The following is a 93,234-nucleotide window of genomic DNA, read 5'->3' on the forward strand; positions in this document are numbered from 1 at the left end:
CCCGTGGCGTAGATCGTCGACTGCTGCATCGGTGCATCGACCTGGAGGTTCTCGGGCAGGTCCTCGAAGATGTTGAGGGCCTGCGATCCGGCGATGCCGGTCATGGCGAGAACAGGGGTGACGCTGGCCGCGACGAGGAGGCCGGCGACGGCGCTGAGTCCGACGAGTCCGAGGACTCCTCCGAGCGCACCCTTCACCGTGCGATTCTTTTGAGGCATACGCTTGATCGTAGGGGAGTTCCCTGAATACCGCCTTTGACGCATCCGCGCGCGCGGATGCGTCCAGACAGGAGTGCCATGACCACCTGGGAGTATCTGACCACCCCGCTGCTGATCCACAACACGGCGGCGATCCTCAACAACTGGGGCAAGCAGGGCTGGGAGCTCGTCCAGGTGATCCAGGGACCCGAAGGCGGGCTCGTCGCCTACTTCAAGCGCCCGGTCACCGCGGAGGGCTCCGGCAACGCCGGCCTCGCGGCCGCCGCCGAGGCATCACGTCAGTTCGAGGGGGGTGCGGCGTGAGCGTCTCCGCCCGTCTCGCCGAACTCGGCATCGAGCTGCCGGTCGTCGCTGCGCCTGTCGCGGCCTACGTGCCCGCGGTCGTCCACGCGGGACTCGTCTACACCTCCGGCCAGCTGCCGTTCTCGGGTGGAGCTCTCCCGGCGACGGGCAAGGTCGGCGCCGAGGTCACCGCCGAAGATGCCAACGCGTACGCGCGCACCTGCGCGCTCAACGCCCTCGCCGCGGCGGCGGATGCGGCGGGCGGTGTCGACCGGATCGCCGGCGTGCTCCGTGTCGGCGGCTTCGTGGCCTCCACCCCCGACTTCACCGGTCAGCCCGGGGTGATCAACGGGGCGAGTCTCGTGCTCGGCGAGGTCTTCGGCGACGCCGGTCGCCACGCCCGCGCAGCGGTGGGCGTTCCCGTGCTGCCGCTGGACAGCCCCGTCGAGGTCGAGGTCACCTTCATCCTCGCCTGAGCCGCGTCCTGCAGAACGCCCCCTCCCGAGACCGGGAGGGGGCGTTCTGCGTGAGGAGTTCGCCGCGCGGTGTGCGATCCGTTGCGGTCTACTTGACCTGCGCCGAGATGATGCTCATCACGGCGGTGTCGGCGAGGGTCGTCGTGTCGCCGACCTCGCGCCCCTCGGCCACATCGCGCAGCAGTCGTCGCATGATCTTGCCGGAGCGGGTCTTGGGCAGTTCGCCGACGATGTAGACGTCGCGCGGTCGGGCGATCGCGCCGATCTGCTCGCCCACCCACACCCGCAGCTGCTGGGCGAGGCCGGCGGGATCGTGCGCCGAGAGGTAGCTCTCCTTGATGATCACGAACGCCACGACGGCCTGTCCCGTCGTCTCGTCGGAGGCACCTACCACCGCGGCTTCGGCGGTGGCCTCGTGCGCCACGAGCGACGACTCGATCTCGGCGGTCGACAGACGATGGCCCGAGACGTTCATCACGTCATCCACGCGACCGAGGAGCCACAGGTCGCCGTCGGCGTCCAGCCGGGCGCCGTCGCCGGCGAAGTAGAAGCCCTGCTTCTCGAACTTCTCCCAGTACGTCTCGCGGTAGCGCTCGGGATCCCCCCAGATGCCTCGCAGCATGCTGGGCCACGGCTCGGTCACCACGAGCAGGCCGCCGTTGCCGGTGCCCACCTCGACTCCCGATTCGTCGACGACGTCGATCGAGATGCCCGGCAGCGGTACCTGGGCGGAGCCCGGCTTCGTGGCCGTGACGCCGGGAAGGGCCGAGACCATGATCGCTCCGGTCTCGGTCTGCCACCACGTGTCGACGATGGGCGTCGTGCCCGCACCGATCACGTCGCGGTACCAGATCCACGCTTCGGGGTTGATCGGCTCGCCGACCGAGCCGAGCAGGCGCAGCGACGACAGGTCGAACCTGGCCGGCACGCTGCGGCCGATCTTCATGAACGAGCGGATGGCCGTCGGTGCCGTGTAGAAGATGGAGACCCGGTACTTCTCGATGATCTCCCACCACCGGCCGGGGTGCGGCGCGTCGGGTGTGCCCTCGTAGATCACCTGGGTGGCGCCGTTGGCGAGCGGTCCGTAGGTGACGTAGCTGTGTCCGGTGATCCAGCCGATGTCGGCGGTGCACCAGTACACGTCCGTCTCGGGATGCAGGTCGAAGACGTACTTGTGCGAGTAGGCGGCCTGAGTGAGGTAGCCGCCCGAGGTGTGCAGGATGCCCTTCGGCTTGCCGGTCGTGCCGGACGTGTAGAGGATGAACAGCGGGTTCTCGGCGGGGAAGGCCAGCGCGGTGTGCTCGGCGGATGCGGCCGGTACCACGTCGTGCCACCAGAGGTCGCGACCCTCGTGCCACTCGACCTCGTTCTCGCCTCGGCGCACGACGAGGACGTGCTCGACCGTCTGCTGCTCGCCCTCGCCGCGGTCGGCCAGCGCCTGATCGACCGCGGGCTTCAGCGCGGACACGCGTCCCTTGCGGTAGCCGCCATCTGCGGTGATCACGAGCTTCGCCCCGGCGTCGTCGATGCGCGAGCGGAGGCTGTCGGCGCTGAAGCCGCCGAAGACGACCGAGTGGATGGCGCCGACCCTGGCGACCGCGAGCATCGAGGCGACGGCCTCGGGGATCATCGGCAGGTAGATCGCGACGCGGTCGCCGTGACCGACCCCGAGGCCCTCGAGCACATTCGCGACCCGCTTGACCTCCTCGGTCAGCTCCGCGTAGGTGATCGAGCGCGAGTCGCCGGGCTCGCCCTCCCAGTGCAGGGCGACGCGGTCGCCGTTGCCGGCCTCGACATGACGATCGAGGCAGTTGTAGGCGACGTTCAGCTCGCCGTCGTCGAACCACTTCGCGAACGGGGGAGTCGACCAGTCGAGCACCTGCGTGAACGGCGTGTGCCAATCGAGGAGGTCCCGCGACTGCTCGCCCCAGAACGCCTCGCGGTCGTTCGCGGCGCTCTCGTAGAGGGCCGGGGACGAGACGGACTGCGCGACGAACTCGTCGGACGGCGGGAATCGACGGGTCTCGTCGAGTAGGTGATCGATCTGACTGCTCATCGGCAGGCGCTCCTTTGCGGCACGGCAGGTCATGCGGGCGAGATCGCAGCGAGGGCGATCAGGTCACCGCGAATCTAGTCTCGGCCACGGACACCCAATACTGCCGAAAGTAGGTACCCGACCTGGTTTTGTCAGGACGGTGGCCTTGCGTACACTCGACCGCAGCCGAATTCTCATTCTGGCCTTGGCGTGCCCGACTCCCCCCTTCGAGGCACGCCCTGGGCGACACCTCATTCCCCCCGTGAGGTGTCGCCCATCTCTTTCCTGGGAGCGCTTCCATCGCGATCGAGTGGGGACGCTCCGTCGGCCGCATGCATTTCTGCACGGATACTCGCACCGATCGGTTGCCCACAGGCCGTGCGCCGTCGCGGCTCATCGACGCGCGGGAGTCGTGGGCGCGGCCTAGTTTCGGGGCATGTCCGCTCCTTTCGTTCTCCGGCCTCGTGTCGCGGCAGCCTCCGACGACACGGCCTCCGCGCGCTTCCGCCCCTCTGCCGAGGTCGACCCCGTGTTCGGGGCGCTCGCTCCGTTCTGCGTCGACGACGAGGTCACCGACATCTTCGTGAACGGTTCGTCCGGGCTGTTCGTCGACCGCGGGCGTGGCACCGAGGCGGTGGAGGGGTGGAGCATGTCCGAACGCGAGGTGCGGGATCTCGCCGTCGCCCTCGTGGCCAGCGGAGGACGTCACATCGACGACCAGGCGCCGTGCGTCGACGTGCGACTGGAATCCGGCATCCGTGTGCATGCGGTGCTGGCTCCGGTCGCGACGTCGGGGACGGCCCTGTCGATCCGCGTGCCCCGGGTGCGTGCCGCCGACCTCGAGGCGCTGTCCGCGCTCGGGACGTTCGTCGACGGTCAGCTCGCCTGGTTGCGGCGCCTGGTCGGGGCGCGGGCGAACATCCTCATCACCGGGGGCACCGGCACCGGCAAGACGACGCTGTTGGCAGCCCTGCTGGCCGCCGCGCCGGCCGACGAGCGCATCGTGACGATCGAGGACGTGGCGGAACTGCGGCTGACGCATCCGCATCATGTGGCCCTGGAGGCACGACAGCCGAACCTCGAGGGCGCGGGCGGCATCAGCCTGGCCCGCCTCGTGCGGGAGTCGCTGCGGATGCGGCCCGATCGGCTGGTCGTCGGCGAGTGTCGAGGCGAAGAGGTGCGGGAGCTGCTGACGGCTCTCAACACGGGGCATGACGGCGGAGCCGGCACGCTGCATGCCAGCGGCCTGCACGACGTGCCCGCCCGGCTCGAGGCGCTCGGCGCCCTCGCGGCGATGGACACCTCCGCTCTGGCGCGTCAGGTCGTGAGTGCGTTCACCGTCGTTCTCCACCTCGATCGCTCACCGGCGGGACAGCGCCGCATCGCCCAGGCCGGCACCTTCATCCTGGTGGGGGAGCGCCTGGGCATCGAGGAGGTGCACCCGTGGTGATCGCGCACCGCCGACCGACGCCCGAGAGAGGCGCCGACGCGGCGACTTCCGTGCAGACTCTCGCCGTGCTGCTGCAGGCGGGCGCCATGCCCGCCGCGGCGTGGCGCCACCTCGCGTCGATCGGCGATCCGCATGCCGCGGCCGTGACGGCTCGGATCGACGACGGCGTGGCTCTCGTCTCCGCGATCGAAGCGGAGGGCGGCCCCTGGCGTGACCTCGCCGCCGCCTGGGAGATCGCCACGACCGTCGGCGCGCCGCTCGCCGAGGTGCTGCGCATGATCGCCGAGACGCTCAGAGACGCCTCCTCAGCAGCCGACGACGTGCGCATCGCTCTCGCGGAGCCCGCGGGCACGGCACGGCTCCTGCTGTGGCTGCCGTTCGCCGGGCTGCTCCTCGGATTCGCACTCGGCTTCGACACGGTGGGGGTGATCTTCGGGACGCCGGCCGGCGCCGTCTGCGTGATCGCCGGACTCCTGCTCGTGCTCGCGGCGCGCTCGTGGACACGACGCCTGCTGCGTCGGGCACGCCCCGAGCCCGGCACTCCGGGAATGCAGGCGGAACTCGTCGCGGTCGCGCTCGCCGGAGGCGCGTCGATCCCGCGGGCGCTGCGCCTCGTCGCCGAGAGCCCCGTGTCGCGACGCGACGGCGGGGAGGAGCGGATCGGCTCGGTGCTCGAGCTCTCGCAGACGGCCGGCGTGCCCGCGGGAGAGCTGCTGCGTGCGGCCGCCGCCCAGGAACGCCATGCCTCGCGGATCGAGGGGCGCCTGCGTGCGGCCGCGCTCTCGACGAAGCTCCTGATCCCGCTCGGCGTCTGCACCCTGCCGGCGTTCCTGCTGCTCGGGGTCGCTCCCCTGCTGCTGAGCGTGCTCTCCTCGACCCCGCTGCCGCTGTGACGGCCGCGCACCACGGATGCCTCGCGCATCCCACCCAGAGAAAGAAGGAACACATGAACACCCTCCCTCCGCTGACCCGCTCGCGTGCCACGACGCTCTTCGGCGACGACACGGGCGCGGCCACCGCCGAATACGCGATCACGACCATGGCCGCCGTCGCCTTCGCGGGACTGCTCGTGGTCATCATGAGGTCCGACGAGGTGCGCGGCATCCTCACCGATCTCATCCGCCGGGCTCTCACGGTCTCGTGAGAGCGGCCATCCGTGCGCGTCGACGCCGGCATCGGTGCGGGAGCGAGGGCGAGGGCGAGCGCGGGTCCGTCGCGGCCGAGCTCGCTCTCGCGCTCCCCGCCGTCGTCCTCGTGCTCGTGCTCGGAGTCGGGGCGCTGGGAGCGGCGGCGCACCAGGTCGCCCTCCAGGACGCCGCGGCGGATGCGGCACGTCTGCTCGGACGCGGGGAGGACGAGGGGGCGGCGGCGCACGCGGTGGCGTCGGCGCTGTCCGGAGCCGCGATGTCGACCACGGCCACCGGCGACCTCGTGTGCGTGACGACACGGATCGAGGTCGGCATCGGCGGCTTCCTCCGCTGGGGTCTGCGCGCGCACAGCTGCGCTCTGGACGGTGGACGATGAGTGGATCCGCCTCGAGAGGAGTCGCCTGATGGCGGGCTCGGCCCTCGCCGCGGGTGTGCTAGCGGTGGCCGCGGCCCTCTCGCTGGGGCTGGCCGCGGTCGGGGGCGCGACGGTGACGGCGCAGCGCGCAGCGGGAGCGGCCGATGCCGCCGCGCTCGCCGCCGCGGACGCGGTGAGCGGAGCGATCCCCGCCTCGGAGGCTCCCTGTGATCTCGCGAGCAGGGTCGCGACGGCGGCCGGAGCGACCCTCACGGACTGCTCGGTGGTCGGGTACGTGGCGACTGTGCAGGTGAAGGCGGCGTACGCTGGACTCGCTGCCGTCTCCCGAGCCCGAGCCGGGCCACCCGACGGAACCTGACGGCCGCACGAAGCACTTTCCCGCGCGAACGCAGGCGACCACTGGGACCAACCCATCACGGTGGTGTGTATGGTGTGCTTCGAAGAAAGGATGCTCCCTTGACTGAAGGCAAGAAGCTCGTCATCGTCGAGTCCCCGACGAAGATGCGGTCGATTCAGGGGTACCTCGGCGACGGCTATGAGGTCCTCAGCTCGGTCGGGCACATCCGCGACCTCGCAGACAAGAAGGACATCCCCGCCTCGGACAAGCAGGCGTACGGGAAGTACTCGATCGACGTCGACAACGACTTCGATCCCTACTACGTCGTCTCCGATCGCAAGACCAAGACCGTCGCCGAACTCAAGCGCGCGCTCAAGAGCGCCGACGAGCTCCTGCTCGCCACTGATGAGGACCGCGAGGGCGAGGCCATCGCCTGGCACCTGCTCGAGACGCTCAAGCCCAAGGTCCCCGTCAAGCGCATGGTCTTCCACGAGATCACGAAGGACGCCATCCAGGCGGCCATCGGCAACACCCGCGAACTCGACACCGACCTCGTCGACGCCCAGGAGACCCGCCGCATCCTCGACCGTCTCTACGGGTGGGACGTCTCGCCCGTGCTCTGGTACAAGGTCAAGACCGGCCTGTCGGCCGGACGCGTGCAGTCCGCGGCCACGAGGATGATCGTCGAGCGCGAGCGCGAGCGCATGGCGTTCGTGTCTGCCGAGTACTGGGACGTCGAGGCCGTCGCGACCTCGAGCGCCGGGTTCACGGTGCGTCTCGTCCGCGTCGACGGCGGCCAGCTCGCCCGCGGCACCGACTTCGACGACACGGGCGCGCTGAAGAAGGCCGTCGTCATCCTCGACGAGAAGAAGGCGGCAGCCCTCGCGCTGGCCGTCGACTCGGCGGGATCCGGCACGGTCACCAAGGTCGAGGCGAAGCCCGGAACCCGCAGCCCGTACGCGCCGTTCACCACCTCGACGATGCAGCAGGAGGCAGGGCGCAAGCTCTCGATGAGCGCGAAGCAGGCGATGAGCGTCGCCCAGCGGCTCTACGAAAAGGGCTACATCACCTATATGCGAACCGACTCCGTGGCGCTGAGCACGCAGGCGGTGCAGGCCGCCCGCAGCCAGGCCGTCGCGCTGTACGGCGACACCGCCGTGCCGCTCAAGCCGCGCGTGTACAAGTCGAAGAGCAAGAACGCGCAGGAGGCGCACGAGGCGATCCGTCCCTCGGGCGAGAACTTCCGCACCCCCAAGTCCGTCGCCTCCGAGCTCGACCGCGAGGAGCACCGCCTCTACGACCTCATCTGGAAGCGGACCGTCGCGAGCCAGATGGCCGATGCGAAGTACGAGACGACGACGGTCACGATCCTCGTGGATGCGGCCGGGCAGAAGGCCGAGTTCACGGCATCCGGAACCGTCTACACCTTCAAGGGGTTCCTCGACGCGTACGAAGAGGGGCGCGACGAGAAGCGCAACTCCCAGGATCGTTCCGACGACCAGTCGCTCCCCGCGGTCGCGGTCGGCGACGAGCTCACGATGTCGGATGCCGAGGCCAAGGGGCACCGCACCACTCCCAAGCCGCGATTCACCGAGGCCTCGCTGGTCAAGGCTCTCGAGGAGCACGGCATCGGCCGACCGTCCACGTTCGCGAGCATCATCGGGACCGTGATCGACCGTGGCTACGCGACCAAGCGAGGCCAGGCGCTCGTCCCGACCTGGCTCGCCTTCAGTGTCGTCCGACTGCTCGAGGAGCACTTCGCGCACCTGATCGACTACGACTTCACGGCATCGCTCGAAGACGATCTCGACGCGATCGCCCGCGGCGAGCAGAAGCGCGTCGAGTGGCTGCGCTCCTTCTACTTCGGATCCGATTCGCACGTCGGCCTCCGCCAGGTCGTCGACAACCTGGGTGAGATCGACGCGCGGGCGCTGAATTCCACGCCGATCACCGAGAACGCGACTCTGCGCTTCGGCAAGTACGGGCCGTACCTCGAGGTCGCCAACCCCGAGGCGCCCGACGAGAAGCCGCGCATCGTGAACGTCCCCGAAGACCTCGCGCCCGACGAGCTGACCGCAGCGAAGGCGCAGGAGCTCATCGACGCGCCCGTCGCCGGTGACCGTGTGCTGGGTGTCAATCCGGAGAACGGCAAGATCGTCGTCGTCAAGGACGGCCGTTTCGGGCCCTACGTGCAGGAGAACGACCCGGTGTCCGAGGATGCCGCGGTCGACGAGGCCACCGGCGAGGTCGTCGAGGAGAAGCCCAAGCCGAAGCGCGGGGCGAAGAAGGAAGCCGAGCCGAAGCCGCGCACCGGCTCGCTGTTCCGTTCGATGTCGGTCGACACCATCGACCTCGACACCGCGCTCCAGCTTCTGAGCCTGCCGCGAGTGGTCGGTGCCGACCCCGAGACCGGCGACGAGATCACCGCGCAGAACGGACGCTACGGTCCCTACCTGAAGAAGGGGACCGACTCTCGCTCGCTGGACAGCGAATCGCAGATCTTCGACGTCACGCTCGAGAAGGCGCTGGAGATCTACGCGCAGCCGAAGTACGGCGCAGGATCCCGTCGAGCCTCCAGCGCGCTCGCGGAGTTCGAGGCGGACCCGGTGAGCAACAAGCCGATCCGCATCCGCGACGGTCGCTTCGGTGCGTACGTGACCGATGGCGAGACGAACGTGACGATCCCGCGCGGTCAGAAGCCCGAGGACATCACCTTCGAGATCGCCGTGCAGATGCTCGCCGACAAGCGCGCCAAGGGGCCGGCCCCGAAGCGCGGCGCTGCGAAGAAGGCACCGGCCAAGAAGCCCGCCGCGAAGAAGCCCGCCGCGAAAAAGCCCGCCGCGAAGAAGCCTGCCGCCAAGAAGGCTCCGGCCAAGGCGTCGGCGACGGATGCAGAGAAGGCCGCTGCGCGCTCCGCCGCAGCCAAGAAGGCGGCGGCGACGCGTGCCGCGAACGCGGCGAAGCGTCGTGCTGAGTGAGCGGAGCGAGCCGAAGTAAAGGCCGGTTCGTGACGTCGGGGTCCGGCGTCTGGATCACTCTCGAGGGCGGCGACGGGTCGGGCAAGACGACTCAGTCGAACCTCCTCGCGGACTGGCTGACGGATGCGGGACGCACTGTGGTGCGCACCCGTGAGCCCGGCGGCTCAGAAGTCGGCCAGCTGATCCGCGACATCGTGCTGCACCACCGCGGTGACATCGCACCGCGCGCCGAGGCTCTGCTCTACGCCGCCGACCGCGCACACCATGTCGCCACGGTCGTGAGGCCGGCTCTCGCCCGCGGTGAGGTCGTGCTGCAGGATCGCTATCTCGATTCGTCGGTCGCCTACCAGGGTGCGGGCCGTGTGCTCGACGGCGATGAGATCCGCAACCTCTCGCTGTGGGCAGCCGAAGGCGCCCTGCCCGATCTCACCGTGCTGCTCGACCTCGACCCCGAATCGGCGCGGGTACGTCTCGACTCCGCCGACAAGCCGTTCGATCGGCTCGAGGCCGAGAAGACCGAGTTCCACGCCCGCGTGCGCGATTCCTATCTCGCCCTGGCCGAGGCCGAGCCCGAGCGCTTCCTCGTTCTCGACGCCTCCGCATCGCCCGAGGCCATCGCAGCGCACCTCCGCGACCGCGTGGCGAGTCTCCTCGGCTGAGCAGCCCGACCGCGGAGCGACGTCTTCGGCGGTGCGACCTCGACAGCGGTGCCACGCACGTCGGTGCTCCCGATTAGGCTGAGTGCATGCACCAGACCATCGCCGCCCCGTTTCCGTGGGCGGACGTCTGGGGGCAGGACGCCGCTGTCGAGACGCTGCGCCACGCGGCCGCCGATCCGACGGCGCTCTCGCACGCCTGGCTCATCACCGGCCCGCCCGGGTCCGGGCGATCCACTCTCGCGCATGCGTTCGCCGCGGCGCTGATCGCCGACCGTCCCGACGACGAGGCGGCGATGCGCCAGGTCCTCGCCGGCACGCACCCCGACGTCACCGCACTGCGCACCGACAAGGTGATCATCACGATCGCCGAAGCCCGCGCCCTCGTCGAGCGTTCGTACTTCGCCCCGTCGGCCGGCCGCTACCGCGTGATCATCGTCGAAGACGCCGACCGCATGGTCGAACGCACGTCCAACGTGCTGCTGAAGGCGCTCGAGGAGCCGCCCGAAGACACGGTGTGGATCCTGTGCGCACCCAGCGAGGCCGATCTGCTCCCCACGATCCGCTCGCGGGTCCGTTCGCTGCGGCTGCGAGAGCCCGATGTCGCCGACGTCGCGCGTCTGATCACGCTCCGGACGGGCGCCGACGAGGCCGTCGCCGAACAGGCCGCCCGGCACGCGCAGCGACACATCGGGATGGCGCAGCGGCTCGCCACCGACGAGGCCGCGCGACGCCGACGCGACGACACGTTGAGATCGGTTCTGGGCGTTCGCGGGGTCAACGACGCCGTCGAGGTGGCCGGTCGCATCATCCAGGCGGCGAACGACGACGCGAAGACCCTCACGGCCGAGCGCGACGCGAGTGAGCGCGCGAGCCTCCTCCGCACCGTCGGCATCGCCGAGGGGCAGGCGGTGCCGCCGGCGCTGCGCACCCAGATCTCCGCGCTCGAAGACGACCAGAAGAAGCGCGCCACGCGCAGCCTGCGCGACGGGATCGACCGCGTGCTCACAGATCTGCAGTCGCTCTTCCGCGACGTCGTGATGCTGCAGTTCGGGCGGGGCGACGACCTGATCAACCGCGAGCTCCGTGAAGAACTCGAGGCGCTCGCCGCCGCCTGGCCCGAGACCCGTACTCTTGTCGTACTCGAACACCTAGCCGATACCCGCCAGTCGCTGGAGCGCAACGTCGCACCGCTTCTCGCCCTCGAGAGCTTGCTCGTGACTGTCACGAGCGGGAGGACACCGTGAACACCAGACCGACTTCCCGCCTGCGCCGCACCGTCGCGGTGATCGCCGGCCTCGCCGCCGCATCCGTCGCTCTCTCGGGGTGCCTGTACTCGATGATCCCCGAGCAGGCCGAGCCGAAGCCCTCGACCACCAAGGCCCCCGACACCGAGGGCGTCGCCGCAGATCTGATGTCCTTCTACGGGCAGACGCTCTCGTGGAGCGAATGCGGCACGGGCTTCGACTGCACCGACGTGACCGCGCCTCTGGACTGGGAGAACCCGGGCGACGGCGAGATCACGCTGTCGGTGGTGCGCCACCAGGCGACCGGCACCGCGCAGGGTTCGCTGCTCACCAACCCCGGTGGCCCCGGGGCCAGTGGTGTGGAACTCATCCGCGACAGCCTCGACTTCGCCGTCGGCGCCGACCTGATCGAGAACTACGACGTGATCGGTTTCGACCCGCGCGGCGTCGGTCAGTCCACGGCGGTCACCTGCTTCGACGCGTCCGAGATGGACGATTACCTCTACACGATCCCCACGGCGAAGCGCGGCAGTGCGGAGTGGGAGGCCGAACTGCTCGCGGGGCACAAGAAGTTCGCCGAGGCGTGCGAGGCGAACAGCGGCGGGATCCTGCCGTACATCACGACCATCAACGCGGCGCGCGACATGGACCTGATCCGCGCAGTGCTGGGCGACACGCAGCTCAACTACCTCGGGTACTCCTACGGCACGTTCCTCGGAGCGACCTACGCGAGCCTCTACCCCGACAAGGCGGGACGCCTCGTCCTCGACGGCGCCATCGATCCCGCGGTCTCCGGCCTCGAGGTCGGCGCGACGCAGGCGCTCGGATTCGAATCGGCGCTGCGTGCGTACATGCAGGACTGCCTGGATTCGGGGGAGTGCCCGTTCGCCGGCACCGTCGACGAGGCGATGGCTGACCTCGGCGCGCTGCTCGCGAGCGTCGACGCGTCGCCGCTCCGGAACGGCGACGGGCGCCTGCTCGGCGCCGATTCGCTGATGACCGGCATCATCGCCGCGCTCTACTCCGCCGACAGCTGGTCGTACCTCACCCAGGCCTTCGACGAGGCGCTGCAGGGCGACCCGACGACCGCGTTCTTCCTGGCCGACTTCTACAACGGCCGTGAGAACGGCAGCTACCTCGACAACTCCAGTGAGGCATTCCGCGCCTACAACTGCATGGATTACCCGGTCGAAGACGACCCGAGCGCCGAGGCGGCGACGACCGCGAAGATCGCCGAGGGTGCGCCCACGATCGCTCCGTACTGGAACGGACCCGATTCGTGCGCCGTGTGGCCTTACCCGCCGACCGGCACCCGGGGCGAGATCACCGCCGAGGGCGCGGGCCCGATCGTCGTGGTCGGTACGACCAACGACCCGGCCACCCCGTACGAGTGGTCGGAGTCGCTCGCCGACCAGCTCCAGGAGGGCGTGCTCATCACCCGTGTGGGCGAGGGGCACACCGGATACAACAAGGGCAACGCCTGCGTGGACGACGCTGTCGAGGCATTCCTCCTCGACGATGTGGTGCCCGAGGACGGGCTGCGCTGCGAGTGACTCGACGTCGATTCGCGGTGCGGGTCCGGAACCGGTAATATCGATGATCGCGCCGCTTTAGCTCAGTCGGCAGAGCATCTCACTCGTAATGAGAAGGTCGTCAGTTCGATTCTGACAAGCGGCTCCAGCAGGCCCCGTGATCTGAAAAGATCACGGGGCCTTTTGGTTTCCGGCGAGCCGTCGTCGGATGGCGCGTACGCTCGGAGCATGGGCAGAGCGCTTCTGATCGTCGACATCCAGAACGACTTCACCGAGGGCGGCGCGCTCGCCGTCGCGGGTGGGGATGCCGTGGCATCCGCCGTCTCCGCCTTCCTGGAGGCTCACGCGGCGGAGTACGACGTGATCGTCGCCTCGCGCGACTGGCACGACGCGCACGGCGACAACGGCGGTCATTTCGCCGAGAGCCCCGACTTCGTCGACACCTGGCCTCCGCACTGCGTCGAAGGCTCGGACGGGGCCGAGTACGACCCGCTGCTGGTGACGGATGCCGTCACCCACCATGTCCGCAAGGGGCAGGGCGAGCCGGCGTACTCGATGTTCGAGGGGACGACCGAGGCGGGGGACACCGTCGCCGGGATCCTGGCCGATGCCGGCGTGGTCGTCGCGGACGTCGTGGGGATCGCCACCGATCACTGCGTCCGGGCCTCCGCCCTCGATGCGATCGCGCACGGTGTGCAGGTGCGGATCCTCACCGACCTGATCGCCGGCGTCGCGGCGGAGCCGAGCGCCGCGGCCCTCGCCGAGCTCGCCCACGCCGGGGCGGTCCTGACGGAGAGCGCCGCGGAATGACCCGCAGCGCGCTGCTGCTGAGGGCGGTGAACGTGTCGGGCCGCAACCTCGTGCCGATGGCACGGCTGCGCGAGGTGCTCACCCCTGAGCTCGGAGAGGTCTCGACCTACATCGCGAGCGGCAACATCCTATGCGAGCAGCCTGACGACCCGACGGCCGCCCGCGCGAGGGTCCGTGCCCTGATCGCCGCGGAGTTCGGTGTCGACACTCCGGTGATCCTGCGCACCCACGACGCGCTCGCCCGTGCGATCGAGGCTCACCCCTTCAGTGATGCATCCGAGAAGCTGCTGCATGCGATGTTCCTCGAGGGACCGGCATCCCCGGAGGCGGTCGCGACGTTGGAGCAGCGTCTCGTGCCGGGGGAGCGGATCTCCCTGATCGGCGAGGATCTGTGGATCGCCTACAGCGAGGGCGGGGTGCATAGCACCAAGCTCACCAAGGCCGTCCTCGACCGGGCGCTCGGCGTCGCCGGCACGGCTCGCAACCTCCGCACCGTCAGGAAGCTGGTCGAGCTGACGGCGTGAGCGCGTCCTCAGTCCGAGGTCTCCCTGCTCAGGGCGAGGGGCGGACGGTGCGGATCCGTCTGCAGGTCCACGCGGTGCACGCCGCATCCGACGCAGCGGACGTAGACGACCGTGCCCTCGCTGGTGGTGTGGCGGGAGTCGACGGTCCAGGCGTGCTCATGCGGGGGAGCGGTCGGGCGGGGGATCGGAAGGGTGTGCAGAGAGGTCATGCGTCCAGCGTGATGTAATGTCCTTATGCATCTCAACCCTTACGGCGAGTACGCGGTGCTGCTGGCCGCGTCGCTCGCGGACGACTTTCCCGACGATCGTGCCGGCATCGAGGAAAGAACGCTCGAGAGGGGCATGACGATGACGTTCCCGCCCGCACGCGATGATCACGAGCGTGTCCGCGAGGTCGTCGACGACTGGCTGCAGATCGTCGACGAACACGATCCCGCGGCGCGAGCCGAGGTGCTCAACGCGCAGATGGCGAAGGCGGCGGCCTATCCCCGCCTCACGAATCATGACGGGGAGGGGTGGCACCTGCACTACCGGGACGACGTGCAGTCGCTGCCGTACGTGCTCCGGGCGATCTTCGCGGTCGGCACGTCGCTGCACCTCGTCACCCGCGGCATGGATCGCCTCGGGCGATGCGAGGCCTCGCCCTGCACGAACGTCGTCGTCGACGTCACCCGGAACGGCAGGCAGCGGTTCTGCTCGGTGCGCTGCGCGAACAGAGCGGCGGTCCGGCGTCACAGGGCGCGCGCTGGCGCCTGACACCGGACCGCCGGAGGATCAGATCAGATCAGATCGGATCACGCCGTCTGCTCGGCGTGCCGCCCTTCGGCGACCTCTTCGATCAGCTTCGCGTTGAAGGCGGGCAGGTCGTCGGGCGTGCGGCTCGAGACGAGCCCTTCGTCGACCACGACCTCCTCGTCGACCCAGGTCGCGCCGGCGTTGCGCAGATCGGTGGCCAGGCTCGGGTAGCTGGTGAGGGTGCGTCCGTCGACGACTCCCGCTTCGATCAGGATCCATGCGCCGTGGCAGATGACGGCGACCGGCTTGTGCTGCTCGAAGAACGAGCGGGCCAGGTCGATGGAGGCTTTGTCGAGGCGCAGCTGGTCGGCGTTCACGACGCCTCCCGGGAGCACGAGCGCGTCGAACTCGTCGGCCTTCGCGGTGTCGGAGGTCAGGTCGACGTGCTGCACGTGTCCGTTCTTCCCGGTGATCTGCAGTCCCTCGGGTGCGATGAGCGTGGCGCTCGCGCCCTCGCCCTGCACCGCTTCCCACGGACTGGTCAGCTCGCTGTCCTCGAATCCGTCCGTGGCCAGGAATGCCACTCGGCTGTCGGTGAGAGTCGCCATGATGCGTCCTTTCGTGGAGGTCGGTGTCCCGGACGGGACACCTCGACACTCTCGTAGGACGCCGGCCCCGTGAAGGGGGTGGCCGGATCGCCGGTGCGGTGATAACGGTGGGCCCCGTGGGGCTCGAACCCACGACCCGCGGATTAAAAGTCCGATGCTCTGCCAACTGAGCTAGAGGCCCGCATGACCAGTCTATTGCGCAAAGAAGGAGCCGCTGACGACGTGTCGCCAGCGGCTCCTTCTCCGTCCCGTCGTCCTCCCCCTGAGTGACGGGACGGTTCACCGAGTGTGCCTCGGTGTTTCTCTGCCTTACGCGGCCGGGGGCATCAGCACCGAGTCGATGAGGTACACGGTGGCGTTGGCGGTCTTGACTCCACCGCAGATGACGTTGGCGTCGTTGACCATGATCGAGTCGCCGCTGCCGGTGACCTCGAGGTCGGCGCCGTTGACGGTCGCGTGGGTGCCGTCGATGTCAGCCGGAGCGATCTGGCCGGGGACCACGTGGTACGTCAGGATCGAGCTCAGCGTGGCGCTGTCGGTCTTGAGTGCCTCGATGGTGGCGGGGTCGATCTTCGCGAAAGCGTCGTCCACGGGGGCGAAGACGGTGAACTCGTCACCGTTCAGGGTGTCGACGAGGTTGACGTCGGGGTTGAGCTGTCCGCTGACTGCGGCGACCAGCGTCTTGAGCAGCGGGTTGTTCGATGCGGCGGTCGCGACCGGGTCCAGGGACATGCCCTCGACCGATCCGGCGCCGTCCGGCACTGCCTCTGCGTATGCGGCGCAACCGGGGCCGACGAGGTCCGCGGCCGGGTCCATCGTCTCGGGGGCGGTGGTCTCGGAGGACTCCGGAGCCATCGACTCCGACGGCTCGTCGCTGCTGGTGGTTCCGCCCATGGAACATGCGGAGAGCAGGAATGCGCTCGCAAGGCCGAGGGTGATCGCTGCGGTGACCTTCTTCTTGGTGCTGAACATCTCAAGCTCCTTCAGAACATTTGCCACGGCCTCTCCGTGGCGTTGACAGTCGTTCGGAGCCCCGTCGGGATCGGATGGGAGAAACGCAGAAGTTTTTTTTGGGGCGCCGGATTCAATCCGATTCCCGCTCTGTGGCGAACAGCTCTCGACGACATGTCCTTAAGAGGACTCGTTTACGTCACTTTCGGGTGGCGGTTGCAGGGGAAAGCGGGGTGAATGCGGCATGCTGGTAGAGATGGTCATCGATGGAATGGACGTACCCGAAGAAGGTACGCCGCGGGATGCTGTCGCCGACCTGCTCGTACGTATCGGTGGCGGCGATCAGCGCGCGTTCGCCGAGCTCTACGACGCTCTGTCCTCTCGCGCGTTCGGCCTGATCCTGCGGGTCCTGGTGAACCGTTCGCAGAGCGAAGAGGTGCTGCAGGAGGTCTTCCTCGAGATCTGGCAATCCGCTTCGAAGTTCGCTCCGAACAAGGGGCAGGGAAGAACCTGGGTGATGACGATCGCGCACCGTCGTGCGGTCGACCGGGTACGGGCATCCCAGTCCAGCGCGGACCGGGATGTGCGGGCCGGGTTCAGGGATATCGGAGTCGCACACGACAGCGTGTCGGAGACGGTCGAACTGGGCATCGAGAGCGAGAAGGTCCACCACGCGCTCGCAGCTCTTCCCGAGGCGCAGCGCGAAGCACTCGTTCTGGCCTACTACGGCGGATACAGTCAAAATGAAGTTGCGGTGCTCGTCGGAGCACCGCTGGGGACGATCAAGACACGGATGCGGGACGGACTCTCGCGTCTCCGGACAGCCATGGGGGTGACAGCATGAACGAACAGGAATTCGCGGAACTCGCGGCAGGAGCGGCACTCGACGCGCTGTCGCCGGACGACCAGCAGCGCTACCACGCCGCTCTCGTCGCGAACCCGCAGTGGCAGGCGATCGCGGACGACGACGTCGACACGGCCGGCATGCTCGCATCCGGTGCGGCCCCGGTGGTACCGGGCCCCGGAATCAGGGCTGCGCTGCTCGCACGCATCGCCGAGACGCCCCAGGACGGCCGGGTCATCGTGTCCGGCTCCGTTCCGGACGCCCTCCCCGAGTCGAACTCAGCCGACACGAAGGACTCAGCCGATGCCGAGGACTCCTCGTCGGTCGCGGACGAGCTCGAGTCCGACGGCCTCGAGCCCGGCGACCCGCGTGCTGCGGCGTCTCCGAAGGCTCCGCCGCACCGTCTCCGCATCCTCTTCACACTGGCCGCGTGCCTCGCGCTCCTGGTCGGAGTGGGCATCGGCGCAGTGGCCGTCAACGACTACCTGAACCGCCCCGCGAGCGTCATCGCTCTGCAGGACATCCAGGCGGCCGGTGACGCGCAGCAGGCGAGTGTTCCGCTGGAGGGCGGCGGCACGGCCACCGCGCACTGGTCGGCGTCGCTCGGCACATCGGTGCTGGTCACCGACGGCATCCCGTCCCTCGCGGATGGAGAGACCTACGAGCTCTGGTACGTCCGTGGCGACACACCCGTTTCCGCAGGCGTGTTCGACGCCGACGGCGGAGAGGCGACGGCCGTTCTCGCCGGCGACATGCACGCCGGTGACGTGATCGCGGTCACCGTGGAGCAGGCCGGCGGCTCGCCGTCCGGTTCGCCGACGACGGACCCCGTCGTCGTCATCCCCACGGCCTGACCCGCGTCGATCGCGCGTACCCTGGACTGATGCCTGAGCAGTTCTCCCGTCCCGTGCGCCGACCTTCGAGCGCCTTCGACAACATCGTCGGGGCGCACGACCCTGCGGAGGAGACCCGGATCGCGCATGCGACCGCATCCGCTCTCCTGACCCGTGTGCGCGCGGACGAGAGCGGAGTGAGCGCCGACAGACTCGTCGCCTTCACCGCGGAGCACGGCATCGACGAGATCGCGGAGTTATGGTCGAAGGCGCCGGCACGGACGCTGCCCGGCGCGCTGTGGCGGCTGTATCTGCTGCAGCTCGCGATCCACAGCGATCCGCACACGGCAGCGCTGCTGTACGAGCGAGGGCGGGTGGAACTCGCCTCCGTCGACGCGATCGTCGCGGGTGCCCCCGTTCCCGCGAACCCCGACGAGATCGTCGCCCTGATCGACACCATCCTGCGGGGAGCGTTCCGGGGCGACTTCGCCGTCGCTCTCGATCGCGCGGCGTCGTTCTGCCGGGTGCACGCCTCCGGCGCCACGCACACCGCGGACGATTACGAGCTCACCGAGCCGTCGCGAGCGAGCGAACTGACCACGCGCGCGCTGCGGCTGAGCAGCTACGCTCAGGATCTCACGGCCGCCGCGACGCTCTGGCGATCGGACGCACTGGTCTGAGGTCTCCCTGGCGAATCGCCGGGGGAAGGATAAGACCGGGCCGCAAGAACGCCTCTCGGCGGAAGGCCGCTCGCAGCGGCAAAAATTGGAGCCCGGGGTTATGCGGCCCGGCCATTCCAGTGTAACAAGATCGCTGCGGGTCTATTCCCGGGGCTCTAGGCTCGGACCATGACCCGGCGCTTCGCTCTGATGATCGACCCCGCAGCATCCGACGTCGTCCGCGCGGACTTCGCCGACACGTTCACCCTCGTCGATGCGGCGGCGCCTGCGCTGAGCGTCGGCGAGCTGAGCACGCAGCGCGGAGACGGGGTCTTCGAATCGATCGGCGTGATCGACGGACATGCCCAGGAGGTCGTGCCGCATCTGGAGCGGCTCGCGCACTCCGCGGCACTGTGCGATCTGCCCCTCCCGAACCACGCGCAGTGGCGCCAGGCCATCGAGCGCGCCGCGGAGCACTGCGAGGCGGGCGAGTACGTCATCAAGCTCATCCTCAGCCGGGGAGTGGAGCACGGCCCGACTCCGACCGCGTGGGTGACGGCGGCACCGGCATCGGACTTCTCCGAGGTGCGCGAGCGGGGCGTCCGCGTGGTGACGCTCGACCGCGGATACGACCTCGATGTCGCCGCGAATGCGCCCTGGCTGCTGCTCGGAGCCAAGACCCTCTCGTATGCCGTCAACATGGCCGCACTGCGCGAGGCGCACCGGCGGGGCGCCGACGACGCGATCTTCCTGTCGCGCGACGGCTTCGTGCTGGAGGCGCCGACGGCATCGCTGATCCTGCGCCTGGGCGATCGCTTCGTGACGCCCGCGCCGAACGGCGGAATCCTGCACGGCACGACGCAGCTCAGCGTCTACGAGTATCTGGCGGATCGCGGCCTCGCCGCGGAGTATGCGCGGGTCCCGGCATCCGACCTGCCTCGTGCGGATGCCGCGTGGCTCGTCTCGAGCGTGCGCCTGGCCGCTCCGATCACCGCCGTCGACGGGGTCGAGCTGCCGGTCGACCACGATCTCACCGCCGACCTCAACCGCTACCTGCTCTCGCCGCGCGACTGAGCCGTTCGCGGGCTGCAGCAGAGGTTCATCGCACCACTGCGGGCACCGCTTAGGCCCCACGACGACGACACGCCGTGGGGCCACAGGGCCGCACGGCGTGTCGAGCCTCCTGCTCCGACGTCGTGCCCGCGAGACGCGGACCGGACGGTGGAGAACCCCGGAGGGGAGGGCGGGGGAGCGGATTATCCGAAGCGTCCCGAGACGTAGTCCTCAGTGGCCTGCACGGAGGGCGTCGTGAACATGGTGCGGGTGTCGTCGTACTCGATGAGCTTGCCGGGCTTGCCGGTGCCGGCGATGTTGAAGAACGCCGTCTTGTCGGAGACGCGGCTCGCCTGCTGCATGTTGTGCGTCACGATCACGACCGTGTACTGGGTCTTGATCTCGGCGATCAGCTCCTCGATCGCAAAGGTCGAGATCGGGTCGAGGGCCGAGCACGGCTCGTCCATGAGGATCACGTCAGGCGAGACGGCGATCGCGCGGGCGATGCACAGACGCTGCTGCTGTCCACCGGAGAGTCCGGATCCCGGGCGGTCGAGACGGTCCTTGACCTCGTTCCACAGGTTCGCGCCGCGCAGCGACTTCTCGACGAGGGCGTCCTGATCGCTCTTCGCCATGCGCGTGTTGTTCAGCTTCACGCCGGCGAGCACGTTCTCCTTGATCGACATGGTCGGGAAGGGGTTCGGACGCTGGAAGACCATGCCGACCTGGCGACGCACCAGCACGGGGTCGACGCCGGTGCCGTAGAGGTTCTTGCCGTCGATCAGCACCTCGCCCTCGACGCGTGCGCCGGGGATGACCTCGTGCATGCGGTTGAGGGTGCGGAGGAAGGTGGACTTGCCGCAGCCGGACGGGCCGATGAACGCCGTCACGGTGTTGGGCTTGATGTCGATGCTGACGCCTTCGACAGCGAGGAAGTCGCTGTAGTAGACGTTGAGGTCGTTGACTTCGATGCTCTTGGACACGGGAGATCCTTCTTGTTCAGTCAGTCAGTCAGTCGGGTGTGTCGGCTCAGCGGCCGTTGATCTTGGGTGCGAACACCTTGGCGATGATGCGAGCCAGCAGGTTCAGCACCATCACGATGACGATGAGGGTGAGAGCCGCAGCCCACGCCCGATCGAGGTAGGCGTCGACGGGGATGCCGGGGTATTTCGCCTGCATGTACGAGAACACCGGCAGAGTCGCCATCTGCCCGCTGAACATGTTGAGGTTCATACCCTGCACGATGCCGACGGTGAGCAGCAGCGGCGCGGTCTCGCCGATGACGCGGGAGATGGCCAGCATCACGCTGGTGAGGATGCCGGCGATCGCGGTCGGCAGCACGACCTTGATGATCGTCAGCCACTTCGGCACGCCGAGGGCGTAGGCGGCCTCGCGCAGCTCGTTCGGGACGATGCGGAGCAGCTCTTCCGATCCACGCACCACGACGGGGATCATCAGCACCGACAGGGCGAGCGAGCCCATGATGCCCATCCGGGTTCCCGGACCGACGATCAGGGAGAACACCGAGTAGATGAACAGACCGGCGACGATCGACGGGATGCCGGTCATGACATCGACGAGGAAGGTGATGCCGCGGGCGAGCTTGCGTCCTTCGCCGTACTCGACCAGGTAGATCGAGGTCATCAGGCCGATCGGCACCGAGATCACGGTCGCACCGAGGGTGATCAGGAGCGTTCCCCAGATGGCGTGCACGGCGCCGCCGCCCTCGCCGACGATGTTGCGCATCGAGAAGCTGAAGAATTCGCCGTCGAAGCGCATCAGGCCGTTGACGACCACGGTGTACAGCAGCGAGATGAGGGGGAGCAGTGCGACCACGAAGGCGCCGGAGACCAGCGCGGTCATGAGGCGGTCGATCGCGTGGCGGCGGCTCTCGACGACGGTCGAGATCACCATGATCAGCGCCATGTAGAAGATCAGGCCGACGACGAGGGTGAGCGCGATGTTGAAGTCGGCCGGGTCGTTGCCCACGTTGACGAACGCGAAGATCGTCGCGGACACGACGAACGCGACCAGCAGCAGCGCCCACGGCGCCCACTTCGGCAGGTGCCCGGCCGACGTGCTGTGGGTGGGAGCGGCCACCGAGGAGGGCGAGGGGGTGAGTGTGGTTGTCATGTCAGTTGGCTCCCGAGAACTCGGCACGGCGCGAGACGATCCAGCGGGCGACGAAGTTGACCGCGAAGGTGACGATGAAGAGGATCAGACCCGCGGCGATGAGCGTGTTGACGCCCTCGTCGTGGGCTTCGGGGAACCGCAGGGCGATGATCGCGGGGATCGTCGTCGGGTTCTCCGGGTTGATCAGGTTGAACGTGATGATGCCGAGGGGGGAGAGCACGAGCGTCACGGCCATGGTCTCGCCCAGCGCACGGCCGAGGCCGAGCATCGCGCCCGACACCATGCCGCTGCGGGCGAAGGGCAGCACGGCCATCCTGACCATCTCCCAGCGCGTCGCGCCGAGGGCCAGGGCGGCCTCCTCGTGGAGCTTCGGTGTCTGCAGGAAGACCTCGCGGCAGATGGCGGTCATGATGGGCAGGATCATCACGGCGAGGACGAGGGATGCCGTGAGGATCGTCTTGCCGGTGCCCGAGGGCGTTCCGCTGAAGATCGGGATCCACCCGAGGTGCTCGTTCAGCCACTTGTAGAAGGGCACGAGCATCGGGGCGAAGGTGAGCGCGCCCCAGAGGCCGAACACGACCGACGGCACAGCGGCCAGCAGATCGATGATGTAGCCGAGGAAGCCGGCGAGCCTGCGGGGGGCGTAATGCGAGATGAAGAGCGCGATGCCGATGGCGATCGGAGCGGCGATGACGAGGGCGATGAGGCTCGACCACAGCGTGCCGAAGACGAACGGCCAGACCCACGAGAGGAACGACTGGCCCGCGAGGATGTGATTGTCCGACGTGTCCGCCGACAGGGCGGGGATCGACTGCACGATCAGGAACAGCGCCACCGCGGCGAGGGTGACGAGGATGATGATCCCGGCGGCCAGCGCGGTGCCCGAGAAGACCAGGTCACCCCGTCGGCGCAGCGTGTGGGGTGTGCCGGGTGAACGGGTGGTATCGGGACCCGTTGTGGTTGTGGTCATCGGAGCGACTCCAGGCTCTGAGGGACTTTCAGGGTTTTCATGCGGGTGCCCCCGGGTGTCGGTCGAGTCCTCTCGACCGACACCCGGGGGCGTCGGACCGGAGCTCAGCCGTGGGCTGAGCCGTCGGTCACTTCGTGACGATCGCGTCGATCGCGGTGCTGATCTGGTCGCGCAGGCTGTCCGAGATCGGCGCGCTGCCGGCAGCCTCGGCGGCTGCATCCTGACCCTCGGCCGAGGAGACGTACTCGAAGTACGCCTTCACGAGGCCGGCGGTCTCGGCGTCGTCGTAGTCGACGCAGCCGATGAGGTACGAGACGAGCGCGATCGGGTACGAGCCGGCGGGTGCGGCGGCCGGGTCGACGGCGAACGCGAGGTCGTGGTCCGAGCGGCCCTCCTCGAGCGGCGATGCCTCGACGAGCGCTGCGGCGGCGTCTGCCGAGTAGGGGACGTAGTCGCCCTCGACCTCGACGGCCACCTGGCCGAGCTCCGAGGTGCGCGACGCGTCAGCGAAGCCGATGTAGCCGGAGCCGTTGGTGATCGCATCGACGACTCCCGAGGTGCCGTCTCCGGCCTCGCCCGTCTGAAGCGGCCACTCGTCGCTGGCCTCGTAGGTCCACACGTCGGGGGCGACGGCGCTGAGGTACTTGGTGAAGGTCTCCTGCGTGCCCGAGGGGTCCGAGCGGTGCACGGTGACGATCGCCTGGTCGGGAAGGTCGACGCCCTCGTTCTGCGAGGCGATGGCCGGGTCGTTCCACTGGGTGATCGTGCCGGCGAAGATCTTGGCGATGGTCTCGCCGTCGAGGTTCAGCTCGTCGATTCCGTCGAGGTTGAAGGCCACGGCGACGGGCGAGATGTAGACCGGGATCTCGACGATCTCGTCGGATGCGCAGGAGCCGAAGCCGCCCTTGGCGATCTCGTCGGCGTTGAACGCGCGGTCGGAGCCGATGAAGTTGGAGGAGCCGGCGATGAAGTTCTCGCGGCCGGTGCCCGAGCCCGTCGCGGTGTAGTTCACCGTGGTGTCGGGGTTGGCGGTCTGGAACGCGGCGACCCAGGACTGCTGGGCGGCCTCCTGCGAGGAGGCGCCGGTGGCCTCGATGGTGCCGGAGAGGGTGGAGTCGGTGGGGGCGTCGGTGGAGCCGCCGGTGCCGCCTTCGTTCGCGGCACAGCCGGCGAGTGCGAGAGCGGCGACGGCGCCGATGGCGCCGATACGTGCGATTCGGGAGATCTTCACTGTGGATCCTTCGATCTTGGAGGGGTGGGGCCCGGTGCAGGGCACACAGTGACGCTAGGTGCGGCGGTTAACGAGACTCTCCCGCACAGGTGAACGGAAGGTGAACGGCGGTCGACTCTCTGGGGCGGGATACCGCGCCCATCCGCGGAATCCCGCCGGAGTCGGGGTCAGACCTTGGGGATGTGCGTCTCGATCGCGATGATCCCGGAGCCCGGATTCGTCGCCGAGAGGTGCACGACCGAGAAGGCGGCGGGCTCGAGGGCGGCGGCGCTGCTCACGTACGATCCGCGGATGGTGCCGGTGGCGAGCGCGAGCTCGGTGAGGATGCCGGGGAGCACCGGTCCGTGGCTGCACAGCACCGCGGGCTTTCCCGAGCGGACGCGGCGGCCGACCACGGAGCGGAGGTCGTCGCGACCCTCCTCCCAGGCATCCTGACTGATCGCCTCGGTCTTGACCTTCTTGCGGTCGAGGGCGGCGGCCAGCGGGGTGACGGTCTGCACGCACCGCACCGCGTCGCTGGTCACGATCCTTCGCACGCCGAAGGCGCGCAGCGGTCCGACGATCGAGGACGCCTGGTGCTGGCCGCGCTCCGTCAGCGGACGCGCGGCATCCGCCCCGTCCCAGTCCGAACGGGACAGCGCCTTCGCATGACGCAGTGCGATCACGGGGAAGGTGCGCAGGACGCCGTCATCGACGAGATTCGCGAAGAAATCGAGGATCTCGAGGTCGACCGGGTAGCTCAGACGGGCACGCGCCTTCTTGATGCTGACCCACTCGAGGGCGGCGATCTCGCGATTGGGCACGAAGGTGGAGGCGCGGATGGCTTCGGCCGTGGCCTCGGCCGCCCAGTAGTGCACGACCTTCTGCTTCTTCGACGGCAGGTGGTACCGGCTGACCCCGACCGGGACGCCGAGAGACACCCGGATGCCGGTCTCCTCGTGCACTTCGCGCACGGCGGTCTCCGCGAGCATCTCGCCCGGGTCGACCTTGCCCTTGGGCAGAGTGATGTCCCGGTACTTCGTGCGGTGGATGAGCAGGATCCGCAGCTTGCCGTCGATCAGGCGCCAGACGACGGCGCCGGCCGCGTAGACGGCCTTGTCCGTCCACTTCGACCCCGCCGCCTGGGCCGTCGACTGCGAGCTCATCGGACCGACCGTGCGCGACGGCGTCGCTGGATCAACCCCATGGTCTTGTCCTGCAGGTCGACGAGCGGCGTGCCGTCGGCATTCTCGGAGTGCCGCGTCCAGACCCCCTCGGCTCCCAGGTGCCACGAGGTGGTGCCAGGGTCCATGGCCAGGTCGAAGAAGTCGAGCAGGTCCTTGAGGTGGCCGGGGTCGGTGACCCGCACCAGCGCCTCGACGCGTCGGTCGAGGTTGCGGTGCATCATGTCGGCGCTGCCGATGTACACCTGCGGGTCGCCGTCGTTGTGGAACGCGAAGATCCGGGAGTGCTCGAGGTAACGGCCGAGGATGCTGCGCACGGTGATGTTGTCGCTGATGCCCTCGAGGTCGGTGCGCAGGCTGCAGATGCCGCGCACCCAGACGTCGACCTTCACTCCGGAGGCGCTCGCGCGGTACAGCGCGTCGATGATCTCTTCGTCGACCATCGAGTTGACCTTGATGCGGATGCTCGCGGGCTTTCCGTTCTCGGCGTTCCGGCGCTCGTGATCGATCTGGCGCACGAGGCCCTTGCGCAGGTGCAGCGGGGCGACGAGCAGGCGCTTGAACTTCTTCTCGATCGCGTAGCCGCTGAGCTCGTTGAAGAGGCGGGTCAGGTCCTTGCCCACCTGCGCGTCGGTGGTGAAGAGCCCGAAGTCCTCGTAGATGCGGCTCGTCTTCGGGTTGTAGTTGCCGGTGCCGATGTGCGAGTAATGGCGCAGCACGCCCTCCTCCTCGCGGATCACGAGGGCGAGTTTGCAGTGGGTCTTCAGCCCGACGAGCCCGTACACGACGTGCACGCCGGCCTTCTCGAGCTTGCGCGCCCAGACGATGTTGTTGGCCTCGTCGAAGCGGGCCTTGACCTCGACCAGGGCGAGCACCTGCTTGCCGGCCTCGGCGGCATCGATCAGGGCCTCGACGATCGGGCTGTCACCGGAGGTGCGGTAGAGCGTCTGCTTGATCGCGAGCACGTGCGGGTCGCGTGCCGCCTGCTCGAGGAACGACACGACGCTCGTCGTGAACGACTCGTACGGGTGATGCACCAGCACGTCGGACTTGCGGATGGCCGTGAAGATGTCGGCGCGCGTGTTGCTGCCCGTGGGCTGGAACGCGACCGCGGTGGTGGGCAGGTGAGGCGGGTAGCGCAGGTCGGGGCGATCGATCCGCGACAGGTCGAACAGGCCTCGGAGGTCGAGCGGCCCGGGGAGGCGGTAGATCTCCTTGTCCGTGACGTCGAGCTCGCGGACCAGGAGGTCCATCGTGACCTCGTCCATGTCGTCCGTGATCTCGAGCCGGATCGGCGGACCGAACCGGCGCCGCAGCAGCTCGGCCTCGAGGGCCTGGATGAGGTTCTCGCTCTCGTCCTCCTCGATCTCCACGTCCTCGTTGCGGGTGAGTCGGAACGCGTGGTGGTCGAGCACCTCCATGCCGGGGAACAGGTCGCCGAGGTGGTTCGCGATGAGTTCCTCGAGAGTGAGGAAGCGCTTGATCTCGCTCGTGCCCGGCACCTCGACGAAGCGCGGCAGCATCGGCGGCACCTTCAGGCGGGCGAACTCCTGGCGCCCCGTGCGGGCGTTGCGGATGCGGATGGCGAGGTTGAGCGACAGCCCGGAGATGTACGGGAAGGGGTGGGCGGGGTCGACGGCGAGCGGCATCAGGACGGGGAACACCTGGGCGCCGAAATACTCGCTGAGCTTGCCCCGCTCCTCGTCCGTGAGCTCGGACCACACGGTGATCTCGATGCCGGACTCGGCCAGCGCCGGTCGCACCAGGGAGTTCCACGCGTCCGCGTGGCGCAGCTGCAGGGCGTGCGCCTCGCGGGCGATGTCGGCCAGCGCGTCGGCGGGCGAGCGCCCGATGTTCGTCGGCACGGCGAGACCGGTGACGATGCGGCGCTTGAGCCCCGCGACGCGCACCATGAAGAACTCGTCGAGGTTGCTCGCGAAGATCGCCAGGAAGTTGGCCCGCTCGAGTTCGGGGAGCGACGGATCCTCGGCGAGCTCCAGGACGCGCTGGTTGAACGCGAGCCAGCTCAGCTCGCGATCGAGGTAGCGGTGGTCGGGAAGCAGCGCATCCGGAGCCTCGGTCGCATCGAAGTCGTCATCTTCAGCGTCACCGAGACCAGCGTCGGCGAGAGCGGGATCGATCATGGGGTACATCTAAGCACCGTGAGGTGACGCGCGCGTGAACGGGCACGCCAGGGTCACACCGTGGCGGCGACCGTCTCGTCGTCGTGGACGTTGAACCGGTACCCCACGTTGCGCACGGTGCCGATGATCTGCTCTTGGTCGCCGAGCTTGGCGCGCAGCCGGCGCACGTGCACGTCGACCGTGCGGGTGCCGCCGAAGTAGTCGTAGCCCCAGACTTCGCTGAGCAGCTGCTCGCGCGTGAACACCCGTGACGGGTGCGTGGCGAGGAAGTGCAGCAGCTGGAACTCCTTGTACGTGAGATCCAGCGGGCGCCCCCGCAGCTTCGCCGAGTACGACTGCTCGTCGATCGTGACGCCGGAGGCCTGCACGCGCGTCGGCTCGGCGACCTCGTCGCGGCGGGCGAGAGCGAGGCGCACGCGGGCGTCGGTCTCGGCCGGTCCTGCGGTGGAGAGCAGCACGTCGTCGATGCCCCACTCCCCGGACAGGGCGCTCATGCCGCCCTCTGTGACGACCAGCAGCAGCGGAGCATCCTGGCCCGTCGCGCGCAGCAGCCGACACAGCGACTTGGCTCCGACCAGGTCGAGACGGCCGTCGACGATCACGATGTCGTACTCGGGAGCGTTCACCAGCTGGGCCGGCTCAGCCGGGATCTGACGCACGCGGTGGCTGAGAAGCTCGAGCGCGGGCAGGACCAGTTCCGACACCGGAGCATTGGTCAACACCAGGACCTGGGCCACACGCACTCCTTCCGGACGGCGGGGTACGCCGTGACGCCATGATACCGGGCGCGGATGGGTGACAATGGAGGTATGTCGGATCCTGCGCTCGCACCGCGTAACGCTTTCGTCGGTGTGCTCACCGTCTGGGCGGTCGCCGTCGTCGCGTCCATAGGGGTGGGCGTCTTCGTCTCGTCGGAATGGCGCGTGCCCTGGCTGATCGTGGCATTCGGGGGCATCGTCCTGCTCTCCTTCGCCACGCAGCTCTGGTACGGGCGCACGCAGGGGTTCATCCTCCGGGTGGGCGGGAGCACGATCGGGGCGCTGCTGCTGATGGGCGTGATCTCCATCGGGTTCGGGCTGGCGTCGCTGGTCACCTGACGCGTCGCGAGACACCCCGTCCGCACGGAGGGTAAAGTGGGCGTCATGGATCTCCTGGCGCTCGAACTCTTCTTCATCGGCCTGCTCGGCCTGGCGAGCCTCGCGATCGTGTTCGTCTCGGTCGTCGTGCTGCGCAACCTCTTCCGCGGTCAGCGCTGAGCGTCGTGCTCGAGCTGCCCACCGATCTCCCCGCCGACCTCGCGCCGCTCTCGTGGCTTCTCGGCGTCTGGGAGGGCACCGGTGTCATCGACTATCCCGTCGGCGACGAACGTCTGCAGGGTGAGTTCACCCATCGGGTGAGCTTCAGCCACGACGGCGGGGCCTTCCTCAACTATTCGGCGACCGCCGTCCTCGCCGGCGATGACGGTGCCGAGTCGATCCCCCTCGTCGCCGAGACCGGATTCTGGCGCCTCTCCCGCCCCGCGACCGACGCCGACGCCGGACCCGCGCTGCTGCCCCCGCTCGCTGCGCCCGTGACCCGCGGGGTCGACGACGTCGAGGCCCTCCGCGCTCCCTCAGGCGGCTTCCCCATCGAGGTGTCGATCGCGCACGCCGACGGGACGCTGGAGCTCTACCTCGGCGAGATCGCCGGGCCGCGCATCGACATCGCCTCCGACGCGATCGTCCGCGGCGCCGGCGCCAAAGAGTACGGCGCCGCGACACGCATGTACGGGCTCGTCGACAACCATCTGCTGTGGGCGTGGGACATCTCCGCCCTCGGAACCACGATGCGCTCGCACGCCTCGGCCCGGCTGGCGAAGGTCTGACATGACGGGTTTCGCCGACATCCCCGGTGCCGTCGCCGACGAGGCGGGGATCTCCCATTTCGGCGACGCATTCCGCGAGCAGCGCCGACTCGCCGCCGGTGCGGCGGTGGCGCCGCTCGACGATCGCACGGTCATCGAGGTCGCCGGCCCCGAGCGTCTGAGCTGGCTCGACTCGATCACCTCGCAGGCGGTCGGACGACTCTCGGCGGGCGAGAGCACCGAGCTGCTGGTGCTAGACCCTCAGGGGAGGGTGGAGCATGCGGCCGGGGTGGTGGACGACGGATCGTCGACCTGGCTCATCGCGGATGCCGGCGATGCCGACGCCCTCGCGACCTGGCTGACGCGCATGAAGTTCCGCACGCAGGCCACCGTGACCGTGCGCCCCGACCTCGCCCTGCTCGGCTTCGTCGACGGCGGCGCCGCGGCCGAGCTGGCGCTCGCCGCGGCATCCGCTCCGTCGGGCGTTCCGCTCGTCTGGCTGGATCCGTGGCAGGCCGTGAGCGCCGGCGGGCATCAGTATGCCGAGATCGCCGAGCACCCGGGGGCGGCGCTCGCCTGGCGGGTGGCGATCCTCGAGCGGGAGAGCTCCGACGCCCTCGCGACGACGCTCGCCGCCGACCAGCTCGCAGGACTCCTCGCCGCCGAGGCGCTGCGCGTCGCCGCGTGGCGCCCGCGCTGGTCCGCCGAGGTCGATGAGAGGTCGCTGCCGCACGAGTCCGATTGGATCCGCACGGCCGTGCACCTGAACAAGGGCTGCTACCGGGGACAGGAGACGGTGGCGAAGGTGCACAACCTCGGCCACCCCCCGCGTCGCCTCGCCGCGCTGCACCTCGACGGCAGCGAGGCGGTCCTGCCCGCGGTCGGAGACCCGGTGTTCGCCGGCGACGACGAGGTCGGTCAGGTGACCTCGGTCGCGCGCCACCACGAAGACGGTCCCATCGCGCTCGCGATCCTGTCGCGCCGCACGCCGGTCGGCGATCTCGTCGTGCGCTCCGACGGCGTCGACGTGGCGGCGACCCAGCAGGTCATCGTCCCCGCGGACGCCGGCGCCACCGCCGACATCCCTCGTCTGACGCGTCTGTCACGACGCCCGAGCGCACCCGATCCGCGCCAGGCGGGCTGAGCGCCGGTCAGTCGAGCGGCGCCACCGCGTCCCAGGGCAGCGTGAGCTCGCCCAGGCGCCAGCGGCTCCTGCCGCCGAGCACGGGCCAGCCCTGCGCGCGCAGGGCCCCGACGGCGGCGAGGAACCGCTGGGTCGCCCCGAACGTCGACAGCGGCGACGCGTGCGCCCACTCGCGATCGAGATCGACGAGCAGGGCGTGCACCCGCTCGCCAGGGACATTGCGATGGATCAGTGCCTTGGGAAGCCGTTCCGCGACGATGCTCGGATGCTCGAGATCGGCCAGGCGCAGCGAGATCGTGAACCGCTGCGGCGCTCCCGTCGGGTCCATGTCGATCCAGCTCGACACGCGACCGATCTCGTCGCAGGTGCCCTCGACCAGCAGCCCACCGGGTGAGAGACGCGCGGCCATCGTGCGCCAGGCGCTCGCCACATCGCCCTCGTCGTACTGCCGCAGCACGTTCATGGCGCGGATCACGGCGGGGCGGCGTCCGGCCGGGAGCGGGACCTCGAAGCCGCCGCGGGCGAAGGACACCCGCAGGTCGGGGGAGAACGAGGTGCGGCCGACGTGCACTTCGGCGAGCTGCCGGGTCGCGGTCTGCACGCGCGCGGGATCGATCTCGAGGCCGCGCACCTCGGCATCCGGGCGCACGCGCTGCAGGCGGGTCGCGAGCTCGAACGCGGTGACGCCGCTCGCCCCGTAGCCCAGATCGACGACGAGCGGATCGTCGGCTCGTCGGAAGGCGGTGCTCGCCGCGATCCAGCGGTCGTTCCGCCGGAGCCGGTTCGTCCCGGTGGTGCCGCGGGTCGGCCGACCGAGAGGAGATGACGCCATGCGTCAATCCTCCCAGGGCGCGGGCGTGTACGCGTGGCGCTGCGCCGATAAACTGATGCCATGACTTCGAAGCGCACCCTGATCCTGCTCCGTCACGGCCGGAGCGAGTGGAACGAACTGAACCTCTTCACCGGCTGGGTGGACGTCCGACTCAACGCGCAGGGCGAGAAGGAGGCGAAGCGCGGTGGTGAGCTGCTCGCCGAGGCCGGTCTCCTGCCCGATGTCCTGCACACCTCGCTGCTCAGCCGTGCCATCCAGACCGCGAACATCGCACTGGACGCCGCCGACCGCCTGTGGATCCCGGTCACGCGCTCGTGGAGGCTGAACGAGCGTCACTACGGCGCGCTGCAGGGCAAGGACAAGGCGCAGACCCTCGAGGAGTTCGGTCCCGAGCAGTTCCAGCTGTGGCGCCGGTCGTTCGACGTGCCGCCGCCCGTGCTCGACGACGACAGCGAGTTCAGCCAGGTGCACGACGCGCGCTACGCCGGCATCGACGGCGAGGTGCCTCGCACCGAGTCGCTCAAGCTCGTCATCGACCGCCTGCTGCCGTACTGGGAGAGCGCGATCGTTCCCGACCTCGAGGCCGGCAAGACGGTTCTCGTCACGGCGCACGGCAACTCGCTCCGCGGCCTCGTGAAGCACCTCGAGGGCATCAGCGACGACGACATCGCCGAGCTGAACATCCCCACCGGCATCCCGCTCGTGTACGAGCTCGACGAGAACAACGTCCCGACCGGGCCCGGTCGCTACCTCGACCCCGAGGCCGCTGCGGCCGGTGCGGCTGCGGTCGCCGCCCAGGGCAAGAAGTGACCCGGGGCGAGAAGTGACCCGGGGCGAGAAGTAACGCGCGACCCGGATACACCGAGGGGGCGGATGCAGTCAGCATCCGCCCCCTCGGTGTATCCGCGCCGGCTCAGGCGTGCCCGAGCTCCCGCTGCTGCTCGATCGCGAGGGCGATGTCCTCTTCTTCGATGCGCCAGTCTCCGGTCGCCAGGTAGATGACCTTCTTGGCGACGGCGACCGCGTGGTCGGCGAAGCGCTCGTGGTAGCGGCTGGCGAGCGTGGCGTCGACGGTCGCGGTGGCCTCGCCCTTCCAGTTGTCGCTGAGCACCTTCTCGAACACGCTCGCGTGCAGCTCGTCGATGTCGTCGTCGGTGTTGCGGATGGTGTCGGCGAGCTTCAGGTCCTGCGTGCGCAGCAGCTCGGAGAGCGTGCGGGAGATCTCGACGTCCAGCTCTCCCATCTTCGTGAAGGTGCCCTTGAGGCCCTTCGGGATCGCGCGCTCGGGGAAGCGGAGACGCGCGAGCTGCGCGATGTGCTCCGACATGTCGCCCATGCGCTCGAGTGAGGCGCTGACGCGCAGCGCCGTGACGACCACGCGGAGGTCGCGGGCGACGGGCTGCTGGCGGGCGAGGATCTCGATGGCCTGCTCGTCGAGGGCGACGGCGAGCTCATCGATCTTGGCGTCATCGGCGATGACCTCTTCGGCCAGCTCGACGTCGCTCGTGGCGAACGAGCGGGTCGCCTTGTCGATCGAGACCGTGACGAGGTCGGCGATCTCCACGAGCTGGGACTGCAGATCCTCGAGGGACTGATGGAAGACTTCGCGCATGTCGGCGCAACCTTTCGTTCGGGTCTCGGCTGTGGTGTCAACGCGAGACGGCTGGGTCGTCCGCGCGGGGAGAGCACAGCGCTCCCGCACAGGCCCGAAAGCGATTGTCTGCTCCGAAGGTTAACGAACGGTGCCCAGCACGTGAATAGTACTTCTCGCCTTGTGGTCAGCGCGGGCGAACCCGCCGAATAGCGGGTGAACGCCCTCTACGCTGAGGGTATGACCCTGCCGCAGATCGCGCTGCTCGCACTGGCCGTCGGCCTCGCGATCGGTGTCGGACTCTCCCTCCTCGTGGCGTGGGCGTACCGCGCGAGGGCCCGGGTCGCCGATGAGTCCTCGCTGGTCGTCCCCGACGGCGTCACCGCGGTGCTGGGCAGCATGGACGACGCGGCCTGCGTGGTCGACTCCTCGGGTCTCGTCCTCGCGGCCTCCAGGGCGGCGTCGCGCTTCGGCATCGAGGTCGGTGCTCCTCTCGAGAACCCCGAGCTGCGCCAGCTCGTGCGGGGCGGACGCGCCGAGGGCGGATCCGCCTCCGAGTCGCTGCGTCTCACCCGCGGCGGTCTGAGCCTCGATCCGCGGCTGGTGTCGGCTCGCGCGAGTGCGATCAGTCCGCGGATGACGCTGTTGATCATCCGCGACGTCACCGAGCAGGAACGCCTCGACCAGATGCGCAGGGACTTCGTCGCCAACACCAGCCACGAGCTGAAGACCCCGGTGGGTGCGGTCACGCTGCTCGCCGAGGCGATCGAGTCGGCGGCGGACGATCCGGCGCAGGTGCGTCACTTCGCCTCCCGCATCTCCGCCGAGGCGTCGCGGCTCGGTCAGCTCACCGGACGCATCATGAGCCTGTCCCGCCTGCAGGCCGAGGACGCCCTCTCCGATGTCCGGCCGGTCGCGATCGACGAGGTGCTCGCCACCGCGCTCGAGGCGCACGTCGTGCAGGCGGACTCCGCGGGCGTGGAGATCGCGCGCGGCGGCGACCGCGGCGTCTGGGTGCGCGGTGACTCCCAGATCCTCATCGAGGCCTTCGGGAACCTCATCGCGAACGCCATCGCCTACTCGCCGAAGGGCTCCAGGGTCGGCATCGGCGTGAAGGTCGACGACGGCGTCGTCGAGATCGCGGTGTCGGACCAGGGCATCGGCATCGCCGAGGGCGACCGCGAGCGGATCTTCGAGCGGTTCTACCGCGCCGACGAGGCGCGCTCGCGACGCACCGGCGGCACGGGCCTGGGGCTCGCGATCGTCAAGCACGCGACTCAGCGTCACGGCGGCGAGGTGCGGCTGTGGTCGCGACCGGGCCGGGGGTCGACCTTCACCATCCGGCTGCCGAGGATCGATGCTCCCCCGAGGATCGACACGGACAAGAAGAACAAGAAGAAGCGCGAGCGCAAGGCGGCCAAAGCCGCGGCCCGCGTCCGAAACGGAGAGCACGCATGACACGCATCCTTCTCGTCGAAGACGAGCCCGATCTCGCCGACCCGCTGGCGTACCTGCTGCGCCGCGAAGGGTACGAGGTGGAGATCGCCGAGGACGGCCCCGGCGCGCTCACGGCGTTCCGCGAGCGCGGCGCCGACGTGGTGCTGCTCGACCTGATGCTCCCGGGGATGCCGGGAACCGAGGTGTGCCGCCAGATCCGCACGACGTCGGCGGTGCCGATCATCATGGTCACGGCCAAGGACTCGGAGGTCGACATCGTCGTCGGGTTGGAGCTCGGCGCCGACGACTACGTCACCAAGCCCTACTCGTCGCGCGAGCTGCTGGCCAGGATGCGTGCGGTGCTGCGCCGCGTCGTGCAGGCCGACAGCGAGCTCGACGAGCGTGTTCTCGACGGCGGTCGCGTCTCGCTCGACATCGACCGGCACACGGTCTCGGTCGCCGGCGCGCAGATCAACATGCCCCTGAAGGAGTTCGAGCTGCTCGAAGTGCTGATGCGCAACTCCGGGCGCGTGCTCACCCGCGGGCAGCTGATCGACCGGGTGTGGGGCAGCGACTACTTCGGAGACACCAAGACGCTCGACGTGCACATCAAGCGCATCAGGTCGCGCATCGAGGAGAACCCCGGCGAGCCCGTGATGCTGGTCACCGTCCGCGGTCTCGGATACCGCTTCGAAGGCTGACCCGCGAGCAGACCGCACAGACGGAAGAGGCCGGCACCCCCGCGGGGTGCCGGCCTCTTCGTCAGCCTGGGGGGTGCGATCACTCCGCGGGCGCCGGGGCTGCGGTGTCGGTCGGGACCGGCGTCGACGTGGGCGTCGCCTCGGCCTCGTCGGGGACGAGGTCGGAGTAGTAGGGCAGGGTGCCGTCGAGGACCGGGATGGCCGTCTTGGTGCCGGCGCCGTCACCCGACTGGAAGTGGACCTCGATGGTCGACCCGGGCTTGGCGTCGAGATCCTCGATGCGCAGCGGCTCTTCGCCGGCGCCGTAGCTGAGGGTCTTGCCTGCGGGCACTGTGACGGTCAGAGGGTCGAGGTCGCCGACGGTGATCGTCAGCGTCGCCTTCTCGGAGGAGGGGTTCACGACGGCGCCGATGAAGTTGCCCACCGTGCCGTCTTCCGACGCGACGATGAAGGCGTTGCGGACATCGATCGGTCCGTCGGAGTCGAAGACGTTGACGCCGTCGGACGCGGAGTACTCGATCTTCGTCGCCTGCGGCGAGATGAACGTGCATCCGGTGGCGCCCAGAAGGACGAGGGCGCTGATGGCGGCAGACGCAACAAGGCGCGATTTCACGGGTCCTCCTGAGGTCCGACGGGATATCCGCATCCATTCTATGCGTATGCGGGGGACGGTCCGAGGACGCAGGGGCGCGAACCTTAGCGCATATTCCCTGTGGTATCCTTGAGGTTGCCGAAAGGACAATTTTTTATGCTTTTTGAGGTTGGCGAGACTGTCGTCTATCCGCACCATGGCGCTGCGACCATCATCGAGGTCAAGGAGCGCATCATCAAGGGTGAGGCGAAGAAATACCTGAAGCTCAACGTCACCCAGGGGGACCTCATCATCGAGGTGCCCGCTGAGAACGTCGATCTGGTCGGGGTCCGTGATGTGATCGGCCGTGAAGGCCTCGATCACGTGTTCGAGGTGCTGCGCGCCCCGTTCACCGAGGAGCCCACGAACTGGTCGCGTCGTTACAAGGCGAACCTCGAGAAACTCGCCTCCGGCGATGTCATCAAGGTGAGCGAGGTCGTGCGCGACCTGTGGCGTCGGGATCAGGACCGCGGACTGTCGGCGGGAGAGAAGCGGATGCTGGCCAAGGCGCGTCAGATCCTCATCTCCGAGCTGGCTCTGGCGGAGAAGACCGACGAGGACAAGGCGAGCGCACTGCTCGACGAGGTCCTCGCTTCCTGAGAGATTCGAGAGAGGGCGGATGCTTCGGCATCCGCCTTTTTTCGTGCGCGCCGGTAACGTGAACCCGGTGAGCATGCTTCCCGTCCCAGACACCGCGATCCTCGTCGTCGCCGCCGGTTCCGGCACCCGACTGGATGCCGGAGCGCCCAAGGCGTTCGTCGGCATCGACACGCACACGATCCTGCGGCATGCGCTCGAGGGCGTCTTCGCCGCCGCCCCGGCGCAGGTGATCGTCGTCGCGCCCGCCGGGTTCGAGGGCGACGCCGAGACGGAGCTGCGCGCGGCGGCGGGTGACCGGATCGAGCTCGGACGCGTCGTCACGGGCGGCGACACCCGTCAGCGGTCCGTGGCCGCAGGGCTCGAGGCGCTGTGGGGCGATGTCACGCGGGTGCTCGTGCATGACGCCGCTCGTGCGCTGACTCCGCCCGAGGTGATCGACGCCGTGGCGGCGGCGGTCGACGGCGAGACGGGGATCATCCCCGCCCTCCCGGTCGTCGACACCCTGAAGCGGGTCGACGGCGATGCGATCATCGCGCCGGTCGATCGCGCGGAGCTGGCCGCCGCGCAGACACCTCAGGGCTTTCCCCGCGCGCTGCTCGAAGCCGCGTACGCGGCGGCCGCGGCATCCGGCATCGACTACACCGACGACGCGGCCCTCTTCGCCGCGGCCGGCCAACTCGTGCGGTGGATCCCCGGGTCGGCGCGGAGCTTCAAGATCACGACGCCGGACGACCTGGAGCGTGCCCGCCACCTGCTCGCCGCTGTCGAAGCGGTGCCCTCCGCGGCCGCGCCGTCGGTCCGGTCGTCGGGGCCGTCCGCAGGACCCAGGGTGGGCCTCGGAACCGACGTGCACGCGTTCGGGGGAGAGGGTGCGCTGTGGCTGGCCGGTCTCGAGTGGCCGGGGGAGCCGGCGCTCTCCGGCCACTCGGACGGCGATGCGGTCGCCCACGCGATCGTGGACGCGCTGTTGGGTGCGGCAGGCCTCGGCGACATCGGCGAGCACTTCGGCACCGCGCATCCCGAGTACGCGGGCGCCCACGCCGAGGTCTTCCTCGCACGCACCCGGGAGATCCTCGCGGAGGCCGGCTTCGCGATCGGCAACGTGTCGGCCCAGTTCCAGAGCAACCGTCCCCGCTTCAGCGGCCGACGGGCGGAGGCCGAGCGCGTGCTGTCGGACGCCCTCGGGGGCGCGCCGGTCGCGATCACCGCCACCACCACCGACGGCCTGGGCTTCCCCGGCCGTGGCGAAGGGGTCGCGGTCACCGCGGTCGCCATGATCCACCCGGTCTGACGACGCAGCATCCGGATGCCGGGAATGCCCCGGCCCGCCGGCCCGTTGGGGCACACAGCAGCGTGCGGCGGTCGCATGCGGAGAAGGAGATGTCATGAGGATCCTGGTCATCGGAGCCACCGGGCAGGTCGGTCGTACCGCGGTCGACGCACTCGAGGGGCACGAGGTCGTCTCCGCCTCCCGCAGCGGCGAACCGGCGGTCGACATCACCGACGCGGCGTCGATCGAGCGGCTCTTCGCCGCGGTCGGGCAGGTCGATGCCGTGATCGTCGCCGTCGGAGAGGTCCCGTTCGCTCCGCTGGGCGATCTGCGACGCGACGACCACGAGTCGGCGTTCCGCGGCAAGGTGCTGTCGCAGCTCGACGTCGTCCGCATCGGCACGCCGTTCGTGCGCGACGGCGGCTCGATCACACTGACCTCCGGCATCCTCGCCCGGGAGCCGATCGCGACCGGAGCGGCCGCCTCGATGGCGAACGGCGCCGTCGAGTCGTTCGTGCGCGCGGCCGCGACCGAGCTGCCGCGCGGCATCCGCATCAACGCCGTGAGCCCGTCGGTGCTGGAGGATGCACCGGCGTACCACTCCTCGTTCCCCGGATTCGTGCCCGTGTCGTCGTATCGCGTCGGCCAGGCCTTCGCGAAGAGCGTGCTCGGGGTGCAGACCGGACGTGTCCTCGCGGTCGACTGACTGCGGGAACGACCGACCTCCCCGGGACGCCGCGCAACCGCCCAGTCTTCGGATTCCGCCGCCCGGTAAGCTTGTGCGGTGACACTCCGCCTCTACGACACCCGCGCACAGCAGCTGCGCGACTTCGTGCCTCTCGATTCCGAGAACATCACGATGTACGTCTGCGGACCCACGGTGCAGTCCGGTCCGCACATCGGTCATGTCAGGGCGGCGCTCAGCTTCGATCTGCTGCGGCGCTGGCTGGCACATCGCTACGGGCGCGTGACCTTCGTGCGCAACGTCACCGACATCGACGACAAGGTGCTGGCGAACGCGACGGACGCCGAGCCCTGGTGGGCGCTGGCGTACCGGATGGAGCAGGAGTTCACGGCGGCATATGCCGGTGTCGGCATCCTCGCACCGACCTACGAACCTCGCGCGACGGCCTCGATTCCGCAGATGCAGGAGCTCATCGCGACCCTCATCGAACGCGGCCACGCGTACCCGGCGCCCGATGGCTCGGGCGACGTCTACTTCGACGTGCGCTCGTGGCCGTCGTACGGCGAGCTCACCAACCAGTCCGTCGATGCCATGGAAGCCGCCGAGGACGCGGATCCCCGGGGCAAGCGCAATCCGCAGGACTTCGCACTGTGGAAGGGCGCGAAGGCCGACGAGCAGGCGGATGCCACCTGGCGGTCACCGTGGGGACCCGGTCGGCCCGGCTGGCACATCGAGTGCTCCGCGATGTCGAAGCGCTATCTCGGACCGGAGTTCGACATCCACGGCGGCGGCCTCGATCTGCGGTTCCCGCATCACGAGAACGAGCTCGCGCAGTCGACGGCCGCGGGCGACGGCTTCGCGCAGTACTGGGTGCACAACGGCCTGGTGACCGTCGGCGGGCAGAAGATGTCCAAGTCGCTGGGCAACTTCACGCTCGCCGCCGACGTGCTCGCCGCCCACGATCCGCTCGTGGTCCGTTACGCGCTCGCCGCCGCGCACTATCGCTCCAGCCTCGACCTCACCGAGTCGTCGTGGACCGAGGCAGAGGCGGCGCTCGCGCGTATCCGGACCTTCCTCGACCGGGGGCAGCGCCTGGCGAAGCCGGGGTGGTCCCAGGCGAAAGAGGGGCTGCCGACGGAGTTCTGGGACGCCATGAACGACGACCTCGCCGTCCCCCGAGCTCTCGCGGCGATCCACAGCAGCATCCGTTCGGGCAACGCGCTGCTGGATGACGGGAAGATCGACGAGGCCAGGCAGGACGTGATGGACGTCATCGCGATGACGAACATCCTCGGTCTCAATCCGCACGCCTCCGCGTGGAGCGAGAGCGGCGACGGTGCCACGGCATCCGCTCTCGACGCGCTCGTGCAGACGATGATCACCCAGCGCGCGCAGGCGCGCGCTGACAAGGACTGGGCCGCGGCCGATCGCATCCGTGATGCGATCGCCGCTGCTGGAATCACGCTGGAGGACTCTCCGGCCGGAACTCATTGGAGTATCGATGGCTAAGCCACAGCGCCCCGGCGCGAACAAGGGAAACAAGAAGGGCCCCACCAAGGGCACCGGTGGAATGGGACGCAAGTCCCTCGAGGGTCGTGGACCGACCCCGAAGGCCGAGGACCGCGCCTGGCACCCCGCAGGCAAGCGCAAGGCCGCGGCCGAGCGCTACGCGGCGTCCGGTGGCAAGGGCAAGCCGGGCCAGCGTCAGACGTCCGGCGGCAACCCGAACCGCTCGGCGCGCGCCAAGGACAACACGACCGAGGTCGAGGTCGTCACCGGCCGTAACTCCGTGCTCGAGGCCCTGCGCGCGAAGATCCCGGCGTCGGCGTTCTACATCGCCCAGCGCGTCGAGATGGACGACCGCGTCAAGGAGATGCTGTCGATCGCCACGAACCGGGGCATCCCGGTGCTCGAGGTGACGCGTCAGGAGCTCGACCGCATGGCCGGGTTCGACGGCGTGCACCAGGGCGTGGCCGTCAAGGTGCCGCCGTACGAGTACGCGCATCCGCAGGACCTCCTCGAGGCCGTCATCGACAGGGGTGAGGTCCCGCTGTTCGTCGCTCTCGACGGCATCACCGACCCGCGCAATCTCGGTGCGATCATCCGCTCCACCGGTGCGTTCGGCGGCCACGGCATCATCCTGCCGCAGCGTCGCTCGGCCGGCGTGAACTCCGCGGCCTGGAAGACCAGCGCCGGTGCGGCGGCCCGGGTGCCGGTGGCCCTCGCCACCAACCTCACGACACAGCTCAAGGAGTTCAAGAAGCAGGGCGTGTTCGTGCTCGGCCTCGACGGCGACGGCGACGTGCTGCTGCCCGAGCTGCAGCTGGCCGATCGCCCCGTCGTGATCGTCACGGGCTCCGAGGGCAAGGGGCTCTCGCGCCTCGTCGCCGAGACGTGCGACCAGATCGTGTCGATCCCGATCTCGGCGGTGACCGAGTCGCTCAACGCCGGCATCGCGACGTCCGTCGCGCTGTACCAGGTGTCGACCATCCGCAACGCGAAGAAGTAGGGGAGAAGCACATGGCACGCATCGTCGTCCTCGGAGGAACCGGCTACGCCGGACGCCACATCGTCGCGGAGGCGGTGAGCCGCGGTCACGAGGTCATCGCGATCTCCCGCTCCACCCCGTCCGACGCGGTCGAGGGGGCGTCGTACGTGCAGGGCTCCGCCCTCGAGACGGGGGCGCTCGCGAGCGCCGTCGACGGCGCGGATGCCGTGGTCTCGGCCCTCTCTCCGCGCGGCGACATGACAGACCGGGTGCTCGACGCGCTGCGCGTCGTCATCGCCGAGCTCGACGGTGCGCGAACGCGTCTGGGTGTCGTGGGCGGTGCCGGCGGCAGCCTCGTCGCCCCCGGCGGACCCCGCCTGTTCGACCTCGACTTCCCCGAGGAGTACACGCACGAGGCTCAGGTCGGTATCGACTCGCTCGCACTGCTCGAGAGCACCGACGAGTCCCTGGACTGGTTCTTCGTGCACCCCGCCGAGGTCTTCGGGCCGTGGGCCGAGGGGGAGCGCACCGGTCACTACCGTGACGGCGGCGATGTGATCGTGCGGGACGACGAGGGCAAGTCCTTCATCTCGGGTGCCGACTTCGCCGTCGCTGTGGTCGACGAGATCGAGCGCCCGGCGCACCGCCGCGGGCGCTTCACCGTCGGGTACTGATCCCGCGGGCGAGCGCGCTCAGACGAGGTCGCGCCAGTCGACCTCGTCGTCGGCGACCGCGGTCGCTCCCGTGATCACCGGCAGACCCATCGTCTCGGTGGGTGGACCCATGATCGTCGCCTCGTCGCGCCGGTGGCGCAGCACCTCGTTGATGTAGCTCGTGAGCACCTCGGCGAGGGGGACCGACCGACCCTGCGCCTGCGACAGGTACCACCGGTGCTCGAGCACCTGGTGGAACACCTCGGCCGGTTCGAGCTTGGCGCGCAGCTCGTAGGGGATCGCCCGCACCACGGGCTCGAACACGCGCGTCAGCCATTCGTGGGCGTACATCTCCTCGTCCGCCCACTGCTTGGTCGAACGGGCGCGGAACTCGTCGAGGTCGTTGAGCAGGCGACGGGCCTGGTTCTCCTCGACGTCGAGTCCGGTCAGGCGGATGAGGCGCCGCTGATGGTGTCCGGCATCGACGACCTTCGGCTGGATCTCGACGACCGTGCCGTCGGAGGTCGTCGACATCGACATCTCGTCGATGTCGAACCCGAGCGCGTTCAGGCGCTCCACGCGCTCGGTGATGCGCCAGGTCTCGGCGGCGGCGAAGGACTCCTGGGCGGTGAGCTCGGCCCACAGCGAGCGGTACGACGACACGATGCCGTCGGCGATCGCGACGGCGTCGACGCCGTGCTCGAGGCGTCCGCCCGCGGCGAGGTCCATGATCTCGCCGGCGATGTTCGTGCGCGCGAGGTCGAGGTCGTAGGCGCGCTGGCCGTCGGTCAGGCCCTCCTCGTGCAGCTCGCCCGTCTCTGCATCGACGAGGTACGCCGCGTAGGCGCCCGCGTCACGGCGGAACAGGGTGTTCGACAGCGAGACGTCGCCCCAGTAGAAGCCGACGTTGTGCAGACGCACCAGCAGCACGGCGAGGGCGTCGACCAGGCGGTCAGCGGTGTCGGGGCGCAGCACCCGGGTGAACAGCGCGCGGTACGGCATCGAGAAGCGCAGGTGAGAGGTGACGAGGGCGGCGGGAAGCGGGTCTCCCGACGCATCCGTCCGGCCTGCGATGACCGCGACCCTGTCGACGCACGGGACGTCGAGGCGGGCGAGGTTGCCCAGCATCTCGTATTCGCGTCTCGCCATCTCATCCGTCGTCTCCTTGACGGCGACGACACGTCCCGACAGATCCGCGAACCGCACCAGATGGCGGGAGAGTCCCTTGGGGAGGGACACGATCTGTTCCGACGGCCATCTGGCCAGGGTCGTCGACCAGGGCAGCGCGAGCAACGCGGGGTCGACGGAGCTGGCGGTGATCCGCAGCGCATCCTGCATGGGACTCCAGACGAGGGGGGAAATCAGAAGCGGCGCGGGCGACCGAAGTCAGCCCGCGCCGCGTCCGTGGATCCGATCAGGCGGAGACGATCGGCTTGTCGTTCAGGCGGACACCCGACTCGATGTCGAACGCGTGCACGTGGCCCGCGTTCGCGGCGAGGGTGACGGTCTCTCCCGCGTTCGGGTGGCTGCGACCGTCGACGCGAGCGACGAGGTCGGCGCGCTTGCCGTTGATCTCGGTGTGGCCGTAGAGGTATCCGTCGGCGCCGAGCTCCTCGACCAGGTCGACGACGACCGAGAGGCCCTTGCCGTCGGCCGGGCCGACCGTGATGTCCTCGGGGCGGACGCCGACCGTGACCTGCGAGCCGTTGGCGCGGCCGACCGTGTCGCGGTCGAGCGGGACGACCTCGGTGCCGAAGCGGATGCCGCCCTCAGCGAGATCTGCCGAGAACAGGTTCATGGCGGGGGAGCCGATGAAGCCGGCGACGAAGACGTTCTCGGGCTTCTCGTACAGGTCGCGCGGCGAACCGACCTGCTGGAGCAGTCCATCCTTCAGCACGGCGATGCGGTCGCCCATCGTGAGCGCCTCGGTCTGGTCGTGCGTGACGTAGACCGTGGTGACGCCGAGGCGACGCTGCAGCGACGCGATCTGCGTACGCGTCTGGACGCGGAGCTTGGCGTCGAGGTTCGACAGCGGCTCGTCCATGAGGAAGACCTGGGGCTGACGCACGATCGCGCGACCCATCGCGACACGCTGACGCTGACCACCCGAGAGGGCCTTCGGCTTGCGGGTCAGGTACTCCTCGAGGTCGAGGAGCTTCGCGGCCTCGAGGACGCGGGTGGCGCGCTCCTCCTTGCCGACGCCGGCGATCTTGAGCGCGAAGCCCATGTTCTCGGCGACGGTCATGTGCGGGTACAGCGCGTAGTTCTGGAACACCATCGCGATGTCGCGGTCCTTCGGCGGGACGTCGGTGACGTCGCGGTCGCCGATGAGGATGCGGCCGGCGTTGACCTCTTCGAGGCCGGCGAGCATACGCAGCGAGGTGGACTTTCCGCAGCCGGAGGGGCCGACGAGGACGAGGAACTCGCCGTCAGCGACCTCGAGGTTGAGCTTGTCGACAGCCGGGCGGGTTCCGCCCGGGTAGAGGCGGGTGGCCTCGTCGAAAGTCACAGATGCCATTGTGTTTCTCCTTCACCGGCAGGTACGTGCCGGACGATCCGTAGTGATAGAGCGGTGGAGAACTCCACCGTGACCCCTCATCGGGTCGGGATCAGTATGGCAGACCGGCGTCCATCTGGGTATTTCTCAGCCTGGCTGGTTAGCATCGATCTCGGCCGCCTACCGCGGCGTTCGCCGCCCGAGTGGCGTCCGGGGCCACCCTGCCCCCCTGAGACTGTCTAGAGGAACGATGTCGAGCGACGAGACGCCGAACGTCCCCAGCCCTCGCAATTCGCGTGAGGCCGTGCGGGAGAAGGCACAGAAGGTGCACGCCCAGCAGTCGAGGGCGCGCGTGATGCGACGGATCATCCTCGGTGCCGTCGCCGTGGTCGCCGTGGGTGCCATCGGCACCGCGATCACCCTCGCGGTGTCGGCGCAGGTCTCGAAGCCGCAGCTGACGCCCGCCGGGATGGACCACGACGGCATCCTCGTCTCCGACATCAGTGCGACCGCCGCCTCGGCAGAGGCATCCGCCGCTCCGGACCCGGATGACACCGGTGCCGGTGGCGAGACCGCCCCTGCCCCCGCCCCCGCGCCGACGACCTCGAGCACGGTCGACATCCACATCTACGTCGACTACCTCTCTCCGGATGCCGGCGAGTTCGAGCAGGCCAACGCCCGCCAGCTCGTGAACTGGATCTCCGAGGGCGCCGCCACCGTCACCTACCACCCGGTCGCGTTGCTGACCGCGAGCTCGAACGGCACGAAGTACTCGCTGCGCTCCGCGGCCGCCGCGGCCTGCGTCGCCACGCACTCGCCCGCGCAGTTCTACGCCTTCAACCACGACCTGCTCGACGACCAGCCCGAGGTGAACACCGACGGCTTCTCCGACGCGCAGCTCGCCGACATCGCCGGTGCGGTCGGATCCGACAACGTGAAGAGCGTCCGCTCCTGCATCGAGGACCAGGACTACGTGACCTGGGCCAAGGAGGCCACGTCGCGTGCTCTCGAGGGTCCGCTCGTCGGATCGGACGATCTGGTGCTCACCGCGGCGCCGATGATCGTGGTCAACGGCGAGGCCTATGTGGGGGCTCTCGACGACCCGAGCGAGTTCTCGCAGTTCGTGCTGACCGTCGCCAGCGACGCCTACTACGCGACCGAGACCCCGTCGCCGTCGACGTCTCCCACGGCGACCCCGACGCCCACCGAGACCACGGAACCTGCTCCCACCGAGACTCCCGCGTCGTAGGTCGTCGCTGATCACCGTCCCTCGCTAAGCTGGGGGACGCCCGCCGACTTGGCGCAATTGGTAGCGCACCGTACTTGTAATACGGGGGTTGCAGGTTCGAGTCCTGTAGTCGGCACCATCTCCGGGGAGCTTTCGGGAAATACTGCGCGCAGCGCGCGGGTTGTCCCGGGTATGACCCGTATCGGAAACAGTGACCTCGACGTCTTCCCCCTCTCGCTCGGCGGCAACGTGTTCGGCTGGACCGCCGACCGCGACGCCTCGTTCGCCGTGCTCGACGCGTTCGTCGACGGGGGAGGCGACTTCATCGACACCGCCGACGCGTACAGCGCGTGGGTGCCGGGCAACTCGGGCGGCGAGAGCGAGACGATCATCGGCGAGTGGCTGGCCTCGCGTAAGCCCGAGGGCGTGGTCGTCGCCACCAAGGTGAGCCAGCACCCGGAGTTCCCGGGACTCGCAGCCGCGAACGTCCGCAAGGCGGCCGAAGCATCGCTGGGTCGCCTCGGGGTCGATACGATCGACCTCTACTACGCGCACTTCGACGACGAGACGGTTCCGCTGGAGGAGACCGTCGGCGCCTTCGGGCAGCTCGTCTCCGACGGCCTCGTGCGCAACGTCGCCGTCTCGAACTACAGTGCCGAGCGCATCCGCGAGTGGGTCGACATCGCGCGCCGGACGGGCGTCGCCCTGCCCGTCGCCGTGCAGCCGCACTACAACCTCGTGCACCGCAACGACGTCGAGGAGACGATCATCCCGGTCGCCCAGGAGTTCGGACTCGGCCTGGTGCCGTACTACTCGCTCGCGAGCGGCTTCCTGACCGGCAAGTACCGGTCGGCCGACACCGAGGGTCAGACCTCGCCGCGGGCATCCGGTGCGGCCAAGTACGCGACCGAGGCGGGGCTGAAGGTGATCGACGCCCTCGAGGAGATCGGTGCCGCCCACGACGCATCGATCGCCGCGACCGCGCTGGCCTGGCTGCGGGCCCAGCCCACGGTCGTGGCGCCCATCGCCAGCGCGCGCACCGTCGAGCAGGTGCCCGACCTCCTCGCCGGCGCGCGACTCGAGCTGACGAGCGACGAGGTCGCTGCCCTCGACCGGGTCTCGGCCTGGACGCCGACCGCCTCCTGACGTCCGCCTGCCCGCACCGACGGGCGGCCCGGCGCCCTGTCTCCCGACGCTCAGTCGGAAGGCAGGGCGCCGTCGTCGGTGAGGCCGAGGCGGTGGGCGAGGATCACCAGGTGGATGCGGTCGCGCGCGTCGAGCTTCGCGAGGATCCGGCCCACGTGGGTCTTCACCGTCGACTCGCTGACGTACAGGGTCTGGGCGATCTCCGCGTTGGTGAGACCTCGCGCGATCTCGAGGAACACGTCGCGCTCGCGGTCGGTGAGCTCGGCGAGGGCATCGTCGCGTGATGCGGTCGATGAGGGCGCGGCGGTGGATGACGTGTCGGTGGACGACGCGCTGGCGGACGATGCGGTCTCGGACGCCTCCAGGGTCGGCGCGACGTGCTCCAACAGCATCCGGGTCACCCGCGGTGCGAGAACGGCATCGCCGCGATGCACCGCGCGGACGGCCGCGATCATCTCGTGACGCTGCGCATCCTTCAGCAGGAATCCGCTCGCGCCCGCGCGGATCGCGCCGAACGCGTACTCGTCGAGATCGAAGGTGGTGAGCACGAGCACGCGGGTGTCGGGGTGGTCGCGCACGATCGCCTCGGTGGCGGCGATGCCGTCGAGCCCGGGCATGCGGATGTCCATCAGCACGAGGTCCGGACGGAGCGCCGCCGCCTGCGCGATCGCGGCATGGCCGTCTGCGGCCTCGCCGACCACGACCAGGTCCTCCTCGGCGTCGAGCACCATGCGGAACCCCAGTCTGATGAGCTGCTGATCGTCGACGAGGAGGATCGAGATCGGAGGGGTCATGGCAGATCCTTCGGTTCGAGTGCGACGGGGTCGGGGGAGTAGGCGGGGAGGTCGGCACGGAGCAGCCATCGGCCCCCTCCCATCGCCTGCGAGGTGATCTCTCCTCCGGCGTGCGCGGCACGCTCGGCGAGTCCGCGCAGCCCGAAACCCGAGGGGCGGTCGGAGGAGTCGACGGCCGCGGTCACGCCGTCGTTGACGATCTCCACCGTCACGCTCCCGGACGCATGGATCAGTCGCACCGAGATCGACGTCGCGCCCGGCGCGTGCCGCATGGCGTTCGTGACGCCCTCCTGCACGATGCGGCCGACCGCGTGGGCGACCGCCGGCGGGAGCTCGCCGCCGCCGCTGACCGAGAGCGTCACGGGGTAGCCGGCGCGCTGCGCCTGGGCAACGGTCTCCTGGGGCGGTGTCGGCGCCAGGGGTGCGAGCGGGAGGGGGGAGTCGTCGGCGCGGAGGACGCCGAGCATCGCACGCATCTCGGTGAGCGCGCTCCTGGCCGTCTCCGCCGACGCCGATGCCGCGGCCTTGGCCTGTGCGGCATCGGGAGTCGCGGCCGCGCCCTCCGACAGGGCGACGATCACGGTGAGCGAATGCGAGACGATGTCGTGCATCTCGCGGGCGATGCGTGCGCGTTCGTCGGCCGCAGCGAGCTGGGCCTGCTGATCGCGTTCCACGAGCAGCTGACGCGATCGGTCGATCACCGCGGCGAGGTAGCGCTTGCGACCGCCGACATTGACCCCGAGCAGGGTGCCGATCAGGCCGAGCACGAGAGATCCCACGACGGCGTTCATCGCGATCTGCAGGGTGATCATGCCCGTGAGCACGAGGATGCCGGATACGGCCGCGAGCGAGGCGAGTCCGAGTCCCAGGCCGACCCATGCTGCTTTCGACGACCGGTACACCGCGAGCGAGTAGCTGGTCACGAGCAGCAGCGGCGACCCGATCGGCTGGAGGGCGAAGAGGAACGCCGTCTCGAGCGCGAATGCCGCGATGAACGGCACCCACGGCCGACGCCGGCGCCACAGCAGCGTCGCACAGACGGCGACGACGCCGACGGGCACCGCGATCGAGACGCCGAGAGCGAGCGGAATCGGCAGGTCGCGGGTGATGATGCCGACCGGGACGATCGAGAGCAGCGCGCACACGACGACGATCAGGATGTCGGCGAGCACCGGATGCCGGGCCCAGAACCGCCGCAGCACCCCGGGGGGACGCGGCAGCCGCAGCGCCTCGTCCTCACGGACCGAGGTGCTGCGGCTGCGCGGTCTGCTCACCGGGCGACTCTACGCGGGTGCGGCGCGGGGCGTCGGCTCACGCGTCGCGGGTGCGCAGCACGGTCCAGGCGGCGAGCATCCCCGCGACGACCCATGCGGCCAGCGTCAGATACGCGACCGGGCCTTCGAGGGCCGCGTTCTCCGGCAGGATGGCGCTCTGCGCCGCTGCTACGGGCAGGTAGTTCGAGGCATCCGTCACCCAGGCCCAGGCCTCGCCCGCCACGGCGAAGAAGCTCGCGACGATCGGCAGCACGAACAGCACTCCGACGGTGGCGGCGATCGCTCCGGCCCCCGAACGCAGGAGGAAGCCGAACGCGACGCCGATCAGCGCGAACACCGACATGGCCAACGACGAGACGACGATGGGCAGGATCGATGCTGCGGGGTCGGACCAGTCGATGCTCTGATCGCGAGACGCGACGACGACCGAGACCGCGGCCGCGGCGGCGGCGAAGATCACTAGCGACGACACGAACATGAACACGCCGACGACGACGGCCTTGGCGGCCAGCATCGATCCCCTCTTCGGGTTCGCGGCCAGGGTCGACCGGATCATGCCGGTCGAGTACTCCCCGGTCACCGAGATCGCACCGAGGATGCCGGCGAGCAGCATCGTGAACTGGATCGGCATGACGACGGCCTGGATCGGCTCGAATCCCGGCAGGTCGATCGCCTGCGCGATGAGCACGGCGATGCCGATCGTGAGCAGGGCCGCGATGCCGATCGACCACCAGGTGGAGCGGAGCGTGGAGAGCTTGATCCACTCGCCGCGGATCGCCCGCACGAACGTGAGGCGGTGTGCGGACTCGACGCGCCGGGTGACGGGCGGGGCTGCCTGAACGGTCATGAGATCTCCTTGGTGCGGTACTCGACCGATTCGCCGGTGAGGGCGAGGTAGGCGTCTTCGAGCGAGCCCGTGGTCGGGGTGAGTTCGTGCAGGGGGATGCCGCGCTCCGCCGCGAGATCGCCGATGCGTGCGGCGGGCAGACCGACGATGTCGAGCACGTCGGGAGCGGCGCTCACGATCTCGATCGACGGGCCGCCGACGGCCGCTGCCAGATCGGTGGCGCGGGGGGTGCGGACCCGTACCGTGTTGGTCGTCCAGGCGCGCACCAGCTCCTCGAGCGGCGCATCGGCGAGCACCTTGCCCCGACCCATCACGATCACGTGATCGGCGGTCTGCGCCATCTCGCTCATCAGGTGGCTGGAGAGCAGCACCGTGCGTCCCTCCGATGCCGCGTGGCGCACGAACTGGCGTACCCAGCGCACACCTTCGGGGTCGAGACCGTTCACCGGCTCGTCGAGGATGAGCGTGTGCGGGTCGCCGAGCAGCGCCGAGGCGATCCCGAGCCGCTGGCCCATGCCGAGCGAGAACTTGCCCGCGCGCTTGCGGGAGACGGGAGCGATGCCGGCGAGGTCGATGACCTCGTCGACGCGGGAGGCGGGAATGCCGTGGGTGGCCGCCATCGCCCGCAGGTGATCGCGGGCACTGCGGCCGGTGTGCACGGCCTTCGCGTCGAGCAGCACGCCCACCTCGGTGAGCGGGGCCCGCAGCTTGCGGTACTCGCGTCCTGCGACGGTCGCGGTGCCCGAGGTCGGCCGGTCGAGGCCGACGATCAAGCGCATCGTCGTGGACTTGCCGGCGCCGTTCGGACCGAGGAATCCGGTGACCGTTCCCGGCTGCACCGTGAACGACACGTCCTGGACGGCGGTCTTGTCTCCGAATCTCTTCGTGAGGCCTTCTGCTGTGATCATGTCGTCGACGCTACCGAGCGCGACAGGGGGTGCGCGTCCTCCCGGGGTACCGATCCGTCGGCGAGCAGGGTCATCCTCACGGAGGATGCGGCCGTCAGGGGGCGGGCCTGCCGAAGAGCTGCGGATCGACGGGGCGCTGAGCCCTCGGGAGCTTCTCGACCACCAGCAGGTACGACTCGGTGACGAGCTCTCGCACCAGTTCCTCCTCGAGCGAACCGCCGCCGGCGACCAGCGTGATCCAGTGCTTCTTGTTCATGTGGTAGCCGGGGACGATGTCCGCGAACGACTCTCGCAGAGCGACGGCGTCTTCGGGGTGGGACTTGAGCGTGACCCGCCCTGTGCCGTCGAGGGGCGCCAGCAGGAAGACCCTCCCTCGGACCTTGTAGACGTCCCACTCGGGGCCGAACGGGTTCTCGCGCACGGAACCCGGCAGTTCGTCGGCGCGGGCTGCGGCGACGGCGATCAGCTGTGCGGGGTCCATGGCTCAGAACAGCCGATCCGTGCCTTTGTCGTCGCGGCGGGGTGCGACCCGCACCCGATGGTCGAGGGAGGCCGCGGTGAGCAGCGCCTCATCGAGGATCTCACCGCCCGGCTCAGCGGTGAGCCAGTCACCGCTCAGGGAGGCGGGGATCAGCAGCGGCATCCGGTCGTGCACATCGGCGAGATGATCGGGGGCGGGGCGCATCACGATCGAGTAGCAGGTGAACGACCGGCCGTCGGCCGTGCGCCCCTGCTGGGTCACCGCTGCCATGCCGAAGAGCGCGCCGTCGTCGAACCCGAACTCGTGCCACACCCGTTCGGGCTTCTTCATCTCGTACCAGCTGGTCGCAGGCACCAGGGCTCGGTTCCTGAGGCCGCCCGGTCGCTCGCGCAGCCGCTCGGACCGGGTGTTGATGGAGGGGAACTTGGAGGGCTCGCCGCCGACGAGGAATCCCCACCACCCCGGTTCGAGGGTGGGAGCGCCCTCGGAGGGGACGACGATCGGGTTCAGATTGCGAAGGTTGCGGCCGGTCGGGCGCACCGTCTCCTGAGCGTTCTCCTCCGCCCACCCGCGGAGCCCGTCGAGCACAGCCTCGTCGGCGGCCGCCAGCAGCTCGGTGTCGGTGAATCGCGGATCCAGTCCATAACTCGCGCACATGCCGCCAGGGTACGCCCGGGCGCCGACATCCGGGTCGCGCGTCCGTTCCCGTCGATCCGCCCTCGGCTAGGGTCGACGGGTGACTCCGACCCGCAGCCTCCCCGCGCCCGTCGCACTCGGCGGAGCGGTGGCGATCGGCATCATGACGGCCGTCCAGGCGCGCATCAACGGTGTGCTCGGCCTTCGCCTCGACGACGGCATCGTCGCAGGGCTCATCTCGTTCGCCGTCGGTCTCGCCGCACTGATCGCCGTGATCGTCTGCATCCCGGCCGCACGACGGGGAGCGGGACGCCTGCGCGTCGGGATCCGCGACCGCACGATCCCGTTCTGGATGCTCCTCGGCGGGGCATGCGGAGCGCTGACCGTGTCGACGCAGGGGATCACCGCCGGGGTGCTCGGGGTCTCTCTGTTCACGGTGGGGGTGGTCGCGGGCCAGACGCTGCACGGCCTCGTGCTGGATCGCATCGGCTTCGGACCCGCCGGCGTCGTCGCCGTCACGCCAGGGCGCGTGGTCGGCGGACTGCTCGCGCTCGCCGCCGTGGGCATCTCGCTCAGCGGAGACGTGCTCGCCACGGCGCCGCTGTGGATGCTCCTGCTGCCCTTCGCCGCGGGAGTGGGCATCGCCTGGCAGGCCGCGACCAACGGCCGACTGGCGCAGCGGGTGCAGTCGCCGATCGCCGCGACGCTGATGAGCTTCGTCGCCGGCACGATCGCCCTGCTCGTCGCCGCCGGGATCAGCATCGCGTTCAGAGGGGTCCCGGCGGCGCCGCCCGCGGAGCCGTGGCTGTACCTGGGAGGATTCCTCGGTTCGGCCTACATCCTGCTGGGGGCGTTCATCGTCGCGCACACCGGGGTGCTGCTGATGGGATTGGGGTCGGTGCTCGGTCAGCTCACGGCCTCGGTGGTCATCGACCTGGTCTGGCCCGCGGCGTCGGGCCCCGCGCTCTGGCAGCTCATCGCCATGGTCGTCGTCGCCGTGGCGTCGGTCGTGGCCGCGCTGCCACGACGACGACGCTGAACTACTTCGTCGTGCTCTTCTCTTTCTTCGTGCTCTTGGGCATGCGGGTCACGAGAGCACGCGCATCGACCGGTTTGCGGCGGCCGGGCTTCTTGCCCGCGGGCTTGCCGCCGACGTAGAGCCAGCCGAGGAGGTCCTCGTTCTTGCCCACGCCGTGGGCCTTCGCGACCGCCTTGGAGCGCGTGTAGCGGCCGGTGCGCCAGAGCACCCCGTAGCCGGCCTCGTCGAGGAGCAGGCTCAGCACGTGCGCCACACCCGAGGCGACGGCCTCCTGCTCCCACCGCGGCACCTTCTCGCTCTTGCGATAGCTGGCCACCACGGCGATCAGCAGCGGCGCGCGGAGCGGCTTCGACGACGGCGACCTGTCGCCCTCGGCCTTCGAGATCGCCGCGCCGAGGGTCTCGCGGTCGGCGCCGCGCAGCTCGATGAGCCGCCATGGACGCAGCGAGGAGTGGTCGGCGACGCGACCGGCGGCGGAGACGAGCCGCAGCAGCTCGTCGCGCGAGGGAGCCTCGTCGGTGACCTTCGACCAGGACTGCCGGGCGCGGACGGCGTCGAGCGCGCTCACGATGCGTCGGGAGTGAAGTTCAGGGCGATCGAGTTCATGCAGTAGCGGTCACCGGTCGGCGTGCCGAAGCCGTCGGGGAACACATGCCCGAGGTGCGAGCCGCAGTTCGCGCAGCGCACCTCGGTGCGCACCATGCCCAGAGTGGTGTCCTCGATGAGCTCCACCGCGTCGGGGCGGATCGACTCGTAGAAGCTCGGCCACCCGCATCCGGAGTCGAACTTGGTTCCGCTCTTGAACAGCTCGGCGTTGCAGGCGCCGCACGTGTAGAGGCCCGCGCGGCCCTCGTCGAGCAGCTCGCCCGTCCATGCGCGCTCCGTCGCTGCTCCACGCAGCACGGCGTACTGCTCCTCGCCGAGCTCGGTGCGCCACTCTTCTTCGGTCTTGTCCACGCTGTACGACATCGGTCCTCCTGGGGTCTGCTCCATTCTCTCGTGTTCCGCACCCCGTGGCGCCACGCGAGAATGGGAACATGACGGATGCCGTGCAGCTGCGCTATGCGCGCTTCGCCGAACAGGAGGCGCCGGGGCGCAGCGAGCTGTACGCCGAATGGGCGCACCGCGTCGCCGAGGATGCCGGGCTCGCGGCGATCCTCGCGCGCATCCCGGAGAACCGTCGTCAGCCGCCGCTGGTGTTCGCGGTGACCCGGATGCTCGGCAGCGGCCTCGTGGGTCCCGAGGCGTGGCGCGACTTCGTGATCGCGCACGCCGACGCCGTCGTCGCCGAGTGCACCGCACGCCGGCTGCAGACGAACGAACCGCTCCGTCTCGCGCCGCTCCTTCCCGTGCTCACCGAGATCCAGGGCCCGATCGCCCTTCTCGAGGTGGGCGCGTCGGCCGGGCTCTGTCTGTACCCCGATCGCTACTCGTACCGCATGGTCGACGCGCAGGGAGACCTGCGGGTCGCGCTGGATCCCGAGGACGGCCCGTCGACGGTCGTGCTGCAGAGCACGGTGGACGGGGCGCTCCCCGCTCTGGCGATGCCCGACATCGTCTGGCGCGCCGGGATCGATCTCGCACCCCTCGACGCCCGCGAGGACCTCGACCGGCGCTGGCTGCAGGGACTCGTGTGGCCGGGGGAGCAGGGCAGGGCCGAGCGGGTCGACGCCGCGCTGGACATCGCGGCCGCCGACCCGCCGCTGCTCGTCGCGGGTGATGCGGCCGCGCGCATAGACGCGCTCGCGGCGGACGCGCCGCGCGACGCCACCCTGGTGATCACCACACCCGGCGTGCTGGTGCACATCCCGCGTGACGCGCGCACGGAGCTGATCGCGCGCATCCGCGCGCTCGATGCGCGTTGGATCACGATCGACCCGCCGGGACTGCTCGACGTGTGGGAGCCCGCCGTCGATGCGGCGGACTGGCCCGGATTCGTCGTCGCCCTCGACGGACGGGTCCGCGCGGCGGCCGATCCGCTCGGCCGATGGTGGGAGTGGCGTGCAGGCGGGGGCGCCTCGGCGACCTAATCTGGTCCCATGCTGGGAGAGCTGAGTGAGCGGGATCGGGCGATCCTCGCGCTGGAGACCGCGTGGCCGCGACACGGCGGCGCGAAGGAGGAGACGATCCGCACCCAGCTGGGCATGAGCGCGGCGCGCTACTACCAGCTCCTCGGTCGGCTGATCGATTCGGATGCGGCCCTGGAGTACGATCCGATGCTCGTGCGTCGCCTGCGGCGTATCCGCGATTCGCGCTCCTTCCGGCGGGCGAGCAGGGCCCCCGGATTCGTCGGCTGACCGCTCCGGATCTCCGTGTCGCGGCGCCACGATGCGGCGTCGCGCGCGTGTGCCGTTAGCATCGAGGGGTGTCAAAGCCCTCGCGAGATCGATTCGACGATGTCCCCCGCTCGTCCGGACGTGTCGGAGCGCATCGCGCCGAAGCGCCGGGGATGAACGGCTGGGTCGTCCTGCTGTGGTCCTTCGTGGCGGCGCTCGTGCTCATCATCGGCGGCATCTTCGGCTCGCTCCTGGTGATGGGGCGCATCAGCATCTTCCCCGAGGCGGTGCCGACCTCCACGCCCACTCCCGTCGAGACCGGCGTCGTCGACGTCGCCTACTCCGTCATGATCCTCAACGCCTCGCCCGATGACGGGCTCGACGATCAGATGCGCGAACTGCTGATCAACACCGGCTGGGCGGCCGACATCGTCTTCGCGACCGACAGCGCGAGCCAGGACTTCGCGACGACGACCGTCTATTACGTCGCCGACGGCGACGAGCTCGCCGCCATCGGACTCGCGAACCTCATCGGCGGCGCCGCGGTCGAGCAGAGCGATTTCTACGCCGATCTCAACGACACGGGCGGATCTCAGCTCACGGTCGTCATCGGGGTGGACCGTTCCTCGGCGGCGCCCGAGACCCCCGCCGAGACCCCCGCTCCGTAGAGCTCGGATCCGTCCCTCCGCGCGGCTTGCACTCGATGGGGTCGAGTGCCAGAATGGCGTTAGCACTCTCTCACTCTGAGTGCTAAAACCCAACGTCTACGTCCAGGAGGGACGAAAAAACTCATGGCAAAGATCATTGCTTTCGATGAGGAGGCCCGCCGCGGCCTCGAGCGCGGCCTCAACATCCTCGCCGACGCGGTCAAGGTGACCCTCGGCCCGCGCGGTCGCAACGTCGTCCTCGAGAAGAAGTGGGGCGCCCCCACGATCACCAACGACGGCGTCTCCATCGCCAAGGAGATCGAGCTCGACGACCCGTACGAGAAGATCGGTGCGGAGCTCGTCAAGGAGGTCGCCAAGAAGACCGACGACGTCGCGGGTGACGGAACCACCACCGCCACGGTGCTCGCCCAGGCGCTCGTCCGCGAGGGCCTGCGCAACGTCGCCGCCGGCGCCGACCCGATCTCGCTCAAGCGCGGTATCGAGAAGGCCGTCGCCGCGATCACCGCGGAGCTCCTCGCCAGCGCGAAGGAGATCGACTCCAAGGAGCAGATCGCCGCCACCGCGTCGATCTCCGCCGCCGACCCCGCGATCGGCGAGCTCATCGCCGAGGCGATCGACAAGGTCGGCAAGGAGGGTGTCGTCACCGTCGAGGAGTCGCAGACCTTCGGCACCGAGCTCGAGCTCACCGAGGGCATGCGCTTCGACAAGGGCTACCTGAACCCGTACTTCGTGACGGACCCGGAGCGCCAGGAGGCGGTCTTCGAAGACGCCTACATCCTCATCGCGAACCAGAAGATCTCGAACATCAAGGACCTTCTGCCCATCGTCGACAAGGTGATCCAGGACGGCAAGGAGCTCGTCATCATCGCCGAGGACGTCGAGGGAGAGGCTCTCGCCACCCTCGTCCTGAACAAGCTCAAGGGCATCTTCAAGTCGGTCGCCGTCAAGGCTCCCGGCTTCGGCGACCGTCGCAAGGCGCAGCTGCAGGACATCGCGATCCTCACCGGTGCGCAGGTCATCACCGAAGAGGTCGGCCTCAAGCTCGAGAACGCCACGCTCGACCTGCTGGGTCGCGCTCGCAAGGTCATCGTCACCAAGGACGAGACCACCATCGTCGAGGGTGCCGGAGAGGCAGACCAGATCGAGGGTCGCGTCACGCAGATCCGTCGTGAGATCGACAACACCGACAGCGACTACGACCGCGAGAAGCTGCAGGAGCGTCTCGCGAAGCTCGCCGGTGGCGTCGCCGTCATCAAGGCCGGAGCGGCGACCGAGGTCGAGCTCAAGGAGCGCAAGCACCGCATCGAGGACGCCGTGCGCAACGCGAAGGCAGCCGTCGAGGAGGGCATCGTCCCCGGTGGTGGCGTCGCGCTGATCCAGTCGGGCACCAAGGCGCTCGCCGGTCTGTCGCTCTCGGGCGACGAGGCGACCGGTGCGAACATCGTTCGCGTCGCGATCGAGGCCCCGCTGAAGCAGATCGCGCTGAACGCCGGCCTCGAGCCCGGTGTCGTCGCGAACAAGGTCTCCGAGCTCGAGGCGGGCTTCGGCCTGAACGCCGCGACCGGTGAGTACGTCGACCTGTTCGCAGCCGGCATCATCGACCCCGCCAAGGTGACCCGTTCGGCGCTGCAGAACGCCGCATCGATCGCGGCCCTCTTCCTCACCACCGAGGTCGTCGTGGCCGACAAGCCCGAGAAGTCCCCCGCTCCCATGGGTGACCCGTCGGGTGGCATGGACTTCTGATCCATCCGCACTGACAGAGACGCCCCGACCTCACGGTCGGGGCGTCTCTGCGTGACGGGGATGCGGCCCACCACCGCCGGGGTGGCCGGATCTCAGCGGAACAGGCTGGCCGAGTACTGGTCGGCGTCCGCATACTGTGTGGCGGCGCTGCCGAGCGAATGACCGATCGACTCGAGCGCCTGCTCGACGTGCAGCTGCGCGCCGCGCCACTGATCGGCGCAGGACTGGAAGGCCGCTGACGCGGTGCCGACCCAGCTGCTCTGCAGCTGGGAGAGCTGCGACATCAGCACGGCGGACTCGCTCTGCACCCGTTGCATGGTGGCCATGGCGGCGCTCTGGGCCGCACCTACGGCTTCGGTGTCGACGGTGAAGACGGACATGGGAACTCCTCTCGTTGGGTCTCCGACGATAGGTGTGTTCGCGAGCCGGGCACGGGCCTGCGCGGGGCTGCCCACGTGCGCGGTGCAGAAGATGGCCCAGCGCCGCTCCGTGCAGGAGAGTCGCGCCCCGCTCAGAGGTCGAGGGGCTCGAGGGGCTGCGTGTCCTCCAGCAGGTGGGCCGGGGTGGCACGGGAGGGGGCGAGCGGCAGGGTGACGGTGAACGTCGCGCCGCCGCCGGGTGTCTCCGACACCGACACGCTGCCGTGCAGCGCCTTGACGATCGACGAGACGATGGCGAGACCGAGACCCGAGCCGCCGGTCTCGCGTGCCCGCGACGTGTCGGCGCGCCAGAACCGCTCGAAGATCTGCTCGCGGATCTGCGGGGGGATGCCCTCGCCGTGATCGACGATCGAGATGCTGCCGGTGCCGCGCACGCGGTCGGCGTCGACGACCAGCTCGATCGGGCTCTCTTCGGGCGAGAAGCGGCGCGCGTTGCCCAGCAGGTTGGTCACCACCTGACGGACCTTGTTCTCCTCGCCGAGGACGATCGGGGGCGTACGGACGGGGATGTCCGCCGCCTCCGTGAAGTCGATCCCCGGCACCTCGACGCTCGCGGCACGCGGACGTCGGCGCAGGCGGGCGAGCGTGCCGCGGGAGAGCCCGCGCGGCGTCGGCAGGGGCGGGGGCGTCACGGGGATGGAGCGCGTGGTCACGTCGATCAACGGCGCCTCGACGGTGCGGTCCACGACCGTCACGGTGCGCGCCGGTGCGGCGGCTCGCAGGTCGAGGGCGGCATCCCGGGCGATGGGGCGGAGATCGAGCGGCTCGATCTCGGGCTCGCGCTCCTCGTCGAGGCGTGCGAGAGCGAGGAGATCCTCGACGAGCACGCCCATCCGGATCGCCTCCTTCTCGATCCGCTCCATGGCGCGAGCGGTGTCCTCTTCGCCGGTGATCGCGCCCATCCGGTACAGCTCGGCATAGCCGCGCACGCTCACCAGCGGCGTGCGCAGCTCATGGCTGGCGTCGCCGATGAAGCGGCGCATGTGCCGCACGGTGCGGTCGCGCTGCGCGAGAGACCCGTCGACGCGGTCGAGCATGGTGTTGATCGCGCTGTTCAGGCGTCCGACCTCGGTCGTGGGTTCGAGGTCGGTGAGGCGTTGGCTGAAGTCGCCGGCGGCGATCGACATGGCCGTCGACTCCACCTGCCCCAGTCGGCGGAAGGTCAGGGTGACCAGCCCGCGGGTGAGCAGAGCGGCGAGGAAGATCGTCACGAACGCGACCGTGATGTAGATGCCGAAGTACTGACCGATGATGCGGTCCGCGTACTCGAGCGGCATGGCGACGATCTGGATCCTCAGCGACCCGTCGCCCTCGCCGGGCACGCGCGCGACGGCGGCGCGATAGCTCGCCCCCTTCGTGCCCTCCAGCGTGAAGCGCGTGTCTTCGTTGGCCTGCACATCGAGGGGGGAGTACGACGACGGGAACAGCGGAGCGCCGTTCGCGGAGCTGGAGCTTCCCGTCGTGATCTGCAGCACGCCCTCGGCGTCGTAGATCGCGACGAAGAAGTCGCGGGGGGAGTCGCTGGGCGTGTAGACCGTCCTGCCGTCTTCGACGCTGACCTCGAAGTACCGGTTCGCGAGATCGGCGGACACGAGCGCGGGCAGCTGCGAGTCGATGTTGTCGACCAGGGAGTTGCGCAGGATCGGGACCGTGCCGATGCCCGCGGCCAGCAGGCCCAGCGCGAGCACCGCGACGGTGACACCGGTGACCTTGGCCCGCAGGCTGATCGACCGCCACCAGCGGGTGATCGCATCGGGCTTGTGCGCCATGCGGTCGGTCCTCCCTGGAAGCGGATGCGGTGCGGCGTCAGCGGATGACGCGGAGCGGGACTACTTGCCGACCTTGAGCATGTAGCCGAAGCCGCGCTTGGTCTGGATGACGGACTCCTCGGTGTACGGGTCGATCTTGCGGCGGAGGTAGGAGATGTAGCTCTCCACGATCCCCGCATCGCCGTTGAAGTCGTACTCCCAGACGTGGTCGAGGATCTGGGCCTTCGACAGCACGCGATTCGGGTTCAGCATCAGATAGCGCAGCAGCTTGAACTCGGTCGGGCTGAGCTCGATCGACTCCTTGCCGACGTGCACGTCGTGAGTGTCCTGATCCATCGACAGCTCTCCGGCGCGGATGATCGACTCCTCGTCGGCCTGCATCGTGCGGCGGAGGATCGCCTGCGCGCGCGCGACGATCTCGTCGAGGCTGAACGGCTTGGTGACGTAGTCGTCTCCGCCGGCGTTGAGGCCCTCGATCTTGTCGTCCGTGCCGTCCTTGGCGGTGAGGAACAGGATGGGGGCGGTGAAGCCGGCCCCACGCAGACGCTTCGTCACGCTGAACCCGTTCATGTCGGGGAGCATGACGTCGAGGATGATCAGGTCGGGCTCCTCCTCCAGTACGGCGGAGATGGTGGCGGCGCCGTTGGCGACCGTCTTCACCTGGAACCCGGCGAAGCTGAGACCTGTGGAGAGCAGGTCGCGGATGTTGGGCTCGTCGTCGACGACCAGGATGCGCGCATCAGTCATGACCCCATTATGGTGACTTCCGCCATGCGGATGCTGACTATCCGTCGGAGCGGCGCTTTCGCCCACCGCGTACCCGGCCGCCCTGACGGGCGCAGCGGGGGTCACGCGGCGATCGCGTCGGCATCCATGATCGTGTAGCTGTAGCCCTGTTCGGCGAGGAACCGCTGCCGGTTCTGGGCGTAATCCTGGTCGATCGTGTCGCGGGCCACGAGCGTGTAGAAGCTCGCGGTGTGCCCGGACTGCTTCGGGCGCAGAAGACGACCGAGGCGCTGCGCCTCCTCCTGCCGGGACCCGAAGGACCCCGACACCTGGATGGCGACGGATGCCTCGGGCAGATCGATCGAGAAGTTCGCGACCTTCGAGACGACCAGCAGCGAGATCTCACCCTCGCGGAAGGCGCGGTAGAGCTCCTCGCGCTCGTCGACGGGGGTGGCTCCGGTGATCTGCGGGGCGTTCAGCGCCTGGGACAGCGAGTCGAGCTGGTCGAGGTACTGGCCGATCACCAGGATCCGTTCCCCGTCGTGCTTCGCGATGAGCTCGCGCACGGCATCGATCTTCGCCGGTGCCGAGGCCGCGAGGCGGTAGCGCTCGTCGTCGGTCGCTGCCGCGTACTCGAGCCGGTCGTCCGGCGGCAGATCCACGCGCACCTCGTAACAGGCGGCGGGGGAGATGAAGCCCTGGGCCTCGATCTGCTTCCACGGAGCGTCGAAGCGCTTGGGCCCGATCAGACTGAAGACGTCGCCCTCCCTGCCGTCCTCGCGCACGAGTGTGGCGGTCAGGCCGATGCGTCGACGCGCCTGCAGATCGGCGGTGAGCTTGAACACCGGTGCGGGGAGCAGGTGCACCTCGTCGTACACGATGAGTCCCCAGTCCAGGGCATCCAGCAGCGCGAGATGGGCGTACTCGCCCTTCCGCTTCGCCGTGAGGATCTGGTAGGTCGCGATCGTCACCGGCTTGACCTCCTTGGCTTGGCCGGAGTACTCGCCGATCTCCTCGGGCGTGAGACTGGTGCGCTTGAGCAGTTCGTCGCGCCACTGGCGCGCCGAGACCGTGTTGGTGACGAGGATGAGCGTGGTGGTCTTCGTGGCGGCCATCGCCCCCGCGCCGACGATCGTCTTTCCCGCGCCGCAGGGCAGCACCACGACGCCGGAGCCGTCCTTCGAGAACGCGTCGACCGCATCCTGCTGGTAGGGACGGATCGCCCAGCCGTCTTCGGCGAGCTCGATCTCATGCGGGGTTCCCGGGGTGTACCCGGCGAGGTCCTCGGCGGGCCAGCCGATCTTGAGCAGCTCCTGCTTGATCTGGCCGCGTGCCCACGCGTCGACCACGAAGGTGTCGGGGGAGGGATGCCCGATCAGCAGCGGCTGGATGCGCTTGTTGTTCGCCACCTGGGCGAGCACCGCGGGATCGGAGGAGCGGAGGATGAGGACGCCCTCGTCGTCGCGCTCGATGACCAGTCGGCCGTACCGGCCCACGGTCTCGCGCAGATCCACGGCGACGGACGGCGGCACGGGGAACCGCGACCAGCGGTCGAGCGTCGCGAGCATGTCCTCGGCGGTGTGGCCGGCGGCGCGCGCGTTCCAGAGCCCGAGGCGGGTGATCCGGTACGTGTGGATGTGCTCGGGCGCGCGCTCGAGCTCGGCGAAGATCGCCAGCTCGTGGCGGGCGCTCTCGGCATCCGAGTGGGCGACTTCGAGCAGCACGGTGCGATCGCTCTGGACGATCAGGGGTCCATCAGACATAGCTGTCCAGTTTACTGCTCGATGATCGTGGCGGCTCGGATGCTCGACACCGGCAGGGTGCGCTCGACGTCCGCCGCACGGTCCCTGCCGCGCAGGCGACCACCGCCGAGTCCCGTCGCCTCGAGCACGAGGTCTCGTGTCGAGCCGTCCGGCATGCCGACGCTCACCCGCAGCACCGCCCGCGCGCGCACTGCCGCATCGAGTTCGCGGTCGAGCCATGCGGCATCCGCATCCGGTCCCTCGTGCGATCGGAGCGCCTGGAGGAGGGGGCCGTAGTCCGGTGTCGTCGGGGCCGGCGCCGGGGGTGCCGGATGGCGTTCTCCGGTGATCGCCGTGCCGGCTTCATCGACGAGGGTCGCCGGGTAACGGGCATCCGTCAGTGCCCAGTAGACGGTGTCGCGCCCGACCCGCGTGGAGAGGGACGCGCCCTCGCGCGTCAGTGCGAGCGCGCGGAGACCCTGGTCGACCGACATGGCCTCGATGAGGTGCTGATCGCTGCTGTCGATGCGCGTCCTGCCGGTGCCCGGCTCGACCGAGACCCGCACGAGACCGTGTCTCTGCGCGGTCTGAGTCACGAGGTAGCGGAGCGGCTGTGGGATACCCGTGAGCGAGAGCGACTCGAGGAACTCGAGGATCGTCTGCTCCGTCTCGCCGAGCACGAGCGCGTGGGCGATCGACTCCGGGGTGAACCGATACGTCGACGCCTGCGCCGCCGACTCGCGTGTCGCCAGGGTGCGCAGGCGCACATCCAGCGCCGGTGCGAGCGGACCGGGGGAGATGGCGCTCAGATCGTTCTGGAGGAAGATGCGATCCACCTCGGCCGGCAGCAGCGCGGTGAGAGCGCTCGCGTCGATGTCGCCCCCGTTCCGCAGCGCCGTCGCCCAGGCGGTCTCGCCGTCGTCGTCGGTGAGCAGGCCGAGAAGGCGGGCGCGCTGGAGGAGCGCGCTGCTGCGTTCCGGCCAGGCGGCGTCCCAGGGGTGCGCCAGGGGCCACGATGCGGCGGGCGACCAGCCCCCGCGTTCCGTGCGCACGCCGCGCGGCAGCGAGTCGCGGAATCCGCGTACGAGCGTGCTCCAGCGATCTCCGACCGAGGAGCGCAGCCATGCCTCGGCGGCCGTCGTGATCCGTAGCTGTCGGTCGACCTGGACGACGAGCGCCGCATCCGTCACGATCGCGATGAGGGCATCGATCGATTCGGGCGCCATGCCCGCGTCGCTCAGCATCCGCTTCTCGCCGGCGCTGATGGTGCCCCCGGCGAGCAGAGCGAACGGTCGGTCGCGGGCCAGCAGGAGGATGTCGGCGAGTGCCGACACCGTGGTGAATGCCCGCTCGGCGGCGTGGGCGGTGGCGGCCTCGTCAGCGGTGCGCGGCTCGACCGCGTCGACGGGCTCCGGCACGGTGCGCTCGGCCACGGCAGCCGAGACCGGGGGGAAGGGCGAACCGTCCGGGCGGAGCAGCGCGAGCGCTCGCAGCGTGTCGGCCGACGGCCCGCTCACCCGCGCGTCGTCGGATGTCGCGGCGGCGAGCAGGCCGGCGGCTTCCGAGTGCGTCAGCGCGGGAAGGATGCGGGTCACCGAGGCCGTGTCGAGGAGGGCCTCCGCGGCGTCGAAGAAGTCCTGCCATCCCGCGTCCGGTCGCACACGCCGCGCGGCGAAGAGGGTGGCGAGCTCCGCGTCGCTCGCCGCGGAGAGCCATTCGGCCAGCGGGCGTGCGTGCGTGCTCATGCCGGAGTCCTCAGGGCCGCGACGTCGCGCGACCCTTGCGGATGAAGCTCATGACGAGCAGCGCGATGATCATCAGGAAGGCGGCGGGAAGGCCCCAATACGGGATCGCGGCGACGAACGGCCAGGCTCCCGCTCCGAAGTCCTCCTGCTGCATACCGACGGCGGTGCCGATGATGATCGCGAAGAAGCAGATGATCGAGGCCGCCGCGAGTCCGAGCGCCGTGAACGCGAGAATGCGATCCACGCGGCGAACGGGAGGCTCGAGGTCGGGACTCTGGGTGCTCATCCCTCTGAGCCTAGTCGCTGCGCGACCGCGCGGTTCCGCCCCGTGACCTACGGATTCCCTGCCGGGCGACCGGTAGGCTGGTGGTGGTCGCATCCACGCGTCCGATCCCAGCTCCACACCGACTCAGCGAGGTTTCTCCCATGCCCACCGGCAAGGTCAGGTTCTACGACGAAGACAAGGGTTTCGGCTTCATCGCCGCCGATGACGGCCAGGACGTCTTCCTGCACGCCTCGGCCATGCCGGCCGGCGCTGCGGTCAAGGCGGGGACGCGTGTCGAGTTCGGCGTCGCCGACGGCAAGCGCGGACTGCAGGCGCTGTCCGTGCGGGTGCTGGAAGCACCCCCGAGCCTCGCGAAGGCCAAGCGCAAGCCGGCCGACGACATGGCGATCATCGTCGAGGATCTCGTGAAGCTCCTCGACGGGATGGGCGGCGACCTGCGTCGCGGCCGTTACCCCTCGTCCGCCCACGGCCGCAAGATCGCGGCCGTCCTGCGCAAGGTAGCCGATGACCTCGAAGCCTGAGCCCGACGAGCGTCTTCTCGGCGCCCACGATCTCGCCCTGTCCGCACTGCACGAGATCACCCCGGCGTCGACCGTCGGCCCTGCCGCCGACTATCGGGCGGAGGACGACGGATCCGTGTCGCTGCGCTTCCAGAACCGCATGCCCGGCTACCCCGGGTGGTACTGGACGGTCACGGTCGCGCGCGTCGAGGACGCGGAGCCGACGGTGCTCGAGCTCGAGCTGCTGCCGGGCGACGGTGCGCTGCTCGCTCCGGAGTGGGTGCCGTGGGCCGAGCGTCTCGCCGACTACCGTGCGCATCAGGTCGAGCTCGCCGCGCAGGCGGCCGCGACCGAGGAGGGCGATGCGCTCGCCGTCGCCGACGAGGACGCGTCCGAGGGCGATGAGCTGGAAGACGACGAGCTCGAGGACGATGAGCTCGACGACGACGACGACGACGACGATGACGACCTCGACGACGATGATGATGATGACGACGACGATGACGACCTCGACGAGGATGACCTCGCGGCGGTGCCGCGCGAGCTGCACGCGGGTGATCTCGACGGGGTCGATATCGACGAACTCGACGACTCCGCCGCGGACGACGAGTCGGACGAAGACGAGCCCGAGGATGACGACGAGTCCGAGGATGACGAGGACGACGATTCCGATCCCGACGCCGATGAGGATGCCTCAGACGACGAGGAGTGACCTCCGGGAATGAGAAAGGGCCGCGTGCGAACGCGGCCCTTTCTCGTTCCCCCCGGGCGTCAGGCGCTCTGCTGCGCGAGGACGTGGTCGAGGCAGCGGGTGAGCTGACGGACGTCGTCCGGCTCGATCGAGACGAACGTCGCGACCCTGAGCTGGTTGCGGCCGAGTTTGCGGTACGGCTCGGTGTCGACGATCCCGTTGGCGCGCAGTGTCTTGGCGACGGCGGCGGCGTCGACGCTGTCGTCGAAGTCGATCGTCACGACGACGGGCGAACGATGCGCGGCCTCCGCCACGAACGGCGTCGCGACAGCGGAGGATGCGGCCCAGTCGTAGAGGATGCCGGAGGATTCGGCCGTGCGTGCGCCGGCCCAGGCGAGCCCTCCGTTCGACAGGATCCAGCTCAGCTGGCTGTCGAGCAGGTGCAGGGTCGTCAGCGCGGGCGTGTTCAGCGTCTGATTGAGGCGGGAGTTGTCGAGCGCGTTCTTCAGGCTGAGGAACTCGGGGATGTAGCGATCCGAGGCGGCGATGCGCTCGATGCGATCGATCGCCGCGGGCGAGACCGCGGCGAACCACAGTCCTCCGTCGGAGCCGAGGTTCTTCTGCGGGGCGAAGTAGTAGACGTCTGCCTGAGCGAGGTCGAAATCGATCCCGCCGGCGGCGCTCGTCGCATCGATCACCGTCAGCGCCCCCTCGGCGACGACGCGGTCGATCGGAGCGGAGACGCCGGTCGAGGTCTCGTTGTGCGGCCAGGCGTAGACGTCGACGCCGTCGACGATCTCGGCGGCCGTGCGGGAGCCCGGCTCGGCCTTGCGCACGTCCGGAGCGGCGAGCCACGGTGCGGCGGCGGCCGCGGCGAACTTGCCGCCGAACTCGCCGAACACCAGGTTCTGGCTGCGCTGCTCGATCAGGCCGAAGGCCGCGGCGTCCCAGAACGCCGTCGATCCGCCGTTGCCGACGATGATCTCGTAGCCGTCGGGGAGCGTGAAGAGCGCGGCGAGGTTCTCGCGGACGCTGCCGACGAGGTTCTTCACCGGTGCCTGGCGGTGCGAGGTGCCGAGCAGTGTCGGCCCCGCGGCGAGCAGCGCATCGAGCTGCTCGGTGCGCACCTTCGAGGGGCCGCATCCGAAGCGGCCGTCAGCGGGCAGGAGGTCTCGGGGAATCTCGATCGCCATGCGTCGATTCTAGGGCGTGCCCGCGCCGTCGCCTCGCCGCGTGACGCCCCGATGTCCGCTCGGGAATGTAGGCTTGCCTAAGAAGACCCGGAGGGCCACATGACGGACTTGATCGACACCACGGAGATGTACCTCCGCACCATCCTCGAACTCGAGGAGGAGAACATCGTGCCGCTGCGCGCGCGCATCTCCGAGCGTCTCGGGCACTCGGGTCCGACCGTCTCGCAGACGGTCGGACGCATGGAGCGCGACGGACTCGTCGTGGTCTCGGAGGATCGCAGGCTGGAGCTCACCGACGCCGGGCGCCGCAAGGCGGTCGACGTCATGCGCAAGCACCGGCTGGCCGAGCGACTGCTGTCCGACGTCATCGGCCTCGATTGGGCTTACGTGCATGAAGAGGCCTGCCGCTGGGAGCACGTCATGAGCGAGCAGGTCGAGCGTCGACTCGTCGAGCTTCTCGGACACCCCACCGAATCGCCGTACGGCAACCCGATCCCCGGTCTCGACCAGCTGGGCGACACCCCCGCCCGCACTTTCGACGAGGGCGTCATCGGGCTCGTGCAGAAGCTGAACGCCGCCGGCGCGCCGATCGAGGGCACCGTGCGGCGCCTCGCCGAGCCCGCGCAGGTCGACCCCGAGCTGCTCGAACAGCTCCGCGATGCGGGCGTCATGCCCGGCGCCAAGGGCGACTACCGCTTCAACGAGGGCTATGTGCTCATCCAGATGGAGGGCAAGGACGACGGCCTGGAGCTTCCCGTCGAGCTCGCCTCGCACATCTTCCTCGTCGGCGAGCCGCTCTGATCCTCATCCTCCCGGTCTCGGATCCGCGTGATTCCGCCGCCCCGGTGATTGCCAGCTTCACGGGGTGACAGGATCGTTATCTTCCGGTAACCTCGGACGAGTCGTCGAAGAAGCCCGCTGACGACACCCGAGAGGATCCGCCTTCCAGGCTCGTCGACCTCTCGGTCAGACCGCACAAAGTACCCGAGATACGTTCGTGCCACGAGAGCAGAGTGCCGACGAGCCAGCGCCGACAGGCGTGCAGGCGCAGGAGGATTTAGTTTTGGCCACAGACATCGAAACGCCCGCGAAGACAACCGAAGATCGAGCAGTCGCCCGCCGCACCGGCGGCCGGGTGGACGCACGCAAGGTCGTCAAGCCCCTGCGTTCGATCGCCATCTTCGGGGCAGTGGGTGCTCTCGTGGCCGCTGTGGCGCTCCCCGCGTATGCCGCCTCCAAGCCGATCGAGGCCTCGGCGACCGTCCAGCAGATGGCCGCGGTCGACGCGCAGTCCCTGGTCGTCGCCTCGGACGCCACCGCGTCGTCGCTCGGTCGGGGAACCTTCACGGCCACCACGCCTGACGAGATCGAGAAGAAGAAGGCGGAGGAGGCCGCAGCCGCACGGGCCGCAGCCGCCGCCTCGACCGCGTCGACGTCGGGCTCCGGAAACTACGACATCGGGAACTACTCCCTCGTGTCGCCCGGCTCCGGCGAGGTGCGCTACCCGCTTCCGCAGGGGTCCTACAACGTGAGCCGCACCGTCGGCGGCGCCCACCAGGGCGCAGACATGCTGGCTCCTGCGGGCACCCCGATCTACGCGGCCGCCGCCGGAGTCGTGCGTGCCTCGGCCGAGAGCATCGGCGGCTACGGCGTGGCCGTCATGCTCGACAGCGTCGTGGGCGGCCAGCGCGTGCAGACCACCTACGGGCACATGACCTACGGCTCGCGCCAGGTGCAGGCCGGCGAGACCGTCGTCGCCGGGCAGCTGATCGGATTCGTCGGAAGCACCGGGCGATCCACCGCGAACCACCTGCACTTCGAGGTGTGGGTCAACGGCGGTCTCATGGAGCCCATCGCCTGGCTCGGCGCGAACGCCGGCTGACCCCGGTCGTCTCGCCCTTCCGCGCGTCGTCACGGACACGCCTCTGAGCGTTCACCCCGGGTTCGACCCCGGTGTCCGCGGGATGGGTTAGCCTGAACCCGTTGTCGCATAGGCGGGAGAGGCAGATGGAGCGAATACCGAGCATCCGAACCATGGATGCCCTCGGTCGTCACGTCCTCCTGCATCGTCCGCAGGGACGTCACGGTCTTGCTGTGTGCAAAAGGCGCTGTCTGTAGACAGCGCCTTTTCTCATCCCTGCGAACGCTTCCGCCCTGCGCGGCTTCGTGTGAGTCGAGAGTGCCGGGAAGCCGTCCCGGCGGATCGAGAGGATGACGATGCGCACACTGGTACTGAACGCAGGATACGAACCGCTCGCGATCGTGTCGTTCAAGAGAGCACTGGTCCTGGTCATGAACGACAAGGCCACCGTGATCGAACGCGTGGAGGGCGACCCGGTCTGGGGCAGCCACGGCGTCTACGATCGCCCGGCCGTCATCATCCTCTCCCGGTATGTGCGCATCCCGTCCAGCAGGCGCGTGCCCGTCACCCGCCGCGGTGTGCTCCGTCGGGACAACCACCGCTGCGGCTACTGCGGCAAAGCGGCGTCGACGATCGATCACGTGATGCCCCGATCCCGTGGGGGCGCCGACTCCTGGGAGAACCTCGTCGCCTGCTGTCTCCGATGCAACAACATCAAGAGCGACCGCACACCGCAGGAGATGCGGTGGGAGCTGCGCTTCGCTCCCCGGCCTCCCCACGGCTCCGCCTGGACCGTCCGCGGCACCGAGCGAGGCGACCCCCGATGGGAGCCGTATCTGGCTCTGGCCGCCTGAGCGAGGGCGGGGGTTCCTCTAGAATGGAATCCTCGCCCCCGTAGCTCAGCAGGATAGAGCAGCCCTCTCCTAAAGGGCAGGTCGCTGGTTCGAATCCAGTCGAGGGCACCCTTCTCGCTCACTGCTCGCGCGTCCGCTCAGGGATGCGGCTCTCATCACCGCGTCGAAGTTCGCGTCCAGAACCGACGCAGCCCGCCCTGCGGTCCAGCGGGTGCCGTGGGCATCGCGATACTCGAGCAGCGTGAGAGCATCCGCCGTGCTTCCCGCTCCGAGGCTCGTCTGATGAAGCGAGAGCACCTCGAGGGCGATGCCTGAGTCGACGAGAGCGGACACGAGGCTCTCGACGGGCCCGGCGCCGACGCCTCGGTGGGTGCGCTCTGCCGAGTCCGACCGCAGAGTGACGTGCACCTGGGAGCCGTCCAGCCGATAGTTCGTCAGCGTCGGCACATCGCTCGCAGGTGCAGACAGGTAGGTGTGCGCGAACAGGGCCCACAGGTCCGTCGCCGTCAGCTCATCGCCGACACTGTCGGCATGCGCCTGAACCGTCTTCGCGAACTCGATCTGGAGTCGCCGTGGCAGCTCGATCCCGAACTCCTTCTCGAGCAGATAGGCGATACCGCCCTTCCCCGATTGCGAGTTGACCCGGATGACAGCGTCGTAGCTGCGACCGAGGTCGGCGGGGTCGATCGGCAGGTAGGGGACGAGCCACCGCTGTTCGCGAGCATCCGCGCCTGAGGCACCGGCGCGGGAGCGATGCTCGGCGAGTCCCTTCCGGATCGCATCCTGATGGGTGCCGCTGAACGCGGTGTGCACGAGGTCGCCGACGTAGGGATGCCGTGGATGCACCTCGATGCCGTTGCAGTGCTCGACGGTGCGTCGGATCTCGTCGATGTCCGAGAAGTCGATCATCGGATCCACTCCCTGCGCGTGAAGATTGAGGGCGAGGGTCGCGAGGTCGACGTTGCCGGTGCGCTCGCCGTTGCCGAAGACGCATCCTTCCACACGCTCCGCCCCCGCGAGCACCGCGAGCTCGGCGCAGGCCACCCCGGTGCCGCGGTCGTTGTGAGGGTGGACGGAGAGGATCACTCCTTCTCTCCTGGCGAGGTTGCGGTGCATGTACTCGATCTGGTCCGCGTACACGTTCGGCGTCGCGACTTCGACGGTCGCGGGCAGGTTCAGGATCACCGGGCGCTCGGGTGTCGCATCCCAGAGCGTGGTCACGGCGTCGCACAGGTCGAGCACGTAGTCGGGTTCGGTGAGGTTGAAGACCTCGGGCGAGAACTGGAAGCGCACATCGGGGAGTCCGTCGGTGAGATCGAGCACATCCTGCCCTGCGCTCAGGATCAGGTCCTTCAGCTCGGTGCGGGTGCGACCGAGGACGGTGTCCCGCCAGGTGGGGGCGGTGGCCGTGTAGACGTGGATGACGACCGGGTTGCGGATGCCGCGCACCGACTCCACCGTGCGTTCGATCAGATCGCGACGCGCAGCGGTGAAGACGACGATGGTGACGTCGTCCGGGGCGAGGTCCGACGAGGCGAGGAGCCTGACGAAGTCGTAGTCCGTCTGCGAGGCGGAGGGGTAGCCGACCTCGATCTCCTTGTAGCCCATTGTGACGAGGAGCTCGAAGAAGCGCCGTTTGCGCACCGGATCCATGGGCTCGGCGAGCGCCTGGTTGCCGTCGCGGAGGTCGACCGGCACCCACAGCGGCGCGGCCGTCAGCTGGGCGGTCGGCCATTCGCGGTCGACGAGCGGCACGGCGACGCGGTCGAACACCGAGGCGTAGCGATGCGACGGCATCTGGGACCGGCGTTGGCGGTTCCATGACGGCGACGAGTCCGGCACCGGGCCGGCGGGGGTGGAGAGGGTGGGGAACAGCATGGACATCGGGAACTCCTCGGTGCGGGGGTGTGATGACCGGCGGCGCCGTGCACCCCACGACGGGGAGCCGGTCGGCTAGGTCCCGTCGTGGCGCAGAAGGAGGAGGTCGAGCGTCATGCACTCACCGTAGCAACTCCTCAGACAAGTTGACAAGTTAAGATGAACGCATGACTCGGATCGAACGCACGCCTCTTGCCGACCAGGCGTCGGACATCCTGATGGCGCGCATCGGCTCGGGGGAGTGGCAACTCGGACAGAAGCTCCCGGGGGAGACCACGCTCGCCGTGCAGCTGGGTGTCGGACGTTCGACGATCCGCGAGGCCATCCGTCAGCTGGCAGGACGGGGAATGCTGGCGACGCGTCAGGGGTCGGGAGTGTTCGTCACCGCACTCGAGGCGCCCGAGGACTGGGATGCCGTGCTCCGCCGCGCCGACATCGTCGCGGTCATCGAGGCGCGCACGGCGATCGAGACGGAGGCCGCCGCTCTCGCTGCGTCGCGCCGCACGGCATCCGATCTCCGGCTCATCCGTCGAGCGCTCGTCGGTCGCCGAGCCCACCACTCGGGGGTCGAGGCGCATGTCGATGCCGACACCGCGTTCCATCGCAGCATCGTCGCGGCCGCCCACAACCCGATCCTGCTCGAGCTGTTCGACGGCTTCACCCCGCGTATGCGGCAGGCGATGATCGAGATGCTCCGGATGCGTGCGGACGACGGCGGTCGGGCCGATGACGACCGCCACGCACTGCTCGCCGACGCCGTCGCGGCGCGCGACTCCGCACGGGCGGCCGCCGAGAGCCGCACCCATCTCGTCGACCTCGCGAAGACGCTCGGCTGACGGTCGTCATCGACCTCAGTCGCGACCGCTGCGCCACAGCTTCGACGGCCACCAGATCACTCGACCGAGGTCGTACGCGAGCGCCGGCACGAGCAGCGAGCGCACCACGAACGTGTCGAGCAGCACACCGAACGCGACGATGAACGCGAGCTGCGCGAGGAACAGGATCGGGATCACCGACAACGCCGCGAAGGTCGCAGCGAGCACGAGCCCCGCCGACGTGATCACGCCGCCCGTGATCGAGAGGCCGCGGAGCACGCCCTCGCGCGTGCCGTGGGCGAGCGACTCCTCCCGCACCCGCGTCATGAGGAAGATGTTGTAGTCGATGCCCAGCGCGACGAGGAACACGAAACCGTAGAGCGGAACGGCGGGATCCGCCCCGGGGAAGTCGAACACGCCGTTGAACACCAGCGCGGACACCCCCATCGCGGTGCCGAAGGACAGCACCGTGGTGATGATGAGGAGCACGGGTGCGAGGACGGATCGCAGCAGGAGCATCAGGATGACCATGATCACCACGAGGATGACGGGGATGATCAGGTTGCGGTCGTGGATCGAGGCGTCGTTCGTGTCGACCGCGGTGGCGGTGACCCCGCCGACCAGCGCATCCAGATCGTCCAGCGAGGTGCGCAGCTCCCGCACCGTCGCGGCGGCGGCGTCGGAGTCCGCCGCGTCGGTCAGGGTGCCCTGCACCAGCACGTCGCCCGCGACGACGGTCGGCTCCGGCACCGCCGTGCCGGGAGGACCGACCGCCTGCAGGCCGTCCGCGGTGACGGGGGCCGAACCGCTCGGGGAGTCGGATGCGGCGACGGTCACGCCGTCGATGCCGTCGTCGGCCAGGAGCACATCGGCCGCGTCCTGGAGATCCTCCTCGGCGACGATGACGTACACCGGGCTGCCGGATCCGCCGGGGAAGTGCTCGCCGAGAGCGACCTGGCCGTCTCGGGCCTCCGAGCTTCCCAGCACGAGGTCGGACTGCGGGACACCGCTCGCGTTGAGCTGCAGGACCCCGGCGGCGCCGGCGACGAGGACGAGGGTGGTCGCGACCCAGATCACGCGGGGGCGCCTGGTGATCAGGTGCGAGAGCCGCGCCCACAGGCCGGTCGTGCGCATGCCGTGCTCCTCGGCGACGACCTCGGGCTCGAACGCCGGACGTCGAGGCCAGAACACCGCCCGGCCGAACAGCAGCAGCAGTGCCGGCAGCAGGGTGAGCGCGGCGAGCATCGCGAACACGATGCCGATCGCGGCCACCGGGCCGAGGGTGCTGTTGGATTTGAGGTCGCTCAGCAGCAGGCACAGGAGTCCCGCGATCACCGTGCCGCCCGAGGCGGCGATCGGCTCCACCGAGCCCTTCCAGGCTGCCAGCACAGCGGCTCCCTTGTCCTGCATCACCCGCAGCTCCTCGCGGAACCTGGCGACGAACAGCAGGGCGTAGTCGGTCGCCGCGCCGATCACGAGGATGAACAGAATGCCCTGGGTCTGCCCGCTGAGCAGCAAGACCTCGAACTTGGCCAGCCACCACACGACCAGAAGTGCCACGCAGAGCGCGAAGAGGCTCGTGGAGAGCACGACGAGCGGCAGCAGGAACGAGCGGTAGACCAGCACGAGGATCACCAGTACGGCGAGCAGCGCGACGCCGAGCAGCAGCCCGTCGATGCCGGCGAATCCGGCGACGAGGTCGGCGCTGAACCCGGCTGGGCCCGTGACGTACACGGTCACCCCGGCCGGTGCGGCCTCGCGGAGCTGGGCACCGAGCGCGTCGACCGCATCCGCGAGCTCCGCGTCGCCCTCGATCGGGATGAAGGCCTGCACGGCCCGTCCGTCGTCGGAGGTGAGGGCCGGCGAGACATCCGCGCTCACGCCCTCGGTCGAGGGCGCGTCGGCCACAGCATCCGAGATCGTCTGCAGATCGGACTCCGACAGCTCGCCGTCGCTCACGAAGACGGCGATCGCGGGGATGGCGTCGCTGTCGGTGAACGCGCCCAGCAGCTTCTGCACCTGGGTCGCGTCGGCGGATTCCGGCAGATAGCTCGTCTGATCGTTGGAGGAGACCTCGTCGACCTTGCCGAACAGCGGCCCTCCGAGTCCCGCCCCGACCAGCCAGACCAGGATCAGTGCGACGGGGAGGAGGACGCGCATCCAGGAACGCCGCCGCGAACGCTCTCGGATCGGCGGGGTCGGCGCATGCTCAGGGCTGGACATCGGATTCCTCTCGAGGACTGTGCGGGGAGGCGGGCAGGGTACGGCGGGGGAGTCGGTGCGGGTGGTGCGCGTGCGGGGGTTCAAGAGCTGCGGCGCTCAGGACACCCAGGCGAGGATCAGGATCATCGTCGCGAGGAACCCGGCGAAGTAGTTCAGCGTGATGAACCGGCGCCACGCGCGATTCGTGCCGGGGGAGCTCTCGTCGGTCACCGTCCACCACGGGGCCGCGTTCACGATGTAGGGCACGGCGAGGAGAGCGCCGAGCGGGCCGGGCCACGCGGTGAACAGCATCGCGATCCCCGCGAGCGTCCACAGCACGATCGACAGGCGGACGGTCGCACGGGCTCCGATCACCGTGGCGATCGAGCCGATTCCGCCCTCGCGGTCGGGGCCGATGTCCTGCACGGCGCCGAACGCATGCGCCGCCATCCCCCAGAGGAAGAAGGCGACCAGCACGAGCGCGACCGTCGGCGTGATCATCGCGCCCGCCAGGGTCAGCCCCACGATCGCCGGTGTGACGAAGTGCAGGCTGGAGGTCGTGGAATCGAGGAACGGCCGCTCCTTGAAGCGCAGCCCGCGTGCGGAGTACGCGATGACCGCGAAGACGCTCACCGCCAACCAGAACCACGAGGCGGGGTTTCCCACGATCACCAGATAGACGAGGAACGGGATGTTCGTGATCGCCGCCGACCACAGCGTGGCGCGGTGGATGCGCGGCGCGAGCAGAGCGCCCTCGATGCCGCCCTTGCGCGGATTCGCCAGGTCCGAGGCGTAATCGAACACGTCGTTGATGCCGTACATGGCGAGGTTGTACGGCACCAGGAAGTACAGGGTACCGATGATCAGCGTCAGGTCGACGTCACGCGTGCTCAGCAGATAGGCCGCGGCGAAGGGGAAGGCGGTGTTGATCCAGCTGATGGGACGCGACGACAGGATGATCTGCGCGATGTCGCGCCCCAGAGAGCCGCGCGTGGCGGAGGTCATGAGGTCCCCTCCGCATCGCGGCGGCCGCGCCGGGCGCGCAGCACGGCCCACAATGCCGGGAGCAGGATGGCGCCGGCGATCGGATAGGCGAAGTCCTCCAGTGGCGCGAGGCCGATGTGCACGCCGAGCAGATGCGCGGGCGAGTAGTGGAACAGCCCGGTCGCGATCATCAGCGTGTCGAACACCGCGGTGAGGATGACGAGGGCCAAGAGGGTCAGGGCGATCGCCCCGAGACGTGCGCGCCGCCGGCCCGCGATCAGCGAGAGCACGATCGCGGCGATCACGGCGGCGCCGACGAACCAGGCCGAGAGCTCGAGATAGGTCACAGGCGCACCTCGCTCCGGGTCCGGGCGCGTGTCGACAGCAGCCGTACCGAGCCCGTGTAGAGGACCATGGTGCACACGACCAGGAAGAGCAGGAACACCGGCTCCTCGATCGGCAGTTCCGGTGCGAGCACGATGCCGGTCGCGACGACCGCGTCACCTCGGAAGAAGATCCCCCCGGCGATGCCGGCGATGTCCCAGATCAGGAAGAACGCGAGGCCGAGGATCGTGACGAGGGATGCCGAGACGGCATCCTTCCAGAAGAAGAGCCGGAAGCGTCGATCGAGAAGCAGCATGCAGCCGAGGACGAGGAGCAGCACCGCGAGGTAGACGAATCCCATCACGACGCGCTCGCCGCCGGATCGGCCGCCGCGGGGGCGTCCAGCGGTCCGCTGGAGTGGTCTCCGCGGATCCGCTTGAGCACGATCTCGGCACTGATCAGGCACATCGGCACGCCCACACCCGGTGCGGTCGTGGCTCCGGCGTAGTACAGGCCGGCGACGCGGCGCGATGCGTTCTGGGCGCGGAACATCGCACTCTGCGACAGGATGTGTGCGGGGCCGAGCATCCCGCCGCGCCACGAGTTGTACTCCTCGAGGAAGTCAGCGGGCCCCTTGGTCTCGCGCACGACGATGCGGTCACGAAGGTCGGGGATGCCGGCCCAGGCGGCGATCTGGTCGATCGCGGCATCCGCGGTGCGCTCGATCAGCGCGGAGCCCGCACCGTCGGACCCGCCGCCGCCCAGTGCCGTGTCGGCGGGGATCGGCACCAGCACGAAGAGGTTCTCGTGCCCTTCCGGGGCCACCGAGTCGTCGGTCGCGCTGGGGCGGCAGACGTAGATGGACGCGGGGGCGGGGATCGTCGGATCATCGCCGAAGATGGCGTCGAAGTTCGCGTCCCAGTCCTCGGTGAAGAACAGCGAATGATGCGGGAGGTCGGGAAGCGAGCCGCGCACGCCGAGCATGACGAGCACCGCGCCCGGGCCGCTCGTGCGCCGTTGCCACCACGAGTCGGGGTAGGTCCGCAGATGGGCGGGGAGCAGCGCCGTCTCGGTGTGGTGCAGGTCGGCGCCCGACACCACGATGTCCGCCTCGACCGCGTGCGCGACGCCGTCGGCGTCGCGCCATTCGAGGCCTGTGGTCGTGGGGATCCCGGAACGGATCCCGGTCGTGATGGCCGTGACATCGGCATTGCGCACGATCCGGACCCCGGCGGACTCCGCGACGGCGGCGATCCTCTCGACGACGCGCCAGAAGCCGCCCTGCGGATAGCTCACGCCCTCGTCGAGGTCGAGCGCGCTCATCAGGTGGTACATCGCGGGCGCCGTGCGGGGGTCCGTGCCGAGGAACACCGCGGGATAGCCGAGCAGCTGCCGGATCACCGGATCGCGGAACCGGCGGGCGGCGAACGACTGCAGACGGGTGCCCAGCAGCGTGAACAGACGCGGGAGCGCGCGGAGCACCTCGGGGGTCATCAGTCCGCGCAGCCGCGTGAACGGGTTGTAGAGGAAGTAGCGCTCGGCCATCACCCTGGCCTCGTGCGCGGAGTCGAGGTACGCATCGAGGGCCTTCGCCGCACCCGGCTCGCGCGACTCGAACAGTCGGGACACCTCGTCGCGCCCCGCGGGAACGGTGACGGACGGAGAGGGGGAGCCGTCTGCCGACGGCTGCCGGAAGACGCGGTAGCCGGGGTCGAGCAGCGTGAGATCAAGCTGCGCCTCGGTGCTGGTGCCCATCATCGCGAAGAAGTGGTCGAACACCTCGGGCATCAGATACCACGACGGACCGGAGTCGAAACGGAAGCCGTCGCGCTCGATCGTGCCCGCACGGCCGCCGACCCTGCCGTTCTTCTCGTAGACGGTCACCTCGTGCCCGTCGCGGGCGAGCAGCCCCGCGACGGCCAGGCCCGCGACCCCGGCGCCGACGACGGCCACGCGGCTCATCGGTCGCGCTCCAGCGATGTCACGAGCACGGCGCGGGCCGTGAGCAGGGCCTTCATGGGATCGGGCACTCTGACCCGCTTCTCGTAGAGCACGGCGGACGGGGTCCTCGCGATCCTCGTCGTCAGGGCCTCGAAGAGCGCGAGCGCGCTGCGGACGGCGGCGCGGGCGTCCTTCGGCAGGAGCGGGATCGCGCGCCGCGCGTCGGTGAGCTGCATTCTGATGGTGCGTACCCAGTCGTCTCTGTCGGCGTCGGTGAGCCGTGCCGATCCGCCGAGGTACCCCCGCTGGAGTCTGTCGGTGTCGTCGGCGAGGTCTCGCAGGAAGTTCACGTTCTGGAATGCCGCGCCGAGCCGGCGGGCGCCGTGGGTCAGGATCTCCCGTTCACGGGCGGTGCGGCGCTCGCCGCGGAGGAACACCTGCAGGCACATGAGGCCGACCACCTCGGCCGAGCCGTAGACGTAGCGGGCGTGCGCGTCGGCGTCGTACGGGGTGAAGTCCGCCGCGGCGGCGATGTCGGCGCCCATCGAGTCGAAGAAGGGCTGCGTGAGGTCTTCGCCGATCCCGCAGTCCCGAGCGGTCCTGGCGAAGGCGTGCAGCACGAGATCGGTGCTGTAGCCCGCCCGCATCGCACGGTGCGTCTCGGCGACGTACGACGCGAGCGCCTCGGTCTGCGCGGCGGCATCGAGTCCGGCCTGAGCGGCGACGCCGTCGACGACCTCGTCGGCGATGCGCACCATCGCGTAGATGTTGCGCACGTGCTGACGGTGCCGCTCGCCGAGCAGGCGCGTCGCGAGGCCGAAAGACGTGGAGTACGTGCGGATCACTTCGGTCGATGCGGTGTCGGCGGCGCGGCTGAATCGGCCGAGGCTCTCCTCGGGGGAGCCGTCGCGGGTCGGTGTCATACCTGTCGTCCTTCGAGGCGGGAGGCGGAGACGAGGATCGCTCGTGCCGCGTCCGAGGTGATCTGTCCGGCGCGCTCGGCCTCGCTGAGCAGTGCGTAGACGCCGTCGAGCTGCTCGCCGATCAGGCCGACCACGAACCGCTCCGCGCCGCAGCCCCGCAGCAGGTCGCGGATCGCCGTGGCGTCCTGCAGGCTCAGGTCGACCGCGCCGAATCGCGGGGCGATCTGCGGCCACGCATCGGTCGACCTCGCGAAGGCGATGATCGCGGTCTCCTTGCCCTCGCGCAGATCGGAGAAGGCGTCCTTGCCGTGGGCCCGATGATCGCCGAACACGCACAGCAGGTCGTCCTGCAGCTGGTAGGCGAGGCCCAGGCGGCGTCCGACGTCTTCGAGCGTCTGCTCCGCCGAGACGGAGGCCCCGGCGAGCAGCGCGGCCGCCCGCAGGGGAAGGGAGAACGAGTACGTCGCGGTCTTGTAGACGCTCATGGCCAGGACCGTGTCGACGTCCGAGGGGATGATGCCGTGGCTCAGCGCGACGTCGGTGTGCTCGCCCGCCACGGTCTCGAGGATCGTCTGCTCCACCAGATCGAGAAGGCGGGAGCGGGCGTGCGAGGGGACATCGGCTCGGGCGAACCCGATGATGGCCGCCGAGAGCAGCAGATCTCCCATCAGGATCGCACTCGAGCGAGCCCAGTGCAGCGAGTCCTCCTCGGTCACGCCGGGGCTTCCCGCAGCGAGCGCGCCGATCAGGTTGGGTCGCCGGCGTCGCGTCAGGTCGCCGTCGATGACATCGTCGTGAAGGAGGAACGCGTAGTGCAGCAGCTCGATGTGCGCCGCGATGTCCACTGCCGCGAGGTTCGGCTCCTCACCCGCGTCGGGGGAGAGTGCGCGGTGGATGTCGAGAAGAAGCCGCGGGCGCACGAGCTTGCCGCCGAGAGCGTGATCCGCGGTCGCGCGCCACAGCGCGGCGAACTCGCGGCCGTATGCCTCCGCATTCTCGCAGTGGAAGGCGAACCGCTGTCTCAGCACCTCTTCGAGGCGGGTGCTCATGTCTTCTCGTAGCGCCACCGGGGGCATGATCAGACGACTCCGAGCTCGCGCAGCCGGGGGAGCTGCTCGGTGAGCCAGGGGCTGAAGGCGAAGGGCGCGCCGTCGACCGACCGGGCGAAGTCGGCGGGATCGACCCACGCCCACTCCGCGACCTCGTCGGGGTCGGGGGAGAGTGCGCCGTCGGCGATGGCGACGTGCACGGGGCAGATCTCGTTCTCGACGATGCCGCTCGCATCCACCGCGCGGTAGCGGTAGTCCGGGAGGGCGAGGGAGATGTCGGTGATCCGAAGGCCGAGTTCGTCGAGCGCTCGCCGCCGGACGGCATCCGTCATGACCTCGTCGGGGCGGGGATGTCCGCAGAAGCTGTTGGTCCACACGCCCGGCCAGGTGCGCTTCGACAGGGCGCGGCGGGTGACGAGCAGGCGTCCCTCATGGTCGAGCACGTAGCACGAGAAGGCCAGGTGCAGGGGGGTGTCGGTCGTGTGCACCGCGTCTTTCGCGAGGACTCCGATCGCGACTCCGTCAGGGGAAAGGAGGGTGACCTCATCCATCGGGGGAACCTCCTTGATTTCGCTAGCTTAGCTAATAATCAACATAACATGAATCCAATGGTGTGTAGCATGATGTCATGCGCAACGGACCCGACGCCAGTCCCCCGGGGGACGGTGCGTCGGACGCACTCGTGGCACGGGACGGCGAGTTCGCCGAGAGGCTGTCGCACGCCGCGCTGTACGACGTGGATTCGAGCGATCCCCGCAGCACTCTGATCGACCGCTCGGGCGTCGACCCCGAAGATCTTCGGCAGATCGCGCAGGTCATGGGGGCCCTGGGTGAGCTCAGGGATGCGGAGCAGAAGCTGTCTCTGGCGTCGCGGCGCTACATGCGTCTGAACGACACGGACATGAGAGCGCTGCATTACCTGATCGTGTCGGAGAACCGCGGGGGAACCGCGACGCCGGGCGCGATCGCCACGCATCTGGGGATATCCACGGCATCGACAACCAAGCTGCTGGATCGGCTCGAGAAGGGTGGGCACATCCGTCGGGCGCCGCATCCGACCGACCGACGCGCGCTCGCGATCTCGATCACTGCGGAGACCCGCCGGGCGGCCATGGAGACGGTGGGGAAGCAGCAGGCGAAACGGTTCTACTCGGCTGCGCGACTGACGTCGGAGGAGCGAGACGTGGTCATCCGCTTCCTCTCCGACATGGCGCAGGAGATCGCGATCCGGGATGAGCCGTGGGCCCAGGCCGGAGTCGCGACCTCCGAGTGAGTCAGTGCGCGGCGGTCAGTGCGCGGCGTTGTATGCCTCGACGACGGGATTGGGAATGCGTCCCCGCTCCGACAGCGTGTAGCCGTTGTCATTCGCCCAGGCCCTGATCGCGGCGACCTCGGGATTGCGTCCCTGACGCTTTCTCGGTGCAGCGGAGCGCGTCGCCGCGGAGGACCCGGCCCGACGTCCTGCCGAGATGTACGGCTCGAGCGCCGCGCGCAATTCTTCGGCATGCGCGGTATTCAGATCGATCTCGTACGAGGTGCCATTCAGCGAGAAATGCACGGTCTCGCCTTCGCCCACCTCCAGGACCGACCCATCGATGTCATCGACCAACTGGTGCACAATTCTTCTAGCCATGTGATGACATTACCGCGAGCGGCGAATAGCGGCGCATTTATTCGTGACCGGGGTCGATCAATTTCAGCCCGACGATGCAGCCGACCAATCCCAGAAGAAGCAGGATGCGCGGCCAGGAGATATCGCTCTCTCCGGTCACCATCGCCCACACGACGGTGAGAGTGGCGCCGATGCCCACCCACACGGCGTAGGCGGTGCCGGTGGAGATCTCGCGCATGGCGAAGGCGAGACCGACCATCGAGAGCAGAAGTCCGCCGACGAAGATGACGCTCGGCCAGAGTTTGGTGAATCCCTCGGACTTGCCGAGAGCGGTCGCCCACACGGCCTCGAGGACTCCGGAGACGATCAGCACGATCCACGACATGAGTGGTCCTTTCGGACCAGTCTTTGCGCTCACCGGGTACTGGTCTGCCTCGTCCGGGGCCGGTGATCGCCGACCGTGATCCAGGCTAGCCTCGCGCGCTGGGCAGGGGCTGTGCAGCTGCTGCCCGTGGCTCGATGACCGCTGTCAGGGGAGCAGCCCCGCCCGACGTGCCTTCGTGACGGCGGCGTGCCGAGTGGATGCGTCCAGCTTCGACATCGCCGTGCCGAGGTACGCCTTCACCGTGCCCTCGCGCAGACCCAGCTGTGCGGCGACCTCGGCGTTGGTCGCCCCGAGAGCCGCACATGCGAGAACGTCGGTCTCGCGGCGTGAGAGGTGCACGGTCGGGATGGGGCCGGTCGCCGAGGCCGGGGCATCCCCCGACAGCGTCACTAGCCGTCGCTCCACCTGAGCGATGCGCGCGCGGAGCTCCGCATCGTCGACCGACGCCGCGATGCTGCGAAGCTCGGCGAAGCTCTCCCGCAGCTCTTCGCGCTGATGGGGCGGTACCGCCTCGGATGCCGGGGCCGCGGTCCGCAGGCGCCGCTCCACTTCGTCGCGGATGCGGAGCTCCGCAGCGATCGAATGGGCGACCTGCATCGCCGGGGCGGTGGTCACTCCGCCCACCGGCGTCCGGTCCCAGGACCCGGCGTAGAGAACTCCGCGGGGGCGTCCCTCGACGATGATCGGCAGAGCGAGCAGGGTGCGCAGGCCCTCGCCGAGCACGAAGACGTCGTAGTCGTGGGTGATCTGCTGTGAGGAGCCGTAGTCGTTCGTCATCCGCGGGCGCAGTTCCATCATCGCCCGCCCGCCGAGGCCCCGTTCGGGCTTGACCCGCAGGCCGTCGAGGCTGCGGGTGCGGTTGCCGACGATGCTCGTGACGCTGACCACGCCGTCGTCGATCAGGCCGCCGAACGTCACGGGAAACCGGGTGCGCTGGGCGAGCTCGCGCACCGCACGGGCGACGAGGTCGGTCTCCGACTCGCTCGCGGTCGATGTGCTCACGACTACCTACTTTCGGGGGTGACGGCGCTGTTCCCCGTTTCGTAGCGTCGACACTATCAGTCGCCCGGCAGGCGAGGGCGAGTCGTAGACCATGTGGCAAGGAGGCCCCATGACCGACCATCCGACGGCGGATTCGGCAGGTGCGATCGATTACATCGCGGTCGAAGAATCCCCCCGATTCCGAGAACTGAAGAAGACCCAGCGGTCGTTCATCTTCCCGCTCGCGGCATTCTTCCTGATCTGGTATTTCGTCTATGTCCTGCTCGCCGCCTTCGCGGTCGACTTCATGTCGCAACGGGTGTGGGGTGATATCACCGTCGGGTTGCTGATGGGGCTCGGCCAGTTCGTCACCACATTCGCCATCACGATGGGCTATGTCGCATTCGCGAACAGGAAGCTCGATCCGATCGCGACGGAGATCCGCGAAGGTCTCGAGAAGGCGCAGGGTGACGCATGAACGCCGTGCACGCGGCGACCGCCGCTCCTACGGTCGAGAGCAACCCGATCCTCAACATCTCGATCTTCGCGGCCTTCGTGGCGGTGACGCTGTTCATCGTCATCCGCGCGAGCCGCAACAACAAGACGGCCGCCGACTACTACGCGGCCGGACGCTCGTTCACCGGCCCCCAGAACGGATTCGCGATCGCCGGCGACTACCTGTCGGCAGCGTCGTTCCTCGGCATCTGCGGGGCGATCGCGATCAACGGGTACGACGGGTTCCTGTATTCCATCGGCTTCCTCGTCGCCTGGCTCGTCGCCCTGCTGCTGGTCGCCGAGCTGATGCGCAACACCGGCAAGTTCACGATGGCCGACGTCCTCTCCTTCCGGCTCACGCAGAAGCCGGTGCGCATGGCGGCCGCGATCACGACTCTCGCGGTCTGCTTCTTCTATCTGCTGGCACAGATGGCGGGCGCCGGCGGACTGGTCTCGCTGCTGCTCGGCATCGACGGCCGCGTGGGGCAGTCGATCGTGATCGCGGTGGTCGGCGTGCTGATGATCGTGTACGTGCTCATCGGCGGCATGAAGGGCACGACCTGGGTGCAGATCGTCAAGGCGTTCCTGCTCATCGGCGGCGCCATCGCCATGACGATCTGGGTGCTCGCCATCAACGGGTTCAACCTGAACACGCTTCTCGAAGCCGCCGTCGCCAACTCCGACAAGGGCGAGGCGATCCTCGGACCCGGTCTGCAGTACGGCGCGAACCCCTGGGACTTCCTGTCTCTCGGCATGGCGCTGGTGCTGGGCACCGCGGGACTCCCGCACGTGCTGATGCGCTTCTACACGGTGCCGACGGCCAAGGAGGCGCGGCGATCGGTGGTGTGGGCCATCTGGCTGATCGGCGGGTTCTACCTGCTGACGCTGGTGCTCGGCTACGGCGCGGGTGCACTCGTCGGTGCCGATGTGATCGCGGCCGCCCCCGGTGGGCCGAACTCCGCGGCCCCGCTGCTCGCGCTCTACCTCGGCGGCCCTGTGCTCCTCGGGTTCATCTCGGCGGTCGCGTTCGCCACGATCCTCGCGGTGGTCGCGGGGCTCACGATCACGGCTGCGGCGTCCTTCGCGCACGACATCTACGCGAACGTGATCCAGAAGGGCAGGAAGGATGCCTCGGGCGCGCCGGTCGTGACCGATCCGAATGCCGAGGTGCGGGTGGCCCGTCGGACGGTCGTCGTGATCGGCATCCTCGCCATCGTGGGCGGGATCGGCGCCCAGGGACAGAACATCGCCTTCCTCGTCGCGCTGGCGTTCGCGGTGGCGGCATCGGCCAACCTGCCCACGATCCTCTACTCGCTCTTCTGGCGTCGGTTCAACACCCGCGGTGCGGTGTGGAGCATGTACGGCGGGCTCGCGGCAGCGATCATCCTGATCGTGCTGTCGCCGGTCTTCTCCGGCGCACCCACCTCGATGATCCCCGGGATCGACATCGTGCTGTGGCCGATGAACAACCCGGGCATCGTGTCGATCCCGCTCGGGTTCTTCCTCGGCTGGCTCGGAACGATCACGAGCCGGACGAAGGAATCCCCGCAGCTCGCCGCGGAGATGGAGGTGCGCTCGCTCACCGGGTTCGGTGCGGAGAAGGCGGTCGATCACTGAGCGCCCCGAGCCCGCCGTCGCGCGGGTGAGCGGAACGTGGACCCCGACGGCCTACTCGTCGGGGTCCACGTCGTCGTCACCGCGCCGTCTCGAGATCGAGCAGGAAGCGCTTGCGTTCGGGATGCGCGCCGTAGTGCCCCGGCGAGCCGTCGGATCGGACGACCCGGTGCACGGGGACGATGATCGAGAACGGGGTGTTGCGGCAGGCGGTGCCCACCGCCCGTGCCGCCCCCGGGTGACCCGCGAGCGCTGCCACCTCGCCGTAGCTCATCGTCTCGCCCCACTCGATCGTCGCGATGGTCTGCAGTGCTGCGCGCGCGAACCCGTCGGCCAGCCGCCAGTCCCAGGCGAGCTGCTCGTCGAAGCGCACGGCGACTCCGTCGAAGTAGTCGTCGAGCAGGGCGGAGAGATCGTCGGCGGCGCCGGGCGCCGGTTCCGGCACGGCGCCCAGACGATGCGAGACGTTCTCGAGAAGCCAGGGGACGGAGGGGTCGTCGGACTCCGAGAGGTCGAACCGGACGATGCCGTCGTCGGAGAACACCGCGAGCGCATCCCCGAACGGGGTGGGGGCGAAGTCGTAGCGGAAGGTCATGCACCCATACTGACGCCCCGGCCTTCGAGCACGCCGCCGGATCACGGCAGCGGGGGAGGCCCAGCGTTCCTCGTGAACCGGTGCAGGAGGAGTGCGGGGCTGCAGCGGTGCGCGACGACTGCGGAAATACGGTGAAACCCGCCAGGGATACAGCCTCGCGAGCGTGTCGCGCTTAGGGTGTGAGGTGTGTGGCGACGTGAAGGCAAGGCTGTGGATGACGCAGCGATCGATGCCTCGGTGACCCTGGGCGCGCCCCTCGGCTCCGCACCCGTCTCCGGAATCGCGCATGCGGCGGAGGCCGCACGGACCCGACTGCGTGCCGAGGCCGCCGATCTGGGCGGCTCCTCGCCTCTGGTGAACTTCCGCGACACGTTCGAGTCGAGCATCGACATCTCCAAGGCGCATCCGGGCAGCCTGCCGCAGTTCATCACCGGGAGATCGACCCTCCTCTCCAATCTCTTCCGCGACGAGGTGGGTCTGCGCACGGCCAGGCTCGCCGCGGAGCGGATCACCGCCAAGAACACCGAGCTGCGCACGGTCCGCGGGATCGAAGCCGTGCACCTCGCGGTCGGCGTCGCGGGCTGGCGCATCGGGGGCGCGGATTTCGCCGCTCCCGTGCTGCTGCGCCCTCTGGCGATCCGGCGCCATCACTCCGATTTCGAGCTCAAGCTGCAGGGGGCGTTCGAGGTCAACCCCGAGCTCGTCCGCATCGCGCGGGAGCACTTCGGCATCACGATCGATGCCGCGGCCCTCGCGTCGCTCGCCTACGACGGCGGGATCTTCAAACCGCAGCCCGTGATCGACAGCCTCCGGGCCACGACCCGCTCGATCGACACCTTCACGGTGCTGCCCCGACTCGTCGTCTCGACGTTCGCCGATGTCGGCGGGGCGATGTCGCGTGACGGGGGCAGCCTCGACCACATCGTGCTCAACGCCCTCGCCGGCCACGTCGGCGACCGTGAGCAGGTCTCCGCACGCCGACCCGCGCCTCACCACACCGGACCGGACGACCGCGCACCGGCATCCGACAACCTGCTGCTCGATGCGGATGCCGAGCAGGAGGCCGTCCTCGCCAGGATCGCCGCCGGTCACTCGCTGACCGTCGCCACGCTTCCGGGCACGGGCGGCACCCAGACCGTGATCAACGCGCTCGGTGAGCTCGTGCGCGGCGGCAAGCGCGTGCTCGTGGTCTCCGCGCGACGATCGACCCTCGACGGCGTGCGTCATCGCCTCGCCGGCATCGGCCTCGACAGCCTCGCGGTGTCGCCGGCGAACGTCCGCCGTGATCTCGTGCGGGCGATCGGCCGCAACGAGAAGGCCACGGCGCCGAAGGTGAGCGACGTCGACGACGCGCTCGTGCGACTGCGCACGGTTCTGCGCGACTACCGTCATGCGCTCACCGCCCCGGTGGCGGGCACCGGCTCATCGGTGCTCGACGCCACGCGTCACCTGACCAAGCTGGCCTCGCTCCCCACGCCGCCCTCGACGACCGCGCGTCTGAGCACCGAGACGCTGCGCACGCTGGCCGACGACCGCTCTGCGGCGGCATCCGCTCTCGCGCAGGCAGCGCGCCTCGGAGAGTTCCGCTTCGGCCCCGACGACTCCCCGTGGTACGGCGTGACCTTCTCGAGCACGGAGGCCGCACGATCGGCTCATCAGCTCGCCGGTCGCCTGCACGCCGACAGCGTTCCGGCGCTCCTGGAGCGCGGCTACGCGCTGATCTCGCAGACGCACATGCGCCCGTTCTCGACGATCGACGAGCTGGGGGAGTACCTGCGACTGCTGCAGGGGATCCGCGACTCCCTCGATCGGTTCAGCCCGACCGTGTTCGAGCGACCGCTGGGCGAGCTCATCCAGGCCCACGGGTCCCGGCGGGATGCTCCCAACATGTCCGGAGCGAACCGCCGCCGACTCCGTCGCCTCGCCAAGGAGTACGTGCGCCCAGGGGTGCATGTCACCGAGATGCACGACTCCCTGCTCCGCATCCAGGCACAGCGCACCCAGTGGCAGCGCTGCGTCGAGGCGGGAGTCGCCCCCGAGGTCCCGCTCGGACTCGCCGACGTGTACTCCGCGTGGCAGCGCGTGACGGCGGAGCTCGCCGAGCTCGACGTGGCGCTCGGACGCCGCGAGCCGCTGGCGACGCTTCCGGTCGCGCGTCTGGTGCGCACCCTCGCCGGTCTCGCGGCGAAGTCCGACGTGTTCGACAACCTCGTCGAGCGGGCGCAGCTGCGCGACCGTCTCGCCGATCTCGGGCTCGAGCCGCTGCTGGCCGAGCTCTCGGTGCGCCACGTCGCCGAGGCGCGCGTGGGAGACGAGCTCGAGTTCGCGTGGTGGCAGACACTCCTCGAGCGCGCGCTGCAGGACGACCGCGCGCTGCTCGGCGCCAACACGGCCGTGGTCGACAGGCTCGAGCGCGACTTCCGTCTCGTCGACGAGGCGCATGCCGCCATGGCGGGCCCGCTGCTGGCCTGGCAGCTGGCGAACCAGTGGAAGATCGCGATCGTCGACGAGCCCCAGGAATCGCAGAACCTGCGGCGGGCGCTGAAGCAGCCCGCGACGACGACCGCCGAGATCGTGAGCTCCGCGCCGACACTGGTCGACGTGCTCGCCCCGGTCTGGATATCCTCGCCCTATCTGGTCCCGCAGATCCCGGACTCCGTCGACTTCGACGCCGTGCTGCTCGTCGACGCCGCCGCGATCAACCTCGCCGAGGCCGCCCCGGCGATCCGCAGGGCCCGTCAGGTGGTCGCCTTCGGCGACCCCGTCACCCAGCTCCCGACCCCGTTCCACGTCGCGGTCGATCCGGGCGACGAATGGGAGCACGAGGTTCCCTTCGACTCCGTCTCGGCCTTCGAGCGTCTGTCCGAGCTGCTGCCTGTCATGACGCTGACCCGCAGCTATCGCGCGGGTGGCGAAGACCTCGCCGAGCTCATCAACGACGCGTTCTACGGGGGAGAGATCGTCTCGCTGCCCTGGGCCGGGTCCTATCTCGGTCGCGGCAGCCTCACCGTGGACTACGTGGAGGGCGGCACCGGCGCGCCCGACCCGATCTCGGGTGCTGTCGAGAGTCCTGAGGCCGAGGTCGCCCGTGTGGTCACCCTGGTCGTCGAGCATGCCGTGCACCGTCCGGATGAATCGCTCATGGTCGTCACGGCCAGCCGTCGGCATGCCGAGCGCGTGCGCGCGGCGGTCACGTCGGCGTTCGCCGGTCGCTCCGACGTCGCGGACTTCGTCGGTCGCGACACCGCCGAGCCCTTCTCCGTGCTCACTCTCGAGGAGTCGGTCGCCGAGAGCCGCGATCGGGTGATCTTCTCGCTCGGATTCGGACTCACCAAGCACGGCCGCGTGCTGAGCGACTTCGGCGACCTCTCCACTCCCGACGGTGAACGACTGCTCACCGTCGGTATGACGCGGGCCCGGCGATCCATGGTCATCGTCTCGTCGATCCGCCCGTCGTCGTTCGACGACGGGCGACTCGAGCACGGAGCCGCCACGCTGATGTCGATCCTCGGGGGGCTCGCCGCCCGAGGCAGGGACGCCCGTCTGGAAGATCTCGCGGATCCGCTCACGTTGGCGCTCGCCAGGGAGCTGCGCCGTCTGGGCGCCGCGGTCGACGTGGACTATCGCGGGCTGCTGCCGCTCGTGGCCCAGTACGGCGGCAAGGCCGTGGTCATCGAGCCCGATCCGGAGTCCCGCGGCGAGTCGCTGCGCGAAACCCTGCGTCTGCGCCCGCATGTCCTGCGCCGTCTCGGCTGGCACTACGTGCGCGTGCACGCCTTCGACCTCTACAGCGACCCGGTGACCGCAGCCGCACGGATCGGCGAGGTGCTGGGCATCTCGGCATCCGCCGCCCGAGCCGAGAACGACACGCAGCCGATCGATCTCATCGATCCGCAGCATGACTGACGAGCGCGACCCCGTCCCCGCACGGCAGCAGGTCGTGCGGGTGCCGGGATCTCGCCGCGCGAGGCTCACCCCCGTCGACGGCACCGACACCGATCCTGAGGGATCCGCGGTGGGTGCCGCGCAGTCCCCGGCCTTCGTCGCACGCCGGGTGCGTGCCGATGCGCGACCCGCCGGTCCGAACGACGATCGTCTGATGCAGGACGTCCCCCCGCACTACTGACCCGCGCGCAATCCGCGCGTCACGCAGGGAATACGACGACGCGCACGACCCGGAGGGGCCGTGCGCGTCGTGATGCGTGGAGACTCAGCCGCGTGGAGTCTCAGCTGCGTGGGGTGCGAGCGAGCAGGTCGCGGATCTCCACGAGCAGCTCGGCCTCGGTGGCCGCGGCCGGCTCCTCCTGCGGCTCTTCGGCCGGAGTGCCCTTGCGCGCCTCGACGTGCGCCTTGAAGGTGTTCATCGGCAGCACGAAGACGAAGTACACGACGAGGGCGACCGAGAGGAAGCTGATGACCGCCGAGATCAGGTCGCCGAGCGGGAAGGTCACGGTGTCGCCGTAGATGCTTGTCAGCTGGGGGCCGAACTGGCCCGTCGCATCCGCCTTGAAGAAGAGGGAGACGAGCGGGGTGATGATGCTGTTGACCACGGCGGTGACGATCGCCGTGAATGCGGTGCCGATGACGACGGCGACGGCGAGATCGATGACGTTGCCGCGCAGGATGAAGTCTTTGAAGCCCTTGAGCATGATGTGCCCCTCAGTGATCGATGTCAGGAAGTGGTGGACGTCGTCGCGGGCGCCGGAGCGGTGCTCGCTTTCGACTCGGACTTCGATGATGCCGGGGTGGAGGACGAAGCGCCAGACCCGGCGCGCGAGTCGGTCCGATAGAACCCGGATCCGTTGAACGTCACGCCGATCGATCCGTACTGCTTGCGGAGCTCTCCGCCGCACTCGGGGCAGACGGTCAGGGCGTCGTCGGAGAAGCTCTGCACGGCGTCGAAGGCGTGGCCGCAGGAGCGGCAGGCATAGGCATAGGTCGGCATGGCGATCCTCGAGGGTCAGTGTCGCGGCTGCGACAGGAGAAGGGTCTGCGTGGGAGTGACGACGCCGGTGACCGGCTGATCATGCACCTCTCGGGGCAGGAGATCGAGTACCTCGGAATCATAGATGACCGCGTAGACGGGCGGGCACCTCTCCATCGAGCCGATGGTCTTGTCGAAGTATCCGCGGCCCCACCCCATCCGCATGCCGCCGCGATCCACGGCGGCTGCGGGGATGATCATCAGGTCGACGTCGTTCACGGCGATGGGTCCGAGGACCTCGCCGGTCGGCTCCGGCAGACCGAAGAGCCCCTCGACCACATCGTCGTCCTCGGTGGCGACGGCCCAGTCCAGCAGGCCGTCCGCGCGGGTGATGGGGAGGAGCACGCGGATGCCGCGACGGACGGCGCCGGTGACGAACTCCCGGGTCCCCGGCTCGGTCGTCGAGGACAGGAAGCAGGAGATCGATCGCGCACCGAGCGTCTCGACGAGGTCGTCCAGACGCTGCGCGATCGCGGATGCCGCGGTCTCGCGCTGTGCGTCGCTCAACAGCTGGCGTCGTTCGCGGAGCTCGGCGCGCAGCGCGCGCTTCTGGTGCTCGACGTCGGTGGACATGCCTCCGAGTCTACGGCGGCATCCCCGCTAGGCTGTCAGGATGGGTACACAGAAGATGAAGGCTGTCATTCCCGCCGCCGGACTGGGGACACGATTCCTTCCCGCGACGAAGGCGATGCCGAAGGAGATGCTGCCTGTCGTCGACAAGCCGGCCATCCAGTACGTCGTCGAAGAGGCCGCGAGTGCCGGCATCGACGACATCCTCGTGATCATCGGGCGCAACAAGAACGCCATCTCCAACCACTTCGACTCGGTTCCCGAGCTCGAGGTGAAGCTCATGGAGAAGGGCGACACGGGGCGCCTCGCCAGGGTCGTGCAGTCGAGCGATCTCGCCGACATCCACTTCGTCCGTCAGGGCGAGCCGAAGGGCCTCGGTCACGCAGTGCTGCGTGCGCGCACCCACGTCGGCGACAGCTCGTTCGCCGTGCTCCTCGGCGACGACCTCATCGATGAGCGCGATCCGCTGCTCACCGCGATGATCGCCGAGCACGAGCGCAGCGGTGCCGCGGTGATCGCCCTCATGGAGGTCGACCCCGCCAACATCCACATGTACGGCGCCGCCGCCGTCGAGCCGCTCGAAGGATCGGATGCCGTGCGCGTCACCGGCCTCGTCGAGAAGCCCGCACAGGAGGACGCCCCCTCGAACCTCGCGATCATCGGCCGCTACGTGCTGCCGGCGTCGATCTTCGAGGTGCTCGAGCGCACGGAGCCGGGCAAGGGCGGCGAGATCCAGCTGACGGACGCTCTGCAGGAGCTCGCCACGCGCCCCGAAGGGCCCGGCGTCGTCGGAGTGGTCTTCCGCGGCCGACGCTACGACACCGGCGACCGGGTCGACTACATCAAGGCGATCGTCCAGCTCGCCTCGGACCGCGAGGACCTCGGCCCCGAGCTGCGGCCGTGGCTCAAGGAGTTCGCGGAACGCCTCTAGGCGTCATCGCGGCGTGGGGAGCGCTCGGATGGATCAGGCGACGGGGATGCGGCATGGTCCCATCGAGCTGCGCCTCGTGCGCCCTCGCGATGCCAGGACGCTTCAGCACGAGCTGCTGAGCAACAGATCCTGGTTGCAGCCGTGGGAGGCGACGGTGCCGTACGGTGCCGTCTCGTTCGACATGAGGCTCAGCATCCGCCGGCTCCTGCAGCAGTACCGCGACGGGTCCGGCTATCCGTTCGTCATGGAGTACGACGGCGAGATCGCCGGCCAGCTCAACGTGTGGGGAGTGGCACGGGGATCCCTGTGCTCGGCGACGATCGGCTACTGGGTCAGCGAGCGCTTCGCGGGCAAGGGCATCACGCCCACCGCCGTCGCTCTCGCGACCGATGCCTGCTTCACCGAGTTCGCGCTGCACCGCATGGAGATCTGCATCCGTCCGGAGAACGCCGCAAGTCTGCGCATCGTCCAGAAGCTCGGCTTCCGGTATGAGGGACTGCGCCGCAAGTACATCCACATCGATGGGGACTGGCGGGATCACTACGCCTTCTCGCTGACCCGCGAAGATGTGCCGCAGGGAGTGCTGGCGCGATGGCTGAGCGGGGAGGTCCCTCCGGACGCCGCGACCATCCCTCCCGCCGACCGGCTCGCGATCTGATCGCAGCCCCGTAACTCGTCGCGACACACGCCCCGGATGAGGGGTGTGAGCAACGATGTTCCCGTACCGTTGTCGACATGGACGGGCCGGTGCTGAGCGGGGGAGTGATAGTGCTCGTCGCTGTGCTCCTGTGGATGCTCTACCTGCTGCCCTCCTGGCGGGGACGTTTCCAGTACGACGCCGCGGAGCGCAATGCGGTTCGACTGAACCAGGCGCTCCGGGTGCTCGCGGAGACGAGCGAGACGCCCACGGAGGTCCGCCTCGAACTCAATGCCAGAACGGCGCTGGCGCAGCAGAAGCTCGCGAAGCGACTGCAGTCCGAGAAGGAAGCCGGCGAACTCGCCCTGCTCCGTGAAGAGCTGGCCGCCACGAAGGCGGATCCTGCCGTGCGGCAGGCTCGCGCCCGTCGGCGGGTGCGGTTGGCCGCGACGTCCGCGGTGCTGCTCGGGTTCACCCTGGTCGGGCTCGGGGTCTGGCAGCTGCTGACCGTGCAGGCACCGCTGCTGATCTGGGTCGGATCTGTGCTGGTGATCGTGTCGGGCATCGCCCTGCAGCGCATGTCCTCGGTCGCGGCGCGCGCGGCACGTCGTCCGGTGCGGGTCGAGGAGAAGCCGGTGGAGCGGGTTGCGCCGGCGCTGCATGATCAGGGCCGTGCGACCTGGACACCGCGTCCGCTGCCCGAGCCCCTCGTCTCTGTGACGGGGTCTCGCGCTCAGGTGGCACGCGCCGAGATGGACGCACAGGAGGGGCGTCGCTCTGCGGCCCGCCTCGCCGAACTCCGCGCCCGCGCAGAGGAGATGGCACCGCCCACCCCCGTGCAGATGCCGGCGGCGGCGTCGCCCTTCGCCCGGATGGGCTACGTCGACGACGCGGAGATCGAAGCGCACGTCCGCGACCTCCTCGCCAAGCGCGCAGCCGGATGATGCGCGACGCGAGTGGCGCGGCGAGCGTGATAGCGTAGAACACGTAAGGGCCTATGGCGCAGTTGGTAGCGCGCCTCGTTCGCATCGAGGAGGTCAGGGGTTCGAATCCCCTTAGGTCCACCACAGTCATCAGCCGGAACACGGGGATCGTCCCGAGGGTCCGGATGGATCATCACGAAGAAAGCCACCGGTTCCCCGGTGGCTTTCTTCGTTTGGGTGCGTGCAGCAGATCTCTCCCGTGTGACACCGCCTGGGGTGCGCATCCCCGCTCGGGCGGGGGAGTCGTCGCGGCTTCGGCAGCCGGCTGCTGCGACCCCCACTCCCCGGGAATACGGGCGACACGCCCGGCGGGCGCCCATGATTTGCCGGAACCCCGGATCCCGCGTAACTTATTACTTGTTCGCCCCACAGGGAAGCGGAGAGGCCGAGAGCCTTACCCCCCTCAAGCGGAGAACCACCTCCACTCGATCAGCTCCTCGGAGAAGATCGCAGACACACTTCTGTCTGACCTGGAGCGTCCACCTCGGACAAGCGGTCGATTTGACAGCGAGTCCGAAACGGATAAGCTAGTGAAGTTGCCTCGGCGGCCTTGAGCCCCGAGCTGCAGATCTGGTTCTGATCATCACGGTGTGTCGAATTGACAGCCTGAATGACACAGATAAGATAGAGAAGTTGCCCTTCGGGCCTGGTTGTGATGACTGGGTCGTGGGAGCATCCGATCCTTGAGAACTCAACAGCGTGCACTTGTCAAATGCCAA

99 protein-coding genes, 5 tRNA genes and 1 riboswitch (1 of these 105 cut by a window edge) are annotated in these 93,234 nt (G+C 69.3%); of the genes, 55 read left to right on the top strand and 49 right to left on the bottom strand.

All coding sequences use genetic code 11. From position 1 onward, the window contains the following. Window positions 1-218: the beginning of a transglycosylase domain-containing protein gene (locus ASD43_RS15135; RefSeq protein ID WP_056420231.1), read on the bottom strand. Its footprint begins 2,371 nt before the window's first position; only the first 218 of its 2,589 coding nucleotides appear in the window; its start codon is at window positions 216-218; its stop codon lies beyond the left edge, outside the window. A gap of 78 nt (window positions 219-296) precedes the next feature. Between ASD43_RS15135 and ASD43_RS15140 the strand changes: the two genes are divergently transcribed. Both ASD43_RS15140 and ASD43_RS15145 read left to right on the top strand, forming a co-directional pair. Beyond that, a complete protein-coding gene (locus ASD43_RS15140) occupies window positions 297-521 on the top strand; it encodes a DUF4177 domain-containing protein (protein WP_056420234.1) in 225 nt (74 codons plus the stop codon). After that, window positions 518-976, top strand: a complete 459-nt coding sequence (locus tag ASD43_RS15145; RefSeq protein ID WP_056420237.1) for a RidA family protein — start codon at window positions 518-520, stop codon at window positions 974-976. The genes ASD43_RS15140 and ASD43_RS15145 overlap by 4 nt, the downstream gene beginning before the upstream one ends. Window positions 977-1,064: 88 nt before the next feature. Here the strand turns inward: ASD43_RS15145 and acs are convergent, their stop codons facing one another. Next, window positions 1,065-3,032, bottom strand: coding sequence for an acetate--CoA ligase (gene acs, locus ASD43_RS15150; protein ID WP_056420240.1), 1,968 nt, complete (start codon window positions 3,030-3,032; stop codon window positions 1,065-1,067). A gap of 415 nt (window positions 3,033-3,447) precedes the next feature. Between acs and ASD43_RS15155 the strand changes: the two genes are divergently transcribed. The 12 genes from ASD43_RS15155 (at window position 3,448) to ASD43_RS15210 (ending at window position 14,069) form a co-directional block, all read left to right on the top strand. Continuing rightward, entirely contained in the window at window positions 3,448-4,461 is a 1,014-nt protein-coding gene (locus tag ASD43_RS15155; protein WP_082539485.1) for a TadA family conjugal transfer-associated ATPase, read from the top strand. After that, window positions 4,455-5,354: a type II secretion system F family protein gene (locus ASD43_RS15160; RefSeq protein ID WP_268776173.1), complete on the top strand. Its 900-nt coding sequence runs from the start codon at window positions 4,455-4,457 to the stop codon at window positions 5,352-5,354. Before ASD43_RS15155 ends, ASD43_RS15160 begins: the two co-directional genes overlap by 7 nt. A 53-nt stretch (window positions 5,355-5,407) precedes the next feature. Further along, a complete protein-coding gene (locus ASD43_RS15165; protein WP_056420244.1) occupies window positions 5,408-5,605 on the top strand; it encodes a DUF4244 domain-containing protein in 198 nt (65 codons plus the stop codon). After that, a complete protein-coding gene (locus tag ASD43_RS15170) occupies window positions 5,602-5,985 on the top strand; it encodes a TadE family type IV pilus minor pilin (RefSeq protein ID WP_235564193.1) in 384 nt (127 codons plus the stop codon). Before ASD43_RS15165 ends, ASD43_RS15170 begins: the two co-directional genes overlap by 4 nt. A 28-nt stretch (window positions 5,986-6,013) precedes the next feature. Continuing rightward, entirely contained in the window at window positions 6,014-6,343 is a 330-nt protein-coding gene (locus tag ASD43_RS15175) for an Rv3654c family TadE-like protein (RefSeq protein ID WP_056420248.1), read from the top strand. Window positions 6,344-6,441: 98 nt separating this feature from the next. Beyond that, window positions 6,442-9,300 carry a type I DNA topoisomerase gene (gene topA / locus ASD43_RS15180; RefSeq protein WP_056420252.1) on the top strand — a complete coding sequence of 953 codons (2,859 nt, stop codon included), beginning with the start codon at window positions 6,442-6,444 and terminating at the stop codon, window positions 9,298-9,300. 29 nt (window positions 9,301-9,329) lie between these two features. Further along, window positions 9,330-9,959: a dTMP kinase gene (gene tmk, locus ASD43_RS15185; protein WP_056420255.1), complete on the top strand. Its 630-nt coding sequence runs from the start codon at window positions 9,330-9,332 to the stop codon at window positions 9,957-9,959. An 86-nt stretch (window positions 9,960-10,045) separates the two neighbouring features. Beyond that, window positions 10,046-11,203, top strand: coding sequence for a DNA polymerase III subunit delta' (locus tag ASD43_RS15190; RefSeq protein ID WP_056420257.1), 1,158 nt, complete (start codon window positions 10,046-10,048; stop codon window positions 11,201-11,203). Next, complete coding sequence (locus ASD43_RS15195; protein ID WP_056420261.1) at window positions 11,200-12,756, top strand: alpha/beta hydrolase; 1,557 nt, start codon at window positions 11,200-11,202, stop codon at window positions 12,754-12,756. The genes ASD43_RS15190 and ASD43_RS15195 overlap by 4 nt, the downstream gene beginning before the upstream one ends. 51 nt (window positions 12,757-12,807) lie before the next feature. After that, window positions 12,808-12,883 (top strand) — tRNA-Thr (locus tag ASD43_RS15200). A gap of 80 nt (window positions 12,884-12,963) precedes the next feature. Further along, window positions 12,964-13,545, top strand: a complete 582-nt coding sequence (locus ASD43_RS15205; RefSeq protein ID WP_056420263.1) for an isochorismatase family protein — start codon at window positions 12,964-12,966, stop codon at window positions 13,543-13,545. Continuing rightward, window positions 13,542-14,069, top strand: a complete 528-nt coding sequence (locus tag ASD43_RS15210) for a DUF1697 domain-containing protein (RefSeq protein ID WP_056420266.1) — start codon at window positions 13,542-13,544, stop codon at window positions 14,067-14,069. The genes ASD43_RS15205 and ASD43_RS15210 overlap by 4 nt, the downstream gene beginning before the upstream one ends. Before the next feature lie 8 nt (window positions 14,070-14,077). Here ASD43_RS15210 and ASD43_RS15215 read toward each other — a convergent pair whose 3' ends face one another. Continuing rightward, window positions 14,078-14,278, bottom strand: a complete 201-nt coding sequence (locus ASD43_RS15215) for a hypothetical protein (RefSeq protein ID WP_056420268.1) — start codon at window positions 14,276-14,278, stop codon at window positions 14,078-14,080. Window positions 14,279-14,303: 25 nt separating this feature from the next. On the opposite strand from ASD43_RS15215, the gene ASD43_RS15220 reads away from it, so the two are divergent. Further along, complete coding sequence (locus ASD43_RS15220) at window positions 14,304-14,825, top strand: CGNR zinc finger domain-containing protein (RefSeq protein ID WP_056420271.1); 522 nt, start codon at window positions 14,304-14,306, stop codon at window positions 14,823-14,825. 38 nt (window positions 14,826-14,863) lie between these two features. Here the strand turns inward: ASD43_RS15220 and ASD43_RS15225 are convergent, their stop codons facing one another. The 3 genes from ASD43_RS15225 to ASD43_RS15235 form a co-directional block, all read right to left on the bottom strand. Beyond that, window positions 14,864-15,412: a type 1 glutamine amidotransferase domain-containing protein gene (locus tag ASD43_RS15225; RefSeq protein WP_056420274.1), complete on the bottom strand. Its 549-nt coding sequence runs from the start codon at window positions 15,410-15,412 to the stop codon at window positions 14,864-14,866. Between the two features lie 108 nt (window positions 15,413-15,520). After that, a tRNA-Lys gene (locus tag ASD43_RS15230) sits at window positions 15,521-15,593 on the bottom strand. Between the two features lie 128 nt (window positions 15,594-15,721). Further along, a complete protein-coding gene (locus tag ASD43_RS15235; protein ID WP_056420277.1) occupies window positions 15,722-16,384 on the bottom strand; it encodes a fasciclin domain-containing protein in 663 nt (220 codons plus the stop codon). A gap of 223 nt (window positions 16,385-16,607) precedes the next feature. Between ASD43_RS15235 and sigK the strand changes: the two genes are divergently transcribed. The 4 genes from sigK to ASD43_RS15255 all read left to right on the top strand — a co-directional run bounded on the left by sigK (window position 16,608) and on the right by ASD43_RS15255 (window position 19,773). Beyond that, window positions 16,608-17,207 (top strand): ECF RNA polymerase sigma factor SigK, encoded by a 600-nt coding sequence (sigK, locus tag ASD43_RS15240; RefSeq protein WP_200946623.1) that lies wholly within the window; start codon window positions 16,608-16,610, stop codon window positions 17,205-17,207. Continuing rightward, a complete protein-coding gene (locus ASD43_RS15245) occupies window positions 17,204-18,061 on the top strand; it encodes an anti-sigma factor (RefSeq protein WP_056420282.1) in 858 nt (285 codons plus the stop codon). The genes sigK and ASD43_RS15245 overlap by 4 nt, the downstream gene beginning before the upstream one ends. 29 nt (window positions 18,062-18,090) lie before the next feature. Beyond that, window positions 18,091-18,720 (top strand): hypothetical protein, encoded by a 630-nt coding sequence (locus tag ASD43_RS15250; protein WP_056420287.1) that lies wholly within the window; start codon window positions 18,091-18,093, stop codon window positions 18,718-18,720. A gap of 168 nt (window positions 18,721-18,888) precedes the next feature. After that, window positions 18,889-19,773, top strand: coding sequence for an aminotransferase class IV (locus ASD43_RS15255; protein ID WP_056420290.1), 885 nt, complete (start codon window positions 18,889-18,891; stop codon window positions 19,771-19,773). A 182-nt stretch (window positions 19,774-19,955) separates the two neighbouring features. Here the strand turns inward: ASD43_RS15255 and pstB are convergent, their stop codons facing one another. From pstB to ASD43_RS15290, 7 genes are all read right to left on the bottom strand, one after another. After that, the gene (gene pstB, locus ASD43_RS15260; RefSeq protein WP_045254296.1) at window positions 19,956-20,735 is read right to left on the bottom strand and encodes a phosphate ABC transporter ATP-binding protein PstB; all 780 of its coding nucleotides are present in this window, start codon (window positions 20,733-20,735) and stop codon (window positions 19,956-19,958) included. A 46-nt stretch (window positions 20,736-20,781) separates the two neighbouring features. Next, the gene (gene pstA / locus ASD43_RS15265; RefSeq protein WP_056420293.1) at window positions 20,782-21,885 is read right to left on the bottom strand and encodes a phosphate ABC transporter permease PstA; all 1,104 of its coding nucleotides are present in this window, start codon (window positions 21,883-21,885) and stop codon (window positions 20,782-20,784) included. A 1-nt stretch (window position 21,886) separates the two neighbouring features. Continuing rightward, window positions 21,887-22,855 (bottom strand): phosphate ABC transporter permease subunit PstC, encoded by a 969-nt coding sequence (gene pstC, locus ASD43_RS15270; RefSeq protein ID WP_056420296.1) that lies wholly within the window; start codon window positions 22,853-22,855, stop codon window positions 21,887-21,889. Between the two features lie 127 nt (window positions 22,856-22,982). Further along, window positions 22,983-24,086 (bottom strand): phosphate ABC transporter substrate-binding protein PstS, encoded by a 1,104-nt coding sequence (pstS, locus tag ASD43_RS15275; RefSeq protein WP_056420299.1) that lies wholly within the window; start codon window positions 24,084-24,086, stop codon window positions 22,983-22,985. A 167-nt stretch (window positions 24,087-24,253) separates the two neighbouring features. Beyond that, window positions 24,254-25,231, bottom strand: a complete 978-nt coding sequence (locus ASD43_RS15280) for an NUDIX hydrolase (RefSeq protein ID WP_056420302.1) — start codon at window positions 25,229-25,231, stop codon at window positions 24,254-24,256. Then, window positions 25,228-27,393, bottom strand: coding sequence for an RNA degradosome polyphosphate kinase (locus ASD43_RS15285; RefSeq protein ID WP_056420543.1), 2,166 nt, complete (start codon window positions 27,391-27,393; stop codon window positions 25,228-25,230). Before ASD43_RS15285 ends, ASD43_RS15280 begins: the two co-directional genes overlap by 4 nt. 53 nt (window positions 27,394-27,446) lie before the next feature. Next, the gene (locus ASD43_RS15290; protein ID WP_056420305.1) at window positions 27,447-28,130 is read right to left on the bottom strand and encodes a winged helix-turn-helix transcriptional regulator; all 684 of its coding nucleotides are present in this window, start codon (window positions 28,128-28,130) and stop codon (window positions 27,447-27,449) included. Window positions 28,131-28,202: 72 nt separating this feature from the next. Here ASD43_RS15290 and ASD43_RS15295 point away from each other — a divergent pair, with 72 nt between their 5' ends. The 3 genes from ASD43_RS15295 to ygfZ all read left to right on the top strand — a co-directional run bounded on the left by ASD43_RS15295 (window position 28,203) and on the right by ygfZ (window position 30,380). Beyond that, window positions 28,203-28,490 carry a hypothetical protein gene (locus tag ASD43_RS15295; RefSeq protein WP_056420308.1) on the top strand — a complete coding sequence of 96 codons (288 nt, stop codon included), beginning with the start codon at window positions 28,203-28,205 and terminating at the stop codon, window positions 28,488-28,490. Between the two features lie 164 nt (window positions 28,491-28,654). Then, window positions 28,655-29,257 carry an FABP family protein gene (locus ASD43_RS15300; RefSeq protein ID WP_056420311.1) on the top strand — a complete coding sequence of 201 codons (603 nt, stop codon included), beginning with the start codon at window positions 28,655-28,657 and terminating at the stop codon, window positions 29,255-29,257. Between the two features lies 1 nt (window position 29,258). Further along, window positions 29,259-30,380, top strand: coding sequence for a CAF17-like 4Fe-4S cluster assembly/insertion protein YgfZ (ygfZ, locus tag ASD43_RS15305; protein ID WP_056420314.1), 1,122 nt, complete (start codon window positions 29,259-29,261; stop codon window positions 30,378-30,380). A gap of 7 nt (window positions 30,381-30,387) precedes the next feature. Here ygfZ and ASD43_RS15310 read toward each other — a convergent pair whose 3' ends face one another. Further along, window positions 30,388-31,212 carry a class I SAM-dependent methyltransferase gene (locus tag ASD43_RS15310; protein ID WP_056420317.1) on the bottom strand — a complete coding sequence of 275 codons (825 nt, stop codon included), beginning with the start codon at window positions 31,210-31,212 and terminating at the stop codon, window positions 30,388-30,390. Window positions 31,213-31,272: 60 nt separating this feature from the next. Between ASD43_RS15310 and ASD43_RS15315 the strand changes: the two genes are divergently transcribed. Next, a complete protein-coding gene (locus tag ASD43_RS15315) occupies window positions 31,273-32,022 on the top strand; it encodes a phosphoglyceromutase (RefSeq protein WP_056420319.1) in 750 nt (249 codons plus the stop codon). Window positions 32,023-32,125: 103 nt separating this feature from the next. Here ASD43_RS15315 and phoU read toward each other — a convergent pair whose 3' ends face one another. Beyond that, the gene (phoU, locus tag ASD43_RS15320) at window positions 32,126-32,824 is read right to left on the bottom strand and encodes a phosphate signaling complex protein PhoU (protein ID WP_045254308.1); all 699 of its coding nucleotides are present in this window, start codon (window positions 32,822-32,824) and stop codon (window positions 32,126-32,128) included. Window positions 32,825-33,043: 219 nt separating this feature from the next. On the opposite strand from phoU, the gene ASD43_RS15325 reads away from it, so the two are divergent. Continuing rightward, on the top strand, window positions 33,044-34,261 hold the full coding sequence (locus ASD43_RS15325) for a sensor histidine kinase (RefSeq protein ID WP_056420322.1): 1,218 nt from the start codon (window positions 33,044-33,046) through the stop codon (window positions 34,259-34,261). After that, entirely contained in the window at window positions 34,258-34,941 is a 684-nt protein-coding gene (locus ASD43_RS15330; protein WP_056420324.1) for a response regulator transcription factor, read from the top strand. The genes ASD43_RS15325 and ASD43_RS15330 overlap by 4 nt, the downstream gene beginning before the upstream one ends. Window positions 34,942-35,020: 79 nt before the next feature. Here ASD43_RS15330 and ASD43_RS15335 read toward each other — a convergent pair whose 3' ends face one another. Next, window positions 35,021-35,554: a hypothetical protein gene (locus tag ASD43_RS15335; protein WP_056420327.1), complete on the bottom strand. Its 534-nt coding sequence runs from the start codon at window positions 35,552-35,554 to the stop codon at window positions 35,021-35,023. A gap of 135 nt (window positions 35,555-35,689) precedes the next feature. Here ASD43_RS15335 and ASD43_RS15340 point away from each other — a divergent pair, with 135 nt between their 5' ends. From ASD43_RS15340 to ASD43_RS15365, 6 genes are all read left to right on the top strand, one after another. Continuing rightward, window positions 35,690-36,172 carry a CarD family transcriptional regulator gene (locus ASD43_RS15340; protein WP_056312597.1) on the top strand — a complete coding sequence of 161 codons (483 nt, stop codon included), beginning with the start codon at window positions 35,690-35,692 and terminating at the stop codon, window positions 36,170-36,172. 73 nt (window positions 36,173-36,245) lie between these two features. After that, a complete protein-coding gene (gene ispD / locus ASD43_RS15345; RefSeq protein WP_442922236.1) occupies window positions 36,246-37,463 on the top strand; it encodes a 2-C-methyl-D-erythritol 4-phosphate cytidylyltransferase in 1,218 nt (405 codons plus the stop codon). Window positions 37,464-37,557: 94 nt separating this feature from the next. Next, window positions 37,558-38,148, top strand: a complete 591-nt coding sequence (locus tag ASD43_RS15350) for a short chain dehydrogenase (RefSeq protein WP_056420329.1) — start codon at window positions 37,558-37,560, stop codon at window positions 38,146-38,148. Between the two features lie 78 nt (window positions 38,149-38,226). Next, complete coding sequence (cysS, locus tag ASD43_RS15355; RefSeq protein ID WP_056420333.1) at window positions 38,227-39,636, top strand: cysteine--tRNA ligase; 1,410 nt, start codon at window positions 38,227-38,229, stop codon at window positions 39,634-39,636. Further along, window positions 39,629-40,636, top strand: a complete 1,008-nt coding sequence (gene rlmB, locus ASD43_RS15360) for a 23S rRNA (guanosine(2251)-2'-O)-methyltransferase RlmB (protein ID WP_045254316.1) — start codon at window positions 39,629-39,631, stop codon at window positions 40,634-40,636. The genes cysS and rlmB overlap by 8 nt, the downstream gene beginning before the upstream one ends. Before the next feature lie 11 nt (window positions 40,637-40,647). Further along, the gene (locus ASD43_RS15365) at window positions 40,648-41,289 is read left to right on the top strand and encodes an NAD(P)-dependent oxidoreductase (RefSeq protein WP_056420336.1); all 642 of its coding nucleotides are present in this window, start codon (window positions 40,648-40,650) and stop codon (window positions 41,287-41,289) included. A gap of 18 nt (window positions 41,290-41,307) precedes the next feature. On the opposite strand, the gene ASD43_RS15370 is transcribed toward ASD43_RS15365, so the two are convergent. Next, window positions 41,308-42,606 carry a DUF4032 domain-containing protein gene (locus tag ASD43_RS15370; RefSeq protein WP_056420340.1) on the bottom strand — a complete coding sequence of 433 codons (1,299 nt, stop codon included), beginning with the start codon at window positions 42,604-42,606 and terminating at the stop codon, window positions 41,308-41,310. Window positions 42,607-42,682: 76 nt separating this feature from the next. Further along, window positions 42,683-43,786, bottom strand: coding sequence for an ABC transporter ATP-binding protein (locus tag ASD43_RS15375; RefSeq protein ID WP_056420343.1), 1,104 nt, complete (start codon window positions 43,784-43,786; stop codon window positions 42,683-42,685). Window positions 43,787-44,015: 229 nt separating this feature from the next. Between ASD43_RS15375 and ASD43_RS15380 the strand changes: the two genes are divergently transcribed. From ASD43_RS15380 to ASD43_RS15390, 3 genes are all read left to right on the top strand, one after another. Then, window positions 44,016-45,014, top strand: coding sequence for a DsbA family protein (locus tag ASD43_RS15380; protein WP_056420347.1), 999 nt, complete (start codon window positions 44,016-44,018; stop codon window positions 45,012-45,014). Between the two features lie 42 nt (window positions 45,015-45,056). Continuing rightward, window positions 45,057-45,132: transfer RNA gene (locus ASD43_RS15385), tRNA-Thr, on the top strand. 53 nt (window positions 45,133-45,185) lie between these two features. After that, the gene (locus ASD43_RS15390; RefSeq protein ID WP_056420348.1) at window positions 45,186-46,139 is read left to right on the top strand and encodes an aldo/keto reductase; all 954 of its coding nucleotides are present in this window, start codon (window positions 45,186-45,188) and stop codon (window positions 46,137-46,139) included. Window positions 46,140-46,189: 50 nt separating this feature from the next. Here ASD43_RS15390 and ASD43_RS15395 read toward each other — a convergent pair whose 3' ends face one another. From ASD43_RS15395 to ASD43_RS15420, 6 genes are all read right to left on the bottom strand, one after another. Beyond that, window positions 46,190-46,933 (bottom strand): response regulator transcription factor, encoded by a 744-nt coding sequence (locus ASD43_RS15395; protein ID WP_056420350.1) that lies wholly within the window; start codon window positions 46,931-46,933, stop codon window positions 46,190-46,192. After that, on the bottom strand, window positions 46,930-48,207 hold the full coding sequence (locus ASD43_RS15400; RefSeq protein ID WP_056420352.1) for a sensor histidine kinase: 1,278 nt from the start codon (window positions 48,205-48,207) through the stop codon (window positions 46,930-46,932). Before ASD43_RS15400 ends, ASD43_RS15395 begins: the two co-directional genes overlap by 4 nt. 37 nt (window positions 48,208-48,244) lie before the next feature. Beyond that, entirely contained in the window at window positions 48,245-49,054 is an 810-nt protein-coding gene (locus tag ASD43_RS15405) for an ABC transporter permease subunit (RefSeq protein WP_056420354.1), read from the bottom strand. Beyond that, window positions 49,051-49,962 carry an ABC transporter ATP-binding protein gene (locus ASD43_RS15410; protein WP_056420355.1) on the bottom strand — a complete coding sequence of 304 codons (912 nt, stop codon included), beginning with the start codon at window positions 49,960-49,962 and terminating at the stop codon, window positions 49,051-49,053. Before ASD43_RS15410 ends, ASD43_RS15405 begins: the two co-directional genes overlap by 4 nt. A 94-nt stretch (window positions 49,963-50,056) precedes the next feature. Next, window positions 50,057-50,443: an MmcQ/YjbR family DNA-binding protein gene (locus tag ASD43_RS15415; RefSeq protein WP_056420359.1), complete on the bottom strand. Its 387-nt coding sequence runs from the start codon at window positions 50,441-50,443 to the stop codon at window positions 50,057-50,059. A gap of 3 nt (window positions 50,444-50,446) precedes the next feature. After that, window positions 50,447-51,100, bottom strand: coding sequence for an SOS response-associated peptidase family protein (locus tag ASD43_RS15420; RefSeq protein ID WP_056420364.1), 654 nt, complete (start codon window positions 51,098-51,100; stop codon window positions 50,447-50,449). A 79-nt stretch (window positions 51,101-51,179) separates the two neighbouring features. Between ASD43_RS15420 and ASD43_RS15425 the strand changes: the two genes are divergently transcribed. Further along, the gene (locus ASD43_RS15425; RefSeq protein ID WP_056420366.1) at window positions 51,180-52,118 is read left to right on the top strand and encodes a DMT family transporter; all 939 of its coding nucleotides are present in this window, start codon (window positions 51,180-51,182) and stop codon (window positions 52,116-52,118) included. A gap of 1 nt (window position 52,119) precedes the next feature. Here the strand turns inward: ASD43_RS15425 and ASD43_RS15430 are convergent, their stop codons facing one another. Next, window positions 52,120-52,686 carry a nitroreductase family protein gene (locus ASD43_RS15430; protein ID WP_056420370.1) on the bottom strand — a complete coding sequence of 189 codons (567 nt, stop codon included), beginning with the start codon at window positions 52,684-52,686 and terminating at the stop codon, window positions 52,120-52,122. After that, the gene (gene msrB, locus ASD43_RS15435; RefSeq protein ID WP_056420373.1) at window positions 52,683-53,087 is read right to left on the bottom strand and encodes a peptide-methionine (R)-S-oxide reductase MsrB; all 405 of its coding nucleotides are present in this window, start codon (window positions 53,085-53,087) and stop codon (window positions 52,683-52,685) included. Before msrB ends, ASD43_RS15430 begins: the two co-directional genes overlap by 4 nt. Before the next feature lie 68 nt (window positions 53,088-53,155). Between msrB and ASD43_RS15440 the strand changes: the two genes are divergently transcribed. From ASD43_RS15440 to groL, 4 genes are all read left to right on the top strand, one after another. Further along, window positions 53,156-54,148: a DUF2332 domain-containing protein gene (locus tag ASD43_RS15440; protein WP_056420375.1), complete on the top strand. Its 993-nt coding sequence runs from the start codon at window positions 53,156-53,158 to the stop codon at window positions 54,146-54,148. Between the two features lie 9 nt (window positions 54,149-54,157). After that, window positions 54,158-54,415 (top strand): DUF3263 domain-containing protein, encoded by a 258-nt coding sequence (locus ASD43_RS15445; protein WP_056420378.1) that lies wholly within the window; start codon window positions 54,158-54,160, stop codon window positions 54,413-54,415. Window positions 54,416-54,483: 68 nt separating this feature from the next. Continuing rightward, a complete protein-coding gene (locus ASD43_RS15450; RefSeq protein ID WP_235564194.1) occupies window positions 54,484-55,062 on the top strand; it encodes a LytR C-terminal domain-containing protein in 579 nt (192 codons plus the stop codon). Between the two features lie 123 nt (window positions 55,063-55,185). Continuing rightward, on the top strand, window positions 55,186-56,805 hold the full coding sequence (groL, locus tag ASD43_RS15455) for a chaperonin GroEL (RefSeq protein ID WP_056420385.1): 1,620 nt from the start codon (window positions 55,186-55,188) through the stop codon (window positions 56,803-56,805). A 92-nt stretch (window positions 56,806-56,897) separates the two neighbouring features. Here the strand turns inward: groL and ASD43_RS15460 are convergent, their stop codons facing one another. The 6 genes from ASD43_RS15460 to ASD43_RS15485 form a co-directional block, all read right to left on the bottom strand. After that, window positions 56,898-57,185: a WXG100 family type VII secretion target gene (locus tag ASD43_RS15460; protein WP_056420386.1), complete on the bottom strand. Its 288-nt coding sequence runs from the start codon at window positions 57,183-57,185 to the stop codon at window positions 56,898-56,900. 131 nt (window positions 57,186-57,316) lie between these two features. Further along, a complete protein-coding gene (locus ASD43_RS15465) occupies window positions 57,317-59,014 on the bottom strand; it encodes a sensor histidine kinase (RefSeq protein WP_082539486.1) in 1,698 nt (565 codons plus the stop codon). Window positions 59,015-59,074: 60 nt separating this feature from the next. Continuing rightward, complete coding sequence (locus ASD43_RS15470) at window positions 59,075-59,761, bottom strand: response regulator transcription factor (RefSeq protein ID WP_056420389.1); 687 nt, start codon at window positions 59,759-59,761, stop codon at window positions 59,075-59,077. 101 nt (window positions 59,762-59,862) lie between these two features. Next, complete coding sequence (locus ASD43_RS15475) at window positions 59,863-61,503, bottom strand: DNA repair helicase XPB (RefSeq protein WP_056420392.1); 1,641 nt, start codon at window positions 61,501-61,503, stop codon at window positions 59,863-59,865. An 11-nt stretch (window positions 61,504-61,514) separates the two neighbouring features. Then, window positions 61,515-63,227 carry a helicase-associated domain-containing protein gene (locus tag ASD43_RS15480; RefSeq protein ID WP_056420395.1) on the bottom strand — a complete coding sequence of 571 codons (1,713 nt, stop codon included), beginning with the start codon at window positions 63,225-63,227 and terminating at the stop codon, window positions 61,515-61,517. A gap of 10 nt (window positions 63,228-63,237) precedes the next feature. Then, the gene (locus ASD43_RS15485) at window positions 63,238-63,513 is read right to left on the bottom strand and encodes a hypothetical protein (protein ID WP_056420398.1); all 276 of its coding nucleotides are present in this window, start codon (window positions 63,511-63,513) and stop codon (window positions 63,238-63,240) included. Between the two features lie 140 nt (window positions 63,514-63,653). On the opposite strand from ASD43_RS15485, the gene ASD43_RS15490 reads away from it, so the two are divergent. Together ASD43_RS15490 and ASD43_RS15495 are read left to right on the top strand one after the other, a co-directional pair. Further along, a complete protein-coding gene (locus tag ASD43_RS15490; RefSeq protein WP_056420401.1) occupies window positions 63,654-64,034 on the top strand; it encodes a cold-shock protein in 381 nt (126 codons plus the stop codon). Continuing rightward, window positions 64,018-64,725 carry a DUF3027 domain-containing protein gene (locus tag ASD43_RS15495; RefSeq protein WP_056420403.1) on the top strand — a complete coding sequence of 236 codons (708 nt, stop codon included), beginning with the start codon at window positions 64,018-64,020 and terminating at the stop codon, window positions 64,723-64,725. Before ASD43_RS15490 ends, ASD43_RS15495 begins: the two co-directional genes overlap by 17 nt. Window positions 64,726-64,784: 59 nt before the next feature. Here the strand turns inward: ASD43_RS15495 and serC are convergent, their stop codons facing one another. Continuing rightward, window positions 64,785-65,897 (bottom strand): phosphoserine transaminase, encoded by a 1,113-nt coding sequence (gene serC / locus ASD43_RS15500; protein ID WP_056420406.1) that lies wholly within the window; start codon window positions 65,895-65,897, stop codon window positions 64,785-64,787. A gap of 99 nt (window positions 65,898-65,996) precedes the next feature. On the opposite strand from serC, the gene ASD43_RS15505 reads away from it, so the two are divergent. The 4 genes from ASD43_RS15505 to ASD43_RS15520 all read left to right on the top strand — a co-directional run bounded on the left by ASD43_RS15505 (window position 65,997) and on the right by ASD43_RS15520 (window position 68,720). Then, window positions 65,997-66,698 (top strand): metal-dependent transcriptional regulator, encoded by a 702-nt coding sequence (locus tag ASD43_RS15505; protein WP_045254343.1) that lies wholly within the window; start codon window positions 65,997-65,999, stop codon window positions 66,696-66,698. A gap of 262 nt (window positions 66,699-66,960) precedes the next feature. Further along, on the top strand, window positions 66,961-67,779 hold the full coding sequence (locus ASD43_RS15510) for a M23 family metallopeptidase (protein ID WP_082539487.1): 819 nt from the start codon (window positions 66,961-66,963) through the stop codon (window positions 67,777-67,779). Between the two features lie 335 nt (window positions 67,780-68,114). After that, on the top strand, window positions 68,115-68,612 hold the full coding sequence (locus ASD43_RS15515) for an HNH endonuclease (protein ID WP_045254360.1): 498 nt from the start codon (window positions 68,115-68,117) through the stop codon (window positions 68,610-68,612). Window positions 68,613-68,646: 34 nt separating this feature from the next. Continuing rightward, window positions 68,647-68,720: transfer RNA gene (locus ASD43_RS15520), tRNA-Arg, on the top strand. Here ASD43_RS15520 and ASD43_RS15525 read toward each other — a convergent pair. Beyond that, a complete protein-coding gene (locus ASD43_RS15525; protein WP_082539497.1) occupies window positions 68,682-70,496 on the bottom strand; it encodes a 2-isopropylmalate synthase in 1,815 nt (604 codons plus the stop codon). The two genes, ASD43_RS15520 and ASD43_RS15525, sit on opposite strands and share 39 nt — an antisense overlap. 161 nt (window positions 70,497-70,657) lie before the next feature. Here ASD43_RS15525 and ASD43_RS15530 point away from each other — a divergent pair, with 161 nt between their 5' ends. Next, window positions 70,658-71,326: a FadR/GntR family transcriptional regulator gene (locus tag ASD43_RS15530; RefSeq protein WP_056420413.1), complete on the top strand. Its 669-nt coding sequence runs from the start codon at window positions 70,658-70,660 to the stop codon at window positions 71,324-71,326. A 15-nt stretch (window positions 71,327-71,341) separates the two neighbouring features. Here the strand turns inward: ASD43_RS15530 and ASD43_RS15535 are convergent, their stop codons facing one another. From ASD43_RS15535 to idi, 8 genes are all read right to left on the bottom strand, one after another. After that, complete coding sequence (locus ASD43_RS15535; RefSeq protein ID WP_056420418.1) at window positions 71,342-73,528, bottom strand: MMPL family transporter; 2,187 nt, start codon at window positions 73,526-73,528, stop codon at window positions 71,342-71,344. A 96-nt stretch (window positions 73,529-73,624) separates the two neighbouring features. Next, entirely contained in the window at window positions 73,625-74,512 is an 888-nt protein-coding gene (locus ASD43_RS15540) for a prenyltransferase (protein ID WP_056420422.1), read from the bottom strand. Then, entirely contained in the window at window positions 74,509-74,838 is a 330-nt protein-coding gene (locus ASD43_RS15545) for a lycopene cyclase domain-containing protein (RefSeq protein ID WP_056420424.1), read from the bottom strand. The genes ASD43_RS15540 and ASD43_RS15545 overlap by 4 nt, the downstream gene beginning before the upstream one ends. Beyond that, window positions 74,835-75,176, bottom strand: coding sequence for a lycopene cyclase domain-containing protein (locus tag ASD43_RS15550; protein WP_056420427.1), 342 nt, complete (start codon window positions 75,174-75,176; stop codon window positions 74,835-74,837). The genes ASD43_RS15545 and ASD43_RS15550 overlap by 4 nt, the downstream gene beginning before the upstream one ends. Beyond that, entirely contained in the window at window positions 75,176-76,777 is a 1,602-nt protein-coding gene (gene crtI, locus ASD43_RS15555; protein WP_056420430.1) for a phytoene desaturase family protein, read from the bottom strand. The genes ASD43_RS15550 and crtI overlap by 1 nt, the downstream gene beginning before the upstream one ends. Continuing rightward, on the bottom strand, window positions 76,774-77,679 hold the full coding sequence (locus tag ASD43_RS15560) for a phytoene/squalene synthase family protein (RefSeq protein WP_056420434.1): 906 nt from the start codon (window positions 77,677-77,679) through the stop codon (window positions 76,774-76,776). The genes crtI and ASD43_RS15560 overlap by 4 nt, the downstream gene beginning before the upstream one ends. Further along, window positions 77,676-78,728, bottom strand: coding sequence for a polyprenyl synthetase family protein (locus tag ASD43_RS15565; protein ID WP_235564195.1), 1,053 nt, complete (start codon window positions 78,726-78,728; stop codon window positions 77,676-77,678). The genes ASD43_RS15560 and ASD43_RS15565 overlap by 4 nt, the downstream gene beginning before the upstream one ends. Window positions 78,729-78,757: 29 nt before the next feature. After that, window positions 78,758-79,279, bottom strand: coding sequence for an isopentenyl-diphosphate Delta-isomerase (idi, locus tag ASD43_RS15570; protein ID WP_056420446.1), 522 nt, complete (start codon window positions 79,277-79,279; stop codon window positions 78,758-78,760). Window positions 79,280-79,356: 77 nt separating this feature from the next. Here idi and ASD43_RS15575 point away from each other — a divergent pair, with 77 nt between their 5' ends. Further along, entirely contained in the window at window positions 79,357-80,001 is a 645-nt protein-coding gene (locus tag ASD43_RS15575; protein ID WP_082539488.1) for a MarR family winged helix-turn-helix transcriptional regulator, read from the top strand. A 15-nt stretch (window positions 80,002-80,016) separates the two neighbouring features. Here the strand turns inward: ASD43_RS15575 and ASD43_RS15580 are convergent, their stop codons facing one another. The 3 genes from ASD43_RS15580 to ASD43_RS15590 form a co-directional block, all read right to left on the bottom strand. Beyond that, window positions 80,017-80,361 carry a histone-like nucleoid-structuring protein Lsr2 gene (locus ASD43_RS15580; protein WP_056420449.1) on the bottom strand — a complete coding sequence of 115 codons (345 nt, stop codon included), beginning with the start codon at window positions 80,359-80,361 and terminating at the stop codon, window positions 80,017-80,019. Between the two features lie 37 nt (window positions 80,362-80,398). Next, complete coding sequence (locus ASD43_RS15585) at window positions 80,399-80,725, bottom strand: DMT family transporter (protein WP_056420452.1); 327 nt, start codon at window positions 80,723-80,725, stop codon at window positions 80,399-80,401. Window positions 80,726-80,736: 11 nt separating this feature from the next. Continuing rightward, a riboswitch (guanidine-III (ykkC-III) riboswitch) is annotated at window positions 80,737-80,804 on the bottom strand. A gap of 65 nt (window positions 80,805-80,869) precedes the next feature. Beyond that, window positions 80,870-81,727, bottom strand: a complete 858-nt coding sequence (locus ASD43_RS15590) for a LuxR C-terminal-related transcriptional regulator (RefSeq protein ID WP_056420455.1) — start codon at window positions 81,725-81,727, stop codon at window positions 80,870-80,872. Between the two features lie 109 nt (window positions 81,728-81,836). Between ASD43_RS15590 and ASD43_RS15595 the strand changes: the two genes are divergently transcribed. Together ASD43_RS15595 and ASD43_RS15600 are read left to right on the top strand one after the other, a co-directional pair. Further along, entirely contained in the window at window positions 81,837-82,184 is a 348-nt protein-coding gene (locus ASD43_RS15595; RefSeq protein WP_056420458.1) for a DUF485 domain-containing protein, read from the top strand. Then, entirely contained in the window at window positions 82,181-83,818 is a 1,638-nt protein-coding gene (locus tag ASD43_RS15600; RefSeq protein ID WP_056420461.1) for a solute symporter family protein, read from the top strand. The genes ASD43_RS15595 and ASD43_RS15600 overlap by 4 nt, the downstream gene beginning before the upstream one ends. A 76-nt stretch (window positions 83,819-83,894) precedes the next feature. Here ASD43_RS15600 and ASD43_RS15605 read toward each other — a convergent pair whose 3' ends face one another. Next, the gene (locus tag ASD43_RS15605) at window positions 83,895-84,410 is read right to left on the bottom strand and encodes a methylated-DNA--[protein]-cysteine S-methyltransferase (protein WP_056420465.1); all 516 of its coding nucleotides are present in this window, start codon (window positions 84,408-84,410) and stop codon (window positions 83,895-83,897) included. A 210-nt stretch (window positions 84,411-84,620) separates the two neighbouring features. On the opposite strand from ASD43_RS15605, the gene ASD43_RS15610 reads away from it, so the two are divergent. Continuing rightward, complete coding sequence (locus ASD43_RS15610; protein WP_442922233.1) at window positions 84,621-88,316, top strand: AAA family ATPase; 3,696 nt, start codon at window positions 84,621-84,623, stop codon at window positions 88,314-88,316. Beyond that, window positions 88,309-88,536, top strand: a complete 228-nt coding sequence (locus tag ASD43_RS15615) for a hypothetical protein (protein ID WP_056420466.1) — start codon at window positions 88,309-88,311, stop codon at window positions 88,534-88,536. The genes ASD43_RS15610 and ASD43_RS15615 overlap by 8 nt, the downstream gene beginning before the upstream one ends. A 100-nt stretch (window positions 88,537-88,636) precedes the next feature. On the opposite strand, the gene mscL is transcribed toward ASD43_RS15615, so the two are convergent. The 3 genes from mscL to ASD43_RS15630 are packed head-to-tail and all read right to left on the bottom strand — an operon-like array spanning window position 88,637 to window position 89,967. Beyond that, a complete protein-coding gene (gene mscL, locus ASD43_RS15620; protein ID WP_056420469.1) occupies window positions 88,637-89,059 on the bottom strand; it encodes a large conductance mechanosensitive channel protein MscL in 423 nt (140 codons plus the stop codon). Between the two features lie 23 nt (window positions 89,060-89,082). Then, entirely contained in the window at window positions 89,083-89,355 is a 273-nt protein-coding gene (locus ASD43_RS15625) for an FmdB family zinc ribbon protein (RefSeq protein ID WP_056420471.1), read from the bottom strand. A 15-nt stretch (window positions 89,356-89,370) separates the two neighbouring features. Continuing rightward, a complete protein-coding gene (locus tag ASD43_RS15630; protein ID WP_056420474.1) occupies window positions 89,371-89,967 on the bottom strand; it encodes a 5-formyltetrahydrofolate cyclo-ligase in 597 nt (198 codons plus the stop codon). Between the two features lie 40 nt (window positions 89,968-90,007). Between ASD43_RS15630 and galU the strand changes: the two genes are divergently transcribed. The 4 genes from galU (at window position 90,008) to ASD43_RS15650 (ending at window position 92,599) form a co-directional block, all read left to right on the top strand. Next, entirely contained in the window at window positions 90,008-90,895 is an 888-nt protein-coding gene (galU, locus tag ASD43_RS15635; RefSeq protein WP_056420477.1) for a UTP--glucose-1-phosphate uridylyltransferase GalU, read from the top strand. Window positions 90,896-90,941: 46 nt separating this feature from the next. Beyond that, complete coding sequence (locus tag ASD43_RS15640; RefSeq protein ID WP_056420566.1) at window positions 90,942-91,553, top strand: GNAT family N-acetyltransferase; 612 nt, start codon at window positions 90,942-90,944, stop codon at window positions 91,551-91,553. Between the two features lie 77 nt (window positions 91,554-91,630). Then, on the top strand, window positions 91,631-92,476 hold the full coding sequence (locus tag ASD43_RS15645) for a hypothetical protein (protein WP_056420480.1): 846 nt from the start codon (window positions 91,631-91,633) through the stop codon (window positions 92,474-92,476). 47 nt (window positions 92,477-92,523) lie between these two features. After that, window positions 92,524-92,599, top strand: a tRNA-Ala gene (locus ASD43_RS15650). The last annotated feature ends 635 nt before the right edge of the window (window positions 92,600-93,234 follow it).

Source organism: Microbacterium sp. Root553 (assembly GCF_001426995.1).
Taxonomy (GTDB): Bacteria; Actinomycetota; Actinomycetes; order Actinomycetales; family Microbacteriaceae; genus Microbacterium.

What these genes read in the sequence shown, in the direction of transcription:
- ASD43_RS15215 (WP_056420268.1), bottom strand. Translation starts at nt 14,278, where the DNA reads ATGACCTCTCTGCACACCCTTCCGATCCCCCGCCCGACCGCTCCCCCG.
- ASD43_RS15210 (WP_056420266.1), top strand. Translation starts at nt 13,542, where the DNA reads ATGACCCGCAGCGCGCTGCTGCTGAGGGCGGTGAACGTGTCGGGCCGC.
- ASD43_RS15285 (WP_056420543.1), bottom strand. Translation starts at nt 27,393, where the DNA reads ATGATCGATCCCGCTCTCGCCGACGCTGGTCTCGGTGACGCTGAAGAT.
- pstC (WP_056420296.1), bottom strand. Translation starts at nt 22,855, where the DNA reads ATGACCACAACCACAACGGGTCCCGATACCACCCGTTCACCCGGCACA.
- ASD43_RS15585 (WP_056420452.1), bottom strand. Translation starts at nt 80,725, where the DNA reads ATGTCGTGGATCGTGCTGATCGTCTCCGGAGTCCTCGAGGCCGTGTGG.
- ASD43_RS15405 (WP_056420354.1), bottom strand. Translation starts at nt 49,054, where the DNA reads ATGACCGTTCAGGCAGCCCCGCCCGTCACCCGGCGCGTCGAGTCCGCA.
- ASD43_RS15140 (WP_056420234.1), top strand. Translation starts at nt 297, where the DNA reads ATGACCACCTGGGAGTATCTGACCACCCCGCTGCTGATCCACAACACG.
- ASD43_RS15395 (WP_056420350.1), bottom strand. Translation starts at nt 46,933, where the DNA reads ATGACCCCTCCGATCTCGATCCTCCTCGTCGACGATCAGCAGCTCATC.
- ASD43_RS15580 (WP_056420449.1), bottom strand. Translation starts at nt 80,361, where the DNA reads ATGGCTAGAAGAATTGTGCACCAGTTGGTCGATGACATCGATGGGTCG.
- msrB (WP_056420373.1), bottom strand. Translation starts at nt 53,087, where the DNA reads ATGTCGTACAGCGTGGACAAGACCGAAGAAGAGTGGCGCACCGAGCTC.
- ASD43_RS15595 (WP_056420458.1), top strand. Translation starts at nt 81,837, where the DNA reads ATGACCGACCATCCGACGGCGGATTCGGCAGGTGCGATCGATTACATC.
- ASD43_RS15470 (WP_056420389.1), bottom strand. Translation starts at nt 59,761, where the DNA reads ATGACTGATGCGCGCATCCTGGTCGTCGACGACGAGCCCAACATCCGC.
- ASD43_RS15630 (WP_056420474.1), bottom strand. Translation starts at nt 89,967, where the DNA reads ATGTCCACCGACGTCGAGCACCAGAAGCGCGCGCTGCGCGCCGAGCTC.
- ASD43_RS15645 (WP_056420480.1), top strand. Translation starts at nt 91,631, where the DNA reads ATGGACGGGCCGGTGCTGAGCGGGGGAGTGATAGTGCTCGTCGCTGTG.
- pstA (WP_056420293.1), bottom strand. Translation starts at nt 21,885, where the DNA reads ATGACAACCACACTCACCCCCTCGCCCTCCTCGGTGGCCGCTCCCACC.
- crtI (WP_056420430.1), bottom strand. Translation starts at nt 76,777, where the DNA reads ATGAGCCGCGTGGCCGTCGTCGGCGCCGGGGTCGCGGGCCTGGCCGTC.
- ygfZ (WP_056420314.1), top strand. Translation starts at nt 29,259, where the DNA reads ATGACGGGTTTCGCCGACATCCCCGGTGCCGTCGCCGACGAGGCGGGG.
- ASD43_RS15535 (WP_056420418.1), bottom strand. Translation starts at nt 73,528, where the DNA reads ATGTCCAGCCCTGAGCATGCGCCGACCCCGCCGATCCGAGAGCGTTCG.
- sigK (WP_200946623.1), top strand. Translation starts at nt 16,608, where the DNA reads ATGCTGGTAGAGATGGTCATCGATGGAATGGACGTACCCGAAGAAGGT.
- ASD43_RS15375 (WP_056420343.1), bottom strand. Translation starts at nt 43,786, where the DNA reads ATGGCATCTGTGACTTTCGACGAGGCCACCCGCCTCTACCCGGGCGGA.
- ASD43_RS15250 (WP_056420287.1), top strand. Translation starts at nt 18,091, where the DNA reads ATGCCTGAGCAGTTCTCCCGTCCCGTGCGCCGACCTTCGAGCGCCTTC.
- ASD43_RS15575 (WP_082539488.1), top strand. Translation starts at nt 79,357, where the DNA reads ATGCGCAACGGACCCGACGCCAGTCCCCCGGGGGACGGTGCGTCGGAC.
- mscL (WP_056420469.1), bottom strand. Translation starts at nt 89,059, where the DNA reads ATGCTCAAGGGCTTCAAAGACTTCATCCTGCGCGGCAACGTCATCGAT.
- ASD43_RS15605 (WP_056420465.1), bottom strand. Translation starts at nt 84,410, where the DNA reads ATGACCTTCCGCTACGACTTCGCCCCCACCCCGTTCGGGGATGCGCTC.
- ASD43_RS15310 (WP_056420317.1), bottom strand. Translation starts at nt 31,212, where the DNA reads ATGGCGTCATCTCCTCTCGGTCGGCCGACCCGCGGCACCACCGGGACG.
- ASD43_RS15155 (WP_082539485.1), top strand. Translation starts at nt 3,448, where the DNA reads ATGTCCGCTCCTTTCGTTCTCCGGCCTCGTGTCGCGGCAGCCTCCGAC.
- ASD43_RS15550 (WP_056420427.1), bottom strand. Translation starts at nt 75,176, where the DNA reads ATGGGATTCGTCTACCTCGCGGTGCTGCTCCTCGTCCTCGGCTGCATG.
- ASD43_RS15615 (WP_056420466.1), top strand. Translation starts at nt 88,309, where the DNA reads ATGACTGACGAGCGCGACCCCGTCCCCGCACGGCAGCAGGTCGTGCGG.
- ASD43_RS15165 (WP_056420244.1), top strand. Translation starts at nt 5,408, where the DNA reads ATGAACACCCTCCCTCCGCTGACCCGCTCGCGTGCCACGACGCTCTTC.
- ASD43_RS15460 (WP_056420386.1), bottom strand. Translation starts at nt 57,185, where the DNA reads ATGTCCGTCTTCACCGTCGACACCGAAGCCGTAGGTGCGGCCCAGAGC.
- ASD43_RS15525 (WP_082539497.1), bottom strand. Translation starts at nt 70,496, where the DNA reads ATGTCCATGCTGTTCCCCACCCTCTCCACCCCCGCCGGCCCGGTGCCG.
- ASD43_RS15505 (WP_045254343.1), top strand. Translation starts at nt 65,997, where the DNA reads ATGACGGACTTGATCGACACCACGGAGATGTACCTCCGCACCATCCTC.
- ASD43_RS15205 (WP_056420263.1), top strand. Translation starts at nt 12,964, where the DNA reads ATGGGCAGAGCGCTTCTGATCGTCGACATCCAGAACGACTTCACCGAG.
- ASD43_RS15600 (WP_056420461.1), top strand. Translation starts at nt 82,181, where the DNA reads ATGAACGCCGTGCACGCGGCGACCGCCGCTCCTACGGTCGAGAGCAAC.
- ASD43_RS15485 (WP_056420398.1), bottom strand. Translation starts at nt 63,513, where the DNA reads ATGAGCACCCAGAGTCCCGACCTCGAGCCTCCCGTTCGCCGCGTGGAT.
- ASD43_RS15245 (WP_056420282.1), top strand. Translation starts at nt 17,204, where the DNA reads ATGAACGAACAGGAATTCGCGGAACTCGCGGCAGGAGCGGCACTCGAC.
- ASD43_RS15295 (WP_056420308.1), top strand. Translation starts at nt 28,203, where the DNA reads ATGTCGGATCCTGCGCTCGCACCGCGTAACGCTTTCGTCGGTGTGCTC.
- phoU (WP_045254308.1), bottom strand. Translation starts at nt 32,824, where the DNA reads ATGCGCGAAGTCTTCCATCAGTCCCTCGAGGATCTGCAGTCCCAGCTC.
- ASD43_RS15280 (WP_056420302.1), bottom strand. Translation starts at nt 25,231, where the DNA reads ATGAGCTCGCAGTCGACGGCCCAGGCGGCGGGGTCGAAGTGGACGGAC.
- ASD43_RS15350 (WP_056420329.1), top strand. Translation starts at nt 37,558, where the DNA reads ATGAGGATCCTGGTCATCGGAGCCACCGGGCAGGTCGGTCGTACCGCG.
- ASD43_RS15640 (WP_056420566.1), top strand. Translation starts at nt 90,942, where the DNA reads ATGCGGCATGGTCCCATCGAGCTGCGCCTCGTGCGCCCTCGCGATGCC.
- ASD43_RS15530 (WP_056420413.1), top strand. Translation starts at nt 70,658, where the DNA reads ATGACTCGGATCGAACGCACGCCTCTTGCCGACCAGGCGTCGGACATC.
- acs (WP_056420240.1), bottom strand. Translation starts at nt 3,032, where the DNA reads ATGAGCAGTCAGATCGATCACCTACTCGACGAGACCCGTCGATTCCCG.
- ASD43_RS15340 (WP_056312597.1), top strand. Translation starts at nt 35,690, where the DNA reads ATGCTTTTTGAGGTTGGCGAGACTGTCGTCTATCCGCACCATGGCGCT.
- ASD43_RS15380 (WP_056420347.1), top strand. Translation starts at nt 44,016, where the DNA reads ATGTCGAGCGACGAGACGCCGAACGTCCCCAGCCCTCGCAATTCGCGT.
- serC (WP_056420406.1), bottom strand. Translation starts at nt 65,897, where the DNA reads ATGGCGATCGAGATTCCCCGAGACCTCCTGCCCGCTGACGGCCGCTTC.
- galU (WP_056420477.1), top strand. Translation starts at nt 90,008, where the DNA reads ATGGGTACACAGAAGATGAAGGCTGTCATTCCCGCCGCCGGACTGGGG.
- groL (WP_056420385.1), top strand. Translation starts at nt 55,186, where the DNA reads ATGGCAAAGATCATTGCTTTCGATGAGGAGGCCCGCCGCGGCCTCGAG.
- ASD43_RS15330 (WP_056420324.1), top strand. Translation starts at nt 34,258, where the DNA reads ATGACACGCATCCTTCTCGTCGAAGACGAGCCCGATCTCGCCGACCCG.
- ispD (WP_442922236.1), top strand. Translation starts at nt 36,246, where the DNA reads ATGCTTCCCGTCCCAGACACCGCGATCCTCGTCGTCGCCGCCGGTTCC.
- ASD43_RS15565 (WP_235564195.1), bottom strand. Translation starts at nt 78,728, where the DNA reads ATGAGCACCCGCCTCGAAGAGGTGCTGAGACAGCGGTTCGCCTTCCAC.
- ASD43_RS15540 (WP_056420422.1), bottom strand. Translation starts at nt 74,512, where the DNA reads ATGACCTCCGCCACGCGCGGCTCTCTGGGGCGCGACATCGCGCAGATC.
- ASD43_RS15420 (WP_056420364.1), bottom strand. Translation starts at nt 51,100, where the DNA reads ATGTGCGCGAGTTATGGACTGGATCCGCGATTCACCGACACCGAGCTG.
- idi (WP_056420446.1), bottom strand. Translation starts at nt 79,279, where the DNA reads ATGGATGAGGTCACCCTCCTTTCCCCTGACGGAGTCGCGATCGGAGTC.
- ASD43_RS15465 (WP_082539486.1), bottom strand. Translation starts at nt 59,014, where the DNA reads ATGGCGCACAAGCCCGATGCGATCACCCGCTGGTGGCGGTCGATCAGC.
- ASD43_RS15225 (WP_056420274.1), bottom strand. Translation starts at nt 15,412, where the DNA reads ATGGCGACTCTCACCGACAGCCGAGTGGCATTCCTGGCCACGGACGGA.
- ASD43_RS15560 (WP_056420434.1), bottom strand. Translation starts at nt 77,679, where the DNA reads ATGACACCGACCCGCGACGGCTCCCCCGAGGAGAGCCTCGGCCGATTC.
- ASD43_RS15410 (WP_056420355.1), bottom strand. Translation starts at nt 49,962, where the DNA reads ATGATCACAGCAGAAGGCCTCACGAAGAGATTCGGAGACAAGACCGCC.
- ASD43_RS15220 (WP_056420271.1), top strand. Translation starts at nt 14,304, where the DNA reads ATGCATCTCAACCCTTACGGCGAGTACGCGGTGCTGCTGGCCGCGTCG.
- ASD43_RS15255 (WP_056420290.1), top strand. Translation starts at nt 18,889, where the DNA reads ATGACCCGGCGCTTCGCTCTGATGATCGACCCCGCAGCATCCGACGTC.
- ASD43_RS15325 (WP_056420322.1), top strand. Translation starts at nt 33,044, where the DNA reads ATGACCCTGCCGCAGATCGCGCTGCTCGCACTGGCCGTCGGCCTCGCG.
- ASD43_RS15370 (WP_056420340.1), bottom strand. Translation starts at nt 42,606, where the DNA reads ATGCAGGATGCGCTGCGGATCACCGCCAGCTCCGTCGACCCCGCGTTG.
- ASD43_RS15625 (WP_056420471.1), bottom strand. Translation starts at nt 89,355, where the DNA reads ATGCCGACCTATGCCTATGCCTGCCGCTCCTGCGGCCACGCCTTCGAC.
- ASD43_RS15175 (WP_056420248.1), top strand. Translation starts at nt 6,014, where the DNA reads ATGGCGGGCTCGGCCCTCGCCGCGGGTGTGCTAGCGGTGGCCGCGGCC.
- ASD43_RS15440 (WP_056420375.1), top strand. Translation starts at nt 53,156, where the DNA reads ATGACGGATGCCGTGCAGCTGCGCTATGCGCGCTTCGCCGAACAGGAG.
- ASD43_RS15190 (WP_056420257.1), top strand. Translation starts at nt 10,046, where the DNA reads ATGCACCAGACCATCGCCGCCCCGTTTCCGTGGGCGGACGTCTGGGGG.
- ASD43_RS15315 (WP_056420319.1), top strand. Translation starts at nt 31,273, where the DNA reads ATGACTTCGAAGCGCACCCTGATCCTGCTCCGTCACGGCCGGAGCGAG.
- ASD43_RS15390 (WP_056420348.1), top strand. Translation starts at nt 45,186, where the DNA reads ATGACCCGTATCGGAAACAGTGACCTCGACGTCTTCCCCCTCTCGCTC.
- ASD43_RS15495 (WP_056420403.1), top strand. Translation starts at nt 64,018, where the DNA reads ATGACCTCGAAGCCTGAGCCCGACGAGCGTCTTCTCGGCGCCCACGAT.
- ASD43_RS15515 (WP_045254360.1), top strand. Translation starts at nt 68,115, where the DNA reads ATGCGCACACTGGTACTGAACGCAGGATACGAACCGCTCGCGATCGTG.
- ASD43_RS15235 (WP_056420277.1), bottom strand. Translation starts at nt 16,384, where the DNA reads ATGTTCAGCACCAAGAAGAAGGTCACCGCAGCGATCACCCTCGGCCTT.
- ASD43_RS15480 (WP_056420395.1), bottom strand. Translation starts at nt 63,227, where the DNA reads ATGAGCACGCACGCACGCCCGCTGGCCGAATGGCTCTCCGCGGCGAGC.
- ASD43_RS15415 (WP_056420359.1), bottom strand. Translation starts at nt 50,443, where the DNA reads ATGGACCCCGCACAGCTGATCGCCGTCGCCGCAGCCCGCGCCGACGAA.
- ASD43_RS15475 (WP_056420392.1), bottom strand. Translation starts at nt 61,503, where the DNA reads ATGTCTGATGGACCCCTGATCGTCCAGAGCGATCGCACCGTGCTGCTC.
- ASD43_RS15365 (WP_056420336.1), top strand. Translation starts at nt 40,648, where the DNA reads ATGGCACGCATCGTCGTCCTCGGAGGAACCGGCTACGCCGGACGCCAC.
- ASD43_RS15490 (WP_056420401.1), top strand. Translation starts at nt 63,654, where the DNA reads ATGCCCACCGGCAAGGTCAGGTTCTACGACGAAGACAAGGGTTTCGGC.
- ASD43_RS15445 (WP_056420378.1), top strand. Translation starts at nt 54,158, where the DNA reads ATGCTGGGAGAGCTGAGTGAGCGGGATCGGGCGATCCTCGCGCTGGAG.
- rlmB (WP_045254316.1), top strand. Translation starts at nt 39,629, where the DNA reads ATGGCTAAGCCACAGCGCCCCGGCGCGAACAAGGGAAACAAGAAGGGC.